Here is a 102,145-nt window from a genome sequence, read left to right as displayed (position 1 = left end):
CCCGCCGCGCGACCTCGGCCGACGCCTCCTGCAGCCCGTGGTCGACGATCACCGCGCCGGCCCGCCTCCCGCCCCGCGGGGCCTCGAAGGCGACCGCCGCCGCGAGCGCGAGCGAGTCCGCTCCCCCGCTCAGCGCGACCAGCACGAGCGCTCCGGGGTCGAGCTCGTCGAGGCTCTCGCGCACCGCCCGCCGCAGATCGGCGACGGCGGGGGTCAGGCGGGGGCGATCGGGCACATCAAGTAACGTAATGCCAGCGATCCGCCCCTCCCGCGCGCGCACCCGCGCGAGCGTTCCGGAGGCCGAATCCGTCCGCCGATGCGCCGCTCACGGCGCCACCGACTCAAGGAGAGAGCATGGCCGCATACGACGTCGTCGTCGAGATCCCCAAGGGGAGCCGCAACAAGTACGAGGTCGACCACGAGACCGGTCGCGTCTACCTCGACCGCGTGCTCTTCACCTCCTTCGTCTACCCGACGGACTACGGGTACTTCGAGAACACCCTCGGCCTCGACGGCGACCCCGTCGACGCTCTGGTGCTGCTCGAGTACCCCGTCTTCCCGGGCGTGGGCGTCTCCGTCCGCCCGGTCGGCGTGCTCAACATGAGCGACGAGGCCGGCTCCGACGCGAAGGTGGTCGTGGTCCCCGCGAAGGACCCGCGCTGGCAGCACATCCAGGACATCGGCGACGTCCCGGAGCAGACGAAGAACGAGATCAAGCACTTCTTCGAGCGCTACAAGGACCTCGAGCCCGGCAAGTGGGTCAAGGTCGACGCGTGGGGCGACGCCGCCGAGGCGGAGCAGATCGTCCAGGACGGCATCAAGAAGCTGGCCGAAGAGGGTCACTGACCTCCCGCACCAACGAAGGAACCCCCTCCCGTCGTCTCGACAGGAGGGGGTTCTCTCGTTGCGCGGTGCGGCCGCGGCTCAGGCGGCCGGGCGGCCGACCATGCCGGCGGGCGTGCCCCAGGTGTTCCAGATGCGCACGGGCTTGCCGTAGTCGGCGGCCTCGATGATCTGGTTGTTCCCGAGGTAGATGGCCACGTGGTAGTAGTCCCCGCCGCCGCCCCAGAAGATCAGGTCGCCGCGCTGGCGCTGGCTGTAGGGGACGAGCTTGCCGGCGCCGGCCATGGTGTTGTACTGGTTCGTCGCCGAGTGGGTGCCGATGTAGATGCCCGAGGAGGCGTACGACGCCTTGGTGAGGCCCGAGCAGTCCCACTGGTCCGGGCCCATGCCGCCGAGGACGTACTCCTCGCCGAGCTGCGCCATCGCGTACGAGATCGCGTTCTCGACGGCGCCACTGGTCGGCACCAGGACCGGAGCGGTGACCGGCTGCGGGAGCGGCTGAGCCGCCGGCTGGGCGACCGGCTGCGCAGCGGGCTGGGCCGGAGCCGGAGCCGGAGCGGGCTGCTGCTGCGCGGGCTGCGGAGCGGCGGGCTGCGGGAGGGACGCGGTCTGGCGCGAGGGGGCGGCGGCGGGAGCCGAGGACTGCTGCTGGGCGGAGCGGGCGGTGGACTGCGCCTGCGCGGCGGCCTCCGCCTCGGCCTGCGCCTGAGCGGCGGCCTCGTCGGCCTGGCGCTTCTGCTCCCCCGCGAGGTACTGGGTCTCGACCTCGACCGAGGAGTCCTTCAGCAGCGCGAGCTGGGCGACCAGCTCCTGCGACTTCTCCTCCTGCGCCGAGAGCGACGCGCGAGCGGACTCGGCGGCGGCGTCGGCGTCCTTGCGGGCGGCGTCGGCCTCGTCCGAGAGCGCCTGGTGCTCGGTGACGGCGCGGTCGGCCTGGTCGCCGAGCGACTCCGCGTTCTGCTTGTCGGCGAGGGCGTCGGCGTAGACCTTCTGCGACTGCTCCGAGAGCTGCGACATCGCGCCGAGCTGGTAGAGCAGGTCTCCTGCGTCCTCGCCCTTGGCCACGAGGCTGGCGGAGAGGTCGCCGCCGGCGGCGCGCGAGAGGTGCGCGGCGAGCAGGCCCGCGCGCATCTTCGAGGTCTGGGCCTTGGCGGAGGCGGTGGTCGCCTTCTCCTCGAGGTCGGCGACGGCCTCCGCAGCGGCGTCGAGCGCCTCCTTGGCCTGGCGCCAGGCCTCGGCCTTCTTCATCGCGGTGATCGACTTCTCGTCGACCGCGGTCTGCAGGCTCGTGATGAGGCCGGTGATCGAGTCGATCTCGGCCTGCTTGCTCGCCTCGTCCTTCTTGGCGTTCTGCACGTCGTCCCACGAGGGGTACTTCGCGTCGTCGGCGAGGGCCGGGGTGATGCCGAGGGACGCGGTGACCGCCGTGACCGCGAAGGCGGCGGAGATGACGAGCGGGAGGCGGCCCTTCCAGGCGCGCTCCCGGGGTGCCGGGGTGAAGGTGCGTGCGGTCGTCTGTGCGTCAGCCAAGGGTGACTCCTCGTTGGGCCATGAACGGTTGGGCGTCGACGGCGGAGCCGTTGACGCGGGTCTCGAAGTGCAGGTGGCAGCCGGTGGAGGCGCCCGTCGAGCCGACAGCGGCGATCTGCTCGCCGGCCTGGACCTGCTGGCCGACGCGGACGTAGATCCCGCCGGACATGATGTGGGCGTAGCCGGTGCTGATGCCGCTGCCGTGGTCGATCAGCACCCAGTTGCCGTAGGTGCCGTTGGGGCCCGCGTAGGAGACGGTCCCGCTGTGCGCCGCGAAGATCGGGATGCCGCAGCCGCCCGCGAGGTCGGTGCCGCGGTGGTACGAGCCGGAGGATCCTCCGCCGGTCGAGATGCTGTCGCGCGGGCCGAAGGTGCCGGTGACGCGGCCCCCGGCGGGGCGGACCCAGCCGGAGTCGCTGACGGCGCTGGAGCCGCCGCCGCCCGAGGGGGCGACGTATCCGCCGCCGCCGCCGCCGCTGGACGCGGCTGCGGCCCGGGCGGCCTCGCGGCGCGCGGCCTCGGCCTGGGCGGCGGCCTGACGAGCGGCCTCCTCCTCCGCGAGCTTGCGGAGGCGCTCGGCCTCGCGGGCGGCGACGCCGGCCTCGTAGTCGGCCACGGTCTTCGACTCGGTGTCGCGGAGCGCGGCGAGCTGCTGCTCGAGCACGACGCTCTGCTCCTGCTGCTCGGCGAGCGCGGCCTCGGACGCCTCCTGGGCGGCGGTCGCCTCGGCGAGCTTCTGCTCCGCGGCGACGCGGAGGCGCTCGCGCTCGGTCTGCGCGACCTCGGCCTGGTCGGCGAGGGAGGACGCGGTGTTGCGGGCGGTGCTGGCCTGCTCGTAGATCGCGGAGGATCGCTCGACCAGCTTGGTCATGCTCCCGATCTTCGACAGCAGCTGGTCGGCCTGGCCGGTCTTCTGGTCGAGGAAGATGTTGACGGACAGGTCGGTGCCGGTGCTGCGGTAGAGCTGCGCGGCGAGCAGGCCCGCCTGCTGCGAGGCCTTGTCGGCCTCCTCGGCGCTGGCGGCAGCCCGGTCCTCGAGCTTCTTCGACTGGTCCGAGGCCTCGTCGAACGCCTGCTGAGCGGCGAAGTGCTCGTCGCCGCGCTGCTGCGCGAGCTGCTGGGCGGAGGCGACCTCGCTCTGGAGGTCGCCGATCAGGGACGTGATCCGGTCGACCTGAGCGGCGGCGGCGGCCGTGTCGCCCTTCGCCGCCTCGACGTCGGCCCAGGACGGGTACTCGACCGCCTGGGCGGGAGTGGCGACGAGCAGGCCGGCGACGAGCGCGACGACGGCGGAGGCCAGGGCAGCACCTCGGAGTCGCCCGAGTCGCGGCGCGCCGGGGAGGCGGGCGGGACGCGGACGGCGCAGGGAGTGGGGCATGGGACCTCGGGGATAGGGGGACCCTCCCTCCGCGGCGGTGCGGCTCCGGCGCGCGGGTGGGTGGGAAGAGCGATTCCGCCCCACCCTAACCGCGGCCCTGCCCGATCTCCTAGACCCGGGTCAACCCCGGACGGGGTGCACGCCGCCTGCGGAACCGTCGATTTTGCATCCTGCGCCGCGGCCCCCTATGCTTGCGTGTCGGTAGTCATGGGGGGTCGGCCGCAGGGTCGCCCCGCGAGTCTCCGGCCCCATCGTTTAGTGGCCTAGGACACCGCCCTTTCACGGCGGCAGCACGGGTTCGAATCCCGTTGGGGTCACGGATGGGTCGGTACTGCCAGCACCACCAGGACTACCAGCACCACCGGCAAGTGCACCGGCTCGAGAGGGTCGGGGCGTGAAAATAGAACAGCCTCGAAGGCAGTATGCTTGTCTTCGCAACGAGGCCCTGTAGCGCAGTTGGTTAGCGTGCCGCCCTGTCACGGCGGAGGTCGCGGGTTCAAGTCCCGTCAGGGTCGCAAAGGGGCCCTTCCGAGAGGAAGGGCCTTTTTCAGGAGATCACCTCTCCAGCGACGTCTCGTCGCAACGGCTCTGTAGCTCAGTTGGTAGAGCGCACGACTGAAAATCGTGAGGTCACGGGATCGACGCCCGTCGGAGCCACTGGAACCCTCGCCTAGCTTCTACATGGCGGGGGTTTCTTCGTACCCGGGGGTCGTCACGCCCAACGGCGCGATGCTCCGCCGTGGCCGCCGATCCGTGGGCGGGCCGGCGTCGAGCGGCCCGGATCGCATCCAGGCGGTCTGCGTAGGCTGGCCCGGCCATGGAACCCGACGCCTTCCCGCCGCCCGATCCCGCGACGCTCGCGCCCGACTCCGCGAGGGCGCCTTCCGGGTCGGCGGCGTCCTGGCCGGCGCCTTCGTGGCCGGCGCCTTCGGGACCGACGCCCACGCCACAGCCGGGGTCCGCGCGGCAGGCGGAGCCGCCCGGGCCGGTCGAGCCTCGGCCCTCGGTCCACGCGCCCTACTCCTCCCTCCTCTATCTGCCCGACCCGCGCGTGCGGTGGGGCCTGCCGACCGCCGTGCTCACGATCGTCGGGATCGTCCTGCCGCTGGCCGTCCTCATCCTGCTGTTCGGCTTCGGAGTGCTCCCTTACTCCGCCGGCCTCGCCTTCGCGGGCGCGCTCGCGAGCTACCTCGTCGCGCTGATCGTGCCGTTCGCCGCGTCGCGGCTGCGGGGGCTGGGCACGATGGCGGCCGACTTCGGGCTGCGGTTCCGCTGGATCGACGTGCCCATCGGGATCGGGCTCGGCATCGCGGTGCGCGTCGTGATCCTGTTCGTGCTCGCCGCGTTCGCTCCGCTCCTCCAGGACGCGCAGGGGAACCTCGACATCGACCCCGACCCGCTGTGGTTCGTGCTGAGCTCGGTCCTCATCCCCGTCGTGGTCGCGCCGCTGGTCGAGGAGGTGCTCTGCCGCGGCGTGGTGATGCGCGCGGTGCGGAACCGGATGCTGCGCGGGCGCTCGGAGTGGGCGCCCACCCGGGGCCGGCGGATCTGGGCGATGGTGTTCAGCGTGCTGGCGTCGACCGCTGTGTTCGCTCTGCTGCACGGGCACCAGATGGTGAACCCGGCCACGATCGTGACGCTCGGCGTGACGACGGTCACCGCGGGACTCGCGCACGGCTGGATCGCGACGATCACCGGGCGGCTCGGAGCGGCGATCGTCTCGCACGCGACGCTGAACGGCTCCGCGGTGCTGCTGCTGGCGCTGCTGCCGCTGCTGACTCCGTAGGGGGGATCTCGATACGCCCGCTGCGCGCGCTACTCGATCAGCAAGGCTCTCTGGTGGTCGCGCGGGCGGCGCCGGCCCTGGTGCGAGGACGCCGGCCGCGACGGGCCCTGGTGGTCGAGTAGCCGCGGAGCGGCGTATCGAGACCAGCGACACAACACGGATCTCGATACGCCCGCTGCGCGCGCTACTCGATCAGCAAGGCTCCCTGGTGGTCGAGTAGCCGCGAAGCGGCGTATCGAGACCCGGCGACGCCTCAGACGTCGTAAGTGCGCGCCCCCGGCAGTTCGCCGCGGACCTGGCGGTGGAGGCGCTCCATGTCGGCGTCGAGGGTGGCGGCGGTGCGGGCCGCGTCGGCGAGGCCGTCGAGGAGCTCCTGCGGGACCTGGCGGTCGTACTTGTAGTAGATCTTGTGCTCCAGGCTCGCCCAGAAGTCCATCGCGATGGTCCGGAACTGCACCTCCACGCAGACGTCGACCGATCCGCCGGAGAGGAACACCGGCACCTCGACGATCGCGTGCAGACTCTTGTAGCCGTTCTCCTTCGGCTCGGCGATGTAGTCCTTCACCTCGAGCACCGTCACGTCGGACTGCGAGGTGAGCAGGTCGAAGACGCGGTAGACGTCCGAGACGAAGCTGCAGGTGATCCGGACGCCGGCGATGTCGGTGATCGCGTCGGCGATGCCCTCGAAGGTCGTCTCGCAGCCCTTGCGCTCGATCTTCTCGATCAGGCTGTCGGCCGACTTGAGCCGGCTCGTGACGTGCTCGATCGGGTTGTACTCCTGCAGCTCGCGGAACTCCTCCTGCAGGATCGACACCTTCGTGACGATCTCGTCCATCCCGAACTTGTACTGGAGCATGAACCGCGCGAAATCGTCCCGCAGGGCGCGGATCTCGGCGACGGTGCTGGCGTCGAGCGCCTCGGCGACGGCGTCCGTCAGCGGAGGGACGGCGTGCGCGGGTTCGGGGATGCGGGATTCCACAGTCGGACACCCTACGCGCGGAGTCGTTCGAGTCCGGTGGGAGGCGCCCGGCCTAGCCTGGGAGCGTGAACTCCGAGCCCCGCCCGCTGCGCTTCTGCGCGTTCGTCATGAACACCGCCTCCCACATCCAGCACGGCCTCTGGCGCCACCCCGACGCCCGGCAGCACGAGTTCGACGACGTGCAGCTCTGGATCGACCTCGCCCGGACGCTGGAGCGCGGCCGCTTCGACGCGATGTTCTTCGCCGACGTAGCGGGGCTCTACGGGCCGGCCGACGGCGACTGGGACGTCAACGCCCGGGAGGGTCTGCAGCTGCCCAGCAACGACCCGGTCGTGCTGCTCTCGGCCCTGGCGGTGAGCACCGAGCACCTCGGCTTCGCGTTCACGAGCTCGGTGCTGCAGTCGCATCCGTTCGACTTCGCCCGCAAGGTCTCGACCCTCGACCACCTCTCGCAGGGGCGGATCGCCTGGAACATCGTCACCAGCGCTCTGGACGGCGCGGCCCGCAACTTCGGTTACGACCGGCTCGAGGAGCACGACGAGCGCTACGCCTGGGCGCAGGAGTACCTCGACGTGGTCTACAAGCTGTGGGAGGGCTCGTGGGACGACGGCGCGCTCCTGCGCGACAAGAGCGGCTCGTTCGCCGATCCGGCGCGCATCCACCGCATCGACCACGTCGGGAAGCGCTACCGCGTGCAGGGGCCGCACCTCTCGGCTCCGTCGCCGCAGCGCACCCCCGTGCTCTTCCAGGCCGGCTCCTCCCCCGCGGGCCGGCGCTTCGCCGCGCGGAACGCGGAGGCGCAGTTCGTGTTCTCGGGGTCGCCGGAGAAGACCCGCGAGCTGATCGAGGACACGCGGGCCCTCGCCGCGGCGGCCGGGCGCGGCGAGGGAGCGCCCTCCTTCTACCTGGGCCTCTCCTTCATCACCGGCGACACGGAGGAGGAGGCGCGCCGGGCCGAGCGCGAGATCGACGAGTACCTCTCCTCCGACGCGTTCCTCGTGCACTCGAACCTCGGCTTCGACCCGGCGACGGGCGAGAAGCTCGACCCCGACCTGCCGCTCTCGGCGATCGAGACCTACGCCGGCCAGAGCCACCTGCAGTGGATCCGCGACGCCTCCCCCGACCGCGAACCGACCGTCCGCGATCTGGCCCGGCTCTCGGCGAAGCTGCGCGGACGGGTCGTCGGCACTCCGGAGCAGATCGCCGACCACCTGGCGGGCTGGCGCGACGCGGGGATCGACGGGATCAACGTCGTCAACTGGATCCTGCCCGGCAGCTACGAGGAGTTCGTCGACCGGGTGATGCCGGTGCTCCAGGAGCGGGGCCTCGCGCAGACCGAGTACGCCGAGGGGACGCTGCGCCGCAAGCTGTTCGGGACGGACGAGCTGCCGGCGACGCATCCGGCGCGGGCGTACCGCGGGGCGTTCGCGGGCTGAGCCCGGCGCGGGGGCGTCCGCGCGGGCTCGGGTCTTCGCCGGGGCGTCCGCGCGGTTCCCCGCGGGTGTCCGCGGGGGCCCGGGTCTCCACCGGGGCCTCCGCGCGGGCTCGGCTCTCCGCCGGGCGGGGGACGCGGGGTCGGACGCGGCTCCGTAGCGTCGAGGGATGATGCAGACCTGGGGAGTCCTGACCGCGCTGTACGGAGTCGTCGTGACGGCGTTCGCGGTGCTCGCGATCGTCCTGCTGGTGCTCCTGTGCCGCCTGGTGCTGACCGCGCGCGAGCACCTGCAGACGTCGACGCGGCTGCGCGAGCTGCAGATCGAGCGGATGCTTCTCGAGGACGAGTAGCGCCCGGCACGACGTCAGCCAGGAGTGGGGGGCCTCCTCGAGGAGGGGAGGCCGGTGGCTCTCAGCCGAGGTAGCGCGGAACGGTCAGGGCAGAGCGGGCCGCGCCTCGGCTCGGGGCGCCCGCGGGATGAGCAGGCCGAGGGCGACGGCGACCAGTGCCCCGATCGCTCCGATCACGAACGTGGTCTCGAAGCCCTGCGAGCTCGGCAGCTGCAGGTCGCCGACCGGCACGGTCAGCTGCGCGAGCACGCCGGCGGTCACCGCGGAGGAGAGCGTCGTGCCGAGGGTCCGCATCAGCGAGTTCAGCCCGTTCGCCGCGGCGGTCTCCGAGGCGGGGACGGCGTGCATGATGAGCGTCGGCATCGCGGCGTAGGCGAGGCCCAGGCCGACGCCGATGAGCGCGTTGATCACCAGGATCTGCCACACCTCGCCGCCGAACGGGAGGATCAGGAGGTACGAGACCGCGATCAGCGCGGAGCCGGCGATCAGCACGAGCCGCGGCCCGGACTGCGCCGAGAGACGGGCGGCGAGCGGCGATGTGGCCATCATCGCCAGGCCCGACGGCGCGAGGACGAGGCTCGCCACGATCAGGCTCAGGCCGAAGCCGACGCCCGACGCGGCGGGGAGCTCGAGACGCTGCGGCAGGGTGATCTGGGCGCCGAAGAACGCGAACCCGACCGCCACCGAGGCGAGGTTGGTGAAGAGCACGGCGGGGCGGGCGGCCACCCGGAGGTCGACGAGCGGGCTCTCCTGCCGCAGCTCGTACCAGCCCCAGAGCAGCAGGACGGCGATGCCGCCGAGGCCGGAGCCGAGGATCGCGGGGCTGGTCCAGCCGGAGTCGTTGCCGCGCGAGACCGCGATCAGCACGCCGCTGAGGCCGATGGCGAGGCCGATCGTGCCGACCACGTCGAAGGTGCCGGGCGAGCGCAGCGTCGATACGGGGACGACCAGGAGGACGAGGACGATGTCGAGGACGCCGAGGCCCGCGGACATCCAGAACAGGACGTGCCAGTCGGTGTTCTGCGCGATGAGGGCGCTGAGCGGCAGGCCGAGCGCGCCGCCGATGCCGAGGGTCGCGCTGACCAGGGCGATCGCGCCGGGGAGCCGGTCGCGGTGGAGGGTGTCGCGGAGGATCGAGATGCCGAGCGGGATGACGCCCATCACAGCTCCCTGAAGGGCCCGGCCCACGACCAGGGTCCAGACGTCGCCCGCGAAGGCGCACACGATCGAGCCGATCACGAGCACGACCAGCGCGGCCACGGCCATCCGCCGCTTGCCGTAGAGGTCCCCGAGCCGGCCGGAGACCGGGGTGAGGATGCAGGCGCTCAGCAGCGTGGCGGTGATCACCCACGCGGTCTCGGTGCGGTCGGCGCCCAGCAGCGTCGGCAGCTCGGACTGGATCGGGACGACCAGGGTCTGCATGAAGGAGGCGCTCATCCCCGCGAAGGCGAGGACGGCGGTGATGAGGCGCGGGTCCGGCGAGCGGGTCAGGGAGCGTCTGTCGGAGTCGGGCACGGCTGTCCTTCGTGTCGGCGGCGGACGCGCACCCGGACCGCGGCGGCGGGCGGGCCGTCGTCGGCGGGATCGTATCGCTCGGCTCTGCTTTCCACCGGCTCGGGGCTCAACAGCAGGGGTCACCGCTTTGTTCCCTCCCGCTCCTTCCCGCGCGCGTCGGGCAGGACGAGGATGGGCGGATGATCGACATCGAGAGCTGGATCGCCGGCTACGAGAAGGCCTGGGCCACGGACGACGCGGCCGACGTGGAAGCGCTGTTCACCGAGGACGCCGAGTACTTCACGGCACCGCACCGCGACGCGATCACTCCGCGCGACGCGATCGTGGAGTGGTGGCTGGCGGAGGAGGAGCCCGCGGATCCCACGTTCGCGTGGGGGCTGGTCGCGCTGACGGAGGAGACCGCGGTGGTGGAGGCGCGCACCGTCTACCCGGGCGACCGCACCTATCTGAATCTCTGGGTGATCCGCTTCGCGCCGGACGGGCGGGCGCGCTCGTTCACGGAGTGGTACATGGAGGAGCCGGCCGACTCGGTGTCCTGAGGCGCGAGGGGGGCGTGCGATCTGCAGGACGACGTGCGATCTGCAGGGGGGGTGGGTGACCGATCTGCAGGGGGGTGACCGATCTGCAGGGGGGTGACCGATCTGCAGGGGGTGTCCGATCTGCAGGCGGGTGTGCGATCTGCAGGCGGGTGTCCGATCTGCAGGCGGGTGTGCGATCTGCAGGCGGGTGTCCGATCTGCAGGCGGTGTCCGATCTGCAGGCGGGTGTGCGATCTGCAGGCGGGTGTCCGATCTGCAGGGGATCACAGCTGTCGCCGACGGGCTCCCGCGGAGGAGAGCGCTCTTTCACTCGGAAGTCCTGCAGACGGCACCCGGGGAGCCTGCACAACGCACCGAGTCCTGCAGATCGCACTCCGGGAGCCTGCACAACGCACCGAGTCCTGCAGATCGCACTCCGGGAGCCTGCAGAGCGCACGCGGGCCTGCAGATCGCACGGAAGCCTGCAGAGCGCACGCGCGGGGGCGGCGCCGCGCGGTCAGAGCTGCGAAGCGCTGAAGGTGTCGCAGCTGGTGGCGTCGCCCTCGAAGCCGGCCTGGAACCAGCGCTGGCGCTGCTCGGCCGAGCCGTGCGTCCACCCCTCCGGGTCGACGGTGCCGGTGGCCTGCTCCTGGATGCGGTCGTCCCCGACGGCGGCCGCGGCGCCGAGCGCGTCCTGGTACTCCTGCGCCGTCACCGGCTTGAGGTAGGGGGTGCCGGTCTCGTCGGGCACCGTCGAGGCGTCGCCCACCCAGGCGCCGGCGAAGCAGTCGGCCTGCAGCTCGAGGCGCACCGAATCCGACTCGGGGCCGGTGCCGGAGCGATCCGCCGACTCCATCGCGCCGGTCAGGTTCTGGATGTGGTGGCCCCACTCGTGGGCGAGGATGTACATCTGCGCGAGCGATCCGCCCGAGGTGTCGAACCGGGTGCGCAGCTCGTCGAAGAAGTCGGTGTCGAGGTAGATCGTCCGGTCCGGCGGGCAGTAGAACGGGCCGACCGCGGCGGTCGCACTCCCGCAGCCGGTGGTGGTCTGGTCCTCGAACAGGTCGACGCCGGTCGGGGTCGTGTAGGCGACTCCGAGGGTGGGCGTCTGCTCGCCCCAGTAGCGGTCGAGCGACTCGGCCGCGCCCTCGAGGCGGCAGTCGACCTGCGTGTTGGCGTCGGCGCCGCTGTCGCAGGCCACCGCGGTGGAGGTGACGCCCTCCGGCGAGGAGCCTCCTCCGCCGAACACCTCGCCGAGGCCCGAGAGGTTCACGCCGAGCAGCTGGGAGAGCAGCGCGAGCACGACCACACCCACCGCGCCTCCGCCGACGGCGATGCCGGTGGTGCGGCCTCGGCGGCGGACCTTGCCGCCGCTGAGCTGGGAGTCGTCGTTGAAGGTCATGCGGACGAAGCTAGCGCTCCGCGGAAGGGCGCCGCTCGGGCTTGCGGTCAGCCCCAGCGCGACTCGCTGGCAGAGCGGATGATCTCGAGCAGCGCCTCGCGCAGGGGGCCGTGCTCGAGCGAGCCCGGGAACATGTCGACCTCGAGGCGGTGCGCCCGGCGCCAGGCCTCGCTGCCCGCGGCGGTGAGCGCGACCAGTTGCCGGCGGCGGTCGGACGGATCCGTGGTGCGCGAGACGTGCCCCTCGCGCTCGAGGCGCTCGATGGTGCGCGACATGGTCTGCACCTCGACGTGGGCCGAGGCGGCCAGCTCCTTCTGCGCGACGGGGCCCGCCTGCAGGAGGTGCAGCACGATCAGTCCGGCGTGGGTGAGGCCGATCTCGGCGAGGGCGCCGTGCCAGGCGTGCTCGACCATCCGGGAGGCGGTGGAGAGCAGCCGGCCGGTGGGCCAGTCCTCCATCCCGGAGGAGTCGTCCGCGCGCATCTGATCAGGGTAGACCCGCTCCCGGGGCGCGACGGCACCGGGCGCGGGACGCTCAGGCGCTGACGCCCCGCGCCTCCCGGCCGCGAGCCGCGGACGGGCCGACCGTCACGACGCGAAGCGGTCCGTCGCCTCGATCAGCGCGTCGAGGATGCCCGGCTCGTCGAAGGCGTGGCCCGCGTCGGCGATCATCCGGAAGTCGGCCTCGGGCCAGGCCCGGTGCAGGTCCCAGGCGGTGAAGGCCGGCGTGCACATGTCGTAGCGGCCCTGCACGATGACGGCCGGGATGTCGCGGAGGACGCCGGCGTCGCGGATGAGCTGCCCCTCCTCCAGCCAGCCCTTGTGCACGAAGAAGTGGTTCTCGATTCGGGCGAAGGCGAGCGCGAAGACGGGATCGGACCAGTCCGCGATCAGCTCCGGCTTCTGCAGGAGGGTGATGGTCGACGCCTCCCAGGTGGTCCAGGCGACGCCGGCGGGACCGTGCACGGCGGGGTCCGCGTCGTGGAGGAGGCGATAGTACGCCTCGATGAGGCCGCCCCGCTCGCCGGCCGGGACGACGGAGGTGTAGCCCTCCCAGAGATCCGGGTAGACCGCGGCGGCGCCCCCCTCGTAGAACCACTCGAGCTCGGCGCGGCGGAGGGTGAAGATGCCGCGGAGGACGATCTCGCTGACTCGCTCCGGGTGGGTCTCGCTGTAGGCGAGGGCGAGGGTCGAGCCCCAGGAGCCGCCGAGCACGAGCCAGCGCTCGACGCCGAGGTGCTCGCGGAGGCGCTCGATGTCGGTGACGAGGTACCAGGTGGTGTTGGTCGAGAGGTCGGCCTCCGGCTCGCCGGCGTGCGGCGTGGAGCGGCCGCACATCCGCTGGTCGAACAGCACGATGCGGTACTTCTCGGGGTCGAACAGTCGGCGGTGGGCGGGCGAGGTGCCGGCTCCGGGGCCGCCGTGCAGGAACACGACGGGCTTGCCCTCGGGGTTGCCCGAGACCTCCCAGTAGAGCGAGTGGCCGTCGCCGACGTCGAGCATGCCGGAGTCGTGGGGCTCGATCTCGGGGTACAGAGTGCGCATGGCCCGCACCCTACCGACTGTCAGGGTCGCGGTACGCGAGGCGGGCGGCCCGGCCCCGGAGAGGGCGGGAGCGCCCGCGTCCACCCGGCGCACCCGCCTCCCGCGGTCGTTACTGTGGAGCGGACCTGCACGCCCCCGTCGAAGGAGCCCCCATGCCCACCACTGTGCGCGGCGTCATCGCCCGGTCGAAGGGCGCTCCCGTGGAGCTCGTCGACATCGTCGTCCCCGACCCGGGCCCGGGCGAGGCCGTGGTCGACATCGAGACCTGCGGTGTCTGCCACACCGACTTCCACTACCGCGAGGGCGGGATCAGCGACGACTTCCCCTTCCTCCTCGGGCACGAGGCGGCCGGTCGGGTCAGCGCGATCGGCGAGGGCGTCACCCACGTCGCGGTCGGCGACTTCGTGGTCCTCAACTGGCGCGCGGTCTGCGGCGAGTGCCGGGCCTGCACCCGGGCCGAGCCCTGGTACTGCTTCAACACCTTCAACGCGACGCAGCGGATGACCCTGGAGGACGGCACCGAGCTCAGCCCCGCCCTCGGGATCGGGGCCTTCGCCGAGAAGACCCTGGTGCACGCGAAGCAGTGCACGAAGGTCGATCCGGAGGCGGACCCCGCCGCGGTGGGCCTGCTCGGCTGCGGGATCATGGCCGGCCTCGGCGCGGCGATGAACACCGGGAACGTGACCCGCGGCGACTCGGTCGCGGTCATCGGCTGCGGAGGAGTCGGCACGGCCGCCGTGGTCGGCGCCGCTCTCGCGGGCGCCGGCACGGTCATCGCGATCGACCGGGACCCCAAGAAGCTGGTCGCGGCCGAGAAGCTCGGCGCCACGCACGTCATCGACTCCAGCGGCCTCGACGAGGCGGGCGTCGTCGCAGCGGTGCAGGCCCTGACGAACGGCTTCGGAGCGGACGTCGTCATCGACGCCGTGGGCCGCCCCGAGACCTGGCGTCAGGCGTTCTACGCCCGCGACCTCGCCGGGACCGTGGTGCTGGTCGGGGTGCCGACTCCCGAGATGACCCTCGAGATCCCCCTGCTCGACGTCTTCGGCCGCGGCGGCTCGCTGAAGTCGAGCTGGTACGGCGACTGCCTGCCCGAGCGCGACTTCCCGATGCTGACCGGCCTCTACCTCCAGGGGCGCCTGCCGCTGGACGAGTTCGTGAGCGAGCGGATCGGGATCGAGGACATCGAGGAGGCCTTCACCACGATGGCCGGCGGCGACGTGCTCCGCTCGGTGGTGGTGCTCTGATGGGCGCACGGATCGAGCGACTCGTCACGAGCGGCACGTTCAGTCTCGACGGCGGCACCTGGGACGTCGACAACAACGTCTGGATCGTCGGCGACGACTCCGAGTGCGTCGTCATCGACGCGGCCCACGACGCGGAGGCGATCCTCGCGGCGGTCGGCGAGCGCCGGCTCCTCGCCGTGCTGCTGACCCACGGGCACGACGACCACCTCGACGCGGTCGAGGGCGTGCGTGCGGCGACCGGCGCCCCGGTGCTGCTCCACGAGGCCGACCGGATGCTCTGGGACGCCGTGCACCCGGGCACCGCGCCGAGCGGCGGCCTCGTCGACGGTCAGGTCGTGCCCGTCGCCGGCATCGCGCTCGAGGTGCGCCACACCCCGGGCCACACCCCCGGAGCGGTCTGCTTCGTCGCCGAGGCGCTCGGCACGGTGTTCACCGGCGACACGCTCTTCCAGGGCGGCCCGGGGGCCACCGGCCGCTCCTACAGCGATTTCCCGACGATCATCGACTCGATCACCGATCGCCTGCTGACGCTGCCCGCCGAGACGGTCGTCCGGACCGGCCACGGCGACTCGACGACGATCGGAGCGGAGGCCCCGCACCGCGAGGAGTGGATCGCGCGCGGGCACTGACCGGGCGGGGGGGCAGGCGCGCGCGCTGTCGGCCCACCCTCTGCGGCGTTCTGCTCATCCGGGCCTTCGCCTCGGTGTGGGTATTTCGCAACAGGTAGGCCGTGCTCTCTTGTTACCGTGAACAATCGCCGGTACCGTGCGGAGACCACACCGCAGGCGGGATCCCCCGTCCGCCCACCGGTTCGCTGCAGAACCCGAGAGGACACGTCGACGATGACGTCACGACCCCCGGGCGGAGGCAGGCGCTCGCGCCTGCTCGCCGCCACCCTCGCCGCCTCCGCGACGATCGCCCTCGCCGCCGGCGCCGCCGTGCCGGTCGCCGTCGCCGCGACAGCGGCGACCACCCCCGCGCAGAGCCTGCTCGCGGACTTCACCTTCGACACCGCCCCGAGCGGAGGCGCCTTCACCGACAGGTCGACCCGCGCCGCCGTGAAGGGGACGCCGACCCTCGTCGCCGGGCGCACCGGGCAGGGCAGCGCCGTCTCGCTGTCGTCCTCGTTCTGGCTCGATCTCACCGGGACCGACGGGCAGCCGCTGCTGAAGGGGCGCGACTCCGTCACCCTGTCGTACGACTCCAAGCCCGCCGCCGCGGACAACGTCGGCTGGTCGGTCTTCGCCGCACGCTCGGCCGCGACCCAGGACTACGCCCAGGAGAAGTACGTCGGCGTCCTCGACCGGACGACCGGCATCACCGTCGAGCGGTACGCCAACAGCGGCGCCCGCGACTCCTCGGGCAACCTCACCGGCCCGAGCAGCACGGAGTGGAAGCACGTCGACCTCGTCCTGAGCGCCGGCACCGCCCGCCTCTACGTCGACGCGAAGCCCGTGGCCGTCACGACGGCCGGCCCCTCGCTCGCGACGGTCCTCGGATCGACCGGCGGAGTCCTGCAGGTCGGCAAGGCCAACTGGGGCGGCGGGGAGTACTTCACCGGTCTCCTCGACAACCTGCGCGTCTACGACCGCGCCCTGACCGGGGCAGAGCTGGGCGCGACCAGCAGCACCGTGGCGACCGACCTGCGCGCAGCACTCGACGTCCCCACGACCGTGCTCGGCGACCTGCCCGCGCAGGTGCTCGGGAACACCGTGACCTGGACCGCCTCCGGCGCCGGCGCCGCGCGCGTCTCCTCCACCGGCGCCGTGAACCTCTCGGGCCTCACCGCTCCCGTCGCCGTCCGCCTCCAGGCAGCCGTCGCCGGGCAGACCTACGCGTGGGACAGCACCCTCGCCGTGCCCGGTGGGCGCATCGCCACCTCCGTCAAGACCGTCACCACGACGAACGGAGTGAAGGACGACCCGCTGGCCTACAACGACGACCGTCGCGCGGACTCGCTCTTCACGGCCGCACTGCCCGCCGGCGCGACCACCTGGGAGCCGCTGAACCGCTCGCAGTCGATCCTCTCCGTCCTCAAGGACGGCGACCAGGCGCAGCGCCCGAACGCCCAGATGGGCTCGCCGCTGCTGTTCCGCTCGAAGGACGGCTCGCTCGGCGCGGTCTCGTCGCAGAACAACGCGACGGACTCCGTCTACCTCTGGAGCTCCGCCGACGGCCGCACCTTCCGCGACCAGCGCGTCCTCCGGGTCGCGCCGGGCTCGGTCGTGACCGACCCGCGGATCGTCTTCGACTCCGCCCTCGGCGTCTACAAGCTGTTCTGGACCGATCTGCTCACCACCGAGGGCCGCGTGACGCTGTTCACGGACCTCGCCTCCGGCACCGCTCCCGGAGCGACCACCCGCGCCGACGCCCGCGTCCCCGGTGTCCAGGGCTCGGGTCTCCCCGCCTGGTTCACCCAGGGCCAGGCCGGCGAGACGACGCTGACCTCGTCCGAGTTCGGCACGTTCTACCGCGAGTACGTCGACCTGAAGAACACCGGTGTGAAGTCGCTCAGCGGCTCCGTCGACTCCGGCGCCGGATCCGCTGCGATCGCCGCAGCGCTCCCGGGGCAGGCCGTGATGGAGTACAACGACGGCTCGACCAAGTCGCTCAACGTCGACTGGCAGGACGATCTGACCACCGCCGTCGACACCTCGCGTCCCGGGACCTACCAGGTCACCGGCGCCGTCCAGCAGGACCCCGAGGCGATGGTCAACGAGGCCCGCGCGGATCCGCACGTCTTCTTCAACGAGGACGACGGCTACTACTACCTCACGGGCTCGCACTACGGCCAGGACTCCCTCGGCCCGATCGAGGAGAGCTCCAGCTACCGCAAGATCGGCCTTAAGCGCTCGAAGACCATCGCCGGTCTCGACTCCGCTCCTGAGCAGATCGTGATCGACCCCGACGCCGGCACGCCCGGCCTCCAGAGCCAGTACCCGAACACCTTCTACGGCTGGGGCGGATACATCTGGGCGCAGGAGTTCCACAAGATCAACGGCACCTGGTGGATCGTCGCCGGCATGAACAAGGGCTACGCGCCGGTGGGCGGCTGGTGCGACAACACCGTCCTGATCCCCTACACCGGGACCGACGCCTCGATCGCCGCGGGCGGCTTCCTCGACAAGACGAAGTGGGGCGAGCCGGTCGTCCTCGAGGGCGCGGCCTTCGACGTCAGCTACATCGACCGCCAGGAGAACGGCGCCACCCAGGGCTACTGGATCCTGCCCAACGGCAACACGCTCTCACTCGCCAAGGCGACGATGGGACCCAAGGGCACCGTCCCGCTGGTCTCCGGTGCGGTCAGCCGCATCTACGGCGAGAGCCAGCCGTGGGAGTCGGGCAAGCGCTCGCCGACCCCGTCCGACACCACCGAGGGCAGCGACCAGGGCGTCGTCGAGGCGCCGTTCATCGTGTCCAAGGGAGGACGCATGTACCTCACCTACTCGGGCGGAACGGTCGACAAGTACTACTCGCTCGGCATGCTCACGGCCGATGCGAACGCCGACCTCCTCAACCCCGCGACGTGGACGCAGACCGCGTTCCCCGTACTGGACACCGAGGACACCTACCTGGGCCGTCTCGGCGCGGACGAGACGCAGTACTTCTCGCGCCAGCAGGCCGGTACCGGGCACAACTCGTTCGTCGAGGACGAGTCGGGCAACCTGCTCCTCGCCTACCACGCCCGCCCCTACCCGGACCCGCACACGGCGACCGACCCGCAGAACGCGGGCGGCCTGTTCGACTCGGACCGCAACACCTGGTTCAAGGGCGTGAACATCCGCGCGAGCGGCCGGCTCGACCTCTCGCTCTCGAAGGAGCAGGAGGTGGCCTCGGCCAACCGCACCGTCACGGCGACGATCACCGTGAAGGCGCCGGCTGTGCCCGTCACCGCCACGGCAGCGGCTCGCTGCGTCGCGGGCAAGGTGGTGGTCACGCTGACCACCGTCAACAAGGCCGCGTCGACCGCCGACCTCCGCTGGAACACCCTGTGGGGCGCGAAGACGCAGCAGATCGACGCGGGCCGGACCGCCTCGCTGGCCGTGACCACGCGGGCCGCCTCGGTCACCGCCGGCACCGTCCAGGGGGTCGCCACCGTCGGCAGTGCCTCCGCTCCCGTGAGCGCCGCCTACCCGGCGCTCCGCTGCGGATGACCTGACCGGCTCCTTCGACCGACGACGCCCGGCCGCCCCTCATCTGAGGGCGGCCGGGCGTCGTCGTTCCTCTCTGTGGTGATGTGCCGGGCGAACGGGTCGCGGCCCTCGATGATCTCGGCGGTGCAGCCGGCATCGCGGGAGAAGACCCACCGGATGACGCGGCCGCGTCGGACGACCGGACCGTTGCGATCCACGACCGACTCCCTCATCGAGGGGAGGTCGTCGGTCGACGAGGTACGGGGTGTCGCGAGTCGGACGGGAAGAGGCGAGCCGGTCTGTCGCTGCTGCACGAACCGGCCCGCCCCTTCGGCATCGTCTCAGTGGACGAGGGCCACCTCCGCCTCGTCCCAGGCGGGGTCGAGGTCCTCCTTCGTCCCTCGGATGAGGAGGAGTCCGATGACGGAGGCGGCGACCATGGTCACTGCGGCAGCCAGGAACACCGCCTTGTAGCCGTCGGTGAACGCGGCGAGTTCGGCCGTTCGGGACGCCACGGCGGAGTCCGCGGTACTCGCGTAGAACACGGTGAACACCGCGAGCCCGATGGATCCGCCGATGTGGAACACGGAGTTGACGACGGCTGAGGCCACTCCGGCGTCCTCGTTCTCGACCCCGAGAAGGGCGAGGTTCTGGACGGGTACGAAGAGCATGGAGAGTCCGATCCCGAGCACGACCAGGGCGGGCAGGACCTGGAGGAAGTAGTTCCCGTCCGGGGTGATGCCGAGGAGCAGGAAGAGCCCTGCTGCCGAGACGAGCGGCCCGACGATCATCAGGGGTCGGGGGCCGAACGTGTTGAGGATCTTCGTGGTGACGGGCGAGAACGCCATGATCGCGACGGTCATGGCGAGGTTCGCGAGCCCGGCCGTCAGCGGCCCCATTCCGAGGACGATCTGGAAGTAGAACGCGAGGTAGAGGATGGCCCCGATCATCACGGCGCCGTTCGCGGCCTGAATCAGGATCGCGCCGCCTCGCACGCGACGCAGGATGACGCGCAGGGGCAGCAGGGGCTGGTCGACCGTGCGTTCGATGAGCACGAAGACGGTCAGCAGGACGATGCCGAGTGCGAGGACGGCGACGGTATCGATCGCGCCCCATCCGTGCTCGGCCCGCGTGAACCCGTAGACGATCGCGCCCAGTCCCAGGGCCACCGTGACGGTTCCCCAGACGTCGTGGCGATTGTCTCCGTCCGCCTTGCTCTCGCGAAGCACGAGAGCCCCGCCGACGAGGCCGAAGGCGACGAAGAGCAGGTTGACGAAGAGGCACCAGCGCCAGTCGGTGAATTCGGTGAGCACGCCGCCCAGGATCAGGCCGATGGCGGCTCCGGATCCGGCGACCGTGCCGAAGACGGCGAAGGCGAGATTGCGTTCCTTGCCGTGGGTGAACGTGACGGTGAGCATGGCGAGCGCGGCGGGGGCGAGCAGCGCTGCGAACGCGCCCTGGACACCGCGGGCGATGACGAGCTCCATACCGCTCTGAGCCAGTCCGGCCCAGAGCGAGGCGGCTCCGAAACCGGTCATCCCCACCATGAAGGTGCGCTTCCGGCCCCCGTAGTCGGCGATCCGACCGCCGAGAAGGAGAAGTGCTCCGAAAGCGAGGGCGTAGGCGGTGACGACCCACTGGCGCAGGCTGTCGCTCATCCCCAGATCCGCTTGGGCTTGAGGCAGGGCGATGGTGACGATCATCGTGTCGAGGACGACGACGAGCTGGGTCATGGCGAGAACGGCGAGCGCCCACCAGCGGGCGTTCGGCTTGTCCGCGATTCTGGACATGGAGAAACCTCCAGGCTTCTGAGGAATGAAGTCGCTGGAGGTTTTCAGCCTCGGATCCCGCACCGGCAGTGCACCTGACCGCCCGCAGCTCTGAAGCTGGGCAGGCGATCACGGTACCACAAGTTTACAATCATGAATGTACAGTTTCTCCCTGATTCGTCGACCGAGAGAGCCATCCCTCCGGGTGCGGTCCGTCGTCAGGACGGCCCGACACCGAGGGGGTCGAGCCTCACCTTCCGACGTCGGCAGGAGAGGATGGCAGACTGGCGGCCGACGCTGTCGCACCCGCTCGTGCGGCGACGCGTCGCCACCCTCCGGGCCGCCTCAGCACCCACCATCCCTAGCCGCTCACTCGGACCGAGGGAGCGGCGGAATCGATCACGACATGGAATCGAACCCGCCCAGCGGTGAGGAGGTCCTGCCTTCTCCTCGGACGTCTCCTCGCGCGACGCGACCCAACAACCGGACTCGGATCCTCGACGCAGCGGTCCGCGTCGCGGCACGGGAAGGATCTGTCCGCGTCACGCTCGAAGCGACTGCCGAAGAGGCTGGGCTGACACGCGGTGGAATGATGTACCACTTCCGCGATCGAGCCGATCTCGCCCGTGCTCTCCAGGAGCACGTCGCGGCCGGCTGGGAAGCCCAGCTGATCGACGTCGCGGGGAAGACGGCGGACGAGGCCACCCTGACGGAGCGCGTGACCGCCTACGTCACCGTCGCCCTGACGCCGTCGACGCGCATGCAGATCGGACTCCTCCAGGCCACGGGCAGCGACACCGCTCTCCGAGCGCCGGTAGCGGAGGTGCGCCGACGGTGGACGCCCTCCGCAGAGGAGACCGCGGCCGATCCGATCGCTCTCCGCCAGTTCATCGCCTGTCTTGCTGCGGACGGCCTGTGGTCGCACCACTCCCTCGGCGGTGATCGGATACCGGACGACACTCGAGCCGCGGTGATCTCCGAGATCATCCAGCTCTCCAGCCCGGGGTGATGCACGAAGGGCACTTTCCGGCGCGAGGCGGGTCCCGGCCGGGAGGAGCTTGACCGGGACCGAGACTCTTCCTTCTGCGGTCGAGGATCAGGACAGGCCTGTCCCCGGACCCGGCTCCTGGGTCGAGCCGAGCCCCAGGCCGGCCTCACACTGCTGAGGATGTAGCAGGGACGGCCTCCTCGAGGAGCGCCGCCATCGCCTCGCACCACGGCAGCACGGTCGCGAACGTCACCGACACGACCGATCCGACGACGGCCGACCAGGAGACGTCCCGCGTGCGCCCGCACAGGCACTCCGCTCGTCAGCGGGACAGCAGCGCGACGTGGATCTCCTCGGCGAGGAGGTCGAGCGCTCTGGCGTGGGACGCCAGGAAGGCCCGGCCGTCGCGCGTGATCGAGAAGCGCTCGATGCGCTGCAGCGGGGTCCTCCTGCCTCTCTCGAGGAGCACCAGACCGTGGCGTGAGAGCCGGAGGAGGCGCTTGCGCACCTCGACGACATCGACGCGGTCGCCGGAGCGGAGGTCGAGAACTGCTCGCAGGCGGGACTCGTCTCGGTTCTCTCCGGTCGCGAGCGCGATCAGGATGAAGACGTCGATGCTGCAGTCGAGCCCGCAGGCTCCGCAGCGGTTCGTGCACCGCGTAGGGCGTGCCAGGGACACGAGGAATCGATCGAGGCGCATCACGGATGTCTCCTGGGGAACGGCGGCCTCCTGCTGCAACGGGAGGGTCCGGGTGGGCCGGTCACGGCCGGCGTGCGCGTCCGGGCATCGTAGCCAGGGCAGCTCCAGAGGTGCGGAGGCTCGACATGGTCGTCGGACGATCGGGTCGTGGGCTCATCCGGACGTTGCAGGGAAACGCTCAGGAGAGAGGGAGGGCGTTGCCGTTGATCAGCAGGAGGTCGTGCGCTCCGACCGCAGCTGCGCTCCCGGCTGCTCCGTCGTCCTTCTCCTCGGCGAGGCCGTGCGGTTGCGCGGCCTTCGCCAGCACGAGCCCGGCGGTCGGGACAGTCCCGGTTCTCACGCTGTGATGCATCTCGTCGGTCGTCCTTCAGAGGTGGCGGCACTGCAGGTCGGGTGCAGTGCCGGTCGGGGCGGTACAGCAGGGGAGCGGGCGATCGTGTCGCCCGCTCCCCCGCCTTCTCAGCGGCAGCTGCGTGCCGGGTAGTCGACGCTCGTCTGCGCGGTGACCGTCTTCCCGTCGACGACGGCCTTCCCTGTCGCGGCCACCGTCCCGGCGGGGATCGAGACCGCGCGGGTGGTGACGGCGCCCGACGCGGATGCTCCCGGCGCGACTCCGGTCACGGTCTTCGAGCCGAAGGCGGTGACGGTCGTGATGTCCATGGTCGAGCGGCTGTCGTTCTTGACCACAGTGGTCAGGACGACCTTCCCGCTGACGCAGCGGGTCGACGCCGTGGCGGTCACGGTGAGCGGCGACGTGACGGTGACCTTCGCGGTCACGGTCCGGTTCGCGGGCGCGACCTCCTCCGTCGGCGTCAGGTCGAAGACCGGTCGGCCGTCGGCGGCGTAGTGGATGCGGGCGAGACGGGTGTCGCGGCCGTCACCCCCGACTCCGTTGCCCCAGGTGTGGTAGACGTACAGGTCGTTGCCGTCCTCGTCCTGGGTGACGGCTCCGTGGCCGGGACCCTGCTCGTAGGCGCGGTAGTCGACGACGCCGTCGGGCAGGGGGACGCTCTGCAGGAGCGGGCCGTCGTACTTCGTCCAGCTCGCGATGTCGGTCAGGTCACTGCCCTCCTCCGCCCAGGCGCCGCCCACGATGTACTTCGGGCTGACGCCGCTGCTGGAGTAGACGAGCGTGATCCTCCCGTCGCGCTGGATCGCGAACGCTCCCTCGGACAGGTGGTCCTCGAACGTCAGCGAGGGCACGATGATCGGGGTCGGCTCGCCGATGACGCGGGTGGGGTTCGCGGGATCGACCTTGGCGATCCACGTCGCCGGGTCGCTCACTCCGTTGTCGACGTAGCGCTGGGACCACGCGTAGTACCCGGTTCCACCGGACTCGAAGTAGGTCATGTCGAGGCTGATGTTGCGTCCCGTGCCGGGGCGTCCGAGGGCGCTCCCGTCGCTCTTCAGGACGGCGCGCGGCGCGCTCCAGTCGGAGGGGTTCGCGGGGTCTCCGCCGTCGCGAAGCTGCATGATGTGCGCCTGCACCGTGAACCACTGACCGTTCTGGTTCGACTGGTCGTTGTCCGGGTTGAAGCACGGGGCGAACAGGATGGAGAGCTTGCCGCCGATCTCGTGGATCTCGGGGGCCCAGTAGCAGCCCGCGATCACCTTGCCCTCGGCGGTGCGGTCCATCCGCGTGGTGCGGTTGAGGAGGTCCACCTCACGCGCGCGTCCGCCGTTGTCGTCGCTGAGCTGGTCGATGCTGTCGGCGACCCGGATCGGCAGGTGCTGCGAGGCGACGTTGTTGTTGTTCGTGTCGTCCGTGGCGGTGAAGAGGTACTGCGTCTTCCCGTTGCGCTCGTAGCGGTAGATCGTCGGATCCGCGCGGTTGTAGGCGAACGGCTCGTTGTACTGCCGCTGGCGGACGGTCCCGGAGAGGTCGTACGTTCCCGGGCCCTTCGCGGCGAGGTCGGCGAGCTGCTGCTGGTTCCAGTCGATGCCGAGGCTGCCGGTCGAGCCGTCGTTGTAGGAGAGCTGCGCCTTCACTCCGGACAGGGCGGAGGTGTCGCCCTGATCGATCGTCTGCGGTGCGACCGAGGATCCGGTGTTGACCGTGCGGCCGAACCTCTTGGCGAGCGAGTCGGCGACGGAGCCGGAGACGGTCAGCGCGCCGCCCGGCAGAGCGTCGGGGACGCGGCCCGAGACCCCGGAGAGGTCGGGAGCGGCGACAGTGGCGGGGCTTCCTCCGAGGACCGCACCGCGGTTCCCGTCGGTCACGACGACGCTGCGACGGCCGCCGTCCTTCGGCCAGAACGCCTGCGCGCGGAGCTCGGTGCGGGCGAGGTCCGTGACGGTCGTGTACTTCGCAGCCCCGGAGGAGTCCGTCCAGGAGACGAGGTAGCGGTTCTGGTCCGTGTCGTAGACGGCCTTCGGCGCGACGACGCCCCCGGTGGTGCCGAGGTCGATGAGGCCGAGCTCGGTGAAGTCGGACGCGGTGGCGTCCGTGGCCTTGAAGACCAGAGCGCTCGAGGCCCCGGTGCCGTCGGACGCGCCCGACTGCAGGACGCGGGTGGCGATCACGCCGACGGTCCCGTCGGCGAAGGTGAACAGCGAGGGGTTCGCGAGGCCGCGGTTGTCGGCCTTGTCGGTCCCGAGGAAGACCCCGTCGGCGAAGAGGACTCCCGAGTTGCCCGAGAGCGGTGCCGCGTCGGCGACGGACGAGCCGAGTGCCAGGTGGAGGCCGCGGGCGATCGTGTCCTGGTTCGCCTTGTCCTCGCCGGTCGGCGTCCGGGTGTACGACACCACGGTCTTCGCCGTGGAGGCGCTGAGGACGGTGGTGCGGAAGGTCTTCGTCAGCGTGGTGGTGCCGACCTTGACGGAGGCGGTGAGCGCGAGCGCCCGGTCGGTCGCCGTGTCGTTCACGAGGCGTCCGCCGGACAGGCCGGCGCCGTCCGCGCTCCACGACACGGTGTAGCCGGCGAGCGTGGGAAGAGCGGTTCCGGAGGCGACGGTCGGCGGGACGACGAGGGCGGTGCGCAGGCGCGCCGTGGCGTCGGCCTCGGTGTCCGCGGCGACGGTGACACTGCGCGCGGTGCCGGTGGCGGCGGATCCGGCGAAGGTCGCGGTCGGGGTCAGGGTCACGGTGGCGTTCGCCGAGCCGGGTGCCGGGCGGCGCACGGAGCCGTCGGTGCCGATCACAGCGGGGTCGCTGCTCGCCCAGGTGAGGACGGAGCCGCCCGCGCCGCGGGTCGGCAGGGAGAGGTCGCTGGTGACGGGTCCGGTCACGGAGACGGTCGCCGCGGCGGCGTCCGATGCGGCGATCGCGGCGGCGGCCGGAGCCGCGTCCTCGCGCACCTGGTCCTGGGTCAGTGCGGAGGAGTAGACGTGCACGTCGTCCATCGCCCCGGCGAAGAGAGGGTCGGGGCCGTAGAACGACTTGCCGAGGAGGCCGGAGAAGGCGGAGGTGCCGACCGTCGCCGCTCCGGTCGCGGAGGTCGGGGTGGTCTGGGCGAGCCGGCCGTCGACGTAGGTCGAGACGCTGACGCCGCTGCGCAGGACCACGGCGACGTGGCTCCAGCGGCCTGTGGCGGCGGGACCGGAGTCGGCCGCGCGCTGCTCCGAGCCGTTCTTCACGGCACCGATCAGGTTGCCTCCGCACTGGGGCGTGGTGAAGAGGTACCGCTCGGTCGACTGCCCGAGCGCGTACGCCCAGCTGCAGCTCTGGTTCCCCTCCCAGCGCAGCCAGGCCGACATGGTCACGTCGGTGGTGGCCGCCGTGGTCAGTCCCGGCGCGATCTCGGCGTAGGCGGCGGAGCTGCCTGCAGCGCCGCCGGGGAGGCGGAGTGCGCGGTCGGTGCCGCCGCGCGGGCCGGCGACGGTCGTCGCTCCGGTCCCGCGCACGGTGGCGGAGCGGCCGGCAGCGGAGTCGGTCAGGGTCGTGCCCGCGCCCACGGCGGAGCCGACGGCGGCGGACGAGGAGAAGTCGTAGGAGAGGACCGGGCTGGGCACCGCGGCCTGTGCGGGTGCCGCGCTGAGCGCAGCCCCTCCCGCTGTCAGGCTCGCGGCGACCAGGAGGGCCGTCGTGCGTCGGAACCGCATTGTTCGTCTACTTCCGTGGGAGAGGTGGATGCGGGGAGCACGGACCAAGGGTCCGCGCTCCCCTGCTCCGGTGGCCGGAGGCCCCGGAACGGAGGAGGTCAGGGGAGGGGCGGCTCGACGCCGCCCCTCCCCTGTCACCGGCCTAGCGGCAGGTGAGCGCCGAGTACGGCGCGGCGGCCGTCCTCGTGCCGTTCGCGTCCTTCGAGGCGACGCTCACCTCGCCCGCGGCGACCGAGGTCGCCCGAGTGGTGAAGGCGGCGGAGACGGACTTGCCGGGAGCGACCCCGGTGAAGGTCCTGCTCCCCCACTGCGAGCCGACGGTCATCTCGACCGTGGAGCCGCTCGTGTTGGTGCCGGTCGCGGTGACCGTCACCTTGCCGGCGACGCAGCGGCTCGCGGCCGAGGCCGTCAGCGACGGTCCGGGAGGAGCCGTGGCGGTGATGGTGGCGATGGCCGGCGTCGCTGCCGAGTTGGCGAGCTGTCCGCGTACCTGCACGGTGTCGCCCGCCTTCTTCAGCGAGCTGAGATCGGCCGTCTCCCACGTCACGGCGACCGTCTCGCGGTGACCGTCCTTGAACGTCGCGCCCACCGTGGCGGGCAGGTCGACGGTGGTCGATCCGGCCTGCACGGTCCGCGCCACGGCGTCGATCGAGGTCACCAGGAGCGACGGGTTCCACTTCGCGGCGAGCCCGTCGCGCTCCTTCGCGGTGATGGAGACGACGGATCCGTGACGGGGCGAGGTCGGCAGCGAGAAGCTGCTGGGGATCGTCCACTGGATGTCGCCCTCGAGCGAGTTCGTGCCGAGCGGGATGTAGCCGCGTCCGCCGTAGTTGTCGGTCCAGAGGAAGTACTTGTACCCGGACCGGTCGCCCTCGTTGGTCTTGAAGATCTCGGGACCCTCGACCTCCGGCGTTCCGGCGGTGCGGCCGATGCAGGTGTCGATCAGGCTCCACGCGCCGGAGGCGGTGGTGGCACGGAGGTTCGTCGACTTCTGTCCGATGATGTCGGGCGAGGGGCAGCCGCTGGTCTCGGTCGCCTTCGTGAAGCGGTAGTAGGTGTCGCCGTCCTTGAGCATCGTGGCGTCGATCAGTCCGTTGCTCTTGTTGAGCGAGGGGACGTCAGCGGCCTTGAACCAGACCTCGGGGGTGGTGAAGTCGCGGAAGTCGCGGGTGGTGGACGTGAGGATCTGCGGTCCGTTGCCGTCCTCGACGTTGCGCGTGCTGTCGGTGAAGAGGGCCGAGGTCCAGTAGACGACGTAGGCGTCGATGGTGGGGTCGTAGGTGGCCTCCGGCGCCCAGGTCATGCCCGCGTTCGGCAGGTTGACCTCGACGTGGCGCTGCTGGCCCCAGTTGACGAGGTCCGTGGACTCCCAGATCTCGAGGTAGCGGCTGCCGCGGTTGGTCGATCCGCCGAAGCCGGTGGTGCCGACGGAGAGGTCGGTGGCCATCAGGAAGAAGCGGTCGCCCTCCTTCGAGCGGAAGATGAACGGGTCCCGCAGGCCCTTCGTGCCCAGGGTGGAGGTGAGGATCGGCTGGGCGTCGTTCAGGGTCTTCCACCTGAGCGAGTCGTTGCCGTCGGAGGTCGCGAAGCGGATCTTCTCGCCCTCGATGCTGTCGCCGGTGAAGTACGCGAACAGGTACGCGTCGAGGTCGCTCGCGGCCACGGGGGCCGCGGCCGGAACGGTGCGCGTGAGCGTCCGCACGAGGGGCGTGGTGCCGGGGACGGTGATCGTCGCGGTGAGGGTGACGGTGGTGTCGGCGGACGGACGCGTGAGCGAGCCCTTCGCGACGACGTTCGGCGCGGTGCCCTTGTCGGCGGAGGTGATGACGGCCTCGTTCGACGAGGTCCAGGTCACCACGGCGCTGGAGCTGTTCGCGCGCGCGGCGGTGGTGGCGACGTCGGCTCCGGTCGAGGGCAGGTTCAGGCTGCCGCGCACCGGTCCGGCGAGGGCGGGATCGTTGGTGATGCCGTCGGCGACGGCCCGGGCGAGCTCGGCCTCGGCGCTGTCACCGGCGGCGTACGCCGGGACGAAGACGGTGGTCGCACGGCCGACGACGGTGATGCCGCCGTGGACGGCGGTCGGGGTCAGCGTGACGGTGGCGTCCGGGCTGCCTGCGGCGGGCCGGGTGACGACGCCGCTGGTGCTGACGACGCCGGGGGCGCTCGACGTCCAGGTGATCGTGGAGCCGTTGGCGCCGGTCGTGGGGAGAGTGAGGTTCGAGGTGACGTTCGAGGTGTCGCCGAGCGACACGGCGGCGTCCTGGTTCGCGAGCACCGAGTGCACGGACGCGGCGCTCTGCTGCACCTGGCCGGCGGTGAGCGCGGAGGTCCACACCTGCATGTCGTCGATGGCCCCGGCCCAGTAGGCGTCCGCGCCGTAGAAGGACTTGCCGAGGAAGCCGGAGAACGTGGAGGTGCCGATCGCCGAGGCGGCGGTGAAGGTCGTGCTGCCCTGGCCGACGAGGGTTCCGTCGAAGTAGGTCGAGACCGACTGGCCGCCCTTGACGACGACCGCCATGTGCACCCAGCGGTTCGCAGCGACCGGAGTGGTGCCTGCGGCCCGCACCTCGGAGCCGTTCTTGATCGCACCGAAGCCCGCGGGTCCGCACTTCGTGGTGGAGAGGACGTGGGAGTCGACGCTGGAGCCGAGCGTGAAGGGCCAGGTGCAGTCCGGAGCACCGCTCCAGCGCAGCCAGGCGGACATCGTGACGTCCTGCGTGCCGGCGGGGATCAGGCCCGGGGCGATCCGGACGTGCGGCGCGGCCGACGTGCTCGATCCGCCCGGGAGCGAGAGAGCGCGGTCGGTGGAGGCGCCGGAGGGGCCCGCGACGCTGGTCGCGCCGGCGTTGATCAGGGTGCCGGGGTGGTTGCCCGGAGCGGAATCGGCGACGACGGCTCCGTTGGCGAGCGTCGCGCCGATGCCGTCGAACGAGTACTGCAGCGCGGGAGCGGGAACGGTCTCGGCGGCACCGGCGGCACCGATCGGTCCGAGGACGCCGCCGAGGCAGGCGATGGCGAGCGTCAGCGCGGCGCCCGCTCGGGGGAGGCGTGAGCGCCGGGTGCGCTCCTGCCGGGGGGTTCGTGACATGAGGGGGTCCTTCAGGTGAGGGGTCGGAGGGGGAGGACGGAGCCCGCGTGACCGGCCGGCGGAGTGGTGAGTCCGGCGTTCGTCTGGCGGGGAGGGAATCGCCGGGAGGCGGCCCGGGACGCGGGCCCGGCGACCCGCGATCGGGAGGCGGACACCGACGTGCGGGCGAGGATGTGGCGTCGCGCGGTGCGGGCGCCGACAGCGGTCACCGCGTGGGAGGTGTCGGCGGGGTCGGCAGCCGTCGGGGCCGGGCGTGGGCCTGCGGCGGGTGGATGCGGCGGGAGGGTGGTGCTGTCGTCATCATCGACGTTCCTCTCAGGTTCGCCTTCGAACCGGTCGGAGTGGGACGCGAGCCGCGAGGACGCGCTCGCCCACTTCAGGGGACACCGTACCGACTTTTGTTAACGGTAACAATGGCGGATTCCCGGGGGATGCCGCAGCAGCGGCGAGTGTGAGCGCTCTCTCCCCGCGAGCACGGGGATCCGCGTCGACGGATCACCCGCGCACGGCGGGGCTCGAACCTGATCCGCTCGAGCCCGGCACTTGACACCGGCTCCGGGACCGGTCGATGGTTGTCCACGTCAACATGCAGGTCGTGATCAGCTTCCCCTCCTACACGGAGCGTCGGCGCTGACGCGTCCCGCGGCGGGACGACCGGATCACCATCCCGGTCGCTCCGGCGCATTCTCTGCCGTGCTCCGATCCCTTCGGACACGGCTTCTTCCTGCGACCCTCACCCGCGTCCCTTCGGGGACGCCGGATGTCTGTGAAAGGCACCCATGTCCCGGACAACGAAGTCCCACCCGTCCAAGCGCCTGATCGGCGCCGTGATCGCGGCCGTCGTCGGCATCACGACCTTCGGCATCAGCTCGCCCGCCTCTGCGGCCACCGCCCCGGTCGGCCTCGGATCGGCGCAGGAGATCCGCAACCAGCACAGCAGCATGTGTCTCGACGACTTCGACTTCGGGACTCAGCCCGGAGCCGAGGTGCGGCAGTGGAGCTGCACCGAGGGGAGCAACCAGCGCTGGCAGGTCACCGACCTCGGCACAGGCTACGCCGAGATCAAGAACACCTTCAGCAACCTCTGCCTCGACAACTTCGACTTCGGCACCACCCCGGGCTCGGAGGTGCGGCAGTGGAGCTGCAACGGCAGCACCGCCCAGCAGTGGCGGATCACCTCCGTCGGCGGAGGCTACGCCGAGATCGCCAATCGGCACAGTGACCTCTGCCTCGACAACAAGGACTTCCGCCAGCTCGACGGCTCCCCCATTCAGCAGTGGACCTGCACCGGCTCCAAGGCCCAGCGCTGGGCACTGACCGATCCGACCGTGCAGAAGATCACCTGGACGCTGAACCGGGTCGCGAGCCCGACCGCTGACGAGGCCGACGCCTACGCCCGCATCACCGACGCGATGGACCGCGCCGTGGCCCGCTACAACCGCCTCAGCAACATCTCCCGCTCCCTGACCGTCTCGTACAGCCCCGGAACCCCGACGGCCGATGCGAACATCTACGGCCAGATCCGCTTCGGCAAGGAGCGCGTCTACATGGTGGAGGGCACCGCCATGCACGAGATCTCGCACACCGTGGGCTTGGGCACGTCGACCACCTTCAACACGAACTGCGAGAACAGCAGCTGGGACTCGGCCCTGGCACTGCTGCGCACCTGGGACGGACCGGACGCGACGATCCAGTGCACCCCGGGTCACATCTTGAACTACGGCCTCAACTACAACAGCGAGTTCAGCCAGCTGAACCTCGAGCGCCACGTGAAGCTGGTGCAGTCCATGCTCAGTGACGGCATGTAGCCGTCACTCGAGGCACGCCCGAACGAGCATCCTCGCCGCCCCTCGCGGGCGGCCGGCGCCGGCGGGGCGGGGAACCAGAGCCCTCCCCCCCGCCGGCGCCGCAGGCCCCGATGTCTCCCTCCGGAGGCGCGGGGCAGCGGAGCGCTCGGGAGTCGAGGAGGGCCCCTCGACCGGGTGGTCGCAGCCGACGTGCCGGACGCCGCACCCTGGGGAGGGGGCGTCCGGCACGTCTTCCTCGTGTCGGCGCCGTCCGGTCCGCCGGACCCCCCGGAGGCGCATGACGGGCGGCGTCTGCGGGCGCTAGCGGTTCTGCTCGACGGTGCTCGGCGCGGTCCGGTGCGTCTCCGGCGCCTCCGTGCCGACGGGCTCCGCCTCCCCGCTCGCCGCGGCCTCCCGCAGGTACTGCGCCGACATGACGCGGTAGGAGCGGGTGAGCATCGCCGCGCCGGCCGCGATGATCATGACGACTCCGCCGACCAGGAACACCAGCGCGATCCCCCGGCCGATGCCGTCGCCGAGCAGCCCGCCGAAAGCCGAGCGCCCGGCCGGCGACTCCATGTACGGGATGAGCGCGAACTCGGCGATCGGGGCGATGAGGAACGACGTGATCGGAGCGGCGGCCGACTCGAACGCCGCCGCGAAGCCGAAGACGCGCCCCTGGGTCTCGAAGGGGACGACCTTCTGGATCACCGTCTGCTCGGCGGCCTCGACCGCCGGGATCAGGGTCATGTAGATCCAGATGCCGCCGGCGTAGAGCCACCACCAGTCGCGGAGGGTGAAGACCGCGCCGATCAGGCCCATCGCCATCACGAGCAGCAGCATCGTCCGGATCGGGTTCCTCCCGAGACCGAACCTCGCGACGAGCAGACCGCCGATGACGAAACCGGTCGCCGTCACTCCGAGCACCACGCCCCACAGCTCGACCGGGAACAGCTCGAGGCCGTACGGGTCCATCAGCGCCATGTAGACGCCGCCGATCAGGTTGTTGAACGTCGAGAAGACGAGGAGCGCGAACAACCCGGTCGCCGCCCGCACCGCGGTGATGCTGCCGCGGAGATCGATCAGCGGCGCCCTCTCCCCCGTCGGCGCGGGCCGGTCCTCCGGGATGCGCAGGAAGAGGAGGTGCAGGAGCGCGGCGGCGGAGAGGCCGATCGCGATCACCAGCGTCCACCCCATGCCGAGCAGGCCGATGGCGAGCCCGCTGAAGACGCTCGTCACCACGAAGGCGAGGCCCTGGACCGTGCCGACGAGGCCGTTCGCGCGGGCGTGCCCCTCCACCGGGACCAGCAGGGTCACCGTCGTGGACAGGGCGATGTTGCGCATGTTCTCGATGACGGCGCCGAAGAGGATCGTTCCCGAGAACACCCAGAACCAGGGGGCGCGGAAGTCCAGGAGCGCCGCCTCGGGCAGCGCGAGGAAGAGACCGCCCGCGACGCCGAACGACACGAGCGTGACCGCCCCGGCGAAGACCATGACGCGGAACTTGCGGTGCCGGTCCACGATCGTGCCGAAGGCCATCGCGAAGACCGCGACGAGCAGCATGTAGGCGCCGCCGATGATCCCGGTCGCCAGGACGGAGCGCGTCTCGAGGTACACCCAGAACGTGAGCGCGAACCAGAGGAAGCTCGTCGTCACGTTCGCGACGGCGGTGTTGAGGAGGATCTGGTGGAAGTCGCGGAGCCTCGTCGAGGCGTCGACGGCGGGTCCGGGCACGGGGGCGGTCGAGGACACGGCTTCCCTCCGCTCGCGACGGCGCCGTCGGTCCCGCGGCGGGAGTCGAGGGTCGTCGCAGCCACTGTAGGACCGCGCCGTCGGCGAGTCGAGAGGGGCCGGGCGTCCGGCGGGGATGCGCTGCCGCCTCCCGCGCGGAACGAGGGCGCCGCCGCCCTCGCGACCCGGATCAGCGGGCCTCGGGGGCGGCGGCGCCGACGGGTCAGACGATGGCGGCGCGGAGGGCCGCGGCGGCCTCGCCGACGTCCGGGGCGCCGTAGATGGCCCCGCCCGCGACGGCCACGAGGGCGCCGGCGCGCTGCACCGACTCGATGGTGGCGGTGCTCACGCCGCCCGCGACCGAGAACGGCACGCCGGAGGACTCGCCGTCGCGCAGCAGGGTCTCGAAGGTGAAGCCCTCCTCCGCCTGCTCGTCCAGACCGGCGTGCATCTCGACGAACTCGGCGCCGAGGGCGACGACCTCGCGGGCGCGGGCGGCCTTGTCGGGCACGCCGATGAGGTCGACGACGACGCCCTTGCCGTGCTTCCTCCCGGCGGCGATCGCGCCGGCGATGGTGCTGTCGCCGGCGACGCCGAGGACCGTCACGAGGTCGGCGCCGGCCGCGAAGGCCATGTCGGCCTCGAGCTCGCCCGCGTCCATCGTCTTGAGGTCGGCGAAGACCGTCTTGTCGGGGTGCGCCTCCTTGATGGCGGTGATGGCGGAGAGGCCGGCGCTCTTGATGAGCGGGGTGCCCAGCTCGAGGATGTCGACGTGCGGGGCGGCGGCAGCGGCGAGCTCGAGGGCGGCGTCGGTGCTGAGGGTGTCCATGGCGAACTGGAGCTTCACGGGGTTCTTCTTCCTGTCGAGGTGGGGAGTCGGGTCATTCGAGGTTCGCGTGGCGCGGCCAGAGCTCGTCGGCGCTGTCGCCGCGGCGCTGCCAGAGCGCGTGGAACAGGGCGTCGCCGGTGAGCACGACGACCTGCTCGAAGAGCCCGCCGGAGTACTGCGCCGAGGCGGCCCCGGAGCGGTCGAGCTTGTCGGCGGCGGGCACGACCACCACGGCGGAGGCGAGCCCGGCCAGCGGGGAGTCGGCGGCGGTCGTGATCGCCGCGACCCGCGCTCCGGCGTCGACGGCGGCCTGCGCGGCGCGGACGATGCCCCCGGTGGTGCCGGAGCCGCTCGCGGTGAGCAGCACGTCGCCGCCGCGGATCGCCGGGGTCGTCACGTCGCCGACCACGTGCACGACGAGTCCGAGGTGCATGAGGCGCATGGCGGTCATCCGCAGGGCGAGGCCGGAGCGGCCGGCGCCGTGGACGAAGACGCGGTCGGCGCCGGCGAGCAGCTCGAGGACGGGCTCGAGCCGGTCGGTCGTCAGCGAGGCGGTCGCGGCGGACACCTCGGCGGCGATCACGGCGAGCGCCTCTGCGGGGTCGGTGGTGCGGTCGTCAGCGGGCATGGGTCCACAGTGAGCCCGGCGACCGGATCCGCGCGCCACCTGATCGAGGAGGTCCGCCTACCCGATCGGGTGGGCGATGCCGCTCGCGGGTAGGACGGGTAGGTTCGGAGGATGGATCCCGCCGAGTCCCCCGCCTCCCGCACCCTGCTGCAGCAGCACGCCCGCACGGTGGCCGAGCAGGCCGACCGGCACGCGGTGGCGCTGGAGTCGGTGCTCGCCGCCCTGCGCGCCGAGCGCCTCGACGACCGTGCGGCCCGCACCGTCGCGATCGACATCGCCGCGAACGCCCTGGTCGAGCTGCGCACCGCCTCGGACGAGCAGCGCAGCGCGATGCTGGAGCCCGTCGTGGGCGCGTTCGCGCGGCTCCGGAGCGACCTGCGCCCGCTCGTCCGCTTCGGCGACCTCGACGTGCAGTTCGTCGAGCCGCCCGCCACCGGGCGCGCCCTCCCCGGCGAAGTGGCGCACGGGGCCCGCGCGATCGTGCGGAGCGCCGTGCTGGCGTTCGTGGAGTCGGAGCAGACGCGCCGGGTGCGGATCCAGTGGGACTGCGACGGGCTCAACCTGCTCATCGAGATCCGCGACGACGGCCGGGGCGAGCTGACGACCCGCGACGACGCCCTGCGCCCGATCGCCGAGCGCGTGCGCGGGCTCGACGGGGAGCTCTCGGTCGCGTCGACCGCGGGCTGGGGGTCGACCCTGTCGATCCGCCTCCCCCTCGATCCGCCGGCGCAGCCCGACGGGCTCGACCTCGCCGAGCTCAGCGCCCGCGAGCGGGAGGTGCTGAACCTGATCACGCTCGGCGCCTCGAACCAGCGGATCGCGGACGACCTCGGCATCAGCGGCAACACCGTGAAGTTCCACGTGTCGAACCTGCTGCGCAAGGCCGGCGCCCGCACCCGGGCGGAGCTGGCGGCGCTGGCGCGCTGATCGATCCGGGTGCCCCGTCCTGGCAGAGCCGCCCTCGCAGTGCCGCCCCCGGACGCACGGACGGGCCGCGGCGGCCGCCGAGGGTCTCCCCCTCCTGCGGCGCCGCGGCCCGTCCGGCCGATCAGCGCGCCCCGATCACTCGCTCCGGAGCAGCCCGAAGCGGAATCGGCCGGAGCCGTCGAGCGTGTCGTCGATGCCCGAGATCGTGGAGGAGGCGATGACGGTCTCCGTGCCCTCGAGGAGCGGCACGGTGATCGCCTTCTCCGCCGCGAGGCGCTGCGCCTCCTCGATCGCCGCGGTGCGCTCGTCGCCGGGCGCCAGGCTCCGCTCGCGCAGCACGACCTCGTTGTAGGCGTCGTCCTTCACGGCGGCGCCGAGGATGGAGGGGGCCTCGTCGGTGCCGTAGAGCAGGTTCAGGTAGTTGTCCGAGGCCGGGTAGTCCGCGAACCAGCCCTGCTGGTAGAGCGGGTAGGACGTCGACTTCTCCTTCACGTACTGCGTCCACTCCGTCGACTGCAGGTCGACCGTGAACAGCCCGCTGCGCTCGAGCTGGTTCTTGATGAGCGCCTACTCGTCCGAGGTGCTGGAGCCGTAGTGGTCGGTGTTGTACTGCAGCTTGAGATCGACGGGACCGGTGATCCCGGCGGCCTGGAGCGCGGCGGCGGCCTCGTCCGCGCTGGGACCGCCGCTCCCGTCGCCGAAGGCCTGCTCGTACGCCGGCGTCGATCCGGTCAGGGCGCTGGGGACGATCGAGTAGACCGGCGCGTAGGTGCCCTTGTAGACCTGGTCCGACAGCTCGTCGCGGTCGATCAGGTCGGCGACGGCGGTGCGGACGGCGAGCGCCTTGTCGGCGTCGGCCTCGGGGGTCGCGGAGCCGTAGGGCATGGTCTCGGGGTTGAAGACGAGGAAGCGCATCTCGGCGCCGGGACCGGAGTGCACCGTCAGGCCCTCCTCGCCGCGGAGGTCCTCGGTGTCGTTCGCGTTCAGCGTGCGGTAGGCGACCGCGATCTCGCCGCGCTGGATGTCGAGCTTGAGGTTGCTCTCGTCCGCGTAGTAGCGGACGATCACGGACTCGTTGGCGGCGGCGCCGAGGAGGCCGTCATAGGAGTCGTTGCGGGTGAGCTGCACGAGCGAGTTCAGCGTGTAGCTCGTGATGGAGTACTGCCCGCTGAAGGCGTCGCCGGCGACGATGTCGTCGTCGGTGGTGAGGGAGTCGGCCGAGAAGACGTCCTCGTCGACGATCGCGGCGGCGGGGCTGGTGAGGATCTGGGGCCAGAGGGCGTTGTCCGGGGTGGCCAGCGTGAAGACGACGGTGGAGTCGTCCTCCGCCTCGACCGAGACCATGTCCGAGAGCAGCGACGAGGGGCCGTTCGGAGCGGCGATCGCCACCTGGCGCTCGAAGGTGAAGACCACGTCCGAGGCGGTGAGCGGATTGCCGTTGGCGAAGGCGGCGTCCTCGCGCAGGGCGACGCGGTAGTGGGTCGGGTCGGTGAACTCGGCCGAGGCCGCGAGGTCCGGCACGGGATCCGTCGATCCGGGGGCGGAGGTCAGCAGCCAGGAGAAGACCTGGTTCTGCAGCGTCGCCGAGCCGAGATCCCAGGAGCCGGCGGGATCCAGGGCGGTGACCTTGTCCGTGGTCCCCAGGAGGATCCCGGGGGGCGCCTGGGCGCCGGTGGTGCCCGGCGAGCAGGCGGTGAGGGCGACCGGCGTCGTGCCGTCGCGGTTCCTGCTACTCGAGCAGCTTGCCCGCGGTGGCGACCTCGCCGCTGATCAGCGCCTGGATCTCCTCCGGCACCGCGGGGATCTCCTCGCGGGTGATCCCCGTGGAGGGCGACCAGACGAGGTTCACCTGGAGGGCCGGGTCGAGGTCCGGGTAGTCGCTGCGGTTGTGGCAGCCGCGGCTCTCGCGGCGCTCGAGGGCGGCCTCGAGCGTGGCCCGCGCGGCCATCGCGGCCGACTTGAGGTCGAAGGCGTGTGCGAGGTCCTGGAAGCCGGCGATGTCCGGATGCACGCCGATGTCGGCGATGCGCGCCTCGATCGCGTCCAGCTCGGCGAGCCCGGCGAGCAGGCCCTCCTCGTCGCGGACGACTCCGGCGTGCTCGGTCATCGTGTTGCGGATCGCCCGCTGCAGGGCGCGGACGTTCTCGGTGCCGTCGGCCGCGAGCAGGCCGGCGATCTCGTCGCGGGCGACCTGCACGGACGCGGCCGAGCGGGTCTGCGCGGTCAGCGAGGCGGAGTACTCCGCGGCCGCCTGCCCGACGATCCGGCCGAACACCAGCAGCTCGATCAGCGAGTTGCCGCCGAGGCGGTTCGCGCCGTGCAGCCCGCTGGAGGCCTCGCCGATCGCGTAGAGGCCGGGGACGTCGGTGCTGTGGTCGTCCGAGCGCACCCAGACCCCTCCCATCGAGTAGTGCGCGGTGGGCGCGATCTCGATCGGGTCCTTCGTGATGTCGAGCATCTGCAGCTCGAGCATCGTCTGGTACACCCGCGGCAGCCGGGTCATGATCGTCTCGCGCGGCAGGTGCGAGACGTCGAGCCAGACTCCGCCGTTCGGCGTGCCGCGACCCTCCTTGATCTCGGTGTAGCAGGCGAGGGCGACGCGGTCGCGGGTCGAGAGCTCGAGGCGCTCCGCGTCGTACTTGCCCATGAAGCGCTCGCCGAGGCCGTTGCGGAGGATGCCGCCCTCGCCGCGGGCCGCCTCGGAGATGAGGGTTCCGGCCGCGTTCTCGGGCTCGATGATGCCCGACGGGTGGAACTGGACCAGCTCGGGGTCGCGCAGGCGGCCGCCGGCCTCGACGGCCAGGCGGAACGAGTCGCCGGTGTTCTCGTCCCGACGGGAGGAGGTGCGGCGCCAGATGCGGTTGTGCCCGCCCGCGGCGAGGATCACCGCGTCGGCGTGGATCAGGTAGCGGGTGCCGTCGACGAGGTCGAAGCCGTAGGCGCCGAACACGGCTCCGTCCTCGTTGACGAGGATGCGAGTGACGTAGACGGTGTCCAGGATCGGGATCTCGAGCTGGGCGGCCCGGTTGACGAGCGTGCGCTGGATCTCGAGGCCGGTGTAGTCGCCCGCGAAGGCGGTCCGGCGGTAGGTGTGCGCCCCGAAGAAGCGCTGCGAGATGCGGCCGTCGTCCTCGCGGGCGAACGGCATGCCGTAGCGCTCGAGGTCCTGGATGCCGCGGGCAGCGTTGGAGGTGACGATCTCGACCGTGTGCGGGTTGGCGAGCTGGTAGGACTCGGTGATGGTGTCGGCCGCGTGCTGCTGCCAGCTGTCGTCGGGGTCCATCGTGGCGAGGGCGGCGTTGATGCCGCCGGCGGCGAGGGAGGTGTGCGCATCCGACTTCGAGCGCTTGCCGAGCGCGAGGACGTCGACGCCCGCCTCGGCGAGCTCGATCGCGGCGCGCAGGCCCGATCCGCCGGTGCCGATGACGAGGACGGAGGTGGAGATCCGACGCTCCGGTGCGGTGGTCTCTGAAGTGGTCATGCCTCCACGCTAGGCACCGCGCTTCGATTACTCCAATGCATAATGCTGGGCACCGCCATGCACGTAGGGTATGGTCATGGATCTCGAGCAGCTGACCGGATTCGTCGAGGTCGCCCGCCTCGGCAGCTTCACCCGCGCCGCCGACGAGCTGCACCTCGCGCAGCCCTCGCTGAGCCGCCGGATCGCCGCGCTGGAGCAGGACCTCGGCTCGGAGCTCTTCCACCGGGCGCGCTCCGGCAGCACCCTCACGCCGGCCGGCGAGCTGCTGCTGCCGCTCGCCCGGCGCATGCTCGCCGACGCCGGATCGGTGCGCCGCGAGCTGGCCGAGCTGGCCGGGCTCGAGCGCGGCCGGGTCCGGTTCGGCGCGACGCCGACGCTCTGCATCAGCCTCGTCGCGGAGGTGCTGCACGCCTTCCACTCCGCGCATCCCGCCGTGGAGCTGCACCTCGCCGAGGACGGGTCGCGGAGCCTCTTCGACCGGCTGGCCCGCGGCGAGCTCGACCTGGCGCTGGTGACGACCTCGACCGCGGCCGCTCCCGGCGCCTTCACGGTGACCCCGCTGCTCGTCGAGGAGCTCGTCGTGGTCTCCTCCGCCGCGGAGCCTCCCCTCGCCGCGACCGGCGCGCTCGACCTGGCGGCGGTCGCCCGCCTCCCGCAGATCGTGTTCAACTCCAGCTACGACCTGCGCCGCACGACCGACGCCGCGTTCGCCGCCGCGGGCCTGGAGCCGGACGTGGTGCTGGAGGGCGCCGAGATGGACGCGGTGCTGCGTTTCGCCGAGCGGGGCCTGGGCGTCGCGGTCGTCCCGGCGATGGTGCTGCAGGGGCGCCCGGGGCTGCGCTCGATCCGCATCGAGGAGCCGACGCTCGAGAAGCCCACGCTGACCCGGACGATCAGCCTCGCGCGCCCGGCGGACCTCGCGCCGACCGCCGCGGCGCGGGTCATGCAGCGCACCGTCGCGGCGACCGCCCGCGCCTTCGCCGCCCAGGCCGGCGGCACGATGCGCCTGGCCGACAGCCGCTGATCGAGCGGGGGTCCCGACACGCAAGCGGGGCCGGCACGAGGAGCACCCGCCGACGGCGGTCCGCGCCCTCCCTGCACGCTGATCGAGCAGCCCCGCACGGGGCGTGTCGAGATCCCCCCCCCCCGCGCAGGAGCGCCCCCGACCCCGCAGGGCCGGGGGCGCTCCCCGGTGGTTCAGCCGTGCGCTACGAGCACGGGCGCGCCGCGTACGGAGCGCTCACCTCCGTCTCGACGGGGGCGCCGTTCCTCGTGGCCGTGGCCTCGACGGTCACCGCACCGGCCGGCAGGTCCGCCTGACGGGTGGTGAAGGCGTGCGACACGGTCTTGCCGGGCGCCACCGAGGTGAACGTCTTCGTGCCGGACGTCGACGTGAAGGTCACGCCGACCGGGACGTCGGAGCCGTTGCTCGCCTGGACGGTGACGATCGCCTTGCCCGCGATGCAGCGGGTCGCCGCGCTCGCCGTGATGTCGAGCGCCGGAGCCGCCTCGCCCTCGGTGAAGGCGAAGGTGTCGAGCTCGAACAGGTCGCCGGCGGGTCCGGAGTAGCTGAAGAACACGTCGTGCACTCCGGTCGCTCCGGTCAGCGCGGCGCTGACGTCGGTCCACTCGCCGGTCGTCCCGTTCACCGCGACGGTGCCCGCGACGGGCCCGGTCTCGGAGTCGAGGCGGACCGTGACGGTGCCGCCGGCCTGCAGCGCCTTGGCCTTCGCGGTGAACGTCGCGGCTCCGGTGTCCCCGAAGTCGACGGCGGACAGCGCGGTCCAGTCGCCGTTGTCGAGGTCCTTCAGCACGAGGTTCTGCGTCGCGCCCGCGGCGGGGGTGCCGAGCGGCGCGGTCGCGATGCCCTTGCTCCAGCCGATGGTCTCGGCCGGGAAGGTGCGGTACGGATCGAAGTCCTTCACCTGGTCGACGCCCTTGTAGTCGCCGACCACCTGCTGCACCGTGCCGTCGGCGTTGAACTGCAGCTCCTGGATGTGCGGGCTGCGGTACCCCTGGGTGGTGTCGCCGTTGATCCGCTTGTTGAGCGTCGGCGCGTGGTAGGTGAAGTAGTACTTGCCGCCCAGCTCGAACACCGACTGGTGGTTGTTGCCGCCGGTGCCGTTTCCGAAGAAGCGGCTCTGGTTCGGGAACATCACGCCGGCGTAGTTCTCCTTGGGCCAGGACATCGGGTCGTCCGAGATCATGTAGCCGATCTCGCCGCCGCCCGGGTAGCCGGGCTCGCGGGTCTGGTTGCCGCCGAAGTCGTTGCCGCCGAAGTGGGACGAGTACGAGAGGTAGTACTTGTCCTGGCGCTTGAACACCTGGGCCGCCTCGAACGCGACGGGCGCGTCCACGACGGCGGAGGTGCCCTGGGTCGAGATCATGTCGTCGCCGAGCTCGATCACTCGGATGTTCTTCGGGTTGTTGAAGCGCTCGGCCGCGGGGAGCGCGGTCGAGGCGGGTCCGCCTCCGAAGAACAGGTAGCCCTGGCCGTCGTCGTCGACGAGCGGTGCCGGGTCGAACTTCCACGCGACCGCCTCGGCGCCCGGGGTGGACGCGTTGATGAGCGTGGAGGTGCGCTGGCTGGTCCACGGGCCCACCGGCGAGTCGCCGGTGATCACGTTGCTGGAGCCGCCGCCGTTGGCGTAGTAGAGGAAGTACTTGTCGACGCCGTTCACCGTCTTCTTCGCCATGCCGGGAGCCCACGAATTGCCGGTGTAGGGCGCGACTCCGGTGGAGCCGGCGACCTGGATCTCGCCGTGGTCGGTCCAGTTGACGAGGTCGTCCGAGGAGATCACGGTGATCTGGTTGATCTTGCCGTAGTCGATTCCGGCCGAGACGCCCGTGGCGGGGTTCGGCGCGTAGCCCTGGGTGTCGTTCGTCATGTACATGTACACGCGGCCGTTCTCGACGAAGCCGAAGCCGTCGGCGCCGAACTTCCAGCCCATGAGCGGGTTGTGGTCGCCCGGGATCTTGCCCACGACCTCGACGGTGCGCGAGGCGGGCGCAGGAGGCGCCGCTCCGACCAGCGAGACGTCGTCGAGCTTGTAGTCCATCAGGTGCGTCTCGGGCGCGGCCGACGGCGTCGCGGTCCACGGCGTCTCGAAGAAGAGGCGCGCGGTGGCGACGCTCTGCCCGGCGGGGATGGTGAACGATCCGTTGATCGTCGCCCACTGGCCCTTGGTGGCGGTGACGCTCGCGAGGTTCGTGTAGGTGCCTCCGCCGTAGTGCATGGTGGCGAAGAACTGCTTGGTCGCGGGGCTCGCGGCGTTCTCGTACTTGATCTGCGCCTTGACCTGGTAGGTCTGGCCGGCGACGACCTTGCCGCTGAGGTCCTGCATGGCGCCCGCGCCGGTGGTCGTGCGGCCGGTGACGAGCGCTGCGGCGGTGCCGGTGCGCGCGTCGGTGGTCGTCGCGACGGTGCCGGCGTCGGCAGCGTTGCCGTTGTTCACGAACCAGCTGCTGATGCCGCTCTCGAAGCCGCCGTTGACGATGAGCTCCGCCTCAGCGGCGGACGAGGTCTGGGCGGCGAAGGGGGCCACCAGGAGCGCGGTCAGCGCGGCCGTGGCCAGCAGCCTCAGCCGCAACCGCCCCTTCGGAGCGGCTTCTCGTTGTGGTGATCTCACGGATCCTCCTTGATCGTGTCGTGCAGGAGATCGTCGGCGACGGGTGCCGCTGACGCGTTCGGGGGCGGGGGCGGCCGCGCGGGCCGCCCCCGGAGTGCTCAGCCGCAGGACGCGGCCGGGTGGGGCGCTCTCACCGTGGTCGTCACCGGCTCGCCGTCGAGGGTGGCGGTCGCGGTCACGACCACCTCGGCGGCGGGGACCGAGGCCGCCCGCGTGGTGAAGGCGTGGCTCGTCGTGCCGCCGGGTGCGAGCGCGGCGACCGTCTTCGTGCCGGAGGCGCTCTCCATCCGGAGGGCGACGGGCACGTCGTCGGCGTTGGTCGCCCGCACGGTCACGACGACCTTCCCCGCGATGCAGCGGGTCGCGGCGGCGGCGGTCACATCGAGCGACGCCTCCTTCAGCGTCCCGAGGCGGGCCAGCTGGTAGCTGAGCGCGCGCTCCGGGGCGTCGATCTGGTTCTGCGTTCCCGCGGTGCCGACCGCCTGCGCCTTCGCGAGGACCGACTGGAGGTCGGACCAGGCGTCGGCCGGGTAGTCGTCGGAGCGGAGCGTCGCCGCGTGAGCGACGGCCGCGTCGAGCTGCGAGCGGTCGAGCGCCTTCCCCTCCGAGGAGAGGGTGTCGCTCAGGAGGAACTCGTCGACGTCGACGTGGCCGCCGGCGGTCTTCGTCGCGTAGCTGAACAGCCCGAGGCGGTGGCCCATGAAGTGCGTGAGCTGACCGTCGAGGGTCTGCGGGCCGACGCGGCTGCCGAGCTTCGTCCAGCTCGTCCCGTCGAGGCTGTACGAGAAGGTCGTCCAGAGCTGTCCGGCCGGGGCCGAGAGCTCGAGGTCGGCCTTCAGGCGCACCTGCGAGGCGTCGCCGAGGGCGGCGGTGGTGCCGGGGAGGAAGGACTCCACGGCCGCCTGGTCGAACGTGGTCGCGAACGGCTGGCTGCGGTTCACGACGCCGACGGTGGTGACGCCGTCCACGCGCTTGACCGCGACGGAGGAGAAGCCGCGGTTGTAGGCCGCGAGGCCGGCGACGTCGCCGTCCTTCATCCCGGAGACGTCGAACGCCGCCTCCGCCGACTGCTTCGGAGCCACGATGCGCTGGGAGAGCGTGTTGCGCGCCTCCTCCAGGTACGTCATCTCGGGCGAGCCCGAGAGACGCGTGTGCGCGGCCGTTCCGCTGAGCACCTTCCCGTTGGTGAGGCGGAGCCAGCCCTCGCGCTCGGTCAGCGACCAGTAGCGGTTGTCGGGGGCGTGGTTCCACTGCCAGGGGAGGGCGAGGGTCGAGCCGTTCGGCTCGATCTCGGCGGCCGTCGGGCGCTCGAGGGTGGGAGCGGCGCCGACGAGCGAGACGTCGTCGAGCAGGTACTCGGTGCTCGAGGACGCCGGCTGCGGGTTGCCCCACGGCGTCTCGACGGCGAACTTCACGCTGCCGACGTTCGCGGTCTCGGGCACCGTGTAGGTCCCCGTGATCGTCGTCCACTGCCCCTGCGTGACGGCGGCGGAGGCCATCGTCACGGGTCCCGCGCCGAAGTCGGCGCAGAGGTTGAAGCGGACCGACGCGGGGCCGGTCGTGTACTTCACCTTCGCGGACACGGTGTAGGTCACGCCGCGCTGCAGCTTGTTCGCGAGCACCTGGCTCGGGCCTGAGCCGTTGAGCGTGCGGGTGCCCACGCGGAGCGCGGCGGTGCCGGACGCCGGGTCGGTCGTGTCGGCCGACAGCGTCGCGCCGAACTGGCCGGCCCACGGCGCCGTCCCCGACTCCGCTCCCGGGTTCTGGAGCAGCTGCACGCCGAGCAGCGACGCGTCGTAGGAGGGCGCGGGCGGGATCGTCCACGACTCGTCCTGGTAGGCCTTCGCCGGGGCGTCGTTGTCGAAGTCGTCCGAGACGACGATGCTCTTCTGGCGCTCGAACAGCTCTTCCTCGGGGCTGAGGCGGATCGGCTTCGGGAAGCTCCCGCCCACCGGCACCGAGCCGTTCGTCCCGAACGTCGGCCAGCCGTCCTTCCACGTCGCCGGGATGAGCCCGGGGATGCGGCCGGTCGGGAAGCTGTCGCGGAAGAACATGCCGTGCCAGGCGGTCGAGCCGTCCTCCTTCGCGATCGGCACGAGGCTCCCCTGGGCGAACCCGCTGGAGTTCAGCACGCCCTTGCCCTCGTAGGGGTTGCTGCCGTCAGCGGTCGCGTAGCGGCCCAGCAGCTCGGAGGAGCGGAACAGCGCCACCTGGCGGCCCTGGCCCGAGGGCCAGGTGATGATGACGATGTAGTACTGCCCGTCGATGTACTGCACCTGCGCGCCCTCGAACAGGCCGCCGAGGTAGCCGGCCCCCGGGTAGTCGGAGGTGCGGAGGATGTTCGGGTACTCGGCGACGACGGTCGTCAGGTCCTCGCTCAGCTTCACGGCGCTGGTGGATCCGGAGCCGTAGAAGATGTACGGCGTGCCGCCGTCCGCGTCGTCGAAGAAGAGCGACGGGTCGTGGAAAGCGCGGCCGAGGGCCGTGCGGGTCCAGGCTCCGTCCTCGATGTCGTCGGTCGAGTAGAGGTAGGAGCCGCCGAGGTTGTTGGTGTTGAAGACCGCGTAGTAGCGGCCGTCGTGGTACCTCAGCGACGAGGCCCACTGGCCGTTGCCGTAGGAGTTCTGCCCGTTGCGGAGCGAGAAGCGGTCGCCGATCTCGAGCCGGTCGAAGACGTAGTTGACGATCTCCCAGTTGACGAGGTCGTAGGACTTCATGATCGGAGCACCCGGGCTCAGGTGCATCGTGGTGCTGATCATGTAGTAGATGTCGCGGCCCTCGTCGTTCTCGGACGCGGGCACGCGCTCGACGCTGACGTCGGGCACGTCGGCGTTCAGCAGCGGCACGGAGTAGGTGCCGTCGCCGCGGTCCGTCGACGTGTACGAGGCCTTCGGCGACCACGCGCCGGCCGCGGTCGCCGGAGCCGCACCGGAGGCGAGCAGGCCCGCCGCGAGGAGGGCGCCGATCGCCGTGGAGGCGACTGCGCGCATCGGGGTCATTCGAACAGCGACAGCGTCAGGACGGAGGAGTAGTCGCCGGGGGCGACGTCGGCCTCGGTCTTCAGGGTGAGGCCCGCGGACACGGTCCAGGACCCGTCCGTCGCGGTCTCCTGCGAGTCGAGCGACAGCGCCAGCAGCTCCTGGTCGAACAGGCCCACGGCGTCGGCGCCCTCGTCGAGGATCGTGTCGACCGGGTCGCCCTCGGACACGAGGCCCGACTCGCCGCCGTCCACGAGGACCGGCGTCCAGCCGAGGTGGTCGGAGGAGATGTCCTCCTGGTCCGCGTCGCCGGTGAAGGCGCTCGCCGAGCCGAGGACGTACCACCCGGCTCCGTCCGGGATCTCGTCGACGGTCCGGGTGTCCGTCACGGTCACGTCGGGCAGCTGCCCGGTGAAGGCGCGCACCGTCGGGGTGGAGCCCTCCTCGGCGAGCGTGGCGGAGGTGCCGTCGATCGACATCGAGAGGGCGCCGGGCTGCTCCAGCTCCTCGATGCTGACGTTCACGTCGACGTCATCGGAGCCGTACTCGGTGTCGGCGGCCGCGGCCGCGGCGGCGACGCCGGACAGGAGCAGGCAGCCGGCGAGAGCGGCGCCCGAGCGGACGAGCCAGAGGGGTCGGGGGGTGCGTCGCGTGGACATGGTGTTCCTCACTCGATCGGCATCGTCGCCGATCAGGTCGAGCGCCGGACGGCGCGGAGTGGTGGCGCGGCTCGAGGCCGCGAGAGGACGGAGCACGGCGCAGCCCGAGGGGCGTTCGGCCGCGCCTGGTGCGCAGGACGCGCGGAGAGTGGCGGACGGCTCGTGCGCGGCGGCTTCCACAGCGTGGCCACGCGAGCTCCAGCTCTCGACCCCCTCAGCACTGAGGGGAGAAAGGCTGCTCGACACTTGTCGCTCTCGACTGCTGAGCTTTCCCTCAGCTAGTCTTGCGGGCAATGTTACCGGGAACATACCCGATTGCAAGAACGTGTTCTCAACCGACCGGAGCAGCGCAGCGAGGCGATCACCGCGTTCCGCCGCGGCCGGGCGGGGACGGCGGGAGGGGACGAGGATGTCCGCAGGGGCGGCGACGGCGGAGGCCGAGCACGAGGCTCTGACGACGGAGTGCGCGGAGCGCTCGGGCGTCATCGGCGTGCTCCTGGGCGACTTCGAGCCGTTCGGCACGGAGGTGCTGCAGGGAGTGGCGACGGCGCTCCGGGGGACCCGGTTCGACCTCCTCGCCGGCAGCGGGGCGAGCCGCCCGGGCAGGGCGGGCTGGGAGCAGGAGTCCCTGCGGCGCTTCACCGAGGCGCACGTATCGGGAGCGATCCTGGTGACGCCCTCCGGCGTGATCCCCTCGTCGGACCTGCCGCTCGTGGTCGTGGATCCGCTGACCGCGCAGACCGAGCTGCACTCGGTCGCGACCGACGACTTCGGCGGCGCGCAGCTGGCGACGAGCCACCTGATCGGGCTCGGCCACCGCCGCATCGGCTTCGTCGCGGGCCGCCCCGACCTGGAGTCGTCGCACCGGCGCGGCGCGGGGTACCAGCGGGCGCTCGCGGACGCCGGCCTCCCCTACGACCCCGCGCTCGTGCGGGTCGGCCACTACCGGCACGACCCCTCCCTCGTCGCCGCCCACGAGCTGCTGCTGCTGCCCGATCGGCCGACGGCGGTCTTCGCCGCGAACGACGCCTCCGCCATCGCCGTGATCGAGGCGGCCCGGGCGCTGGGCCTCTCGGTGCCCGGGCAGCTGTCGGTCGTGGGTTACGACGACGTGCCCGACGCCTCCCGGGTGGTCCCCGCGCTCACGACGGTGAGGCAGCCGCTGCATCGCGTGGGGCGCGCGGCCGCCCGGGCTCTCCTGACCCTGATCGACGGCGGGAGCGTGGCCGAGCCGCACATGCGGCTGCGCAACAAGCTCGTGCTCCGCGGGTCGACGGCGCCGCCCGCCGACGGCCCGGAGTCGGGCTGACTCCTCCCCCTCCCCCAGCCGGCGGGAATACGCTCGGCGCATGAACCAGCAGCGCACTCCGGTCACGGTCACGGTCACGGGAGCGGGGGGCGCCATCGGCTACGCGCTCCTGTTCCGCATCGCCTCGGGTCAACTCCTCGGGCCGGACGTCCCCGTCCGCCTGAACCTGCTCGAGATCCCCTCCGGCCTCCGCGCGGCAGCGGGCACGGCGCTCGAGCTGCAGGACGGCGCCTTCCCCCTCCTCCACGGGATCGAGGCGACGGACGACGCGGCCGCCGCGTTCGACGGCGCGAGCGTCGCCCTCCTCGTGGGCGCCCGGCCGCGCAGCGCGGGCATGGAGCGCGCCGACCTGCTCGCCGCGAACGCGGGGATCTTCGGACCCCAGGGTGCCGCGCTGAACGCGCACGCCGCCTCCGACATCCGCGTGCTGGTCGTCGGCAACCCGGCCAACACCAACGCCTGGATCGCGCGGCGCAGCGCTCCGGACATCCCCGCCGGCCGCTTCACCGCGATGACGCGCCTCGACCACAACCGGGCGCTCGCGCAACTCGCCGCGAAGCTCGACGCCCCCGTCGACGCGATCGAGGGCGTCGCGATCTGGGGCAACCACTCCGCCTCGCAGTACCCCGACGCGACGCACGCCACCGTCGGCGGGCGTCCGGTGCCCGAGCTGGTCGACCCCGAGTGGCTGCACACGGAGTTCGAGCCTCGCGTCGCCAAGCGCGGCGCCGAGATCATCGAGGTCCGGGGAGCCTCCTCGGCCGCGTCCGCCGCCTCCGCCGCGATCGACCACGTGCGGGACTGGGTCGACGGCACGTCCTGGACCTCGGCCGCCGTCGAGTCGGACGGCTCCTACGGGGTGGAGGAGGGGCTGATCTCCTCGTTCCCGGTCCGCTCCGTCGACGGCGAGTGGCGGATCGTCGAGGGGCTCGAGATCGACGCGCACTCCCGCGCGCGGATCGACGAGTCCGTGCTCGAGCTGCGCGCCGAGCGCGACCAGGCGCTGGCGTTCCTCGCGTCCTGACGCGCCCCTGCCCGTCCCCTCCCCGCGAGATGCCACCTGTGATGGCGACACGCCGGGGGCGACCGCCACAGGTGGCATCTCGCGGAGGGGGTCAGCGGCGCTTCTCCGGAGTGGGGAGGGTGCCGGAGGCCCGGGCGGCCTCGTACCAGGCGTGCGCCTCCTCCTGGCGCTCCGCCTCCGCGCCGGTCGCGATCGCCGCGCGCACGTGCTCGGGCCCGTAGCCGAACGCCGCGACCAGGTCGGCGGCGTGCGGGCGGATGCGGGCGAGCAGGCGGTCGATGTACGACGTCACCGCGACCGCGCGCTGCGACGACAGGCGCCCGTGGATGAGGTACCAGTCGAGGTGCTTCTCGATCAGGCCCAGGCCGAACAGATCGCGGAGCCACGTGAGGACGGTGCGCGTACCCGCGTCCTCGACGCCGGCGAGGGCCTCCGTGAATGCCTCCCACTGCAGCAGCTCGGTGTGCGCGCGGGCCGCCTCGATCAGCTCGCTCTGGTGCGCGTTGAACAGGCGGGCCGCTTCGTCCGCGGGCAGCTTCGACGCCGGGCGCAGCCGTGAGGCGATCCCCGCGACCATGCTCTCGACGCGGCCGGTGAGCAGCTCGCGCTGGTCCTCCCGCAGCTGGCCGACCGATCGGGCCGTCGATCCGCGGTCGGCGACGACCTGGGCCAGACGGCGCAGACCGGAGTTGTCGACGGTCGCCCCCGCGACCTGCGAGGCGGCGTACCGCGCCAGCTCCGCGGGCTGGGCGCCCTTGAAGCGGCGTCCGACGTCGGTCAGCAGGCGCTTGGCGACCAGCTGGAGGAGCACGGTGTTGTCGCCCTCGAAGGTCGCGTAGACGTCGAGGTCGGCGCGCAGCTGCGTCAGCCGGTTCTCCGCGAGGAAGCCCGCGCCTCCGCAGGCCTCGCGCGCCTCCTGCAGCGTGTCGAGAGCGTGCCAGGTCGAGAGCGCCTTCAGCCCGGCGGCGAGGGTCTCGAGGTCCTGCCGCGACTGCTCGGTGTCGTTCGCGCCGGAGAAGACCTCGTCGAACGCCCTCAGCAGCTTCTCGTGCGCGAAGGCGGCGGCGTAGGTGGTGGCCAGGCGCGGCAGGAGGCGGCGCTGGTGCCGCTGGTAGTCGAGCAGCACCTCCTCCCGCTCACCGCCGCCGGTGAACTGGCGGCGCTGGTCGCCGTAGGTGACGGCGACCGTCAGCGCGATCTTCGCCGCGGCGACCGAGGCTCCGTCGAGCGAGACGCGGCCCTGCACGAGCGTGCCGAGCATGGTGAAGAAGCGGCGGCCCGGGCTCGCGATCGGCGAGGAGTAGGTGCCGTCGGCGGCGACGTCGCCGTAGCGGTTCAGCAGGTTCTCGCGCGGGACGCGGACGCCGTCGAAGTGGAGGCGGCCGTTGTCGATCCCGTTCAGACCGCCCTTGAGCCCGTCGTCCTCGCCGCCGACACCGGGCAGGAACGCGCCCTGCTCGTCGCGGATCGGGACGAAGAAGGCGTGGACCCCGTGGTTCACGCCCCGGGTGACCAGCTGCGCGAAGACGACCGCCGCGCGCCCGTCCACCGCGGCGTTGCCGAGGTAGTCCTTCCAGGCCGCACGGAACGGGGTCCTCAGCACGAACTCGCCGTCCTCGTAGGTGGCGGTCGTGGCGATCGATGCGACGTCGGAGCCGTGCCCGGTCTCGGTCATCGCGAAGGCGCCCGGGATCTCGAGGCTCATGATCCCCGGCAGCCACTTCTCGTGGTGCGGGCGGGTGCCCAGGTGCAGGACCGCGGCGCCGAAGAGCCCCCACTGCACGCCGGACTTGATCTGCAGGGAGGGATCGGCGGTGACCAGCTCCTCGAAGCCGGCGATGTTCCCGCCGTGGTCGGCCTCCCCGCCGAGGTCGACCGGGAAGGCGCGGTGCACGCCGCCCTCGGCGGCGAGCACGCGCATCTGCTCCGAGACGCGGAGGCGGTGCTCCTTCATCGGGAGGCCGTCGGTGCGGTGCAGCTCGGGGCGGGCGGTCAGGGCGCGGCTGGCGAGGCGCTGCTCGCGCCAGGCGCCGAGCAGGGTCTCCCCGAGGGCGGCGACGTCGACGGCGGGGGCGCCGTCCTCGTCCAGGCGCGCGTCGACCTCGGAGCCGAGGGAGTCGACCGGCGGCGTGGGCGCGATGGGGCCCGAGCCGGAGCGCCGGGCCCGCGTGCGTCCGGTGGCCGCCCGATCGGCGGCGTCGGCGGCGGAGCGGGGGTGGGGAGCGGTGCTGACCATGGTGTTCGTGTCCCTTCGACCGTCTGCGGTTCGGGCCGCTCCCGGTGCGTCGTGCGCCGGCGGGTGCGGCAGCGGAGGCGGTCCTCGCACGGTAGGACGCGCGGCGGCGCGGCGGAAACGTTCCGTCGCCCGGGCACAAACGGCGCCGGGTGGAGGCGGAAGCGCGTTGTCGGAACCGACCAGGCGGAGGCGGGGCGCGCGGAGGTTCCGGGCGGCGGCGTGCGGAGCGGAGGAGGGTGCGGCTCGGTGCGGAGGAAGGGGCGCCTCCGCGGGCACCGCATCGCTAGTCTCTCGTCATGAGTGAGCCGCCACTGCCTCCCCCTCCGCCGGCCCGGCCTCCGGTGCCCGCGTCGCCCACGGCCGGCCCCCCGGCTGCTGTCGGTGCGGCGGCCTCGGGAACGGCGGGAGCGTCGGGTACCCGGGTACCGGGCTCCGGGACGCCGGATGCGCCGGGCACGGCGGCCCCGACCCGGCCCCCCGCCCGAGTGTGGGACGTGGTGCTGACGATCGTGCTGATCCTCGTCGCCTCCGCGGTCACGCTGCTTCTGTCGTTCTTCGGGCTGTTCTTCGCGATGGCCAGCGACTCGTGCGGCGGATCGAGCGCCTGCGACATCGGCCTGATCGAGGGCGGGATGGTCCTCGCTGCGGGAGGAGTGTGGGTGCCGTTCCTCGCGGCAGTCGTCGTCTCGATCGTGCTGCTGGTGCGCCGCCGGCTGGCGTTCTGGGTACCGGTCGCGGGTCTGGCGGTCTCGTTCGGCTGCACGCTGATCGGCGGGTGGATGGCGTCGACGGGCGCCGCCGGCTGAGGACGATCCCGCTCGCCGCCGACGAAGGGCGGACGCCCGCCACGGCCGACAGCGCGGCGGCCGTGTCTCAGGACCGGATCAGTAGCTGTCCCAGCCGGGTTCCCAGTCGGGCTCGTCCGGCGGTACCCAGTCGTCCTCCGGCGGCTGAGCGGCGGACACCGGCGGACCGGACGACTCGCGGCCGAACGAGGGCTTCGCTCCTCCCGAGCGGGAGGACCCGCCACGGGCGGCCGACGCACGGCGCGGAGCGGGAGCCTCTTCACCGGGTTCCGGGACGGCGATCTCGGGGCTCTCCCCCGCGACGACGGCGAGCACGGCCTCTCCGTAGGTGAGCAGCTTCTTCTGGCCGACGCCGCCGATGATGCTGAGCGCGTCCATCGTCGCCGGCTCGGCCGTCGCGATCTCGCGGAGGGTCGCGTCGTTGAAGACGATGTAGGCCGGGACCGCCTGCGCGCGGGCCTGCGCGGCGCGCCACTCCCGGAGCCGCTCGAACAGCGGCTGAGCCTCACCCGACAGCTCGGCGACGGTGGACCGCCCGGAGCGGGAGGATCCGCTGGAGCGGGCCGGCTTCTCCGGCTCCTGCCGCAGCTCGACCTTGCGCTCGCCGCTGAGGACGGAGCCGGACGCGGGCGTGAGCACGAGCGTGCCGAAGCCGTCGTCGTTCACGCCGAGGAGGCCCTGCGCGAGGAGCTGGCGGGCGACTCCGCGCCACTGGGTGTCGCTGAGATCGGCGCCGATGCCCCAGGTGGCCAGGCCGTTGTGCTGGTGCTGGGTGGTGCGCGGCGTGGTCTTGCCGCGGAGGACGTCGATGATGTGCCCGGCGCCGAACTGCTGGTTGCGCTCGCGCTTGAGGCGGACGACCGTCGACAGGAACTTCTGCGCCGCGACGGTGCCGTCCCAGGAGGCGGGCGGCTCGAGGCAGGTGTCGCAGTTGCCGCAGGCCGTGCTCTCCTGGCCGAAGTAGGCGAGCAGGTTCACCCGGCGGCACTGGACCGTCTCGGAGAGCGCGAGCATCGCGTCGAGGTGCGCGGACATCCGCCGACGGTGCGCCAGGTCTCCCGGCGACTCGTCGATCATCCGGCGCTGCTGCACCACGTCCTGCAGGCCGTAGGCGAGCCACGCGGTGGAGGGCAGTCCGTCGCGGCCGGCGCGACCCGTCTCCTGGTAGTAGCCCTCGACCGACTTGGGCAGGTCGATGTGCGCGACGAACCGCACGTCCGGCTTGTCGATCCCCATGCCGAAGGCGATCGTCGCGCAGACGATGACGCCCTCCTCGCGGAGGAACCGCGACTGGGCGGCGGCGCGCACCCGCGAGTCGAGGCCCGCGTGGTACGCGACGGCGTCGAAGCCCGCCGAGCGCAGCGCCTCGGCCGTCGCCTCGACGCTCTTGCGCGAGAGGGCGTAGACGATGCCCGCGTCGTGCGCGTGCTCGCGCCGCAGGAAGTCGATCAGCTGCTTGCGCGGCTCGACCTTGTTGACGATCCGGTACTGGATGTTCGGGCGGTCGAAGCTCGAGACGAAGTGGCGGGCGGCGCCGAGGTGCAGGCGCGAGGTGATCTCGCGGTGGGTCGCCTCGGTGGCGGTCGCGGTGAGGGCGATGCGCGGGACGTCGGGCCAGCGCTCGGCGAGCTCGCCCAGTGCGAGGTAGTCGGGGCGGAAGTCGTGGCCCCACTGGCTGACGCAGTGGGCCTCGTCGATGGCGAAGAGGGCGATCCGGCCCCGGGCGAGGAACTGCTTCATGCCCTCGTTGCCCAGGCGCTCCGGGGCGACGTAGAGCAGGTCGAGCTCGCCGTCGAGGTAGGCGCGCTCGACGCGGCCGCGCTCGCCCGCGTCCTGCGTGGAGTTGAGGAACTCGGCGCGGACGCCGTTCGCGCGGAGGGCGTCGACCTGGTCCTGCATCAGTGCGATGAGCGGGGACACGACCACGCCGGTGCCGGGCCGCACGATGGCGGGGATCTGGTAGCAGAGGGACTTGCCGCCGCCGGTGGGCATCAGGACGACGGCGTCGCCGCCTCCGATGACCTGCTCGACGATGGCCTGCTGCTCGCCGCGGAACGAGCCGTAGCCGAAGACCTTCTCGAGGATCGCCTGCGCCTCGGAGGATCCGGATCCCGGGGCGCCGCTCGCCGCGTCGCTCCGGACGCCGCCGCGGGACTCCGCCGAGGGGTCGGCGAGCGGCGGGGCGGGGAGGGCTGTCGCGGTGGGCTCTGTCACCCGGGGAACTCTACCCGCCGCCTCCGACGCGGCCCCGGGGGTCCGCGGAACTGTGGAGAAGGGCTGGAGGGAGGGGGCTGGGGAGGCTGCTGCAGGGAACGTCGGGCGCTTCTGCGGCGTCCGGCTCAGAGGTCGGTGAGGGTGCGCGAGTCGCCGTCCCAGAAGCGGACGCCCGCGAGGCCGACGGTGAACGGCTCGCCGAGGAGGGGGACGGCGTCGCCGAGCTGCTCGGCGCGGAGGCGGCGCGAGACGCTGATGTGCGGCGTCCAGGCGCTCGGCAGCGAGGTGTCGACGCCGCCCGGAACGAGGCGCGTGGCGCGGTCGTGCAGAGCGTCGAGGGCGGGCGAGCGGACCACTCCCCAGGCGAGGACGAAGCGCCCGGCGTGCGGGAAGAGGAGGACGGCGCCCAGGTCGGCCGTCGCAGGCAGCGGACCGAGCGCGCCCGGCTCCGGGGCGGTCAGCTCGGGCCCGGCGACCAGGGTGAGGTGCGGGCGGTTGCTGGCCGACGTGTGCAGCGCGAGGCTCGGGATGCCGGCTGCCTCGAGCGCCTCCCACTGGCTGCGGACGCGAGCCTCCGACTCCGGATCGAGGAGGACTTCGAGGCTGCGCATGTCCACATTCTGCCGCGGCTCCTGTGTGAGGCCCTTCGCGGGTGCGCGCCCACTCGCGGGCGCGCGCTCCTCGCCCACTCCCGCGAGTGTGCAGAAGTCGTCGCACTCGCGAGTACGCAGAACTCGTCGCACTCGCGCTCGACTACGACAACTCTCGGAGACTCGACGCGCAGCCACTCGGGCGCCCCCGCGAGTGTGCAGAAGTCGTCGCACTCGCGCTCGACTACGACAACTCTCGGAGACTCGACGAGCAGCCACTCGGGCGCCCCCGCGAGTGTGCAGAAGTCGTCGCACTCGCGCTCGACTACGACAACTCTCGGAGACTCGACGAGCGGCCACCCGGGTGCTCCCGCGAGTGCGCAGGAGTTGTCGCACTCGCGCTCGAGTGCGACGACTTTCGAGTACTCGCGGGGGGCAGGGGCGGGGAGCGGAGAGCGGGCGAGCACCGCCTCCCCGCTCCCCGCTCCCGCGTCCGCGTCAGCCGATCGTCACGAGGGCGGCGAACAGCTCGGGCGCTCGGCGGTCGACGATCCGGCCGCCGACGCGGATGCCGACCAGCGCGAAGACGGTGCCCAGCACGAGGGCGGCCGCCAGTCCGATCAGGCCGAAGGCCGGGTCGCCGCCGATGAGCGAGATCGCGCCGAGGACGATCGACGGGAGCGCCAGCAGGCCGGTCGCGGCCATGCTCCCCAGCATCACGACGCTCGAGATCATCCCGGAGCCCGGCGGCGTCTTCAGCGGGCTGTCACCCGGCCCGGGCACGGGGTACACGACGAGCGACGAGGCGACGCTCGACACTCCGAACCCGCTGAGCACGAGGGCCAGCGCCATGCCCAGCACGGCCGGGATCGCGTCGGCGCGTCCCGCGTACAGCGCGGTGCCCACCGCCACGACGACCACGGCCGGGATGCCGATGATCGCGGCGGCGATGACGCGACCGGCGCGGTCGGCCGACCCCGTCATTCCGGAGCTCACGTGCGCCGCCCAGGCGGTGCCGTCGTACGACACGTCGGCGCAGAGGGTCACGCCGAAGATCAGACCGACGAGCACGGCCGAGAGCAGCACGAAGGTGTCGCCGCCGCTGCCGATCGCGGAGTAGAAGACCGCGAGGACGACGACGGCGGGGATGACGAGGAGCCCCCGGCTGTAGCGCGGGTCGCGCCACCAGTAGCCCAGGGCGCGCGCGGCGACGGCGCCGGTCGGGGTGCCGGGGAAGCGCCCGAACAGGCCCAGGCCCGCGGATCCGGAAGCGGAGTGCGCGCCGGACGCGGCGGGCTCCGCGAGCGCGTGCCGCAGCGCCCGGGCCCACGCCCAGACGAGGACGGCCAGCGTCGCGATCCCGATCAGCAGGCGCGCGACCGCCGCCACCCCGTCGCCCGCGACGACGGATCCCGGGACCGCCCAGATCGCGCCGAGCGGCGACCAGCCGAGGGCGCCCGCGATCACGGGCAGGACGTCCAGGCCGTCGCGGATCACGGTGGTCAGGCCGACGAAGAGCGGTCCGAGCAGGATGACGACGACGAGCACGACGCCGCCGATCACCTCGCGGTAGCGGCGGCTCGAGCCCAGGCCCGTGGTGAGCGCGCCGATCAGGCGGGACGCGACCACGCAGGTCGCGACGCCGATCACCGCAGCGACGAGGCCGGGCAGGATGCCGATCGGCCGGCTCCACCAGGCGGCGGCGGAGGCGAGCGCGCCGAGCGAGGTCACCACGCCGGGGATGCCCGCGAGGCCCGCGGCGGCGAGCCCGAGGAGGAGGGTCCTCAGCGGGATCGGGAACGTCGCGAGGGTGGGCAGGTCGAGGCTCTGATCGGAGCCGGACAGGAAGATCGGCCCGAGCACCCAGCCGAGGATCAGAGCGGAGCCGCCGAGCACGATCGCCACGTTCGCGAACGCCGGGTCCGTGCCTCCGAGCGCGACCAGCCCGGCCGCGACCAGGCCGAGCACCGCGATCGCGTAGAGGCCGCCGAGGATCACGCCGATCAGCTGCCACACGTTCCGCGTCAGCGAGTTGCGGAGCAGGAGCAGCCGCAGCCTCAGGAGATGCGCAACCATGCCGGGCCCTCCTGGTGGGTGCGGCCGCCGACCAGCTCGACGAAGCGCTCCTCGAGGCTGGAGCCGGCGCGGACCTCCTCGAGGGTGCCGGAGGCGAGCACGCGGCCGTCGGCGATGACCGCGACCCGGTCGCACATCCGCTCGACGAGGTCCATGGAGTGCGACGAGACGATGACCGTGCCGCCCGACGCGACGAAGCCGGTGAGGATGTCGCGGATGTTCGCCGCCGAGACCGGGTCGACCGACTCGAACGGCTCGTCGAGCACCAGGAGGCGCGGGGCGCGCACGAGCGCGCAGGCGAGCGCGATCTTCTTGGTCATGCCCGCGGAGTAGTCCACGACGAGGGTGCGGTCGGCCGGGTCGAGGCCGAGCAGGGCGAGGAGGTCGTCGGTCCGCTCGACGACGACGGAGCGCTCGAGCCCGCAGAGCAGGCCGTAGTAGGTGACGAGCTGGAGACCGGTGAGGCGGTCGAACAGCTTGACCCCGTCGGCGAGGACGCCGATCAGCCGCTTCGCCTCGAGGGTGTCCTTCCAGACGTCGACCTCGTGGATCGTGACGACGCCGCTGTCGGGGCGGAGCAGGGCCGTGGCCATCGAGAGGGTCGTCGTCTTGCCCGCGCCGTTGGGGCCCACGAGCCCGAAGAAGGAGCCGGCGGGGACGTCGAGATCGATGTCCTTCACGGCCTCCTTGTCGCCGAAGCGCTTGCGGAGGCCGCGGATCCGCAGGGCGACCTCGCCGTGGCGGCCGGAGGCCTCGGGGGCGGCCCACGCGGGGGTCGCGGAGTCGGTGCGCTCGGAGTCGGAGTGCTGGGCAGCGGTGCCGTCCGCGGCGGTGCGCGCGGCGGCGGAGCTCTCGGTGTCCGTGCCGTCCTGGGGAATGCCGGGGGGCGTCGTCCCGTCCATGTGTGTCCCTTCCGGGCCGCGGTGGGCGGCCGCTCGTCCACCCTAGGCAGGCGCTGCGGCCGGGGCATCCGTCCAGCGGTGGAGTCGCGCGGAACGCGCCGGCGCGACCCGGCAGCTCGGCGGGGCGGCGCGGAACGGGGCGGGATCAGTGCCGCACCGCAAGCTCGGCAGCCCGGCGGGGCGGAGCGGGATCTTCGCGGCACAGCGGCGCCGATGGTCCGGCGAGGCGGAGCGGGATCTTCGCGCCGCAGCGGCCCCGGCGGTCCGACAGGGCGGGGCGGGAGCACGGCCGCCTACGCTGGCCCCATGCCCACGCTCCTCCTCGTCCGGCACGGACGCACCACCGCGAACACCGCGGGGATCCTCGCCGGACGCACCGCCGGAGTGCGGCTCGACGACGTCGGACGGGCGCAGGCGGCGCGCACCGGGGAGCGGCTCGCAGCGGTCGAGCTCGCGACCGTGGTGTCGAGCCCGCTCGAGCGGTGCCGGCAGACCACCCGCTTCGTCCTCGAGCGGCAGACCGGATCGCCGGCGACCGTGATCGACAAGGGCATCACCGAGTGCGACTACGGCGACTGGTCGGGTCGCTCGCTGCGGGATCTCGCGACGGAGCCGCTCTGGGCGACGGTGCAGAACCAGCCCTCCGCGGTGGTCTTCCCCGGCGGCGAGGGGATGCTCGCGATGCAGGCCCGGGCCGTGTCGGCGATCCGCAGGCACGACGCGGCGGTGGCGGAGGAGCACGGGGCCGGCGCGGTGTGGGCGGCGGTGAGCCACGGCGACACGATCAAGGCGATCCTCGCGGACGCGCTCGGCATGCACCTCGACCTGTTCCAGAGGCTCAGCGTCGGACCGGCGTCGGTGTCGATCATCCGCTACGGCGCGGGGCGGCCCGAGGTCGTCGCGATGAACACGGACGCCGGGGACCTGGGCTGGCTGCGGAAGGCGGCCCCCGTGGCGGACGCCGCCGTGGGGGGCGGGGCGGGGCACGAGTAGGCGGGGGTTCGAGAGGCCCGCTTCGGGGCTTGATCGAGCGGCAGGGGTGCGGGTGCTCGGCGGTGCGGGATCTCGATGCGCCCGCTCCGGGCTCCCCGAGCAGCAGGAGGGGCGGGCTCCCCGAGCAGCAGGAGGGGCCGGGCAGCGGCGTGTCGAGACCCGTCCTCTCTCGACACGCCTCCACCTGAACGGGGAGCCCGACGCGCGCAGCCACTGCGGAGGCGGGCGCTCGTAGACTGAGGGCATGCCTCCGATCGTGCACGGATTCGACTGGCCCGATCGCGTCGTCGTGGGGACCGTCGGCTCACCCGGCTCGCGCTCCTTCTACCTCCAGGCCAAGACCGGGCCCCGCGTGGTCAGCGTCGGCCTCGAGAAGCAGCAGTCGGCCCTCCTCGCGGAGAAGATCGACGAGATCCTCGACCAGCTGATGACCGCCCAGGGCAACCCGGTCAGCGTCCCCGCCGGCACTCCCCCGGAGCTCGTCGACAACGATCCGCTCGACCAGCCCGTGGAGCCCGAGTTCCGCGTCGGCGGGCTCAGCCTCGGCTGGGACCCGTCCACCGCGCAGATCGTGATCGAGGCCTACCCGCTGACCGAGGCGGAGGACGACTCCGAGGAGGAGCCCGAGCCCACCGAGATGCTGCAGGTGAAGATCCCGGTCGGGACGGCGCGCGCCTTCGCGAAGCGCACCCTCGAGGTCGTCGGCGCCGGACGTCCGCTCTGCCCTCGATGCGGCGAGCCGATGGATCCCGACGGGCACGACTGCCCGCTCGCATGAGCGACCCGGGCGGGCTCGACGGCGAGCTGGAGCTGGCCGGCCGGATCACGATCGCCTCGAACGCGACGTTCCTCGCGCAGCTCGGCGAGACGTCCGTCGTCTACAAGCCGATCTCGGGCGAGAAGCCGCTGTGGGACTTCCCGGACGGCGTGCTCGCGGGCCGCGAGGTCGCCGCGTACCTCGTCTCGGAGGCGCTCGGCTGGAACGTGGTGCCGCGCACGTGGCTGCGCGACGGTCCGCTCGGTCCGGGCATGGTGCAGCTCTGGCAGGACATCGATCCGGACCAGGACGCCGTCGACCTGGTGCCCGCCGACTCCGTGCCCGACGGATGGCGGCACGTCCTCGACGGCAGCGACGAGGAGGACCGCGACATCTCGCTCGTGCACGAGGACTCGACCGCGCTGCGCCGGATGGCCGTGTTCGACGTCGTCGCCAACAACGCGGACCGGAAGGGCGGGCACGTGCTCGCGCTGCCCGACGGCCACCGCTACGGCGTCGACCACGGGCTCACCTTCCACTCCGAGCACAAGCTGCGCACGGTCCTCTGGGGCTGGATCGGCGAACCGCTGCTCGAGGAGGAGCTGACGGCGCTGGCGCTCCTGCGCGCGCAGATCGACGGCCCGCTCGGCGAGGCGCTCTCGGAGCTGCTCACCGAGGACGAGGTCGCCGCCTTCGCGAAGCGCTGCGAGAGGCTCGGCTCCTTCGGCCGCTTCCCCGGCCCGCGCGGCGGAATGCCGTCGGTGCCCTGGCCTCTGTTCTGACGCGTTCAGGACTCAGGACGAACGTCTCCGGAGCGGCCGGTTCGCGCCGATCCCGAGGTCCGGCAGCGAATCCGTCCTGAATCGTGAACGGCTCATCCGGCGTGCGGACGGCTCAGAAGCTCCAGCCCCGGCCGAACAGCTCCTCGCCGGGCGTCCCGCCGCCGCCCGGACCCGCGCCGCGAGCGCCGAGGTAGGAGGAGACGACGGCCGCGCCGAGGTCCTCCGCCTCCGGGTTCACCACCGAGCCGCCGACCCGGCGGGCGAGCGAGTCGATGAAGCGCGCGAGGCCCGGGTCGTCGCCCAGGCGGAAGAACGTGGTGTGCGCGCCCAGGCGGAGCGACGCGTCGAGCTCGCGGACCGAGACGGCGACGGTCAGCGGGTCGGGCGGGTAGTCGAAGAAGACGCCGCCGTCGGGCTCGAGGTGCGCGGTCGGCTCGCCGTCGGTGACGATGAGCAGCACCGGCTGCGCGTTCGGGTGCTTGCGGAAGTGCCGGTTGGCCAGCAGCAGCGCGTGGTGCAGGTTCGTGCCCTTGTCCCACTCCGCGTCCAGGCCCACCAGCTGCTCGACGTCCATCACCTCGGCGCGCCGGCCGAAGGCGACGAGCTGCAGCGCGTCCCCGCGGAACCGGCTGCTGATCAGGGTGTGCAGGGCGAGCGCGGTGCGCTTCATCGGCACCCAGCGGCCGTCCATCGCCATCGAGAACGAGGTGTCGACGAGGAGCGCGACACAGGCCTGCGTGCGCGCCTCCGTCTCCTGCACCTCGACGTCGTCGATCCGGATGCGCACGCCCGAGCCGACCGGTCGGCCCTCGCCGGCCGTGCGGGTCAGGGCGTTGGTCACCGTGCGGGGGATGTCCCAGGCCTCGGTGTCGCCGAACTCCCACGAGCGCGTCGCTCCGGAGCGCTCGCCCGCCGCGCCTGCGCGCCGGACGTCGCGGGCGCCCTGACGGCCGGAGACGGTCTCGGCGATGTCGCGCAGGAGCGCCCTGCCCAGCTGGCGCATGGCCTTCGGGCTGAGGGCGAGGCGGCCGTCGGAGCCGCGGCGCAGGGTTCCGGAGTCGCGCAGTGCCCGCTCCAGGCGCTTCAGCGTCTGCGCGTCGACGGAGGCGTCCTCGCCCAGGCGCTTCGCCAGCAGGTCGAGGTCGAGGTCGTCGAGGGAGGAGCGGTCCGTCTGCGCGAGCTGGTCGGCGAGGGCGTCGAGGTCGGCCAGCTCCTGGAACACGCCCGTCCCGTCGCCGAGTCCGAGCCCCTGCTCGCCGTCCATCCGCTCGGAGCCGCCCCAGTCCTCGCCGGGGCGGAGCCCCCGCAGGGTCTCGTCGAGGCGGCCGAGGGACTGCAGGAGCTCCGGCGTACCGAAGGCCTGCTGGGCGAGGGCGTCGAGCTCGGCGCGCTGCTCGGCGGTCATCGAGTTGCGCATCCGCTGGGCCGCGGCCGCGCGGGCGGCGAGCGCGTCGATCAGCTCGTCCACCGACTCCGGGCCCTCGGGGAAGTACTCGCCGTGCTGCTCCAGGAAGGCGTCGAACTGCTCGGGGGTGTCCTCGCCGCGCGCGTGCGCCTCGAGCAGCTCGTTCAGGTCGCGGAGCATCGCGTCGATCGCGGCCCGGTCCTCCTCGCTCGCGTTCTCGAGGGCCTGCTTCATCCCCTCGAAGCGCTGGTCGAGCATCTCGCGGCCCAGGAGCTCGCGGATCCGCTCGAAGTCGGCGCGCGCCTCGGGGCTCTGCCAGCGGTAGTCGCTCAGCTCCGAGACGGCCGCGGCCGGTGAGGGCGGGAGGCTCTCGAGCTGGATCTCGGCGAGCGCGCGGTCGCCGTCGTCCATCTGCGTGTCGCGGGCGAGCTGCTTGCGCTCGGCGAGGACGGCCTTGTCGAGGAGCTCGCGGATCTCGCGGAGCGTGCCGTCGAGGTTGTTCTTCTGCGTGAGCTCGCGACGTCGCTCGGCGACGCGGGCGGCGAGGTCGTCGAGGCCCTCGCGGTCGCGGGCGCCCCGGCGGAGGAACTCGCGCAGGGCGCGCTCGGGCGAGGTGCCGCCCATCACGTCCTCGCCGATCGCGTCGAGGGCCTCCTTCAGGTCGACCGGAGGGGCGAGCGGATCGGGCCCGCCGTCGTACTTCGCGTAGCGCGCATCGCGCTTCAGCCGGCGGTTGCCGCGCGGAGCATCAGCCATAGACGGCCTCGCCCCCGCCCGTCTCCTTGCTCAGCTTCCGCGAGAGGTAGAGGCCCTCGAGGGCGAGCTCGACCGCTCCGGCGCGGCGCCCCTCCCCCACGGCATCGAGGCGCTCGGCGACCTCGTCGTAGACGCGGGCCTCGCCGAGCAGCGGCAGGCCGGCCAGGAACTCGCGGGCGGTCACCTGCTCGCCGGTCGTGATCATCGCGCCGTTCTCGACCGCCTCGACGAGCGGCCCGAGGTCGACCCCGCGCAGGTGGGCGCGGACGGTCTCGGCGGTCGCCTGGCGGAGCAGGTGGTCGAGGATCTCGTCCTCACGGCCTTCCTCCCCCGACTCGAACTCGATCTTGCCGCCGAGCACGTCGACGGCGGTCTCGAGGTCGATGGGGCGGGCGACCGCCTCCTCCTCGCCGCGGCGGGTGGCGCGGTGCAGGGCGGCCGCGGCGATGGTCTCGGCGCCGGCGATGGCGAAGCGGGCGCTGACGCCGCTGCGCTGGTCGACCGAGCTCGACTCGCGCAGGGCCCGCGTGAAGCGGGCGAGGATCTCGATGAGCGCGTCGGGCACGGTCGCGACGAGGTCCGCCTCCTGCCGGATGACGGCGACCTCGTCGACGAGCGCGGTCGGGTAGTGGGTGCGGATCTCGGCGCCGAAGCGGTCCTTCAGCGGCGTGATGATGCGGCCGCGGTTCGTGTAGTCCTCCGGGTTCGCGCTCGCGACGACGAGGACGTCGAGCGGGAGGCGGAGGACGTAGCCGCGGATCTGGATGTCGCGCTCCTCCATCACGTTGAGCATGGCGACCTGGATCCGCTCGGCCAGGTCCGGCAGCTCGTTGATCGCGACGATGCCGCGGTGACTGCGCGGGATGAGGCCGAAGTGGATCGTCTCGGGGTTGCCCAGGCTGCGGCCCTCGGCCACCTTCATCGGGTCGACGTCGCCGATGAGGTCGGCGACGCTGGTGTCGGGGGTGGCCAGCTTCTCGACGTAGCGCTCCTCACGGGGCTTCCACGCGACGGGCAGGTCCTCTCCCAGCTCCTCCGCGCGGCGGCGGCTCTCCGTGGTGATCGGCTCGTAGGGGTGCTCGCCGAGCTCGGATCCCTCGATGACGGGCGTCCACTCGTCGAGCAGGCCGACGAGGGTGCGCAGGAGGCGGGTCTTGCCCTGGCCGCGCTCGCCCAGCAGGACGATGTCGTGGCCGGCGATGACGGCGCGCTCGACCTGCGGGATGACCGTCTCGGCGAAGCCGTGCAGGCCCGGCCAGGGGTCGCGGCCCTCGCGCAGGGCGTCGAGCAGGTTGTCGCGGATCTCGGTGCGGAGGCTCTTCTGCACGTGCCCGGAGGCACGGAGCTGGCCGAGGGTCTGGGTCGTCGGGCGCATCACCTCGGCAACGCTACGCCGCAGGTCCGACACGTGGTGGAGGTGCGGCGTATTCGCGGCGCGGGCTTGCGCGGGCGCGCTTCGAGGCACCGCTGGGCAGGCGGGGCACCGCTGTGGAGGCGGCGTCGCGGCGAGGCGCGCGGCGTCTCGGCGGGCGGGTGGCGCGGGGAGCCGCGGACGGCTCAGCGCTCGAGGCGCGGGGCGGCGGCGAGCAGGCGGCGGGTGTACTCCTCCTGCGGCGCGGCCAGGAGCGACGCGGCCGGACCCGCCTCGACGATCCGGCCCTCGCGCATCACGGCGATGCGGTCGCTCATGTGGGCGATCACGCCGAGGTCGTGCGAGATGAGGAGGAGGGCGAGGCCGTGACGGCGCTGCAGGTCGTCGAGCAGGTCGAGGATCTGAGCCTGCACCGACACGTCGAGGGCGGAGACGGGCTCGTCGCAGATCAGCACGTCGGGGCGCGTCGCGAGCGCCCGGGCGATCGAGACGCGCTGGCGCTGACCGCCGGAGAGGGTCCGCGGCGAGCGCCGCTCGAGGGCGGGGTCGAGTCCCACGCTCTCGAGCAGCGCGGGCACGGAGGCGGTGCCGGCGTCGCGGAGGAGGCGGCCGACGCTCCAGCGCGGGTCGAACGAGGAGAGGCTGTCCTGGTAGACGGCGCCGATCCGCGGGCGGCGGGGACGGCGGGAGCGCTCCGTCACTGCGGACCACGGCTCGCCGAACAGCTCGACGGCGCCTGCGTCCGGACGCCGCAAGGCCAGCACGAGCCGGGCCACCGTGCTCTTGCCCGATCCGGACTCCCCGACGAGCCCCACGGTCTCGCCGCGTCGCAGCTGGAGGTCGACGCCGTCGACCGCGACCCGCACTCCTCCGCCGGGCAGCGCGAAGCGGGCGGCCAGACCGCGGGCCGCGACCACGACCTCGCCGGGGGCGTCGGGCGGGGTGGCCGGGGCGGTCGGGTCGGTGAGCCGGGAGCCGCGCGGGCGCCCCGCGGGGACGGCCGCCACGAGCGCGCGGGCCTCGGCGCTGCGGGGCGCGCGCAGCACCTCGGCCGCGGTCCCCTCCTCCACCACGCGGCCGTCGGCCAGCACGAGGATGCGGTCGGCGAGGCCCGCCACCACGGCGAGGTCGTGCGAGACCAGGACGAGCGCCCGGCCGCGCGCCTTCTGCTCGGCGAAGAGCTCGAGCACCCGGGCCTGCACGGTGACATCGAGCGCGGTGGTCGGCTCGTCGGCGACGAGCAGCGGCGGGTCGAGCGCCACGGCCGCCGCGAGGAGGGCGCGCTGGCGGAGCCCGCCGGAGAGGTCGCCGGAGCGCTCGCGCATCCGCTCGGCCGGCTCCGGCATGCCGACGCTCGCCAGGGCCTCGATCGTCCGCTGTGCGCGCTCGGCCGCGGGCGGGCGGCCGTGGAGGCGGAGCACGTCGCCGATCTCGCGGCCGATCGGACGCAGCGGGTCGAGCGACAGCAGCGCGTCCTGCGGCACGAAGCCGACGGATCCGCCGCGCAGCCGCCGCAGCTCCCGCTCGCCCGCGCCGACCACCTCGGTCCCGCCGACGCGGACGCTCCCGGTCACGGCGCCTCCGCTCAGTCCCAGCAGCGCTCGCGCAGTGACGCTCTTGCCCGACCCGGACTCGCCGACGATCGCGACGCACTCCCCCGGCTCCACGCGGAGCGAGACCCTGTGCACCACCTCGACGCCGTCGAAGGCGACCCGGAGCCCGTCGACGACGACCGCGCTCACCGCGCACCCCTCAGACGCCCGCCGAGGACCGTCGTCGCGATCGTGGTCAGCACGATCGCCAGTCCCGGGAACACGGTCAGCCACCACGCGCTCGCGAGATAGGTGCGGCCCGCCGAGAGCATCGCGCCCCACTCCGGCGCGGGCGGCTCGGCGCCCAGACCCAGGTAGCTGAGGGCCGAGGCCCAGACGATCGCCTGGCCGACGCCGAGGGTCGCCAGCACGGCGAGCGGCCCGAAGGTGTTGGGGAGGACGTGACGGAGGAGGATGCGGACCGGCCCGTGCCCCAGCACCCGCGCCGCCTCGACGTAGCCGGAGTCGCGGATGCCGAGCAGCTGCGTGCGCAGGATGCGGGCGTAGCCCGGCGCGGTGGAGAGGCCGACCGCGATGGTGGCGGGGACGACTCCGGGGCCGGTGACGACGATCACGAGCAGCGCGAGCAGGAGTGCGGGGAACGCGAAGAGCACCTCGAGCACGCGGCCGATCACTCCGTCGACGACGCGGCCGCCGAACGCCGCGACCACCCCGAGCACCGCGCCGAGGACGAGTCCGATCGCGGTGGCGCTGGCGCCGATCAGCAGGGACGCGCCCGCCCCCGCGATGAGGCGGCTGAGGACGTCGCGGCCGGACTCGTCGGTGCCGAGCAGGTGCGCGGCGCCCGGCGGGGTGAAGGCGTCGCGCGGGGCGACGGCGAGCGGATCGGAGGGGGCGAGCAGCCCGGGCGCGACGGCGGCGAGCAGGAGCAGCACGACGAAGACCGCGGCCAGCACCTCGCCCGCGCGGAGGCGGGACGCGCCCCGGCGGAGCGGGCGGGCGGCGCGCAGCTCGAGCTCGCTCACGCGACCGCCTCCCGCCGTGCCAGACGCGGGTCGATCACGCGCGTCAGCAGATCGGTGGCGAGGGTCACGACGATGTACGCCACCGCCGTGACGAGCACGACTCCCGTCACCACCGGCACGTCACGGACCGTCACCGCCGCGAGCAGCGTCCGGCCGAGCCCCGGCCTCGCGAAGATCGTCTCGACCACCACGGCCCCGCCGATCAGGTAGCCGAATGCCCAGCCCGAGAGCGAGACCCCCGGCAGCACCGCGTGGCGCAGCGCGTGGCGGGCGCGGACGCCGAGCTCGCCCTCGCCGCGCGCCCGGGCGGCGAGCACGAACGGCGACTCCAGCGCGTCGAGGAGGGAGCGGCGCATCACCTGGCCGAGGAAGCCCGCCAGCGGGATCGCGAGAGTGAGCGTCGGCAGCACCAGCCCGGCGGGCGACCCGGTGCTGACCGGGGGCAGCCAGCGCAGCGCGGTCGCGAAGACGGCGATCAGCACGGTCGCCAGCCAGAAGTGCGGAAGCGCGGCTGCCGTGAGCTCGAGGCCGGAGCCGACCGCGGCGGCGAGCCGGCCGCCCCGGGTCGACCAGAGGGCGGTCGCGAGCGCGAGGATCCACGCGGCGGTCAGCGCGAGCACGGCGAGCAGGAGAGTGCCGGGCAGCTGCTCGCCGAGGATCTGCGCGACCGGGGTGCGGAGGGAGTAGGAGGTGCCGAGGTCGCCGCGCGCGAGCCTGCCGAGCTGCACCAGGTACTGCACGAGGAGCGGCTGATCGAGTCCGTACTGCTCCCTCACCGCGGCGAGCGCCTCGGGCGACGCCTGCGACCCCGGACCGCCGAGGATCGCCTGCGCCGGATCGCCGGGGACGAGGCGGATGAGCACGAAGACGGCGGTCGCGACCGCCCACAGCACCACGAGGGCGCCGCCGAGGCGGAGGAGCACGCGGCGGATCATGCGGGCGGTCTTCCTCTCCGGTCGGGGCAGTGGGCGGGGTGCGGCGGGGTCCGCTCTCTCCGGAGCACGGGGTCTCGAGGCTCTGCCCGCGGCGGCCGCTCGACGGCATGAGGCGCGGAGCCACAGGACCCGCGCCTCAGCGATCACTCCAGGGCCGGGTCAGACCCAGGCGTCGGCGAACCAGGGGGTCGACACGGTGTCGAGGGCGACGAGTCCCTGGACGGCCGACCGGTGCAGGTAGTGGTTCTGCTGGTCGTAGAGCGGCAGGATCCAGTAGCCCTCGAGGACGATCCGCTGCGCCTGCTCGTACAGGTCGGCGCGGGCGTCCTCGTCGGTCGTGGCGCTCGCCTGCTCGAGCAGCGAGTCGAGAGCGGGGTCGGCGATCTGCGCGTGGTTGGCGAAGTAGCCGCTCGGCGCGGGGGTGATGCCCGAGGAGGAGTAGAGGATCCGCAGCACGTCGGGCCCGACCTTCGTGTACGGGGCGCTCACCAGCTCGTACTCGTTCGACGCGAGCGCGGTGTACCAGCTCGACAGGTCGAGCAGGCTGATCCGCACGTCGAAGCCGAGGGTCTTCGCCGAGGCCTGGATCTGCTCGAACAGCGACTGCTCGGCCGGGATCGACTGGTTGGTGCTGACGGGGAAGCGCAGCGTCAGCGGCGTGCCGTCCTTCTCGCGGATGCCGTCGCCGTCCGAGTCGACCCAGCCGGCCTTCTCGAGCAGATCCTCCGCGGCGGTCACCTCGGAGTCGGACCCGGCGTCCTCGAAGAGCGACGGGTCGGAGTACGCGGTCGCCTCGCGGCTGGACAGCGGAGAGGAGGAGCGCTCGGCCGTCCCGAAGAAGAGGGAGTCGATCGCGTCGTTCACGCCGACGCCGCGGACGAACGCCTCGCGGACGGACTCGTCGTCGAACGGCGCCTGGCCGGAGTTGAGCTCGAGGCGGTTGACCGAGCCCGGCCGCGGCGCGTCGAGCTCGACAAGGTCGGAGGCTCCGGTCGCGGCCTTCAGGGTGTCGGGCTGCGCGTTGTCGAGCACGTCGACCTCGCCCGACTGCAGCGCCGCGTAGCGGGTGGCGGAGTCGGGGATGAAGCGCCAGGTGATGCTCGCCAGGTGCGCGGGGCCCTCGTGGCCGTCCCCGGTCGGGCCGGTCGACGCGTCGTAGGCCTCGTTGCGGGTGAGGGTCACGTGGTCCTGCTTGACCCATTCCGAGACGGTGAAGGGGCCTGTGCCGACGGGCGCCTCGCAGTTGGCCTCCTCGCCACGCGCGATGCCGGCGGGCGACTCGATCGCGGTCCACGGCTGCGCGAGCGACTCGAGCAGCGCACTGTCCGGCGCGGTCAGGGTGAAGCGGGCGACGGTCGGCGAGACGGCCGTGACGGAGGCGACCTTCGCCACCGCGAGGTAGCCGGTGGAGGACTTGGTCGCCGGGTCCTGGAGGTGCGCGATGTTCGCGGCGACCGCCTCCGCGTCGAGGGCGGTGCCGTCGGTGAAGGTCACGCCCTCGCGCAGGGTGAAGTCGTAGCTGAGCGCGTCGTCCGAGACGGTCCACGACTCGGCCAGCCACGGCGTGATGGTGCCGTCGGCGTCGCGCGAGACGAGGGACTCGAGCACCTGAGTCGCGAGGAGCGCCTGCGGGTAGTTGCCGCCGACGTGCGGATCGAGGCAGGTGGGCTCGGCGTCGCCGGACGCGTAGGTCAGCGTCCCGCCGTCGACGGGGGTGCTGGAGGCGTCGCGCGTCTCGGCGGTGCAGCCGCTGAGCAGGAGCGCGGCGGCCGCGACGGCGGCGGGGAGGGCGAGGAGGCGGGGGCGCAGCGGCATGACGTCTTTCGTGGAGGGGTCGGAGGCGTTCGCGTTTCTTGGACGCGACCCAGGAAACGCTAGCAGGGCGTGGAGGCGGCGGACGGGGATCGCACGGATCCGTGGAGGAGTGCCCGGATCCCGCGCTGGGGAGGGACGAATCGCGCTGGCGGAGATCTCTGACGCGCCAGGCCGCGGAGATCGGCCCCCTCTCTCCTACTGTCGGTGCATGACCTCCGCCGTGCTCGCCCTCCTGTTCGGCTCCGCCGTCGCCCTCGTGGGGCTCGTGCCCTGGGCCGCCCTGCAGTACCGGCGTCGCGGAGTCCTCGGGATCGGCAACGCGGTGCTGGCCTTCGCCGCCGTGGTCTACGCGCTCGCCCTCGTCACCTACACGCTCCTCCCCCTGCCCGACGAGGCGACGGTCGCCGCCGCCTGCCGCACCGGATCGGGTCCGCAGCTGCGCCTGTTCGCCTTCGTCGGCGACATCGCGAAGGAGGGCGGGATCGACGGGCCCCGCGCACTGCTGACGAACCCCGCGTCCGCGCAGGTGCTCCTGAACGTCGTCTTCTTCGTCCCCCTCGGGATGCTCGTCCGCCATCTCGCCCTGCGCGGGCGCCTCGTCGCCGGGCTGATCGGGGGCACCGTCGTCGGCTTCGCCGTGTCGCTCCTCATCGAGGTCACGCAGCTCACGGGCGACTGGTTCCTCTACCCGTGCGCCTACCGGCTCTTCGACGTCGACGACCTGCTGGCCAACACGGTCGGCGCCCTGCTCGGCACCCTCCTCTCCCCCGTCCTCCTCGTCTTCACCCGCCGGACCGAGGGCGCGGTGCCGGAGCTGGCCCGCCCGGTCACGATCCGCCGCCGCGCGTTCGGCATGTTCTGCGACGTGCTCGCGCTGAGCCTGATCACGGGCGCGCTCGTCTCGGTCACCGGGATCGGCCTCGTGCTCGCGGGGGTGGACACGCGGTCGAGCCCCGGGGACGTGGTCCTCGGAGCCCTGCCGTTCGCGGCTCCGCTGCTCCAGCTGGTGATCGTGCTGCGGTCCGGGCGGACCCTCGGCGAGACGGTGGTGCGCCTGCGTCCCGAGCCGCGACCGCTCCTCCGGCAGCGGCTCGTGCGCTGGGCGGCGGGATCGGGCGGCTGGTCGACCCTGCTCGCCGTCGAGGGCGGGTTCTGGTCGCTGCTCGCCTTCGTCCTCGCGGCGGCCGCCGTGATCGGCCTGTTCACGACCCGGGGCCACCGGGGGACGGCGAACGCGCTGGCGCGCCTCGATGTCGTGGACGAGCGGGCGGCGGCGCCGTCGGCCGTCCGCGAGACGGACTGAGAGGAGCCCGCCGGCCGCCTCGGCGGGCCGCCGATCAGACCGCCGCGCGGAGCCCCTCGACCAGGTCGTGCTGCGCCTCGCGGCCGACCCGCGTGGGCACGAGCGGGTACACGTGCACCTGCCCGACGGCCTCGTGCAGCTCGAACGGGACCCCGGCGGCCGCCGCCCGCTCGGCCAGCACGTGCGCGTCCGGGTTGAGGACGTCGCGCGTGCCGGTGAAGACGGTGAGCGGACCGAGGCCCGCCAGGTCTCCGAACAGCGGGCTGACCACGGGATCGAGCAGGTCGAGGGGGCCGCGCCAGCTCTCGGCGAGGACGCGACCGCCCGGCGTGCCGAGCCACGGATCCGTCGGCTGCACCTCGGGGATGCGCGGGTTGCTCCAGGAGAGGTCGAGTGCGGGCGAGACGAGGGTGGTGCGCGGCAGGACCACCCCGTCGTCGCGCAGGGCGAGGGCCGTCGAGAGCGAGATCTGGCCGCCCGCCGAGTCGCCGGCGAGGCAGGTCGCGCCGTGCCGCTCCAGACTCCGCAGCACCAGAGAGCGGACGCCGTCGCGCGCCTCGAGCGCGGTGCCGAAGGGCACGAGCGGGTAGAGGGGGAGGGTCACCGCGACGGAGGCCTCGTCGGCGATGCGCGCGGCGAGCCACCAGTGCTGGGGCGCGATCTCGTTCACCCAGCCGCCGCCGTGGACGTAGACGACGCCGCCGCGGATCACCCTCGGGCGGATCGTGTAGACCGGCCAGGAGCCGACCTGCTCCACGTCGACGCGCACGCCGGGCCGGAGGCGGGGCGGCGGGCCGTAGGAGGCGGGACGGAGCGCACGCTCCCGGATACGGCGGCGGGCTCCCTCCGCGCTGACGAAGGTGCGGTTCGCGCGGGCGAGCCGGAGCGCGAAGGGGACGAGGGCATCGGGGACGACGAGCGGCATCGCCCGAGCATCGCGCACCCCGGTGCGCAGCGGCTGGGCGGCGGCGGACTCGGGCTCCGTGGACTCGGCCGCGACGGACTCTGCCGCCGATCCGGGGAGGTCGGAGGACTCGGCGCGGGCATCCGCGGACGGAGCATCGGGCACGCGCTCGACGCCCGGACACCCGCGCACACCACATCACCCGGACACCCCGCGCACAGCACGACGGCCCGGCCCGTGGAGGGAGCCGGGCCGGGGCCGCCGGTCAGAGCGGTGACTGCACGCCCGCGGAGCGCGGGGCGGCAGCGACCTCGCTGTCGGCCGGGCGCTGCGGGTCAGCGTCGCGCGGCGGAGCGGCCGGCGAAGCGCGTGTAGACGAGCAGGACGATGATCGCTCCGATGATCGAGCCGATGATGCCGGCAGGCTGGAAGAAGCCGTCCATCGGGTCGTGCTGGAAGATCAGGAAGCCGAGGAAGCCGCCGACGAACGAGCCGACGATGCCCAGCACGATGGTCATGCCGATGCTGATGCTCTGCTTCCCGGGGACGATGAGCCGGGCCAGCGCTCCTGCGATGAGTCCGACGACGATGAGGCTGATGATGAGACCGAGCATGGCGGTCGTCCTTCCGTTGTGCGGGCGGGGGCCCGCTGATCGGTTCCGCGGTTGCGGGACCGGTGACTACGCAACCACCCCGGAGGAGGCGCCGCTACACCCCTGGGGGTGTGCTCGCCCCGACGAGCCGTGCGGTAGCGTCCGACCATGACCCGCCGTGCGCCCCTCACCGTCGCGCTCGTCGACGACTACGACGTCGTCCTCACGGGCCTCGCGCACATGTTCGACCACTACCGCGACCGGGTGGTCGTCGCGGAGATCGACGCGAACGCCTCCCTCTCGGACCGGATCGACGTCGTCCTCTACGACTCGTTCGCCCAGCCGGAGTCGGACCACCACGAGATCGCGGAGCTGGTGCGCAACGAGCGGGCCGAGCACGTGGTCGTCTACACCTGGAACTTCGCGCCGACGCTCATCGCGGACGCCCTCGAGCAGGGCGTCCACGGCTACCTCTCCAAGACCCTGCCGGCGCGGGAGCTGGTGGCCGCGCTCGAGCGGGTGGCCGCGGGCGAGGTCGTCGTCAGCGACCCTCCGCGGCGGGCGGGCAGCGCGCCGGGCCTCGACTGGCCGGGCCGCCACGAGGGCATCACCGACCGGGAGTCGGAGATCCTCGCGCTCATCACGCAGGGCAAGAGCAACGCCGACGTCGCGGCTCTCACCTACCTCAGCCCCAACACGGTGAAGTCCTACATCCGCAGCGTCTACGGCAAGATCGGCGCGACCAGCCGCACGCAGGCCGTCCTCTGGGGCGTCGACCACGGCTTCACGCCCGACCACCACCGCATCGACCACTGGCTCGGCGGCCCCTGACCCGCGCCCGGACACCCTCCGAGAGATGCCGCTCGGGTCCGGGACACGCCGACGGACCCGTACTCACGCGGCCTCTCGCGGAGGAGGACGGGGGCGCACGCACCGCTACGGTGTGGCCATGCCCCTCGACCGCGCGCCGACCATCCGCGACGTCGCGGTGCGGGCCGGAGTGTCGTACCAGACGGTCTCGCGGGTGCTCAACGACAGCCCCCAGCTGCGGCCGCGCACTCGGGAGCGCGTGCTCGCCGCGATCGAGGACCTCGGCTTCCGGCCCAGCGCCGCCGCCCGTGCCCTGGCGACGAGCCGCTCCGGCCTGATCGGGATCCTCGCCGCCGAGAGCCACAGCTTCTACGGCACCGCCACGGCGATGGCCGCGATCGAGCAGGCGGCGCGCGACGCGGGCTACCGGGTGCCGGTCGTGAACGCGGCGCCGGACGCGGAGTCGCTGGCCGACGGCCTCGCCCACCTGCAGCGGGAGTCGGTCGAGGCGATCGTAGTCCTCGCCCCGCAGGAGCGCGCGCTGGAGGCTATCGAGAGCCTCGCGATCGGCGTTCCCTCGGTCACGCTCGGCGCGACGGACCGCGGCGCCGACTCCCTGCTCCTCGTCGACCAGGCGGCCGGAGCACGGCTCGCCACCGAGCACCTCGTCGGCCTCGGCCACACGCGCATCGCGCACCTCGCCGGTCCGCAGCACTGGGTGGAGGCGCAGGCCCGGCTCGAGGGCTTCGGCGCCGGGATGAGCGCGGCCGGCCTCGCGCCCGTCGCCGTCGTGGCGGGCGACTGGAGCGCCGAGTCCGGCTACCGCGCCGGCCTCCGCCTCCTCGCCGGGTCGCCCCTGCCGACCGCGGTGTTCGCCGGCAACGACCAGATGGCCCTCGGACTCCTGCACGCCTGCACCGAGCGGGGACTGCGTGTACCGGAGGACCTCAGCGTCGTGGGCTTCGACGACGTGCCCGAGGCGGCGCACTACCAGCCGCCGCTGACGACCATCCGCCAGGACTTCGCCGAGGTCGGCCGCCGCACGATCGGCGTCGTGCTCGCGGAGCTGCGCGGCGAGGAGCCCGCCGTCGACCGCCCGGTGGCGCCGGTGCTGGTGGAGCGGGCGTCGACGGCTCAGGCCTGAGCGCCGCCCCGCACCGGGGGCGGCCGCCGCCTCCTGACCGGCGCCCCGCCCCGACCCTCGTGCGGCCGCCACCTCCTGAGCTCCCGCCTCACCCCGCGTGCGGCAGCAGCACCTCCACGCGCCCCTCGCGCACCCGCGTCTCGAACCGCGGCTGCGGCGAGGTGGCCGGCCCGCGCAGCACCTCGCCGGTCTCGAGCGAGAAGGCGCTGCCGTGCCACGGGCAGGCGACGCACGCCTCCCCCGAGGCGTCCGCCGAGACCTCGCCCTCGTCGAGCGGGCCCGAGAGGTGGCTGCAGACGTTCGACAGCACGTCGATCCGCTCGCCCCGCCGGAAGGCCAGCAGGGGAAGGCCCGCGACCTCCCTCCTCACCGGCGTGCGCTCCGGCAGGTCCGCCAGGGCGCCGAGCTCCTGCCAGCCCGAGGGGAAGCGGTGCGGCACGTCCTCCGCGTGGTTCGCGCCCGCCGCCTGCCGGTAGCTGAGGTGGCCGCCCAGGTAGCCGCCGCCCGAGACGACGGCGAGCCCGAGCATCCCGAGCACCGTCCCGCTCGTGGTGCGCCCGCGGCGGCGCTGCACCCACGACGCGGCGTAGAGGCCCGTCGCGACCACGTTCGCCGCCGAGTGCACCAGCCCGACGCGGGTCTGCTGCTCGTGCAGCTCCGACCAGTCGGTGAAGCCGGAGGCGGCGGTCGGCAGGACGCTGATCACGCCGACGCCGACGAGGGTCCGCGCCGCGCGCTGGTTCCCCGGCAGCAGGTCGAGCACCGCCGCCGACACCCAGGCGCCGGTCGGCACGAGGACGAGCAGCGGATGGACGGGGTGGCCGACCGGGACGCCGTGCAGCACGTCCCGCACCGGCTGCGGCCGGACCAGGGCGTTCACGGCCCGCTTCACCCGGCCGACGAGCGGATCGAGGGCGGCGGCGTTCTCGAGGCGGGTGACGAGTCTGACGAGTCTGATCTCACGCACGCCTCATGCGACCAAGCGGGCGGCCCCGGCGGAAGGGGCTTGCGGCGGAGGAGCAGCAGTCGGACCCCGCCGGCCGGCCCCTCGCTTGCCGACCCCGAGCCGTTTCGCCTACGCTGACCCGGGGCTTTGTGAACGGTCACATCGCCCGAGCGAGGAGCATGATGGACCAGCGCAGGCCCACCCCCGCCGACGTGATCACGAGCGGCGCCACCGCCCTCGGCATCGAGCTCGGCTCCACCCGGATCAAGGCGTGCCTGGTCGATGCGGCCGACCCGTCCGTGGTCCTCGCGGTCGGCAGCCACGAGTGGGAGAACCAGTTCGTGGACCGCCGCTGGACCTACTCCCTCGACGCCGTCCACGCGGGCCTCCAGGCCGCCTACGCGGATCTCGTCGCGGACGCGCAGGCGCGTCACGGCGTGCAGCTCTCCTCCGTCGGAGCGCTCGGCGTCTCGGCGATGATGCACGGGTACCTCCCCTTCGATGCGGACGGCGGGCTGCTCGTCCCCTTCCGCACCTGGCGCAACACCAGCACCGGGCCCGCATCGGCGGAGCTCACGGAGCTGTTCGGCGCCAACATCCCGCTGCGCTGGTCGCTCGCGCACCTGCACCAGGCGGTCCTCGACTCCGAGCCGCACGTCGAGCGGATCGACTTCCTCACCACCCTCGCCGGCTACGTGCACTGGCGCCTCACCGGCGAGAAGGTCCTCGGAGTCGGCGACGCCTCCGGCATGGTCCCGACCGACCCGGCGACCCGCGACTACGACCAGCGCGTCGTCGACCTCTACGACGAGCGCGCGGCCGGCGCCGTGAAGCCGCTGCGCGAGCTGCTGCCCGCCGTGCTCCCCGCGGGCGCCGACGCCGGCTCGCTCACCGCCGAGGGCGCGCTCCTGCTCGACCCCACCGGCTCCCTCCGGCCCGGCGCCCCCGCCTGCCCGCCCGAGGGCGACGCCGGCACCGGCATGGTGGCGACCAACTCCGTCGCCCCGCGCACCGGCAACGTCAGCGCCGGCACCAGCATCTTCGCCATGGTCGTCCTCGAGGGCCCGCTGGAGAGCGTGCACCACGAGCTCGACCTCGTCGCGACCCCCGCGGGCGATCTCGTCGCGATGGTCCACTGCAACAACGGAGCCAGCGAGCTCGCCGGCTGGGTCGGCCTGTTCTCGCGGTTCGCCGCCGCGTCCGGCGGCCCCTCCGACAGCGACGCCGTCTACGGCACCCTCTTCGCCGAGGCGCTCGAGGGCGAGGCGGACGCGGGCGGACTGCTCGCCTACAACCACCTCGCGGGCGAGCCGATCGCCGGCCTGGTCGAGGGCCGCCCGCTCGTCGTGCGCACCCCCGACTCGCGCCTCACGCTCGCCAACTTCATGCGCGCGCAGCTCTACGGCGTGTTCGGCACGCTCGCGCTGGGCATGCGCGTCCTCGCGGGCGAGGGCGTCCGGATCGACGAGATGTTCGCGCACGGAGGCATGTTCCGCACCGCCGGAGTCGCCCAGCGCTTCCTCGCCGGCGCGCTCGACGCCCCCGTCTCGGTCGCCGCGACCGCGTCCGAGGGCGGCCCGTGGGGCATGGCCGTGCTCGCCGCCTACCGCCTGCAGAGCGGAGTCGCGCTCGACGCGTACCTGACGGATCAGGTCTTCGGCGACTCCGGCTTCGAGACCGTCGCCCCCGACGCGGACGACGTCGCCGGCTTCTCCGCCTACCTCGAGCGCTACCGCGCCGGCCTCGCCGTCGAGCAGACCGCCGTCGAGACCCTCACCGACCCGCAGAACCAGGGAGCCACCGCATGACCACCCAGACCCCCGCCGTCGAGGAGGCGATCGCCCGCGTCCGCGAGGACGTCGCGCGGCTGCACTCCGAGCTCGTCCGCTACGGCCTCGTCATCTGGACCGGCGGCAACATCTCGGGCCGCGTGCCCGGCGCCGACCTCTTCGTGATCAAGCCCAGCGGCGTCTCCTACGACGACCTCGCGCCCGAGAACATGATCCTCTGCGACCTCGACGGGAACGTCGTCCCCGGCACCCCCGGCAGCGACCGCAGCCCCTCCAGCGACACCGCGGCGCACGCCTACGTGTACCGCGAGATGCCCGAGGTCGGCGGGGTCGTGCACACGCACTCCACCTACGCGACCGCGTGGGCGGCCCGCGCCGAGTCGATCCCCTGCGTCATCACCGCGATGGCCGACGAGTTCGGCGGGGAGATCCCCATCGGCCCGTTCGCGATCATCGGCGACGACTCCATCGGCCGCGGCATCGTCGCGACCCTCAGCGGGCACCGCTCGCGCGCGGTCCTGATGCAGAACCACGGCGTCTTCACCATCGGCAAGGACGCGAAGGACGCCGTCAAGGCGGCCGTCATGGCCGAGGACGTCGCCCGCACCGTGCACCTCGCGCGCCAGGGCGGCGAGCTCGTCCCCATCCCGCAGGAGTCGATCGACGCCCTGTTCGACCGCTACCAGAACGTCTACGGACAGAACCCCACCGGAGCCATCGCATGAGCGTGTACCAGAGCATCATCCCCGACCTCGCCACCCGCACCGTCTGGTTCCTGACCGGCAGCCAGGACCTCTACGGCGAGGACACCCTCCGCCAGGTCGCCGAGCAGTCGCAGGCCGTCGTCGCGCAGCTGAACGAGGCGGGCGCGATCCCCGTGACCGTCGAGTGGAAGCCGGTGCTGAAGAGCTCCGACGCCATCCGCCGCACCATGATCGAGGCGAACTCCGACGACTCCGTCGTGGGCGTCATCACCTGGATGCACACCTTCAGCCCCTCGAAGATGTGGATCCACGGCTTCGACGCGCTCGCCAAGCCGCTGCTGCACTTCCACACCCAGGCGAACGTCGCCCTGCCGTGGCAGGACATCGACTTCGACTTCATGAACCTCAACCAGGCCGCGCACGGCGACCGCGAGCACGGCTACATCCTCAGCCGGATGAGCGTGCCCCGGAAGACGGTCGTCGGCCACGCGAGCGACGCCCGCGTCACCGAGGCCATCGGCACCTGGTCGCGCGCGGCCGCCGGCTGGTCCGCTTCGCAGAGCATGAAGGTCGCCCGCTTCGGCGACAACATGCGCAACGTCGCCGTCACCGAGGGCGACAAGACCGAGGCCGAGATCCGCCTCGGCGTCAGCGTCAACACCTGGGGTGTGAACGAGCTCGTCGAGCGCGTCGACGCCGCGACCTCCGAACAGATCGACGCCCTCGTCGCCGAGTACCTCGAGAGCTACGACGTGGTTCCCGAGCTGCTCCCCGGCGGCGAGCGCCACGAGTCGCTCCGCTACGGCGCCGCGGTCGAGATCGGCCTGCGCTCGTTCCTGGAGGAGGGCGGCTTCGAGGCGTTCACCGACAGCTTCGAGGACCTCGGCGGGCTCCGCCAGCTCCCCGGCCTCGCCGTGCAGCGCCTCATGGCCGACGGCTACGGCTTCGGCGGAGAGGGCGACTGGAAGACGGCCGTCCTCATCCGCATCGCCGCCGTCATGGGCGCCGGCCTCCCCGGCGGCACCAGCCTGATGGAGGACTACACCTACGACATGACGCCCGGCGAGGAGCTCATCCTCGGCGCGCACATGCTCGAGGTGTCGCCGTCCCTGTCGTCGAAGCGCGCCTCGCTCGAGATCCACCCGCTGGGCATCGGCGGCCGCGAGGACCCGGTGCGCCTGGTCTTCACCGCCGACGCCGGTCCCGCCGTGGTGGTCGCCCTGAGCGACGTCCGCGAGCGCTTCCGCCTGGTCGCGAACAAGGTGCAGAACGTCGAGCCGCCTCAGACGCTGCCGCACCTGCCCGTCGGCCGCGCCGTCTGGCAGCCCGCCCCGGACTTCGGCACCAGCGCCGCCGCCTGGATCACCGCCGGTGCCGCGCACCACACGGTGATGACGACGCAGATCGGCCTGGAGGCGTGGGAGGACTTCGCCCGCATCGCCGGCGTCGAGCTCCTGGTGATCGACGAGTCGACCACCCTGCGCGGCTTCGAGGCCGACATCCGCTCGAACGCGGCGTACTACCGCCTCTCCCAGGGCCTGTAGATCCTGCGAGAACGGAACGGCCGGCTCCCCGCGGGGGCCGGCCGTTCCGTCGTTCCCGGCAGGCCGCCCGGTCCGCGCGGGGGGCCCGCCGCCGAGTCCGAGCGGGATCACGTCAGCAATCGAGGGCGGATCGCCCTCTCCGGCCCGTTCGGCGCCCGATACAGCATCCCGACCTCGGTTGCGGACGCGCTCGCGGCACGACGGAGGCCGGGGTGCCCGGACGGCCCTCCCGGGCGGTCGGTCCTCCCGGCCTCCGAGACGCAGGCGCGCCGGCGGGCGGTCAGTCGCGCGAGGTCGAGAACGCCGCGTCGAAGGCGTCGGCCGGCGGCGTGATCGCGTTGAGCCTCCGCACGAAGGCCAGGGCCTCCGGGGCGCCGTCAAGGCGGTCCATGCCGGCGTCCTCCCACTCGACGCTGGTCGGACCGGTGTAGCCGATCGCGTTGAGCGCGCGGAACACCGGCTCCCACGGGACGGCGCCGTGCCCGGTCGAGACGAAGGTCCAGCCGCGGCGCGGGTTCGCCCACGGCAGGTGCGAGCCGAGGACGCCGTTGCGGCCGTCGAGGTTGGTGACCGACTCCTTCACGTGCACGTGGAAGATGTGGTCGGCGAAGTCGAGCACGAACGCGACGCTGTCGAGCTGCTGCCAGACGAAGTGCGACGGGTCGAAGTTGAAGCCGAACGAGGCGCGGTGGCCGATCGCCTCGAGGGTGCGCTGGGCGGTCCAGTAGTCGTAGGCGATCTCGCTCGGGTGCACCTCGAGCGCGTAGCGGACGCCGACCTCCTCGAAGACGTCGAGGATCGGGTTCCAGCGGTCCGCGAAGTCCTGGTAGCCGGCGGCGATCCACTCGTCGGAGGCGGGCGGGAACATGGCCACGCCCTTCCAGATCGACGAGCCGGAGAAGCCGTTGACCTGCGTCACGCCGAGCGCGGCGGCGAAGCGGGCGGTGTCCTTGAGGTCCTGGGCGGCGCGCTGCCGGACGCCCTCGGGGTCGCCGTCGCCCCAGACGCGGTCGCTGAGGATGTCGCGGTGTCGCTCGTCGATCGGGTCGTCGCAGACCGCCTGGCCGGTGAGGTGGTTCGAGATCGCGAACACCTGCAGGCCGTTCGCGGCGAGCACGTCCTTCCGGCTCTGCACGTACTCCGCGTCGTCCCAGCGCGCCACGTCGATGTGGTCGCCCCAGCACGCGATCTCGAGGCCGTCGTAGCCCCACTCCCCCGCGAGGCGCGCCACCTCCTCGAACGGGAGGTCGGCCCACTGGCCGGTGAACAGGGTGATCGGTCGCGTCATCGCGGTGTCCTCACTCGAGTCGCCGCCCGGGTTGGCCCTCCGGGTGCCCTGGCGGCTAATTTGAAGTTCCACGCAACATATCAGGAGCACCCTGACGGAAGGAACGATCATCCGATCGATCGACCGCGCATCGTCGCGCGCCGCCCTCGCCACCGCCACTCCCGCCCCGACATGGGAGGACGGCCTGATCGTCGGCAGCGGCCGCGTCGGCGCCGTCGCGCACGGCCCCGCCGACTCCCTGACCGTCCCGCTCGCCCACGAGCGCTGGTTCCTCCCCGTCAATCCACGCCCCGACGCACCCGACCTCGCCGGTGTCCGCGACGAGCTGCGCGGCGCCCTGCTGGCCGGCGACTCCGACACCGGCACGGCCCTGCTCGCCCGCGCCGCCCGCGACAGCGGCTACGACGGCGGCCTGATCTGGACCGACCCGCTCGGCCTCTGCGCGACCGTCTCGCTGCGCACCCCCGGCGGCGTCGCCTCGGCGATCCGCCTGATCGATCCGCTCGGCGGCGAGGCCGCGGTGGAGTGGACCGACGAGAACGGCGGCCTCCACGCCGTGCGCATGCTCGCCCCGCACGACGGCGAGGGCGTCCGGCTGGCTCTGGAGTCCTCCGCGGACACCGTCGTCACCGTCGAGCTCGCGCTCGGAGCCGGCGAGGCGACGTCGTTCGACACCGGCGTGCCCGACGCCTCGGCCGTGGTCTCGTCGCACGTCCAGGGCGGCTCCTCCGGGGTGCTCACCGCCGAGGCGGGCGAGGGTCCGACGGCGATCCGCGCCGTGACGCGGGCGACGAGCGGAGCGACGTGGCGCGTGGCCGGGGGCGCCGCCGTCTCGGACGTGGAGCTCTCCGCGGGGGTCGCCCGCGTGCTGCGGCTGGACGTCGCGATCGGCGCGGCTCCCGACGCCTCCGCCGACCTCTCGTGGGAGGAGCTGCGCGACGCTCAGCGCGAGGGGCACGGCCGGCTGGTCGGCGCCTCCGTGCTCGACCTCGACGGCGCCTCCGACGCGGAGCTGACCGAGGACCTGTGGGACGCCGCCCGTTCCGGCGACGCGGGCGCCCGCCGCCGCGTGGTCGAGCTGGCCTGGCTGAGCGGCCGGGCGAACATCGTCGCGTCCACCGGCGAGCTGCCGCCGACGCTGCAGGGCGTCTGGCAGGGGACCTGGCGGCCGGCGTGGTCGGCCGACTACACGCTGAACGGCAACGTCCAGAATGGCGCGATGGCGGGCATGATCCCGACCGGCACCCCCGACCTCGTGCTCTCGCTGCTCGAGCTGCTCCTCCCGCACCTCGACGACTACCGCGACAACGCGCGCCTCGTCTACGGGGCCGAGGGGATGCTCCTCCCGTCGCGGATGTCGACCCACGGCCGCGCCGACCACTTCTCGGAGCACTACCCGCACCTCTTCTGGACCGGCTGCGGCGGCTGGGTGCTGCGCCTCGCCGCCGACGTGGTCGCCGCGACCGGCGACCGCTCGATCGTCGACGACCGCCTGTGGGAGCTGGCCGAGGGTGTCCTGCGCTTCGCCGAGACCGCGACGGTGGTCGTCGACGGGGTGCGGCGGATCGTCCCCTCCTACTCACCCGAGAACACCCCCGGCGGGGAGCGGGTGCCGACGGCGGTCGACGCGACGATGGACGTGGCGGTCCTCCGCGACGCTGCCCGCGCGACCGCGCTGCTCGGACGCGCCCGCGGCGACGACTCCCTCGACGCCCGCTGGTCGCAGGTGGTGGTCGACCTGCCCGGGTACCGCGTGGCCGAGGACGGCACGCTCGCCGAGTGGATCGATCCGCGCTGGGGCGAGGAGATCGCGCACCGGCACGCCTCGCAGCTGTACCCGCTCTGGTACGAGCCCGACGCGGCGGTCGCGGGCGACGAGCGCCTCCGGGCCGCGGCGCTGGCGACCGTGCGGGCGAAGATCGCGTGGCGGGCCGAGGCCCCCACCGCGCCCCCCGGCCGGATGGAGATGGCGTTCGGCCTCGTGCAGGTCGGCGTCGCCGCGGCGGTGCTCGGCGATGCGGAGTCGGCGCTGGTGTGCGCGGAGTGGCTGGCGGTCGACCACTGGTCGCCGGCGCTGACGACCCGCCACGACGCGGGCCGCATCTTCAACCTCGACGCGAGCGGCGGGCTGCCGGGCCTGGTCGCGGCCATGCTGCTCGGATCGACGGCCGACTCGCTGACCGTGCTGCCGGCGCTGCCCGCGGCCTGGCCGCGCGGCTCCGTGACGGGGCTGCGCGCCCGCGGCGGGCTGATCGTGGACGAGCTCTCGTGGGAGCCGGGCCGCGCCGTCGTGACGGTCCGGCGGGTCGCCGGGGCGGAGTGGCTGGCGCCCGCTGCAGGGACGCGCGTCACGGCCGGCCGCGCGGCCGTCCTGCGCGTCGACGGCTCCGCCGTGCTCGACGGCCGCGTGGCCTTCGGCTCCGAGCCGGTGCGCCTCGAGCTGGAGTGGCCCGCCGGCTGAGCCGCTGCGCGTGCGGGCCCGCCGGGGCCGCGTCCTGCGCGCCCACCCTCAGCGCCCGCCCTCAGCGCCCACCCTCAGCGCCCACCGCGAGTATCCAGGAGTTGTCGCACTCGGCGCCCACTGCGACAACTCCTGGACAGTCGCGGCCCCCGGAGCCGCCGGCGCCGAGCGCGCGGCCGCGAGAGCGCAGAAGTCGTCGCACTCGGCGTCGAGTGCGACGACTCTTGAGCAGTCGAGGGAGTAGGCGCGGCGGGCTCGGCGTCGGGCGGCGCGCTCGGCGTCGGACGGCGGGCTCAGGACCCCGGTGCCGCGTCGAGCTCTGTCTCGGAACGCGGAACGGGGCCCACGGCAGCCTCGCCGCGCCCGTCCGCCTCGCCGTCGGCGGCGAAGCGCCGCGACCGGAACAGCACCGCCACCACGCCCTCGATCACGGCCGCCGCCATGATGAGGATCGCGAACGGAACCAGCGACACCTCCGCGAATCCGCCCATCACCGGCATGACCAGCCCGGCCGCGGTGAAGCTCACCGTGCCGAGGATCGCCGTGACGCTCGCCGCCTCCCGTGACGGACCCTGCAGCGAGAGGAACTGCACGGCGGGCGCGCCCAGCGAGCGGCCGGCGAGCGCGAAGGTCAGGGCTCCCACGATCACCAGGAGCGGCTGGTCGCCGGAGAGCGACAGCACGATCAGCACGACCGAGCCCAGGGCGGTCACGATCGCGGAGGCGGTCATCGCCCAGCGGGCGCCGAAGCGCGGGATCAGCACGCGGCCCGTCGTCTGGCCGACGGCGATCGTGATCAGCGACGTGGCGAGGAAGAGCAGCCCGTAGCCGTCGGCGTTCACCCGGAACACGTTCGTGTAGAGGTACGGCGCCGTCGCCAGGTAGCCGAAGCCCACCGACCAGCCGGCGGCCGACGCTGCGGCGAGCGCCAGGATCCGCGGCCGGCGCAGCAGTCCGAAGGAGTTGCGGAGAGAGGGCAGCAGTCCGCCCTGGTGCCGCTTCTCGGGCGGGAGCGTCTCGGGCAGCACGAGCAGCGCGATCGCGGTCGCGACGGCTCCCCAGACCGCGACGACCAGGAAGGAGCCGCGCCAGTCGAGCACCTTGGTCAGCTGCGCGCCGAGCGAGGGCACCAGGATCGGGAAGACGCTCGTGATGACCGCCAGATTCGCGAGCATCGTCACCAGCCGCTTGCCGCTGTAGAGGTCGCGCACGATGGCGACGACCACCACTCCGGCCGCGGTGCAGGCCGCTCCCTGCACGAACCGCGCGGGCATCAGCACCGCGGTCTCGGTGGTGCTCGCCGCGACCAGGCTCGCCGCGATGTGCAGGCCCGCCGAGATCCCGAGCGGCCAGCGCCGGCCGACCGCGTCGCTGAGCGGTCCGGAGAAGAGCTGGCCGGCTGCGAAGCCGAAGGTGGCGCCGGTCACGACGAGCTGCGCCGAGGCGGCCGAGATCTCGAGGTCGGCGCCGAGCGAGGGCAGGAACGGGAGGACGAGGTCGATGGTGAGCGGCCCGAAGCCGACCAGCATCGCGAAGATCGGGAGCAGGATGCGCGCCGAGGGGACGGCGCGGGCGGCGGTGGCGCGGGCGGCGGTGGCGCGGGTCACGCGGATCGGCCGAGCTGGGTCATGGGGCTCCTGTTCATCGGCTCCGGCCCTCGCGGACCGGCGACGTCGTGTCCGGCCGGGTCGGATCCGGCAGGATCGGGAAGTACACGGAGAACCGCTCGTCCCCGATCTCGTGCACCGGGCGGAAGCGGATCGACGCGGACTGCCCGATCGTGCGGTACCCGCGCAGCCACTGCGTCCACTGCCGCTCGTTGTCCGGCGCCAGGAGGGAGGCGGCGTCGTCGAGGGAGCCGCGGAGCGCGACCTCGCGGTCGACCAGCCCGGCGAGCACCGTGGCGCCCTCGACGAAGGCGACCGTCCCCGGCTCGTCCGGGATCGGCACGGTCCGCAGCTCGAAGGGGAACGCGAGGTCCACGCTCGTCGCTCCGCCCGGGTGCTCGATCACGAGCACGTCCTCGCCGCGGCCCACCCGCTCGGTGTCGCCGGCCACGTGCGGCTCGTCCGCGATCCATTCCGGGATGCGCACCCGCACCCGCAGCGCGGCTCCCGACACCTCGACGCGCACCCGGGTCGCGGTCGGCCGGCGCGTGTCGCCCGCCTCCCCCGCGTTCGCGTCCGGGCCCACGTAGCCGGCGTTGTCGAGCACCTCGACCCGCACGGCCGTCTCCGCACCCTCGAGCGTCACGCGGGTGCTCGCGTCGACGTGCTGCGCGATCGTCACCCCCTCCTCGTCCGGGTAGAAGACCAGGTCGGAGTGGCGGGTGTGCGCCTGCACGAGCGTGCCGTGGCAGCACCAGAAGTCCTCGGTCGGCGTGCCCCAGTTCTTCGCCGCGCCGCCTTCGAGCGGCAGGAAGTAGGCGACCATTCCGGTCCGCGGGTGCTGCTGCGCGAGGATCCCGTTGATCAGGTTCCGCTCGATGTAGTCGGCGTAGGCGAGCTCGCCGGTCCAGCGGAGCAGCACGTCGGCCAGCCGGATCATGTTGTAGACCGTGCAGTGCTCCTGCGTCTTCTCGCCGCGGCGGGCGGCGAACTCGAACGGCGGCGTCCAGATCTCGCCCGAGGTCTGCCCGCCGGTGCAGAAGGTGCCGCGGGCGGTGACCGCCTGGCGCCAGTACTCCTCCACGATCCGCCGCCAGCGCTCGTCGCCGGTGACCTCGTAGGCGCGCGCGGCGCCCAGCACCTCGGGGATCGTGGTGTTGGCGTGCATGTTGGTCAGCACGTCGCGCCCCTCGAGCAGCCCGTCGAAGAGGGAGCGGCGGTAGTAGCGCTCCAGCAGCTCGGAGTAGACCGGGTCGCCGGTGATCCCGAGCAGGTCGGCCCAGACCTCGAGCATCCCGCCCGTCTCGACCTCCATGATCCGCTGGAACGCGTCGTCGTCGAAGCCGCGCACCCACTCCAGAAGAGGCGCGGTCGCGTTCCGCGCGAGGCGGAGAGCCCGCTCGTCGCCGAGGTCGCGGTGCACGTCGACGAGGCCCATCAGCAGCTTGTGCATCGCGTACTGCGGCGCCCAGATCGGCCTGCCCTCGGCCAGGCGCCGGAGGAAGCGGGGCGGGATCGCCCAGATCCAGCCGTCGCCGTTCTCCTCCTGGCAGAGCTCCAGCCCGTCGAGGACCGCCTGCAGCTTCACGCCGAGGAGCGGATCCCCGGTGACGGCGGTCTCCCGCGCGGCGGCCGAGAGCCAGTGGCCGAGGAAGTGCCCGCGCAGCGCCCCGCCCGGCGTCTCCCAACCCCAGTGCCGGGCGGCGCCGCGCGACTCCGGGGTGCCGAGCGAGGGCTTCAGGTGCCAGTCCTGGTCGCCGATCCCGGCCTCGAGGAGGAAGTTCTGCAGCAGGGCGTCGTCCTCGAGCGAGACGAGGTAGGCGCGGTTGAGCCGGCGCCGGGCGTCCAGGAGACCGCGCTCGAGGCGGGTGCCCCGGAGGGTGGGAGGGGTCGGCATTCGGGAGCTCCTCGTCGTTGATCGAGATCGATCTCTCACTGTACTCAGCCCGGGAGAGACGGTAGGAATGTCGTTATGAATCCGCCCCGGGTGATCCATGCCGTCGCCGCTGACGTCTCCGTCCTCCTCACCCAGACGGGAGGCGCGCTCCCCGTGCTGGCCCACTGGGGCCCGCTGCTCCGGGCGAGCGACGACGATCTGATGGAATACGCCGGAACCCCTGTCCGCACAGGGATTGACGGGGATTCAGACGTGCCCTACGAGCCCTCGGTCCTCCCCGAGCACTCCTTCGGCTGGTCGGGTCTCCCGGGTCTGCGGGTGCATCGCGGAGGCGCCGGATGGTCGCCCCGCCTCGTCGTCACCGGCGTCTCGGTCGACGGGCGGGAGGTCCCGGAGGGGGCCGTCGTGCAGTGCGGCAGCGCGCTGATCACCGTGGAGGCGCGCGACGAGGAGGCGGGGATCGGGGTCGTTCTAGAGATCGATCTCTCACCCGCCGGACTGCTCAGGACCCGCGCGACCGTCCGCAGCACCGCCCCCGGTGTCCTCGAGGTGATCGGCGTCGACCCGGCACTGCGGATCCCGACCGAGGCCCGCGAGATCCTGGACTTCGCCGGCCGCTGGGGCACCGAGAAGATCCCGCAGCGCCACCCCGTCGTCATGGGCACCCACTCGCGCTCCTCCCGCCGCGGGCGCACCGGGCTCGACGCGACCACGGTCGTCGCGGTCGGCACCCCGGGCTTCGACGCCCGCTCCGGCCGGGTCTGGCTCTGCCACGTCGGCATCGGCGGCGACCACGAGCACGCCGTCGAGCGGACCGACGCCCACCTCGCGTTCCGGGGCGGCGAGCTGCTGCTCCCCGGCGAGGTCCGCCTGACGACCGGCGAGAGCTACAGCTCCCCCTGGATCTACGGCAGCGTCGGCACCGGGCTCGACGACGCGGCCGCGCGGTACCACGCGTTCCTCCGCGCCCGCTCGCGCTCCTCCCTCCGCCCGCGCCCCGTCACGCTCAACGTGTGGGAGGCGGTCTACTTCGACCAGGACCTCGCCACGCTCAGCGAGCTCGCCGACCGTGCGGCCGCTCTCGGCGTCGAGCGGTACGTGCTCGACGACGGCTGGTTCCTCGGCCGCTCGGACGACCGCGCCGGCCTCGGCGACTGGACGACCGACCCCGGGAAGTGGCCCGACGGGCTCTCCCCGCTCGCCGACCACGTGCGCGGGCTCGGCATGGAGTTCGGCCTCTGGGTCGAGCCCGAGATGATCAACGAGGACTCCGACCTCGCGCGCGCCCACCCCGACTGGATCCTGCGCGCCCGCGCCTCCGAGCTCCCCGCCCGCTGGCGCTTCCAGCAGGTGCTCGACCTCACGAACCCCGACGCCTTCGCGCACATCCTCGAGGCCCTCGACACCCTGATCCGCGACCTCGACGTGGCCTACCTGAAGTGGGACCACAACCGCGACCTGATCGATGCCGGCCACCCCGCCTCCGGAGCGCCCGCCGTGCACGAGCAGACCCTCGCGGTCTACCGACTGATGGACGAGCTGCGCGCCCGGCACCCCGCGCTCGAGATCGAGAGCTGCGCCTCGGGCGGCGGACGGGTCGACCTCGGGATCCTGGAGCGCACCGACCGCGTGCACACCTCCGACAACCACGACCCGCTCGACCGCACCCGGATGCTCCGCTGGACCGGCCTGCTCGTGCCGCCGGAGATGCTGGGCTCCCACGTCGCCTCGGAGGTCTCCTCCGTCACCGGCCGCACCAGCGACCTGCACACCCGCTGCGCCACCGCGTTCCTCGGCCACTTCGGCGTGGAGTGGGACCTGCGCGAGCTGAGCGAGGGCGACTCCGCCGTGCTCGGCCGCTGGATCGCCGCCTACCGCGAGCACCGGGAGCTGATCGCGACCGGCCGCGTGGTCGGCGACGGCGACTTCGACCCCGACTCGCCGACCCTGCGCGGCGTGGTCGCGCCCGACGGCTCCGAGGCGCTCTACACGCTGATGACGCCCGTCCTCTCCCCCGACACCCGCCACCGGATGCGCCTCCCGGGCCTCCTGCCCGAGGCGCGCTACCGCATCGAGGCGGCGCGCCCCGAGTCGCTCGGCCCCTGGTGGCTCATCCCGCGCTGGCTGGAGGCGACCGTGCCGCTGGACAGCGCGGAGGAGGCGCCCTCCTACTCCGGCAGCCTGCTGCTCGAGGCGGGCCTCGACCTGCTCGCGTTCCACCCCGACCGGGTGGTCGTGCTGCGGCTCGTCCGCGTCGCCTGACGCGACCCCGCACCCGACCACCCCCGACCACCCCCGAGAACACTGGAGTCCTCCGTGCTCAGCACCGTCACCGTCGACCTCGACCGCCCCGGCGCCACCATCAGCCGCCACCTCTACGGCCACTTCGCCGAGCACCTCGGCCGGTGCATCTACGACGGCTTCTGGGTCGGCGAGGACTCGCCCGTCCCGAACGAGGGCGGGATCCGCCTGGACGTCGTCGAGGCCCTCCGCGCGCTCGACATCCCGAACCTCCGCTGGCCCGGCGGCTGCTTCGCCGACCGCTACCACTGGACCAACGGCATCGGCCCCCGCGAGGAGCGGCCCGGCCTGATCAACACGCAGTGGGGCGGAGTCGCGGAGGACAACTCCTTCGGCACCCACGAGTTCATGGCGCTCTGCGAGCTGCTCGGCGCCGACGCCTACATCTCCGGCAACATCGGCTCCGGCACGGTGCAGGAGATGGCGGACTGGGCCGAGTACCTCACCGGCGCGGGGAAGTCGCCGATGGCCGACCTGCGCCGCTCCCACGGCCGGGAGGAGCCGTGGACCGTCCGCTTCTGGGGGCTCGGCAACGAGACCTGGGGCTGCGGCGGCAACATGCGCGCCGGCGCCTACGCCGACCTGGCGCGGCAGTTCGGGACCTTCGTGCAGAGCGGCAACGACACTCCGCTCTACCGCGTGGCCGCCGGAGCCGACGGCGCCGACACCCACTGGACGCAGACGCTGATGGAGGTGATCCCCGAGATCGAGGGGCACCCCTTCTCCTCCGTGCCGTGGGAGTCGGTCTCGGTGCACTACTACACGATCGGCGGCAGCTGGCACGCGAAGGGCAGCGCGACCGACTTCGACGCCGACACCTACTGGAGCACGATCGTGGCCGCGCAGGGGATCGAGGAGCTGCTCCGCTCGCACGCCGCGGTGATGGACGTCCACGACCCCGAGAAGAAGTACGGGATGGTGCTCGACGAGTGGGGCACCTGGTGGGACGTGGAGCCGGGGACCCACCCGGGCTTCCTCTTCCAGCAGAACACCGTCCGCGACGCGATGGTCGCGGCCTGGCACTTCGACGTCTTCCACGGCTTCGCGGACCGCCTGACGATGGCGAACATCGCGCAGACGGTGAACGTGCTGCAGGCGATGCTGCTGACCGACCCGGACGGCGGCGAGATGGTCCGCACGCCGACGTACCACGTGTTCGAGATGAACAAGGGGCACCACGACGCGACGGTGCTGCCGACCACGGTCGCCGGCCCGACGCACGCGGTCGACGGCCGAGAGATCCCCGTCTCCTCCGCCTCCGCCTCCACGAAGGACGGTCGCGTCCTGGTCTCGCTGACCAACGTCGACCTGGAGGAGCCGCTCGAGGTCGCCCTCGACTTCCGCGGCGGGACCGTGACCGGCGCGACCGGCCGCCTCCTGACCGCCGACAGGCCCGACGCGCACAACCGCCCCGGTGCCGCCGACGAGGTGAGCCCCGTGACCCTCGAGGGCGTCGAGACCACGGCGACAGGCCTCCGCGTCACGCTGCCCCCGCACTCCTTCGCGACCGTGACGCTGGAGCTCGCGTGATCGCCGCGCGCACGGAGGCCGCCCGCCGCCCGCCGATGGGCTGGAACAGCTGGGACTGCTTCGGCGCCTCGGTGACGGAGGAGGAGGTGCTCGCGAACGCCGAGTACCTCGCCGAGCACCTCCTGCCGCACGGCTGGGACACGGTCGTCGTCGACATCCAGTGGTACGAGCCCGACCCCGGCACGAGCGACTACCAGGACGTCTCGGAGCCGGTGCTCGACGACTGGGGCCGCCCGCAGCCCGCTGTCGGCCGCTTCCCGTCCGCGGCGACGGGCGGATTCACGGCGCTGGCCGCGCGCGTGCACGCTCTCGGCCTCCGCTTCGGCGTGCACCTGATGCGGGGCGTGCCCCGGCGGGCGGCCGAGCTCGGCCTGCCGGTGCTCGGGTCGGAGGCGACCTGCGCCGACATCGCCGACCGCGGCGACGTCTGCCCGTGGAACCCCGACGACTACGGCGTCGACATGAGCGTGCCCGGCGCGCAGCAGTACTACGACTCCGTGATGGCGCAGCTGGCCTCGTGGGGCGTCGACTTCGTGAAGCTCGACGACGTGCTCTACCCGCCGATCCAGGCGGAGGAGATCGCCGCGATCTCCCGCGCGATCGACGCGACCGGCCGGCCGATGGTGCTGAGCCTCTCCCCCGGCAAGCAGCTCTCTCTGGAGAACCTCGACCTGCTGCGCTCGAGCGCGCAGATGTGGCGGATCTCGGACGACTTCTGGGACGACTGGGCGCACCTGCACGAGCAGTTCCAGCGGGCCGCGCGCTGGGCTCCGCACCAGCGCCCCGGCGCCTGGGCCGACGCCGACATGCTGCCGCTCGGGCGGATCGGGGTGCGCGCCCACGTGGGCGAGGACCGGCTCTCGCGGTTCACGCCCGCGGAGCAGCGGACGCTCGTGACGCTGTGGTGCCTGCTCCGCTCGCCGCTGATGATGGGCGGGCACCTCCCGGACACGCCCGCCGACACCCTGGCGCTGCTGACGAACGGCGACGTCCTCGCGCTGCTCGGCAGCGACGGCAGCCGCGAGATCGTCCGCGACGGCGACCTGGTGGTGTGGTCGGCGTGGCGCGGCGACGAGCAGTGGCGCGGAGTGTTCTGGCTGGGCGCGTCCGCGCGGTCCTACTCCGCCCACCTGGCCGACCTGGGCTGCTCCGGCGCGACCTCGGCCGTCGACGTGTGGAGCGGCGCCGAGCTGCCGATCATCGGCGGCGCCGTCGAGCTCGAGCTCGAGCCGCACGGCTGCCGCCTGCTGCGCCTGGCCTGACGCGCGGGCGCCGGCCGGGCGGGCGGACGGGCCGGGCGGGCCGGCCCCGCCCGCCGTGCCCTGCCCTGCCCCGCCGAGAAGCCAGGAGTTGTCGCACTCGACGCCCACTGCGACAACTCCTGCACACTCGCGGCCGGGCTCGGGATCCCGGACGCCCGTCGCTCCTCCGCCGACCACCCCGACACTCCAGGAGTTGTCGCACTCGACGCCCACTGCGACAACTCCTGCACACTCGCGAGACCGCGGTCGGGAGGGATCCTGCGAGAAGCCAGGAGTCGTCGCACTCGACGTCGACTGCGACGACTTCTGCGCACTCGCGAGCGACGGCGACGCCGGACGCGCCGAGACGACGGAGGCCGTCGCACTCGCGCTCGAGTGCGACGACCTCCGGACGGTCAGGAGCGGGAGACCGCGGGTCAGGACTCCGTGTCGACGAGCGAGTCGAGGTGCGCGAGGTCCTCGGACGAGATCTCGAAGTCGACGTCGGCGTTCTCGACGATGCGCGAGGGCGTCGTCGACTTCGGCAGCGGCAGCACGTCCTTCTCGAGCAGGTAGCGGATGCAGAGCTGCGCCACCGACTTGTCGTACTTCGCGGCGATCTCCCCGATGTCGGAGTTGTCGAGCAGGCCGCCCGTCGCGAGCGGCGAGTAGCCCTCCACGAGGATGCCGTGCTCCTTGCAGTACGCGGTCGTCTCGTCCTGGGTGTTGCCGACGAACCAGCGGATCTGGTTGGCGTGCGGCACCACGTCCGTCGCCGCGATCAGCGACTCCAGATCGGCGACCTGGAAGTTCGAGACGCCGATGGCGCGCGAGCGGCCGGCCTCGAGGATCTCCTCCATCGCCTTCCACGCCGCGATGTTGCCCTCGCGGTGGTCGGAGCCCATGTCCTGCCAGGGCCACGGCGCGTGGATGAGGTACAGGTCGACGTGGTCGAGCTCGAGCGCCGCCATGGTGGTCTCGAAGCTCGCCTTCGCGCCCTCGTAGTCCTTCACCTCGGCCGGGAGCTTGGTGGTGATGAACACCTCGTCACGCGGGACGCCGCTGTCGCGCAGGGCTCGGGCGACGCTCGCCTCGTTGCCGTAGGCGCGGGCGGTGTCGATGTGGCGGTAGCCGGCCTCGAGCGCGGCGGTCGTCGCGTCGTAGGCCTCGGGGCCGTCGGGGATCTGCCAGGTGCCGAACCCGATCTTCGGGATGGCGACTCCGTTGGACAGCGTGAACGTGTCGGTCAGGGCGGGCATGACTCTCCTCTGCATCGGTCTTCTCCGCGGCCCGCCACCGGCGGCACCGCTCCTTCCACGCTAGGCCGGGCCCCCGGCTCGCGCGGGCCCCTTGCGCTGTGCGCCTCCGGTGCTACGCGTCCGTCGCGCTCCCGGCCGCCGACTCCACCGACCCCGCCGACCCCGCAGAAGTCGCAGGGCTCGCGCGCGAGCACCGCGACTTCCGCGGACTCGCGGGCCGGCACCGTCGGCACCGCCGGCGCGCCCCCGCGAGCGGCCGGCGCCTCCCCCCTGAGGCGCCGACCGCTCAGTCCCGCGCCACCGACCAGGGGGTCCGCAGCGCCCGCTCGGCGAGCAGCCGCCGCTCCCCCGTGATCGACACCTCCGCCGTCACCGCCGCGTCCGCCGCCGAGGCGCCGGCCGTCAGCCGCAGGGGCCCCGGGTCCACAGCGAGGCGGCCGTCCTCCCCCGTCACCGCGAGCCGTGCCGCGTCGACGTGGAAGTGCACCGTCAGCGTCTCGCCCACCGCGATCGGCACGCGCGCGAAGCCGATCAGCTGCGCGACCGGCCGCACCACCGCCGAGGTCGGGTAGCCCGCGTAGAGCTGCACCACCTCGACCGTGTCGGCGCCGTCGTTCCTGAGCGACACCGCCACGTCGAGCGATCCGCCGACCGGCAGCTCCGCAGCCGTCGCCAGCTCCAGGTAGCTCACGGAGCCGCGGGTCAGCCCGTAGCCGAACGGGTAGAGCGGAGTCGCGTCCAGCGCCGTGATCCCGGGGTTCGAGAGCCCGAGCGACGGCTGGAGGTACGTGGTCGACGCGGACGGGAGCCGCGGGATCTGCACGGGCAGGCGCCCGGTCGGAGCCACGCGGCCCGAGAGCACGCCGGCGACCGCGGCCGCCCCGTCCGCTCCCGGGAAGAACGCCTGCACGAGTCCGCGCGCCGCTCCGAACGCCCCGAGCGCGTAGGGCCGGCCCGAGAGGACGACCACCACGGTGGGCACGCCGGTCTCGAGCACGGCCGTCACCAGCGGCTCCTGCGCTCCGGGGAGGCGGAGGTCGGCCGCGTCGCAGCCCTCACCCGAGGTGCCGTCGCCGAAGAGCCCGGCGATGTCGCCGACCACGACGACCGCCGCGTCGGAGCCGCGCACGAGGTCCACCGCCTCCTGCACGCCGTCGGTCGACGCGGAGGTGATCGAGCCGCCCTCCGCGAAGCGCACGCGCGACGAGCCGAACTCCTCCTGCAGCGCCGTCAGCACCGTCGGGATCGACAGGCCGATGTCGTGCCCGGGGTGCTTGGAGAGCACGTGGTTGGGGAACGCGTAGCAGCCCACCAGGCTGCGGAACTGGTCCGCGGCCGGTCCCACGACGGCGAGCGAGCCGGAGGACAGCAGCCCCGCGACGTCCTCGTCGCGCAGCAGCACGACCGACTCCTCCGCGATCCGCGCCGAGATCGCGCGGTTGCGGGCGCTGTCGAGGTCGACCTCCTCGGCCCCCTCGGGCACCAGCGGGCCGCCGTCGAGCAGGCCCGCCTCGAACTTGTGGCGCAGGTGCCTGACGACGGAGCGGTCGAGGTCGGCCTCGTCGACGACTCCCTCGCGGATCAGGCGCGGCAGCTCGCCGTACGCGGCCGTCTGCGGCAGCTCGACGTCGACCCCGGCGTGCAGCGCCAGGCGCCCCGCGTCGGCCGCGTCGACCGCGACGTGGTGCATGGCCTGGAGGAACGGCACCGCCCAGTAGTCGGCGACGACCGTGCCCTCGAAGCCCCAGCGGTCGCGGAGCAGCGTCGTCAGCAGGTGCCGGCTCGCGCTGCTGGGCACGCCGTCGATGTCGGTGTACGAGGTCATCACGCTGCGGGCGCCGCCGTGCCGCAGGGCGGCCTCGAACGGAGGCAGCACCGTGTCGGCGAGCTCGCGGGGCCCCATGCTCACGGGGCCGTGGTTGCGGGCGCCGCGGGAGGCGGCGTACCCGGCGAAGTGCTTCAGCGTCGCGACGACACCGGTCCCCTCCAGCCCGGCCACGTAGGCTGCGCCGAGCTGCGAGACCAGGTAGGGGTCCTCGCCGAGGGTCTCCTCGACGCGGCCCCAGCGGTAGTCCTTCACGACGTCGACGACCGGGGCGAGGCCCTGGTGGATGCCGAGAGCGCGCATGTCCGAGCCGATCGCCTCCGCCATCTCGCCCACGAGCTCCTCGTGGAAGGTGGCCGCCCAGGCCAGCGGAGTGGGGAACGCGGTCGCGCCGTACGCGGCCAGGCCGGTCAGGCACTCCTCGTGCGCGATGGCCGGGATGCCGAGGCGGCTGCCGGCGACCACGCGCTCCTGCAGCTCGCGGAGCCGGCGGACGCCCTCCGCGACGGTCACCGGCTCGGTGCCGAACACGCGGGTCAGCTGGCCGAGGCCGCCGGTGAAGAGGTCGTCGCCCGCGGCGGGCCCGTCGTCGAGCTTCGGAGCGAAGTCGTCGGCGGAGTCGGTGAGCCAGACGGAGCCGAGCTGCGCCGCCTTCTCCTCGAGGGTGAGTTCCTGGGTCAGGAGGCGGGCGCGCTCGGCCGGAGGCAGAGCGCGGTCCCGCCAGTCCCGCCCGGAAGGACGCGCGGCGTCCGTCCCGGGCAGTGCTGGGGAAGCGTCGTGCATCAGCCCTTGAACGCCCCGTCCATGATCCCGGACACCATCCGGCGGCCGACGAAGAAGAACGCGATCAGCAGCGGGAGGGTGGCCATGAACGATCCGCCCATCGCCAGGGCGACGTCGATCGAGCGGTTGGCCTGCAGCTGCTTCAGCGCGATCTGCACCGTGAACAGCTCCGGCGACTTGAGGACGATGAACGGCCACATGAAGTCGTTCCAGACCGCGGTGAACGTGATCAGTCCGAGGACGAACGCCGCGGGGCGGACCACCGGGAAGGCGATGCGCCAGAACAGCTGCCACGAGTTGGCGCCGTCGATGCGGGCCGCCTGGATCAGCTCGTCACTGACCGTCGTGGACATGTGCTGCCGCATCCAGAAGATGCCGAAGGCGCTGGCCAGGCCCGGCACGATGATCGCCTGGAGGGTGTCGACCCAGTCGAGCGCCGAGACGATCAGGTACTGCGGGATGATGCTCAGCTGCGCCGGCACCGTCATGGTCAGCAGCACGATCAGGAACAGCACGTTGCGGCCCGGGAACTGCAGCTTCGCGAAGGCGAAGCCGGCCATCGCGCAGAGGATCGCCGAGATGACGGCGATGCTCAGCGACACGATGAGGCTGTTCAGCATCGAGGCGATGAACGGGACGGTGTCGAACACCTTCTCGGCGATCGCCATGAAGTTCGTGCCCGGGTACAGGCGCGGCGGGATCGACGTGACGGCGGTCGCTCCGACCGATGCCACGACGAACATGTAGTAGAGCGGGAAGATCGAGACGAGCACCGCGATCACGAGGAAGACGTAGGTCGGCCAGCCGACTCCGCCGCCCTTCCCGCGCCGCTTCGGCAGCTGTGCCTTCTGGACCGCGGGGGCCAGCGTCTGCGGGACGGCCTGGTCGATCACATCCGACATCAGACGGCCTCCTTCCGGGTGCGGGTGGAGAGGTAGAAGTTGAGGAGGGAGACGAGGACCACGATCACGAACAGCACGACGCCGATGGCGGATCCGTAGCCGAACTTGAACTGGCCGAAGCCCTGCTCGTAGAGGAAGAGCGCCAGCGTCTGGCACTGCCGGCCGGCGCCGCAGGTGAGGCCCGATTCGGGAGCCACCAGGAGCGCCTCCGTGAAGATCTGCAGACCGCCGATGGTCGACATGATCACGGTGAAGACGATGATCGGGCGCAGCGCCGGGATCGTGAGGTGGCGGAACTGCTGCCAGCTGGACGCGCCGTCGACGGAGGCCGCCTCGAACATCTCGCGGGGCAGCGACTGCAGGCCCGCCAGGTAGAGGAGCGTGTTGTAGCCGAACCAGCGCCAGAAGACCATCGTCGAGATGACGATCCAGGAGCCGTAGTTCGTGGCGAGGAAGTTGATCGACGGCAGTCCGAAGATTCCGAGGAACCAGTTGATCAGACCGAAGTTCTTGTCGAAGATCTGCGCGAACACGATCGCGGTCGCCGCGACGGAGGTGATGTACGGCACCAGCAGCGCCATGCGGAAGAAGTTCGCCCAGCGGAGGCGGGCGTGGTTCAGCAGGTGCGCGAGGAAGAGGGCGAACAGCAGCTGGGGCACCGTGGAGATGATGAAGATGCCGAAGGTGTTGACCAGCGCGTTCCAGAACCGGGAGTCGGCGAAGAGCTGCTGGAAGTTCGCGATGCCGACGAAGGTCTGCTCGCCGATCGGGTTCCAGTCGAAGAGCGAGACGTAGAACGTGAACAGGAGCGGGAAGAGCCCGAAGACGATGAAGATGATGAAGAAGGGCGCGACGTACGCGTAGGGGGCGATCCGCTCCGAGAGGGAGTTGCGGATCCGCGCGGCCTTCTGGACCGGCGCGCTGGGCTGCTTGCGCTGCTTGCGGGGTGGTGCTGCTGTCACCGTTGACACGGGAGTACCTCCGTCGAGAAAGGGGGGAGGGGCCCGGCGCGCGAGGCGCCGGGCCGCTCGGGTGGGTGGGGCGATCAGCCGCCGATGGCCTGCTTGGCCGTGTCGAGTGCGGTCGACCACGCCTTGTCGGAGGTGACGTTGCCGGCCTCCAGCTCGACGAGGGTGTTGAGGAGTGCCCCGTTGATGGGGGTGGTGTCCGGTCCGTTGTAGAAGGACGGGAACTGCTCGACGGAGGTGGCCATGACCTCGCCGATCTTCGAGTCGCCGAAGAACGGGTCGGTGTACGACTGGACTTCTTCGCTCGCGACCGCCTCGGTGGCGGCGGGCAGCGTGCCCGAGGCCTTGAAGTGGTCGGTCTGGCCCTCGGCGGACATCATCGTCTTGATGTACTGCCAGGCGGCCTCGGGGTGCTCGGCGCGGGCGGGGATGGCGATGACGCTGCCGCCCCAGTTGCCGCCGATGCCGGGGACGCTGGTGACGCGCCAGTTGCCGGCGGTGTCGGGGGCGTCGGTCTTGATGCCGGCGAGGATCCACGAGGGGGCGATCGTCACGGCGAAGGCGCCGTTCGCGCGGCCCGGGGCCCAGCCCGAGGACCAGGCGGCGATGCCGGCGCTGATGCCGGCGTCCTTGGTGTCCACGGCGACCTGGAACGCGTCCTTCACCTGCGGGTTGGTGTCGTAGACCAGCTCGCCGTCGGGCGAGTAGTACTTCTCCGAGACCTGGTTGACGGTCGAGAAGAAGACGCTGGTCTCGATGTTGTCGACGAAGGGCTTGCCGGTCGCCTCGGTGTACTTCTTGCCGGTCTCGATGAAGGACGGCCAGTCCTTCCAGAGCTCGGCGACCTGGTCGGGCTCGGTCGGCAGGCCGGCCTGCTCGAAGAGGTCGGCCCGGTAGGCGAAGCCCAGTCCGCCGACGTCGGTCGGGACGCCCACGACGGAGCCGTCGTCGGCGGTCGCGGCGGACGCGGCCCACGGGAGGTAGGTGGAGGCGACGTCGTCGCCGCCGAGGGTGCGCAGGTCGAGGAAGTTCGAGCTGTTGGCGACGAACTGGGGCAGGTCGTCGTTCTGGATCATGACCAGGTCGGGCACCTTGCCGCCGGCGAGGGCCGCGGTGAGGGCGGTGGCGGTCTCGGTCGTGCTGCCGACCTCGGAGAGCTTGATCTTCGCGTCGGGCATCTTCGCGAGGTACTCGTCGACGCTGTCCTTGGCGTTGATGCCGGTGAAGGACCAGAAGGTGGCTTCGGCGTTCGGGTCGTCCGAGGCGCCTCCTCCCCCTCCGGACGAGCACCCGGTCAGGGTGAGCGCGACTACTGCTGCTGCGGCGGCTACGGCCGTCAGGCTTCTTTTCACGACAATTCCTCTTCGTTGGGGATTCGCAGGGTTTCGGTGAGGGCGGGCCTCAGAGAACGATCTCTTGGCGGCCAACCTAACCCGCCCGCGAGCACGACGCAAGCAAGAACCGGTCTCCGCGAGATAACGATCTCCGCCTAGTATCAAAGGGAAGTTTCGCAAATCGAGCAGTTCCGGACGGCCGCCCGCCGCCCCGTGCGAGTCTTCACCTCGATGCTCTCCCCACCGTGCTCCGCGGGGAGGCGCGGAAGCCGGAACCTCCCCTCGCAGAAGGAAGCAGCATGACTCGACCCACGCTGGTGGACGTCGCCCAGGCCGCAGGCGTCTCGCGCGCCACCGCCGCCCGGGTGCTGGCAGGCGGCACCAATGTCGACGTCCGGATGACCGCCGCGGTCGAGCGCGCCGCGAAGTCCCTCGGCTACGAGGCGAACAGCGCCGCTCGGATGCTCCGCGGCGGGCGGGCCGGGGCCATCGCCCTGATCGTCGCCTTCAACGAGCTCGACAGCCTCACCGGGACGTTCTTCACCTCGGTGCTCAAGGGCGCCGCGAAGGGCCTGTACGCCGGCGAGGTGCAGCCCGTGCTGCTGCCCGCCGACCACGACGACAGCGACCGCATCCCCCGGTTCCTCCGCTCGCGGGCCGTCGACGGCGCGATCGTGATCCTCCAGCACGAGATCACCCACCTCGCGCAGGCGCTGGCCGACTCCCCCGTGCCGATCGCCTGGGTCGGCCGCCCGCGGGTCGCTCTGCCCGAGGACGCGATCGTCATCGACTCCGACAACTACGGAGGCGGCCGCCTCGCCGCCCGCGCGCTCGCCGACTCCGGCCGCCGGCGCCTGGGCATCATCGCCGGCCCGCACGACATGGAGCCCGCCCGCGACCGCATCCGCGGCTGGCGCGACGAGCTGACCGAGCTCGGCCTCGACTCCAGCCCGATCGTGCACGGCGAGTTCACCCTCGAGAGCGGATCCGCCGCGATGGCCCGCCTCCTGCAGCGTCACCCCGACCTCGACGGCGTCTTCGCCTCGTCGGACCTGATGGCCAACGGCGCCATCCGCGTCCTGCAGGCCTCCGGCCGCCGCGTCCCCGCCGACGTCTCCGTGATCGGCTTCGACGACGTCGTCATCGCGACCACCTCGGATCCGACCCTCACCACCATCCGCCAGCCGCTGGAGGACATGGGCCGCGTCGCCGCCGAGACCGTCGTCGCCGTCGTGCAGGGCCGCCCCGTCGACCGCCAGCCGATCCTCGCGACGACGCTCGTGCAGCGCGAGTCCGCATGACCCCGCCTCCCCCGCACCGCCTGATCGTCAGCACCGATGCGGCGAACGAGGCCGACGACCAGTTCGCGATCGTCCAGGCGCTGCTGACCGAGACCCTCGACATCCGCGGACTCGTCGCCGCGCACTTCGGCCGGCCGGGCAGCATGCCGGAGTCGCGCGCCGAGATCGACCGGGTCGTCGGACTGGCGGGCTCCTCGGTCGTCGTCGTCGACGGCGCGGAGTCGGCCCTGCCCGCCGAGCCGTCCGACGGCGCCCGCCTGATCGTCGCGGAGGCGCTGCGCGACGCGGGCCGGCTGTGGATCGCCGTGCTCCCTTCACGCCCTCGAACCGCGTGGGGTCGTTGATCAGCAGCCGCTTGCCTTCAGCCAGGACCGCGTTGTTGGCGGTGTCCCACGCGACCCCGAGTCCCTCGGCGACACGTGCGACGGTGAGGTGTGCGACCACGATCCCTTCCAGCGCCCACCGCAGCCCGGTGCGCGAGAGCTTCGCGCGTGGCTCCGCCGCGGCGCTGGTGTCTTGGCGCCACACGTGTCCGCAGTCGGCACAGCGGTAGCGGCGCACTACAACTTCCAGCACGGTCCGTCGCCAGCCCAGCCGCTCGTGGGCCAACCGTTGGATCACGGTGTCTCGAGCAGCGCCTTCGCTGCCGCACCGTCGGCACCACTGATCTGGTTCCACCACGCGGCACGCGAGGACCGCACGATCCGGTTCAAGTCGTTGTCCGGTCACGCTCAGACCGAGGCCGTCGAGTCGAGCGAAGGCGGTCAGGTCAGGGCGGCCGAAGCCGACCGGCGGGGTAGCGTCGGTCACGTCGAGGTCTTTCGGATGGATGGCGTAGGAACCTCCGTCGTCGGGAGACCTCGACGTCTATCTGCGGACCGACGCGCCCGGCCGACCTACACCGTCATCTGAGAAGACCCCTGAAACGTCTTCGCCGACGACGGGGCCGGCGAGGAGGAGGGCGCGGTGAGTTAAAAGAATGGAGCTTGCTCGGCTTCGACGCCGCCGCAAGCTCCGGTGAAACGGTCGGTACTGGTCGGTCGTCGTCGGTCACCACCGGGTGGCGGCGTCCTCCACGCTCGGCGTTTGCGCAGGTCAGCGGCTCGTTCGCCCAGTGGGCGCATCAAGCGATAGACGCAAAACCGACGTCATTAGGTCGTCCGTTCGATTCCGACAGGCGGCTCCGGCGAACCGTTCTGGTGGTCGCGCGATGCGCTGGCCTCACGGCTCTGCCCGACACCGACGTCGCTCTCCTCTGCGACGGACCCCTCGCCGGCTGAGCGCTCGCGGCCGGCATCCTGTCCGTGTGCCGATAGGCCTCGCACCGCTCGGCAACGCAGCGTGGCGTTGCGTCGCGACCTGGCGACGGCTCGGCGGGGCGCGATCGTCTCGTGCGGTGGCGGACTACGGGAGCTTGGACGCGAGGACGTCGGCCGCCAGGATCTCGGGTGCTGAGCCGAGGAGGTGCTGGTTGGCCATCAGGGCTGCGACGATGGCGCCGTTGGCGTGGGCGTCGCGAGCGGCTTCGTCGGGGAATGCATCGAAGATCCAGAAGGTGTCGGCGTGGGTCCTGACCGCGAACCAGACAATCGTTCCTACTTCTTCGTTGGCGAGTGCGACAGCGCCGGCGAGCAGATCGGCGACCGCGTCGTGCTGTCCATCGGCCGCGACGATCTTGGCGACGAAGGCATACGGAAGTGATGCGGGTGTGGACATGAGGGACTCTCCTTGACGTCGGGGTTCTTCGTGGGACGAGTTCAGCGTATGACGAGCGAGGGCCGGTGGGGAGTGGCGTATACGGCAGTATTGCTATTGTTTACGTCATGCGTATCGGACTGATCGCGATCGACGGCTGCTTCGGTTCGGCTATCGCGTCGATCATCGACATCGTGCGGGTGGCCGACGGAGCCCGCGGCGATGTCGACCCGCGGATCGACCCGATCGAACTCGCCATCCTCGGACCGAAACGGCGAGTGACCACGACGGCATCGATGACCCTGTCGGTGGACCACCCGCTGTCGGAGTCCGGAGAGTTCGACGTGGTCGTCGTCCCTGCGCTTGGAACCCTTACGGCCGCCGCTACCAACGACGTCCTCCAGAGCCGAGATGCTCGTTCGGTCATCGCCTCGCTCGGGCGCCTCGACGAGGCGACCACCCGGATCGCCGCGGCGTGCACCGGCGTGTTCGCTGTCGCCGAGACCGGACGGATGCATCATCGGAGGGCGACGACCAGCTGGTTCCTGGGGCCGGAGTTCCTGAAGCGCTATCCGACCGTCGCCCTCGATCTCGACACCATGGTCGTGGTCGACGGGAACCTCGTCACCGCCGGCGCCGCGTTCGCCCACATCGACCTCGCGCTCTCACTCGTGCGATCGATCAGCCCCGACCTGGCCCAACATGTCGCCAAGCTCCTCATCATCGACGAGCGTCCGTCTCAGGCGGCCTTCGTCGCCTACGAACATCTCCGGCACGAGGACCCGATCGTCGTCGAGTTCGAACGCTTCGTGCGCGCCCGCCTGGACGAACCGTTCAACGTCGCCTTCGTCGCGCAGTCGCTCGGCACCAGCCGGCGCACCCTCGAACGACGAGTCCGTGCGGCGCTCAACCTCACTCCGCTCGGCTTCGTCCAACGGCTTCGCATCGAACGAGCTCGGCACCTCTCAGCAACCACGGACTTCACCTCCGCCGAGATCGCGCTACGGGTCGGCTACGCGAACGCCGAGACTCTGCGCTCCCTCCTGCGCAGGGAGCGACGCCGTTCCTGACCTATCGCCATGCCTGTAGCCGGTGTCCTAGCGCTCGACTGGAACCACCTCTCAGCACGTCGCGTCGACGCTCCTGCGTCGCCCCTGGACGACCCACTCGACACGCCCGCAGCACAGGTCATGTGACGTGTCCCGGCTTCCCGGACGGTCGGGGTTGGGTGGCTGTGATGTCGCTGCGTTCTCGTCGAGGGGGTCAGCAGACTCGATCAGGGTCGACTGGGATGAGACGCGAAGGCGGTCAGGTCAGGGCGGCCGAAGCCGGCCGGCGGGGTAGCGTCGGTCACGTCGAGGCCTTTCGGACGGATGGCGTAGGAACCTCCGTCGTCGGGTGACCTCGACGTCTGTCTGCGGACCGACGCTCCCGGCCGACCTACACCCTCATCTGGGAAGAGCCCGTTTGAGGCTGTAAGTGAACACCGTGTGCCCGGACAGCGTCAACGGACACGGCAAGCTGCAACGCCAGCTCAGCGAGGCTGGAATGTCGGACGGCGAGGTCGGCGA

Annotated in this window: 76 protein-coding genes, 3 tRNA genes and 1 pseudogene; 34 read left to right on the top strand and 46 right to left on the bottom strand. The window is 72.5% G+C overall.

Annotation, left to right across the window (positions count from 1 at the left end; genetic code table 11):
* Positions 1 to 235: ATP-binding protein (locus tag C5D44_RS09135; RefSeq protein ID WP_308471644.1), on the bottom strand; the 235-nt coding region annotated here is incomplete at its 3' end.
* A gap of 119 nt (positions 236 to 354) precedes the next feature.
* On the opposite strand from C5D44_RS09135, the gene ppa reads away from it, so the two are divergent.
* Entirely contained in the window at positions 355 to 846 is a 492-nt protein-coding gene (gene ppa / locus C5D44_RS09130; RefSeq protein ID WP_104277187.1) for an inorganic diphosphatase, read from the top strand.
* A 78-nt stretch (positions 847 to 924) separates the two neighbouring features.
* On the opposite strand, the gene C5D44_RS09125 is transcribed toward ppa, so the two are convergent.
* The gene (locus C5D44_RS09125; RefSeq protein WP_258067930.1) at positions 925 to 2,373 is read right to left on the bottom strand and encodes a C40 family peptidase; all 1,449 of its coding nucleotides are present in this window, start codon (positions 2,371 to 2,373) and stop codon (positions 925 to 927) included.
* Positions 2,366 to 3,751 carry a peptidoglycan DD-metalloendopeptidase family protein gene (locus tag C5D44_RS09120; RefSeq protein ID WP_104277186.1) on the bottom strand — a complete coding sequence of 462 codons (1,386 nt, stop codon included), beginning with the start codon at positions 3,749 to 3,751 and terminating at the stop codon, positions 2,366 to 2,368. The genes C5D44_RS09125 and C5D44_RS09120 overlap by 8 nt, the downstream gene beginning before the upstream one ends.
* 244 nt (positions 3,752 to 3,995) lie before the next feature.
* Here C5D44_RS09120 and C5D44_RS09115 point away from each other — a divergent pair.
* The 4 genes from C5D44_RS09115 to C5D44_RS09095 all read left to right on the top strand — a co-directional run bounded on the left by C5D44_RS09115 (position 3,996) and on the right by C5D44_RS09095 (position 5,537).
* A tRNA-Glu gene (locus C5D44_RS09115) sits at positions 3,996 to 4,068 on the top strand.
* A 124-nt stretch (positions 4,069 to 4,192) separates the two neighbouring features.
* Positions 4,193 to 4,266, top strand: a tRNA-Asp gene (locus C5D44_RS09110).
* A 69-nt stretch (positions 4,267 to 4,335) separates the two neighbouring features.
* Positions 4,336 to 4,408 (top strand) — tRNA-Phe (locus tag C5D44_RS09105).
* Positions 4,409 to 4,802: 394 nt separating this feature from the next.
* Entirely contained in the window at positions 4,803 to 5,537 is a 735-nt protein-coding gene (locus tag C5D44_RS09095) for a CPBP family intramembrane glutamic endopeptidase (protein WP_104281455.1), read from the top strand.
* A 253-nt stretch (positions 5,538 to 5,790) separates the two neighbouring features.
* On the opposite strand, the gene C5D44_RS09090 is transcribed toward C5D44_RS09095, so the two are convergent.
* Positions 5,791 to 6,393 carry a GTP pyrophosphokinase family protein gene (locus tag C5D44_RS09090; RefSeq protein ID WP_104277193.1) on the bottom strand — a complete coding sequence of 201 codons (603 nt, stop codon included), beginning with the start codon at positions 6,391 to 6,393 and terminating at the stop codon, positions 5,791 to 5,793.
* 230 nt (positions 6,394 to 6,623) lie between these two features.
* Between C5D44_RS09090 and C5D44_RS09085 the strand changes: the two genes are divergently transcribed.
* The gene (locus C5D44_RS09085; protein WP_104281458.1) at positions 6,624 to 7,952 is read left to right on the top strand and encodes an NtaA/DmoA family FMN-dependent monooxygenase; all 1,329 of its coding nucleotides are present in this window, start codon (positions 6,624 to 6,626) and stop codon (positions 7,950 to 7,952) included.
* 166 nt (positions 7,953 to 8,118) lie between these two features.
* Positions 8,119 to 8,301 (top strand): hypothetical protein, encoded by a 183-nt coding sequence (locus tag C5D44_RS09080; RefSeq protein ID WP_104277184.1) that lies wholly within the window; start codon positions 8,119 to 8,121, stop codon positions 8,299 to 8,301.
* An 84-nt stretch (positions 8,302 to 8,385) separates the two neighbouring features.
* Here the strand turns inward: C5D44_RS09080 and C5D44_RS09075 are convergent, their stop codons facing one another.
* Positions 8,386 to 9,816 (bottom strand): MFS transporter, encoded by a 1,431-nt coding sequence (locus C5D44_RS09075; RefSeq protein WP_258067393.1) that lies wholly within the window; start codon positions 9,814 to 9,816, stop codon positions 8,386 to 8,388.
* Positions 9,817 to 9,995: 179 nt separating this feature from the next.
* On the opposite strand from C5D44_RS09075, the gene C5D44_RS09070 reads away from it, so the two are divergent.
* On the top strand, positions 9,996 to 10,355 hold the full coding sequence (locus C5D44_RS09070; RefSeq protein WP_104277183.1) for a nuclear transport factor 2 family protein: 360 nt from the start codon (positions 9,996 to 9,998) through the stop codon (positions 10,353 to 10,355).
* Positions 10,356 to 10,850: 495 nt separating this feature from the next.
* On the opposite strand, the gene C5D44_RS09065 is transcribed toward C5D44_RS09070, so the two are convergent.
* The 3 genes from C5D44_RS09065 to pip form a co-directional block, all read right to left on the bottom strand.
* Complete coding sequence (locus C5D44_RS09065; protein ID WP_104277182.1) at positions 10,851 to 11,735, bottom strand: neutral zinc metallopeptidase; 885 nt, start codon at positions 11,733 to 11,735, stop codon at positions 10,851 to 10,853.
* A 47-nt stretch (positions 11,736 to 11,782) separates the two neighbouring features.
* Entirely contained in the window at positions 11,783 to 12,217 is a 435-nt protein-coding gene (locus C5D44_RS09060) for a MarR family winged helix-turn-helix transcriptional regulator (protein WP_104277181.1), read from the bottom strand.
* A 105-nt stretch (positions 12,218 to 12,322) separates the two neighbouring features.
* Complete coding sequence (pip, locus tag C5D44_RS09055) at positions 12,323 to 13,279, bottom strand: prolyl aminopeptidase (protein ID WP_104281454.1); 957 nt, start codon at positions 13,277 to 13,279, stop codon at positions 12,323 to 12,325.
* A 152-nt stretch (positions 13,280 to 13,431) separates the two neighbouring features.
* On the opposite strand from pip, the gene C5D44_RS09050 reads away from it, so the two are divergent.
* The 3 genes from C5D44_RS09050 (at position 13,432) to C5D44_RS09040 (ending at position 18,680) form a co-directional block, all read left to right on the top strand.
* Positions 13,432 to 14,526 carry an S-(hydroxymethyl)mycothiol dehydrogenase gene (locus tag C5D44_RS09050; protein ID WP_104277179.1) on the top strand — a complete coding sequence of 365 codons (1,095 nt, stop codon included), beginning with the start codon at positions 13,432 to 13,434 and terminating at the stop codon, positions 14,524 to 14,526.
* Positions 14,526 to 15,155, top strand: a complete 630-nt coding sequence (locus C5D44_RS09045; protein WP_104281453.1) for an MBL fold metallo-hydrolase — start codon at positions 14,526 to 14,528, stop codon at positions 15,153 to 15,155. Before C5D44_RS09050 ends, C5D44_RS09045 begins: the two co-directional genes overlap by 1 nt.
* 213 nt (positions 15,156 to 15,368) lie before the next feature.
* Entirely contained in the window at positions 15,369 to 18,680 is a 3,312-nt protein-coding gene (locus C5D44_RS09040) for a family 43 glycosylhydrolase (RefSeq protein ID WP_104281452.1), read from the top strand.
* 320 nt (positions 18,681 to 19,000) lie between these two features.
* On the opposite strand, the gene C5D44_RS09030 is transcribed toward C5D44_RS09040, so the two are convergent.
* Entirely contained in the window at positions 19,001 to 20,449 is a 1,449-nt protein-coding gene (locus tag C5D44_RS09030) for an MFS transporter (protein ID WP_104281451.1), read from the bottom strand.
* Between the two features lie 136 nt (positions 20,450 to 20,585).
* Between C5D44_RS09030 and C5D44_RS09025 the strand changes: the two genes are divergently transcribed.
* The gene (locus C5D44_RS09025) at positions 20,586 to 21,437 is read left to right on the top strand and encodes a TetR/AcrR family transcriptional regulator (protein ID WP_104281450.1); all 852 of its coding nucleotides are present in this window, start codon (positions 20,586 to 20,588) and stop codon (positions 21,435 to 21,437) included.
* Between the two features lie 301 nt (positions 21,438 to 21,738).
* Here C5D44_RS09025 and C5D44_RS09020 read toward each other — a convergent pair whose 3' ends face one another.
* From C5D44_RS09020 to C5D44_RS09010, 4 genes are all read right to left on the bottom strand, one after another.
* Positions 21,739 to 22,119 (bottom strand): hypothetical protein, encoded by a 381-nt coding sequence (locus tag C5D44_RS09020; protein WP_146088014.1) that lies wholly within the window; start codon positions 22,117 to 22,119, stop codon positions 21,739 to 21,741.
* Between the two features lie 175 nt (positions 22,120 to 22,294).
* Entirely contained in the window at positions 22,295 to 22,456 is a 162-nt protein-coding gene (locus C5D44_RS18055) for a hypothetical protein (protein WP_181118478.1), read from the bottom strand.
* A gap of 119 nt (positions 22,457 to 22,575) precedes the next feature.
* Complete coding sequence (locus tag C5D44_RS09015) at positions 22,576 to 26,157, bottom strand: LamG-like jellyroll fold domain-containing protein (protein ID WP_104277172.1); 3,582 nt, start codon at positions 26,155 to 26,157, stop codon at positions 22,576 to 22,578.
* Between the two features lie 142 nt (positions 26,158 to 26,299).
* Positions 26,300 to 29,245: an immunoglobulin-like domain-containing protein gene (locus tag C5D44_RS09010; RefSeq protein ID WP_104281448.1), complete on the bottom strand. Its 2,946-nt coding sequence runs from the start codon at positions 29,243 to 29,245 to the stop codon at positions 26,300 to 26,302.
* A 779-nt stretch (positions 29,246 to 30,024) separates the two neighbouring features.
* Here C5D44_RS09010 and C5D44_RS09005 point away from each other — a divergent pair.
* Positions 30,025 to 31,053 (top strand): RICIN domain-containing protein, encoded by a 1,029-nt coding sequence (locus tag C5D44_RS09005; protein ID WP_104277170.1) that lies wholly within the window; start codon positions 30,025 to 30,027, stop codon positions 31,051 to 31,053.
* A 300-nt stretch (positions 31,054 to 31,353) separates the two neighbouring features.
* Here C5D44_RS09005 and C5D44_RS09000 read toward each other — a convergent pair whose 3' ends face one another.
* The 3 genes from C5D44_RS09000 to hxlB all read right to left on the bottom strand — a co-directional run bounded on the left by C5D44_RS09000 (position 31,354) and on the right by hxlB (position 34,220).
* A complete protein-coding gene (locus tag C5D44_RS09000; RefSeq protein ID WP_104281447.1) occupies positions 31,354 to 32,784 on the bottom strand; it encodes an MFS transporter in 1,431 nt (476 codons plus the stop codon).
* A 202-nt stretch (positions 32,785 to 32,986) separates the two neighbouring features.
* Positions 32,987 to 33,610, bottom strand: coding sequence for a 3-hexulose-6-phosphate synthase (gene hxlA, locus C5D44_RS08995; protein ID WP_104224387.1), 624 nt, complete (start codon positions 33,608 to 33,610; stop codon positions 32,987 to 32,989).
* A gap of 34 nt (positions 33,611 to 33,644) precedes the next feature.
* Entirely contained in the window at positions 33,645 to 34,220 is a 576-nt protein-coding gene (gene hxlB / locus C5D44_RS08990) for a 6-phospho-3-hexuloisomerase (RefSeq protein ID WP_104249685.1), read from the bottom strand.
* 111 nt (positions 34,221 to 34,331) lie between these two features.
* Between hxlB and C5D44_RS08985 the strand changes: the two genes are divergently transcribed.
* On the top strand, positions 34,332 to 35,147 hold the full coding sequence (locus tag C5D44_RS08985) for a response regulator transcription factor family protein (protein WP_104262329.1): 816 nt from the start codon (positions 34,332 to 34,334) through the stop codon (positions 35,145 to 35,147).
* Positions 35,148 to 35,282: 135 nt separating this feature from the next.
* On the opposite strand, the gene C5D44_RS18485 is transcribed toward C5D44_RS08985, so the two are convergent.
* The 3 genes from C5D44_RS18485 to C5D44_RS08975 all read right to left on the bottom strand — a co-directional run bounded on the left by C5D44_RS18485 (position 35,283) and on the right by C5D44_RS08975 (position 38,628).
* Positions 35,283 to 35,639: a hypothetical protein gene (locus C5D44_RS18485; RefSeq protein ID WP_258065014.1), complete on the bottom strand. Its 357-nt coding sequence runs from the start codon at positions 35,637 to 35,639 to the stop codon at positions 35,283 to 35,285.
* A 75-nt stretch (positions 35,640 to 35,714) separates the two neighbouring features.
* A complete protein-coding gene (locus tag C5D44_RS18480) occupies positions 35,715 to 36,668 on the bottom strand; it encodes an ABC transporter substrate-binding protein (protein ID WP_258067929.1) in 954 nt (317 codons plus the stop codon).
* Positions 36,669 to 36,876: 208 nt separating this feature from the next.
* Positions 36,877 to 38,628, bottom strand: coding sequence for an L-aspartate oxidase (locus C5D44_RS08975; protein WP_104281446.1), 1,752 nt, complete (start codon positions 38,626 to 38,628; stop codon positions 36,877 to 36,879).
* A 70-nt stretch (positions 38,629 to 38,698) separates the two neighbouring features.
* Between C5D44_RS08975 and C5D44_RS08970 the strand changes: the two genes are divergently transcribed.
* Entirely contained in the window at positions 38,699 to 39,652 is a 954-nt protein-coding gene (locus C5D44_RS08970; protein ID WP_104281445.1) for a LysR family transcriptional regulator, read from the top strand.
* 184 nt (positions 39,653 to 39,836) lie between these two features.
* Here the strand turns inward: C5D44_RS08970 and C5D44_RS08965 are convergent, their stop codons facing one another.
* The 3 genes from C5D44_RS08965 to C5D44_RS08955 all read right to left on the bottom strand — a co-directional run bounded on the left by C5D44_RS08965 (position 39,837) and on the right by C5D44_RS08955 (position 45,894).
* Complete coding sequence (locus C5D44_RS08965) at positions 39,837 to 42,257, bottom strand: family 43 glycosylhydrolase (RefSeq protein ID WP_219815337.1); 2,421 nt, start codon at positions 42,255 to 42,257, stop codon at positions 39,837 to 39,839.
* A gap of 98 nt (positions 42,258 to 42,355) precedes the next feature.
* On the bottom strand, positions 42,356 to 45,247 hold the full coding sequence (locus C5D44_RS08960) for a family 43 glycosylhydrolase (RefSeq protein ID WP_258067928.1): 2,892 nt from the start codon (positions 45,245 to 45,247) through the stop codon (positions 42,356 to 42,358).
* A 5-nt stretch (positions 45,248 to 45,252) separates the two neighbouring features.
* Positions 45,253 to 45,894 (bottom strand): hypothetical protein, encoded by a 642-nt coding sequence (locus tag C5D44_RS08955; protein ID WP_104277190.1) that lies wholly within the window; start codon positions 45,892 to 45,894, stop codon positions 45,253 to 45,255.
* Positions 45,895 to 46,303: 409 nt separating this feature from the next.
* Between C5D44_RS08955 and C5D44_RS08950 the strand changes: the two genes are divergently transcribed.
* Both C5D44_RS08950 and C5D44_RS08945 read left to right on the top strand, forming a co-directional pair.
* Positions 46,304 to 47,203, top strand: coding sequence for a LacI family DNA-binding transcriptional regulator (locus C5D44_RS08950; protein WP_104281442.1), 900 nt, complete (start codon positions 46,304 to 46,306; stop codon positions 47,201 to 47,203).
* A 40-nt stretch (positions 47,204 to 47,243) separates the two neighbouring features.
* Positions 47,244 to 48,227, top strand: coding sequence for a malate dehydrogenase (locus C5D44_RS08945; protein WP_104281441.1), 984 nt, complete (start codon positions 47,244 to 47,246; stop codon positions 48,225 to 48,227).
* 91 nt (positions 48,228 to 48,318) lie between these two features.
* On the opposite strand, the gene C5D44_RS08940 is transcribed toward C5D44_RS08945, so the two are convergent.
* The gene (locus C5D44_RS08940; RefSeq protein ID WP_104281440.1) at positions 48,319 to 50,463 is read right to left on the bottom strand and encodes an acyl-CoA dehydrogenase; all 2,145 of its coding nucleotides are present in this window, start codon (positions 50,461 to 50,463) and stop codon (positions 48,319 to 48,321) included.
* Positions 50,464 to 50,759: 296 nt separating this feature from the next.
* Here C5D44_RS08940 and C5D44_RS18305 point away from each other — a divergent pair, with 296 nt between their 5' ends.
* Entirely contained in the window at positions 50,760 to 51,269 is a 510-nt protein-coding gene (locus C5D44_RS18305) for a DUF6264 family protein (RefSeq protein WP_219815336.1), read from the top strand.
* Between the two features lie 78 nt (positions 51,270 to 51,347).
* Here the strand turns inward: C5D44_RS18305 and recQ are convergent, their stop codons facing one another.
* The 4 genes from recQ to C5D44_RS08915 all read right to left on the bottom strand — a co-directional run bounded on the left by recQ (position 51,348) and on the right by C5D44_RS08915 (position 57,051).
* On the bottom strand, positions 51,348 to 53,483 hold the full coding sequence (gene recQ / locus C5D44_RS08930) for a DNA helicase RecQ (protein ID WP_104281439.1): 2,136 nt from the start codon (positions 53,481 to 53,483) through the stop codon (positions 51,348 to 51,350).
* A gap of 125 nt (positions 53,484 to 53,608) precedes the next feature.
* Positions 53,609 to 54,094 (bottom strand): hypothetical protein, encoded by a 486-nt coding sequence (locus C5D44_RS08925; protein ID WP_104281438.1) that lies wholly within the window; start codon positions 54,092 to 54,094, stop codon positions 53,609 to 53,611.
* A 477-nt stretch (positions 54,095 to 54,571) separates the two neighbouring features.
* A complete protein-coding gene (locus C5D44_RS18045; protein ID WP_181118477.1) occupies positions 54,572 to 56,149 on the bottom strand; it encodes a transporter in 1,578 nt (525 codons plus the stop codon).
* Positions 56,131 to 57,051: an ABC transporter ATP-binding protein gene (locus C5D44_RS08915; RefSeq protein ID WP_104281436.1), complete on the bottom strand. Its 921-nt coding sequence runs from the start codon at positions 57,049 to 57,051 to the stop codon at positions 56,131 to 56,133. Before C5D44_RS08915 ends, C5D44_RS18045 begins: the two co-directional genes overlap by 19 nt.
* A 306-nt stretch (positions 57,052 to 57,357) precedes the next feature.
* Here C5D44_RS08915 and C5D44_RS08910 point away from each other — a divergent pair, with 306 nt between their 5' ends.
* The 3 genes from C5D44_RS08910 (at position 57,358) to C5D44_RS08900 (ending at position 59,583) form a co-directional block, all read left to right on the top strand.
* Complete coding sequence (locus tag C5D44_RS08910; RefSeq protein ID WP_104277155.1) at positions 57,358 to 58,044, top strand: histidine phosphatase family protein; 687 nt, start codon at positions 57,358 to 57,360, stop codon at positions 58,042 to 58,044.
* A gap of 244 nt (positions 58,045 to 58,288) precedes the next feature.
* Positions 58,289 to 58,822 (top strand): DUF3090 domain-containing protein, encoded by a 534-nt coding sequence (locus C5D44_RS08905; protein ID WP_104225051.1) that lies wholly within the window; start codon positions 58,289 to 58,291, stop codon positions 58,820 to 58,822.
* Positions 58,819 to 59,583 carry an SCO1664 family protein gene (locus tag C5D44_RS08900; protein WP_104281435.1) on the top strand — a complete coding sequence of 255 codons (765 nt, stop codon included), beginning with the start codon at positions 58,819 to 58,821 and terminating at the stop codon, positions 59,581 to 59,583. The genes C5D44_RS08905 and C5D44_RS08900 overlap by 4 nt, the downstream gene beginning before the upstream one ends.
* Before the next feature lie 112 nt (positions 59,584 to 59,695).
* On the opposite strand, the gene C5D44_RS08895 is transcribed toward C5D44_RS08900, so the two are convergent.
* The 6 genes from C5D44_RS08895 to C5D44_RS08870 all read right to left on the bottom strand — a co-directional run bounded on the left by C5D44_RS08895 (position 59,696) and on the right by C5D44_RS08870 (position 68,444).
* On the bottom strand, positions 59,696 to 61,744 hold the full coding sequence (locus C5D44_RS08895; RefSeq protein ID WP_104281434.1) for a VWA domain-containing protein: 2,049 nt from the start codon (positions 61,742 to 61,744) through the stop codon (positions 59,696 to 59,698).
* Positions 61,737 to 63,119, bottom strand: a complete 1,383-nt coding sequence (locus C5D44_RS08890; RefSeq protein ID WP_104281433.1) for a magnesium chelatase — start codon at positions 63,117 to 63,119, stop codon at positions 61,737 to 61,739. The genes C5D44_RS08895 and C5D44_RS08890 overlap by 8 nt, the downstream gene beginning before the upstream one ends.
* A gap of 182 nt (positions 63,120 to 63,301) precedes the next feature.
* The gene (locus tag C5D44_RS08885) at positions 63,302 to 64,858 is read right to left on the bottom strand and encodes an ABC transporter ATP-binding protein (protein ID WP_104281432.1); all 1,557 of its coding nucleotides are present in this window, start codon (positions 64,856 to 64,858) and stop codon (positions 63,302 to 63,304) included.
* Positions 64,855 to 65,694: an ABC transporter permease gene (locus tag C5D44_RS08880; protein WP_104277151.1), complete on the bottom strand. Its 840-nt coding sequence runs from the start codon at positions 65,692 to 65,694 to the stop codon at positions 64,855 to 64,857. Before C5D44_RS08880 ends, C5D44_RS08885 begins: the two co-directional genes overlap by 4 nt.
* Positions 65,691 to 66,629 carry an ABC transporter permease gene (locus C5D44_RS08875; RefSeq protein WP_104277150.1) on the bottom strand — a complete coding sequence of 313 codons (939 nt, stop codon included), beginning with the start codon at positions 66,627 to 66,629 and terminating at the stop codon, positions 65,691 to 65,693. The genes C5D44_RS08880 and C5D44_RS08875 overlap by 4 nt, the downstream gene beginning before the upstream one ends.
* A gap of 159 nt (positions 66,630 to 66,788) precedes the next feature.
* Entirely contained in the window at positions 66,789 to 68,444 is a 1,656-nt protein-coding gene (locus C5D44_RS08870; protein ID WP_104281431.1) for an ABC transporter substrate-binding protein, read from the bottom strand.
* A 208-nt stretch (positions 68,445 to 68,652) separates the two neighbouring features.
* Here C5D44_RS08870 and C5D44_RS08865 point away from each other — a divergent pair, with 208 nt between their 5' ends.
* On the top strand, positions 68,653 to 69,747 hold the full coding sequence (locus tag C5D44_RS08865; protein ID WP_181118476.1) for a VanZ family protein: 1,095 nt from the start codon (positions 68,653 to 68,655) through the stop codon (positions 69,745 to 69,747).
* A gap of 34 nt (positions 69,748 to 69,781) precedes the next feature.
* On the opposite strand, the gene C5D44_RS08860 is transcribed toward C5D44_RS08865, so the two are convergent.
* Both C5D44_RS08860 and C5D44_RS08855 read right to left on the bottom strand, forming a co-directional pair.
* Positions 69,782 to 70,816, bottom strand: coding sequence for an alpha/beta hydrolase (locus tag C5D44_RS08860; RefSeq protein WP_258067926.1), 1,035 nt, complete (start codon positions 70,814 to 70,816; stop codon positions 69,782 to 69,784).
* Between the two features lie 170 nt (positions 70,817 to 70,986).
* Positions 70,987 to 71,265 (bottom strand): GlsB/YeaQ/YmgE family stress response membrane protein, encoded by a 279-nt coding sequence (locus C5D44_RS08855; protein WP_104225042.1) that lies wholly within the window; start codon positions 71,263 to 71,265, stop codon positions 70,987 to 70,989.
* 147 nt (positions 71,266 to 71,412) lie between these two features.
* Here C5D44_RS08855 and C5D44_RS08850 point away from each other — a divergent pair, with 147 nt between their 5' ends.
* Together C5D44_RS08850 and C5D44_RS08845 are read left to right on the top strand one after the other, a co-directional pair.
* Positions 71,413 to 72,075 (top strand): response regulator transcription factor, encoded by a 663-nt coding sequence (locus C5D44_RS08850; RefSeq protein ID WP_104225041.1) that lies wholly within the window; start codon positions 71,413 to 71,415, stop codon positions 72,073 to 72,075.
* Positions 72,076 to 72,193: 118 nt separating this feature from the next.
* Positions 72,194 to 73,198, top strand: a complete 1,005-nt coding sequence (locus C5D44_RS08845) for a LacI family DNA-binding transcriptional regulator (RefSeq protein WP_104281429.1) — start codon at positions 72,194 to 72,196, stop codon at positions 73,196 to 73,198.
* An 88-nt stretch (positions 73,199 to 73,286) separates the two neighbouring features.
* Here C5D44_RS08845 and C5D44_RS08840 read toward each other — a convergent pair whose 3' ends face one another.
* Positions 73,287 to 74,165, bottom strand: coding sequence for a Rieske 2Fe-2S domain-containing protein (locus tag C5D44_RS08840; RefSeq protein ID WP_104281428.1), 879 nt, complete (start codon positions 74,163 to 74,165; stop codon positions 73,287 to 73,289).
* A gap of 161 nt (positions 74,166 to 74,326) precedes the next feature.
* On the opposite strand from C5D44_RS08840, the gene C5D44_RS08835 reads away from it, so the two are divergent.
* Genes C5D44_RS08835 through araA form a run of 3 tightly spaced genes read left to right on the top strand, consistent with a single transcriptional unit; the run spans position 74,327 to position 78,182 of the window.
* Complete coding sequence (locus C5D44_RS08835) at positions 74,327 to 75,952, top strand: xylulokinase (RefSeq protein WP_104281427.1); 1,626 nt, start codon at positions 74,327 to 74,329, stop codon at positions 75,950 to 75,952.
* A complete protein-coding gene (locus C5D44_RS08830; protein ID WP_104224687.1) occupies positions 75,949 to 76,659 on the top strand; it encodes an L-ribulose-5-phosphate 4-epimerase in 711 nt (236 codons plus the stop codon). The genes C5D44_RS08835 and C5D44_RS08830 overlap by 4 nt, the downstream gene beginning before the upstream one ends.
* Positions 76,656 to 78,182: an L-arabinose isomerase gene (araA, locus tag C5D44_RS08825; protein ID WP_104277902.1), complete on the top strand. Its 1,527-nt coding sequence runs from the start codon at positions 76,656 to 76,658 to the stop codon at positions 78,180 to 78,182. Before C5D44_RS08830 ends, araA begins: the two co-directional genes overlap by 4 nt.
* A gap of 280 nt (positions 78,183 to 78,462) precedes the next feature.
* Here araA and C5D44_RS08820 read toward each other — a convergent pair whose 3' ends face one another.
* Positions 78,463 to 79,470: a sugar phosphate isomerase/epimerase gene (locus tag C5D44_RS08820; protein ID WP_104281426.1), complete on the bottom strand. Its 1,008-nt coding sequence runs from the start codon at positions 79,468 to 79,470 to the stop codon at positions 78,463 to 78,465.
* A gap of 79 nt (positions 79,471 to 79,549) precedes the next feature.
* Here C5D44_RS08820 and C5D44_RS08815 point away from each other — a divergent pair, with 79 nt between their 5' ends.
* Positions 79,550 to 81,931 carry a glycoside hydrolase family 95-like protein gene (locus tag C5D44_RS08815; protein WP_374954073.1) on the top strand — a complete coding sequence of 794 codons (2,382 nt, stop codon included), beginning with the start codon at positions 79,550 to 79,552 and terminating at the stop codon, positions 81,929 to 81,931.
* Positions 81,932 to 82,224: 293 nt separating this feature from the next.
* On the opposite strand, the gene C5D44_RS08810 is transcribed toward C5D44_RS08815, so the two are convergent.
* Both C5D44_RS08810 and C5D44_RS08805 read right to left on the bottom strand, forming a co-directional pair.
* Positions 82,225 to 83,538: an MFS transporter gene (locus C5D44_RS08810; protein WP_104281424.1), complete on the bottom strand. Its 1,314-nt coding sequence runs from the start codon at positions 83,536 to 83,538 to the stop codon at positions 82,225 to 82,227.
* Between the two features lie 34 nt (positions 83,539 to 83,572).
* A complete protein-coding gene (locus C5D44_RS08805) occupies positions 83,573 to 85,435 on the bottom strand; it encodes a beta-L-arabinofuranosidase domain-containing protein (protein ID WP_181118475.1) in 1,863 nt (620 codons plus the stop codon).
* Between the two features lie 75 nt (positions 85,436 to 85,510).
* Between C5D44_RS08805 and C5D44_RS08800 the strand changes: the two genes are divergently transcribed.
* The 3 genes from C5D44_RS08800 to C5D44_RS08790 are packed head-to-tail and all read left to right on the top strand — an operon-like array spanning position 85,511 to position 90,528.
* Complete coding sequence (locus C5D44_RS08800; RefSeq protein WP_104281422.1) at positions 85,511 to 87,697, top strand: alpha-galactosidase; 2,187 nt, start codon at positions 85,511 to 85,513, stop codon at positions 87,695 to 87,697.
* A 54-nt stretch (positions 87,698 to 87,751) separates the two neighbouring features.
* On the top strand, positions 87,752 to 89,266 hold the full coding sequence (locus C5D44_RS08795) for an alpha-N-arabinofuranosidase (RefSeq protein WP_219815335.1): 1,515 nt from the start codon (positions 87,752 to 87,754) through the stop codon (positions 89,264 to 89,266).
* A complete protein-coding gene (locus tag C5D44_RS08790) occupies positions 89,263 to 90,528 on the top strand; it encodes a glycoside hydrolase family 27 protein (protein ID WP_258067924.1) in 1,266 nt (421 codons plus the stop codon). Before C5D44_RS08795 ends, C5D44_RS08790 begins: the two co-directional genes overlap by 4 nt.
* Positions 90,529 to 90,944: 416 nt before the next feature.
* On the opposite strand, the gene C5D44_RS08785 is transcribed toward C5D44_RS08790, so the two are convergent.
* The 5 genes from C5D44_RS08785 to C5D44_RS08765 all read right to left on the bottom strand — a co-directional run bounded on the left by C5D44_RS08785 (position 90,945) and on the right by C5D44_RS08765 (position 97,596).
* Complete coding sequence (locus tag C5D44_RS08785; protein ID WP_104226493.1) at positions 90,945 to 91,766, bottom strand: aldo/keto reductase; 822 nt, start codon at positions 91,764 to 91,766, stop codon at positions 90,945 to 90,947.
* Positions 91,767 to 92,052: 286 nt separating this feature from the next.
* Positions 92,053 to 94,374 (bottom strand): glycoside hydrolase family 3 N-terminal domain-containing protein, encoded by a 2,322-nt coding sequence (locus tag C5D44_RS08780; RefSeq protein ID WP_104281420.1) that lies wholly within the window; start codon positions 94,372 to 94,374, stop codon positions 92,053 to 92,055.
* Positions 94,374 to 95,276 (bottom strand): carbohydrate ABC transporter permease, encoded by a 903-nt coding sequence (locus C5D44_RS08775; RefSeq protein WP_104281419.1) that lies wholly within the window; start codon positions 95,274 to 95,276, stop codon positions 94,374 to 94,376. Before C5D44_RS08775 ends, C5D44_RS08780 begins: the two co-directional genes overlap by 1 nt.
* Complete coding sequence (locus C5D44_RS08770; protein ID WP_104224677.1) at positions 95,276 to 96,238, bottom strand: carbohydrate ABC transporter permease; 963 nt, start codon at positions 96,236 to 96,238, stop codon at positions 95,276 to 95,278. Before C5D44_RS08770 ends, C5D44_RS08775 begins: the two co-directional genes overlap by 1 nt.
* Before the next feature lie 83 nt (positions 96,239 to 96,321).
* The gene (locus C5D44_RS08765) at positions 96,322 to 97,596 is read right to left on the bottom strand and encodes an extracellular solute-binding protein (protein WP_104226495.1); all 1,275 of its coding nucleotides are present in this window, start codon (positions 97,594 to 97,596) and stop codon (positions 96,322 to 96,324) included.
* Positions 97,597 to 97,877: 281 nt separating this feature from the next.
* Here C5D44_RS08765 and C5D44_RS08760 point away from each other — a divergent pair, with 281 nt between their 5' ends.
* Together C5D44_RS08760 and C5D44_RS18040 are read left to right on the top strand one after the other, a co-directional pair.
* Positions 97,878 to 98,879 carry a LacI family DNA-binding transcriptional regulator gene (locus C5D44_RS08760; protein ID WP_104261720.1) on the top strand — a complete coding sequence of 334 codons (1,002 nt, stop codon included), beginning with the start codon at positions 97,878 to 97,880 and terminating at the stop codon, positions 98,877 to 98,879.
* Positions 98,876 to 99,223, top strand: a complete 348-nt coding sequence (locus C5D44_RS18040; RefSeq protein ID WP_104281418.1) for a hypothetical protein — start codon at positions 98,876 to 98,878, stop codon at positions 99,221 to 99,223. The genes C5D44_RS08760 and C5D44_RS18040 overlap by 4 nt, the downstream gene beginning before the upstream one ends.
* On the opposite strand, the pseudogene C5D44_RS08750 reads toward C5D44_RS18040, so the two are convergent.
* Positions 99,192 to 99,689 (bottom strand): annotated as a pseudogene (locus C5D44_RS08750) (ISL3 family transposase); the annotation flags it as partial. The gene C5D44_RS18040 and the pseudogene C5D44_RS08750 sit on opposite strands and share 32 nt — an antisense overlap.
* 594 nt (positions 99,690 to 100,283) lie before the next feature.
* Positions 100,284 to 100,595: a putative quinol monooxygenase gene (locus C5D44_RS08745; protein ID WP_104277858.1), complete on the bottom strand. Its 312-nt coding sequence runs from the start codon at positions 100,593 to 100,595 to the stop codon at positions 100,284 to 100,286.
* 107 nt (positions 100,596 to 100,702) lie between these two features.
* Here C5D44_RS08745 and C5D44_RS08740 point away from each other — a divergent pair, with 107 nt between their 5' ends.
* Positions 100,703 to 101,644 carry a GlxA family transcriptional regulator gene (locus tag C5D44_RS08740; RefSeq protein ID WP_053548963.1) on the top strand — a complete coding sequence of 314 codons (942 nt, stop codon included), beginning with the start codon at positions 100,703 to 100,705 and terminating at the stop codon, positions 101,642 to 101,644.
* The last annotated feature ends 501 nt before the right edge of the window (positions 101,645 to 102,145 follow it).

The sequence above is a fragment of the Rathayibacter sp. AY1B5 genome (assembly GCF_002932795.1).
Classification (GTDB): domain Bacteria; phylum Actinomycetota; class Actinomycetes; order Actinomycetales; family Microbacteriaceae; genus Rathayibacter.
The sequence above is the reverse complement of the archived record's forward strand: the minus strand, read 5'-3'. Positions and strand labels throughout refer to the sequence as shown.

Bases quoted from the DNA above. Each gene is read 5' to 3' on its own strand.
- ppa (WP_104277187.1), top strand. From the start codon at position 355: ATGGCCGCATACGACGTCGTCGTCGAGATCCCCAAGGGGAGCCGCAAC.
- C5D44_RS09120 (WP_104277186.1), bottom strand. From the start codon at position 3,751: ATGCCCCACTCCCTGCGCCGTCCGCGTCCCGCCCGCCTCCCCGGCGCG.
- C5D44_RS09090 (WP_104277193.1), bottom strand. From the start codon at position 6,393: ATGCTCCAGTACAAGTTCGGGATGGACGAGATCGTCACGAAGGTGTCG.
- C5D44_RS09085 (WP_104281458.1), top strand. From the start codon at position 6,624: ATGAACACCGCCTCCCACATCCAGCACGGCCTCTGGCGCCACCCCGAC.
- C5D44_RS09080 (WP_104277184.1), top strand. From the start codon at position 8,119: ATGATGCAGACCTGGGGAGTCCTGACCGCGCTGTACGGAGTCGTCGTG.
- C5D44_RS09070 (WP_104277183.1), top strand. From the start codon at position 9,996: ATGATCGACATCGAGAGCTGGATCGCCGGCTACGAGAAGGCCTGGGCC.
- C5D44_RS09065 (WP_104277182.1), bottom strand. From the start codon at position 11,735: ATGACCTTCAACGACGACTCCCAGCTCAGCGGCGGCAAGGTCCGCCGC.
- C5D44_RS09060 (WP_104277181.1), bottom strand. From the start codon at position 12,217: ATGCGCGCGGACGACTCCTCCGGGATGGAGGACTGGCCCACCGGCCGG.
- pip (WP_104281454.1), bottom strand. From the start codon at position 13,279: ATGCGCACTCTGTACCCCGAGATCGAGCCCCACGACTCCGGCATGCTC.
- C5D44_RS09050 (WP_104277179.1), top strand. From the start codon at position 13,432: ATGCCCACCACTGTGCGCGGCGTCATCGCCCGGTCGAAGGGCGCTCCC.
- C5D44_RS09045 (WP_104281453.1), top strand. From the start codon at position 14,526: ATGGGCGCACGGATCGAGCGACTCGTCACGAGCGGCACGTTCAGTCTC.
- C5D44_RS09040 (WP_104281452.1), top strand. From the start codon at position 15,369: ATGACGTCACGACCCCCGGGCGGAGGCAGGCGCTCGCGCCTGCTCGCC.
- C5D44_RS09030 (WP_104281451.1), bottom strand. From the start codon at position 20,449: ATGTCCAGAATCGCGGACAAGCCGAACGCCCGCTGGTGGGCGCTCGCC.
- C5D44_RS09025 (WP_104281450.1), top strand. From the start codon at position 20,586: ATGTACAGTTTCTCCCTGATTCGTCGACCGAGAGAGCCATCCCTCCGG.
- C5D44_RS09015 (WP_104277172.1), bottom strand. From the start codon at position 26,157: ATGCGGTTCCGACGCACGACGGCCCTCCTGGTCGCCGCGAGCCTGACA.
- C5D44_RS09010 (WP_104281448.1), bottom strand. From the start codon at position 29,245: ATGTCACGAACCCCCCGGCAGGAGCGCACCCGGCGCTCACGCCTCCCC.
- C5D44_RS09005 (WP_104277170.1), top strand. From the start codon at position 30,025: ATGTCCCGGACAACGAAGTCCCACCCGTCCAAGCGCCTGATCGGCGCC.
- hxlB (WP_104249685.1), bottom strand. From the start codon at position 34,220: ATGCCCGCTGACGACCGCACCACCGACCCCGCAGAGGCGCTCGCCGTG.
- C5D44_RS08985 (WP_104262329.1), top strand. From the start codon at position 34,332: ATGGATCCCGCCGAGTCCCCCGCCTCCCGCACCCTGCTGCAGCAGCAC.
- C5D44_RS08975 (WP_104281446.1), bottom strand. From the start codon at position 38,628: ATGACCACTTCAGAGACCACCGCACCGGAGCGTCGGATCTCCACCTCC.
- C5D44_RS08970 (WP_104281445.1), top strand. From the start codon at position 38,699: ATGGTCATGGATCTCGAGCAGCTGACCGGATTCGTCGAGGTCGCCCGC.
- C5D44_RS08960 (WP_258067928.1), bottom strand. From the start codon at position 45,247: ATGCGCGCAGTCGCCTCCACGGCGATCGGCGCCCTCCTCGCGGCGGGC.
- C5D44_RS08955 (WP_104277190.1), bottom strand. From the start codon at position 45,894: ATGTCCACGCGACGCACCCCCCGACCCCTCTGGCTCGTCCGCTCGGGC.
- C5D44_RS08950 (WP_104281442.1), top strand. From the start codon at position 46,304: ATGTCCGCAGGGGCGGCGACGGCGGAGGCCGAGCACGAGGCTCTGACG.
- C5D44_RS08945 (WP_104281441.1), top strand. From the start codon at position 47,244: ATGAACCAGCAGCGCACTCCGGTCACGGTCACGGTCACGGGAGCGGGG.
- C5D44_RS08940 (WP_104281440.1), bottom strand. From the start codon at position 50,463: ATGGTCAGCACCGCTCCCCACCCCCGCTCCGCCGCCGACGCCGCCGAT.
- C5D44_RS18305 (WP_219815336.1), top strand. From the start codon at position 50,760: ATGAGTGAGCCGCCACTGCCTCCCCCTCCGCCGGCCCGGCCTCCGGTG.
- C5D44_RS08925 (WP_104281438.1), bottom strand. From the start codon at position 54,094: ATGCGCAGCCTCGAAGTCCTCCTCGATCCGGAGTCGGAGGCTCGCGTC.
- C5D44_RS18045 (WP_181118477.1), bottom strand. From the start codon at position 56,149: ATGGTTGCGCATCTCCTGAGGCTGCGGCTGCTCCTGCTCCGCAACTCG.
- C5D44_RS08915 (WP_104281436.1), bottom strand. From the start codon at position 57,051: ATGGACGGGACGACGCCCCCCGGCATTCCCCAGGACGGCACGGACACC.
- C5D44_RS08910 (WP_104277155.1), top strand. From the start codon at position 57,358: ATGCCCACGCTCCTCCTCGTCCGGCACGGACGCACCACCGCGAACACC.
- C5D44_RS08905 (WP_104225051.1), top strand. From the start codon at position 58,289: ATGCCTCCGATCGTGCACGGATTCGACTGGCCCGATCGCGTCGTCGTG.
- C5D44_RS08900 (WP_104281435.1), top strand. From the start codon at position 58,819: ATGAGCGACCCGGGCGGGCTCGACGGCGAGCTGGAGCTGGCCGGCCGG.
- C5D44_RS08895 (WP_104281434.1), bottom strand. From the start codon at position 61,744: ATGGCTGATGCTCCGCGCGGCAACCGCCGGCTGAAGCGCGATGCGCGC.
- C5D44_RS08890 (WP_104281433.1), bottom strand. From the start codon at position 63,119: ATGCGCCCGACGACCCAGACCCTCGGCCAGCTCCGTGCCTCCGGGCAC.
- C5D44_RS08875 (WP_104277150.1), bottom strand. From the start codon at position 66,629: ATGATCCGCCGCGTGCTCCTCCGCCTCGGCGGCGCCCTCGTGGTGCTG.
- C5D44_RS08870 (WP_104281431.1), bottom strand. From the start codon at position 68,444: ATGCCGCTGCGCCCCCGCCTCCTCGCCCTCCCCGCCGCCGTCGCGGCC.
- C5D44_RS08865 (WP_181118476.1), top strand. From the start codon at position 68,653: ATGACCTCCGCCGTGCTCGCCCTCCTGTTCGGCTCCGCCGTCGCCCTC.
- C5D44_RS08855 (WP_104225042.1), bottom strand. From the start codon at position 71,265: ATGCTCGGTCTCATCATCAGCCTCATCGTCGTCGGACTCATCGCAGGA.
- C5D44_RS08850 (WP_104225041.1), top strand. From the start codon at position 71,413: ATGACCCGCCGTGCGCCCCTCACCGTCGCGCTCGTCGACGACTACGAC.
- C5D44_RS08845 (WP_104281429.1), top strand. From the start codon at position 72,194: ATGCCCCTCGACCGCGCGCCGACCATCCGCGACGTCGCGGTGCGGGCC.
- C5D44_RS08835 (WP_104281427.1), top strand. From the start codon at position 74,327: ATGGACCAGCGCAGGCCCACCCCCGCCGACGTGATCACGAGCGGCGCC.
- C5D44_RS08830 (WP_104224687.1), top strand. From the start codon at position 75,949: ATGACCACCCAGACCCCCGCCGTCGAGGAGGCGATCGCCCGCGTCCGC.
- araA (WP_104277902.1), top strand. From the start codon at position 76,656: ATGAGCGTGTACCAGAGCATCATCCCCGACCTCGCCACCCGCACCGTC.
- C5D44_RS08820 (WP_104281426.1), bottom strand. From the start codon at position 79,470: ATGACGCGACCGATCACCCTGTTCACCGGCCAGTGGGCCGACCTCCCG.
- C5D44_RS08805 (WP_181118475.1), bottom strand. From the start codon at position 85,435: ATGCCGACCCCTCCCACCCTCCGGGGCACCCGCCTCGAGCGCGGTCTC.
- C5D44_RS08800 (WP_104281422.1), top strand. From the start codon at position 85,511: ATGAATCCGCCCCGGGTGATCCATGCCGTCGCCGCTGACGTCTCCGTC.
- C5D44_RS08785 (WP_104226493.1), bottom strand. From the start codon at position 91,766: ATGCCCGCCCTGACCGACACGTTCACGCTGTCCAACGGAGTCGCCATC.
- C5D44_RS08780 (WP_104281420.1), bottom strand. From the start codon at position 94,374: ATGCACGACGCTTCCCCAGCACTGCCCGGGACGGACGCCGCGCGTCCT.
- C5D44_RS08775 (WP_104281419.1), bottom strand. From the start codon at position 95,276: ATGTCGGATGTGATCGACCAGGCCGTCCCGCAGACGCTGGCCCCCGCG.
- C5D44_RS08760 (WP_104261720.1), top strand. From the start codon at position 97,878: ATGACTCGACCCACGCTGGTGGACGTCGCCCAGGCCGCAGGCGTCTCG.
- C5D44_RS18040 (WP_104281418.1), top strand. From the start codon at position 98,876: ATGACCCCGCCTCCCCCGCACCGCCTGATCGTCAGCACCGATGCGGCG.
- C5D44_RS08745 (WP_104277858.1), bottom strand. From the start codon at position 100,595: ATGTCCACACCCGCATCACTTCCGTATGCCTTCGTCGCCAAGATCGTC.
- C5D44_RS08740 (WP_053548963.1), top strand. From the start codon at position 100,703: ATGCGTATCGGACTGATCGCGATCGACGGCTGCTTCGGTTCGGCTATC.